Source organism: Nocardioides sp. NPDC059952, from assembly GCF_042730435.1.
Lineage (GTDB): Bacteria > Actinomycetota > Actinomycetes > Propionibacteriales > Nocardioidaceae > Nocardioides.
Window position 1 is genome coordinate 55,199 of sequence record NZ_JBHWLY010000003.1, and the last position, 112,421, is coordinate 167,619.

Sequence of the window (112,421 nt, forward strand, 5' to 3'; positions counted from 1 at the left end):
CAGGAACGGGCCGCCGCGATCTGCGCACTCACGTCGTAGGGGAACTCCGAGGTGATGCCGATCTTGTCGTACTCCATCTTCGAGGCGTCGAACCCGTCGTTCCAGTTGCCGTTGGTGACCTCGTTGCACTGGTAGGACTGGTAGGACTGGTCGGTGGTCTCACCGACCTCGATGTTGGCGAAGGAGAACCCGCAGCCACCGGCGTCCATGTGGATGCCACGCGTGCCGGAGTCGGGCATCTCCCCGACCGGGTCGGTCAGCACGTCACCGATCACCATCTGCTCCACCGTGTTCTTGATCGGGTGCGGCTCCTGGTTGGCCACACCATAGGTGTAGAACGCGCCCATGTCACCGGAGTCCAGGCCGGCGTTCTGGATCTCGATGTAGCGGAAGGTGTTGTTGTCGGTGTACTGCTCGCCGTCGACGACCTCCGGACGCGACTCCAGGCTGATGCCGTACCGCGCGGAGTGGTTGACGAAGATGTTCTCGACCAGGTTGTTGCCGGTGTCCATCAGCTCGACCCCGGAAGCGTCGCCGGGCACCAGCTCGCCGATGTGGTCGATGAACACGTTGGAGATCGTGTGCCCGTGGCTCAGGTCGCCCTCACCGGGCCAGCCGCCCTCGATCTTGATGGCGTCCGCGCCGATGTTCTCGAACCAGCTGTTGGTCACCTTCAGTCCCTCGTTGGCGAACAGGGCGTAGACACCCATGAACCCGGTGTCGGAGACGTGCAGGTTCGTCAGCGTGATGTCCTTGGTGTTCTCCAGCGTGATCGCACCGAACCGGTTGCGCGGCATCTCGATCTGCCGGTCGTACTCGGGGTACTTGTGCGCATCACCCGAGTCACCTGCCGAGATCCATCCCGAGCGGTACCAGTCGGTGAAGTCGCTGTGCTGCAACCCGATGCCGTCGAAGGTGATGTTCTGCGCCCGGCGCTCCGGCGTCGCGCCCTTCACGTCGATCAGCTTCTTCACCGTCGGCGCCATGATCCGCACCTTGGAGATGTCGCCCTTCGGCTTGTAGTAGACCTCGTTGTTGGCGTAGTCGAAGTAGTACTCACCCGCCTGGTCGAGGAACGGCAGCGCGTTCTGGATGAAGTAGCGCGAGCCGCCGCCGCTGTTGACCAGCGCGTAGCGCGTCCAGTACTTCAGCGTGGTGAAGCCCTTGCGGTAGTCGGCCCCGCCGATCGGCACGATGTCGGTGAACCAGCTCCAGGAGCCGCCGGACCACACGGTCAGCTGGGCGTTGGCCAGGGGATTGCTGGTCGGGGTGTCGTCCCACGCCGGGTCCCAGTCACCGTCCTCCCAGTAGAGCCACTGCCGCACGGCCTCCTTCTCGGGCTCACCGAGCTTGGAGAAGAGGTACGGCCCGTGGGAGTCCACCGAGCCACGGTTGGGGTAGCGGGCGACCTCGGCGCGCGCGCCGTCCTCGAACAGCGTGTAGAACCGCTGCCCGGGCTCGACCTTGGTCTTGTAGATCCCGTCGCGGAACGGCTCCCACCCGGTCAGCTCCTTCGCGCCGGTCAGCACCGCCTTGCCCGGCCCGTCCACCGACCGGTAGACCACGTCATGGCCGTTGCTGCCGCTGTCGCGGTCGTCGAAATCGATCGTGGAGTCGACCTGGTACTCGCCGGCCCTGACGTTGACCGTGACGTCGCAACCCATCCGGGCATTGAGCTTCTTGTCGCGGATCTCGTCGCGGGCACGCTCCAGGGTTGCGAACGGCGCGCGCTCGGACCCGGCGGCCTTGTCACTGCCGTCGGTCGAGACCCAGAGGGCCTTGCACTTTCCTCCCGCCGCGTCGGCGGTTCCTGCGGTGACCGCGAAACCGGTGACCGCGACGACGGCCGCCGCGGCCAGCGCGCCCAGGCGGCGCGTCATTGGTTGCTGCATGGTCCGTTCCCTTCTCTATGGGGGCGGAGCGCCCGGCGAGAGACAGAAGGACCACCCAAGGGCGGCCGTGCAGCCTCCGAGACGAGCTCCGTGTGACATGCGCCACGCCACTAGCGTGATGTCATACATATGACGTGTCAAGCCCTGGCTGGATGGTGAGATGCCTCGAACGCCCATGCGGCACGGCCATGTCGCCGCTGCGGCGACGTACGATGTCCTACACTTCCGGGTATGCCGCAACCGCTCTCACGGACCACCACCGTCCTCTCTCAGCCGCGTGACCGGCAGCCGATGCTCGGCGTGGTAGTCGTCGACGAGCTCGTGGACGCGATCGTCTCCGGGCGCCTGGCTCCGGGCGACGCGCTGCCGCCCGAAGGACCGCTCAGCGAGCAGTTCGGCGTCAGCCGCACCGTCGTCCGCGAGTCGGTGAAGCGCATCGAGGAGAAGGGCCTGGTCACGATCGCGCGGGGCCGCGGCACCGAAGTGCGCCCCATGACCGCATGGAACACGATGGACCGAGTCGTCCTCACCGCCCTGATCAAGCACGACGAGACCCTGGGCATCCTCGACGAGCTCAGTGTCGTCCGTGCCCAGCTCGAGTCGGTGATGGCGGCCGAGGCCGCCCGCCGGCGGTCCGAGGACCAGGTCACCGAGCTGGAGCAGGCGATGCAGCGGATGCGCGAGAGCACCGCCGACGAGGAGGTCTTCCGCGCCGCGGACGTGGCCTTCCACGAGACCGTCATGGAGCTCTCCCGCAACCGGCTCGCCAGCAACATCGCGCGCACGCTCATGGACCGGGCCCTGGAGAGCTCGCGCTACCACGGCGTAGACACGCCTGACGCCTTCGCGGTGACCCTGCGCGAGCACGAGGCCGTGCTGGCCGCGATCTCCGAGAGCGATCCCGTCCGAGCACAGGACGCGATGAACGGCCACATCCTCGAGGCTTGGCGCCGCCGCCGTCTGCCGTTGCCCGACGCCGGCAAGCGCGAAGACTGACCCCGGGGCGTACGACGCCGGTCGGTGGCGTGGGGCGGTTCCCGCACCCACGCCACCGAGCGGGCCTCAGCCCTTGACCGCCCCTGCAGCCATCCCGCTCATCACCCAGCGCTGGGTGAGGACGAAGATCACCAGGATGGGCAGCACGGCGAGCAGCAGCGTGGGGAACACCTGGGTGTAGTCGGCGGAGTACTCCCCCACCGACGCGTAGACGCCGGTGGTGACCGTGTAGAGCCCCGAACCGGGGCCCAGGATGAGCTGGGGACTGGCGAAGTCGTTCCACACGCTCAAGGTGTTCAGGATGAACACGGTCGCCAGGATGGGCTTCATGAGCGGCAGGATGATCGTCCACAGCGTCCGGTAGGGACCAGCACCGTCGATCGCCGCCGCCTCGTCGAGCGAGGCGGGAAGCATCCGGATGAACCCGGTGAAGACGAAGATCGTGAACGGCACCGTCGCCGAGGCCATGAAGAGCACCAGACCAGGGAACGTCGACATCAGCCCGAGGGCCCGGAGCACGAAGATCACCGGCACGAGGATCACCTGGGTCGGGATGAACATGCCCGAGATGAAGAACAACAGCGCCGCGCCGAACACCGGCCGCGGGGAGCGCGCGATGACGTACGCCGCGGGCGCGCACACGCCGATGGAGACGATGTTGACGCAGATGACCAGCCCGATCGTCACCGCGTAGCCGAACGCGATGTCGAAGTCCGGGTTGTTCCACGCCGTGGTGAGGTGCTCGAGCGTGAACTGACCGGGCGAGAGCGAGAACGGCCTGCTGATGATGTCGCGCTGATCCTTGAACGCGTTGACGACCAGGAGGTACATCGGCACCAGCATCACCACGCACAGTGCGGTGACGGTGGCATACCAGAGCGGAGTACGCCGCTCGCCGGTCGAACCGTGGCGACGCACCGGGGCTTGCAGCGCGCTCATCCCTGGGCCCCCTGGTCGTGACGGCGTCGCAGCGCGAGCACTCCGAAGGCGAGGATCGCAGCCACCAGGATGAGGACCACGGCCTCGGCCGAGGCCAGGCCGACCTGTCGCTTGGGGAACTCCACGGCGAGGATCTGATAGGCGAACGTCTTCGTGGACCCTGCCGGCCCACCCCCGGTCAGGGAGACGACGACGTCGTAGGTCTTGAGCAGCGAGATCATCGAGGTGATCAGGGCCACCGTCACCGACGGCGCGAGCGCCGGCCAGGTGACGTGGCGGAAGGTCTGCCAGCGGTTGGCGCCGTCCATGCGCGAGGCCTCCAGGAGCTCGGCGGGCACAGCCTGGAGCCCGGCGAGGTAGATGAGCAGCTGGACGCCGAACTGCGCCCAGGCGATGACGAGGATCAGGGTCGCGAGCGCCCAGGTCTCGTCGCTGAGGAACGGGAGCGGGCTCCTGCCCAGATTCTCCAGCACCGAGTTGACCGCGCCCTGCGGGCCGAGGATCGCCGACCAGAGGAAGCCGACGACGATCAGGCTGAGCACGTGGGGGTAGAACATGACGACGCGGGCGAACGCGGTGAACCGGGTCGTGCGCCACAGCAGGAGGGCCAGGCCCAGCGCGGCGGCGTTGACCACCATCGACCCCGCGACCGCGACGATCGCGGTCACCACCATGGAGCCCCGGACGTCGGTGGACTCGAAGATCCTGACGTAGTTGTCGAAGCCGACGATCTCGGGGGTCTGGGTGGGGAAGCCGTTGTAGTCGGTGAAGCTGTAGTAGACGGCGTAGCCGACGGGGACGACGAGGAGGCCGACGAAGACCACGAGGGCGGGCAGCACCATCGAGGCCTCCACCCATCCGGAGGTGCGCGGGCGGGAACCCGGTGACCTGCCGATCACCCGGCGACGCGGTGCCCCTCCCTCCCGCGGCAGGTCAGCTGCCGCGGGAGGGCTGTCGGTCTTGCTGGCGCTCATGAGAGCCATCATCGTTCTCCTCGTCGTGGCCCCGAGGGGTCACCCATTCTGCTCGGCCCAGTCGTCGAGCGCCTTCGCGGCGTCCTCGGGGCTGGTTCCGGTGTAGAGGCTCTGCACGATCTCGGTGAACTTGTCGTTGAGGCCGACGACGGGCAGGCGGATGTCTCCCGCGCCTTCACCCACGGTCACCAGCTCGGGTGCCTCATCGATGATCGCCTGGATCTCGGTCGCGACCGGGGACTGCTCGACGGCCGCTCCGGCACGGAACACGCCGTCGGCGGTCAGCTGGCTCTCGATCGCGGCCTCGTCGGTCACGAGGTACTCGACGAGCTGAAGGGCCTCGTCGGAGTGCTCGCTACCGGCGTAGACCATGTAGGGGCTGGCCATGGTGGCGCCCTGCGGGCCGGGGTAGGCCATGCCCTCGTTCACCGGCGGGGAGAAGACACCCACCTCGAAGGGAAGGTCGCCCGCGTTGTCCAGGCTCGCGACGAGCCAGCTCCCGAGCGGGTACATCCCGACCTTGCCGTCGATGAAGTTCGCGTCGGCCGTGGTCGGGTCGAGGCCGACATCGGTCTTCTTGATGTAGCCGTCGCCCAGCCAGGTGGCGTAGTGCTCGAACATCGGCTCGAAGGCCTCGCCGAGGGTCAGCTTGCCGTCGGCGACGGCCGACTGCCACTCGGGCTGCTCGGTGTTGAGGGTGGGGTGCCACAGCTGCTGGAGCTGGAGGCCGGTCTCCCACTGACCCGCGGTCTGCAGCGGGGTGTAGCCGGCTTTGGCGAGCTGGCCGAGCGCGGCGTCGAACTCGTCCCAGGTCTGCGGCGTGGCCTTGATGCCCGCCTTCTCGAAGGCCGTCTTGTTGTAGTAGACGAGCGACTGCGCCTGGGAGCCGACACCGGCGACCAGTCGCTTGCCGTCGATGGCGTACGTGTCGACCATCGGCGTGTCCTCGACCCAGCTCTCGTCGGAGAGGTCGAGCACCTCGGGGGCGATCTGGTCGTCCGGGAAGATGGACTGCACCACGTCGGGAGCAGTGCCCGCAGCGAGCTGAGAGCTGAAGGTCTCGCTCACGTTGGTGCCGGTCGGACCCTCGATCTTGACGTCGATGCCGGTCTCGTCCTCGAAGGGCTTGACCAGATCGTTCCAGAAGTCCTTGGTGAGGTTGTCGGTCAGGTTGACCAGCACCCGCACCTCCTTGCTGTCGTCGCTGGCGGCGCCGTTGCCTCCACAGGCAGCGGTCGCGATCAGGGGAAGCAGAACCGCTGCGACAGCACCCGCCCTCCACAAGCGTCGTGTCTCCACAGGAATCTCCGTTTCGTCGTCCGTCGATCTTCATCCGACGGAGGTTGTTCGCGTGGACTCTGGCGATTCGGACTGCCGACCACCGGAGTGAGGAAAGCGCTATCCCGGGCGCCAACGTGACGAAGATAACACATCTTATGTTTAAATGGGCAAGCCCAGATCCAGCCGTTTCCGAAACGGCCGGAAACGGCCTCACAGCCTCGACAACCGAGAGGATCCGCCTCGTGCGCGCCGCCTTCGCGATGACCCCCCAACTTCAGCATCGATTCTTCGATGCGCCCCTCCTGGCCGAGCTGGGCGACCTCCTGGACATCGACCCCGACCAGGTGCTGACGTCCTACGACGACCCCGCTGCCGCCCAGGTGGAGGTGCTCATCACCGCCTGGGGCACGCCGAGCATCGACGCGTCGGCGCTCGCCCGGATGCCACGGCTGCGGGCCGTCGTCCATGCCGCCGGCTCGGTGAAGTACTTCCTCTCCCCCGCCGCCTGGGAGCGTGGCCTCCGGGTCACCTGCGGCGTGGAGCCCAACGCCCGCCCCGTCGCCGAGTACGCCCTGGCCGCGGTGCTGTGGGCAACGAAGTCGGTCCTGCCGCTGACCGAGCGGTTCCGCGCCGAGCGGGTGGCCCCCGACCTCACCGTCGACGACACCATCGACGGTGCGTACGGCACGGCCGTCGGCCTGCTGGGCGCCTCGGCCACGGGCCGGGCACTGATCGAGCTGCTCGCCCCGTTCGACCTGACCGTGCTGGTCAGCGACCCCACGATCGACGCGGCGCGGGCCGACGAGCTGGGCGTCGAGCTCGTCGATCTCGACCAGCTCTTCACCCGCTCGCGCGTCGTCTCGCTCCACGCACCGCTGCTGCCGCAGACCCGACACCTCGTCGACGCCCGCCTGCTCGGGTTGATGGGCGACGGCGCGACGCTGATCAACACCGCCCGGGGAGGGATCGTCGACCACGACGCGCTCCGCGCCGAGCTGGTCTCGGGCCGGCTGCGTGCGGTCCTGGACGTGACCGAGCCCGAGCCGCTCCCCGCCGAGGATCCGATGTGGAGCCTGCCCAACGTCACCCTGACCCCGCACATCGCCGGCTCGCAGGGCGGTGAGCTGCACCGCCTGGGCCGCGGCGCCGTCGACGAGGTGCGCGCTCTGATCGAGGGCCGGCCGCCCCTGCGGCCGGTCGACCCCACCAGCCTGGCCACCAGCGCATGACCGACACCCTGAAACCGGAGACCGACGTGACGACCCCCACCCCTGCGCCCGACCTCGCCCACCTCACCCGCTGGTTCCTGACCTGGGTCACCGACGAAGGGGCGATCAACGGCTTCCACAACCACAGCGTGTGGGGCACGAACCCCGCGACCTTCCTCGACTGGACCAGCGGCCACGCCGCCTTCTCCGCGCCGGCTCTCGGCGCCGTCGCACAGCTCCTCGCCGCGCGGCCCGATGACCGGGCCGCCGAGGTGTGGCGCCGGATGATGCGCTTCCAGAGCAGCGCCCTGCAGGATGACGACCAGTACAAGCACGTCGGCTTCCAGGTCGGGGAGTCGGCCACGACCGGCCTGATCCACAACGCCACCGGCAGCATCGGTCTGCTCCTCGGGCTCAAGCACGCCCGGCATATGCTCGATGAGGCCGAGGTCGACCGCATCGTCGACGTGGTGCGCCGCAACCTGGTCGCCCTCCACTCCTTCGGCGGCGGCCGCCCGGCCGAGGACGGCACCTGCAACCAGGAGTACGCCCGGGTGTGGGTCAAGCTGCTGCTCTCCGAGGTGACCGGCGACGACAGCGGCCTGGCCGAGATCGCCGAGGACCTCGACCTCCTCATCGCCCGCCACCACGAGCCCGGAGTCCCGGACGCAGACTCCTCGGGCACCTGGCGGCAGGCCGAGGATCGGGTCGCCGGCGGGATCCTCGAGCCCGCGGAGTACTACGGCCTGATGATCATGCCGCTGCTGCTGGGCCACCTGCGCCTGGGTGAGCAGCGCTACCTCGACGAGGCGGTCCGGCTGTGCCGCCACGTCGCCCGCTCGGCGTGGACCGACGCGGACGGCCAGACCCGCTTCCACCGTTACTGGTACGTCGCGCCCAGCACGACCCTGAAGAGCGACACCCCCATGCTGATCGCGGGCATGGGCCTGTCGCTGCACGGCATCCGCGAGGTCTGCCGGGTGCGCCCCGACGCCGAGCTCGAGGAGTTCATGGCGCGTTGCCGGACGACGTACGCGCACTATCAGGCCCCGGCCGGCTACTTCGCCTCGGCGACCCACTGGGGCACCGAGGCCGACGTCGCCCCGAGCACCGCGTGGCACGCCCACGACCTGGTGTTCCTCGCCGACGACGTCGAGGACCCGGACCCGGACTTCTGGACGACGGTGCTCACGCCCGACGAGCGCCAGTCGGTGCTGATGACCAACCGGGCCGTCTGGGCCGAGCACGGCGTGTACTGGTGCATCCGCAGCCCCCTGACCGCAGGCGACCTCCACCTCTACGGCCGCAAGGACCGGGCGGTGTTCGGGCGCGACTTCTTCGCGTGGACCGACAAGGAGCCGCTCGACGACGAGCTGCGCTACCCCGAGCCGCCGCTCTTCCTCGAGACCAACGACGGCATGCGTCGCGTGGACACCTCCGACCGCCCGACGGACGTCTCGACGCTGGGCACGACCTACCACGGCGGGCTCTGAGCATGCTGCGTCCCGGGTTGTGCTCGGTCACGGCACGTCATCTCCCGACCGACGGGGTGCTGGAAGCGGCCGCGCAGGCCGGCCTGGCCTGCATCGAGTGGGGGGCGGACGTCCACGCCCCGCCTGCCGGCGACCTGCGCGGCCTGGCCGATGCGACCGCTGCCGCCGGGCTGGCCGTCGCTTCCTACGGCACCTACTGGCGGGCCACGCCGGACGACGACGGCGTCGCGCTGATCGGCGCGGCCCGGGCGTTGGGGTGCACCCGGCTACGCATCTGGGCCGGCACCACCGGCTCGGCCGAGGCCTCCCCAGCCGAGCGCGTCGCGGTCGTACGCCGCGTACAGGGGCTGGCCGACGAGGCCGCCGCGCACGGCCTCGAGCTCGCCTTCGAGCACCACGACCTGACGCTGGCGGACACCGTCGAGTCCACCCTCGACCTGCTCGCCGAGGTGGACCGGCCGAACGTCGGCACCTACTGGCAGCCCCGGGTGGGCGAGCCGGCAGAGGTGGCTCTGGCCGGGCTGGAGCACCTGCTCCCCCACGTACGCGCGGTGCACGCGTTCTCCTGGTGGCCGCGTCACGAGCGCCTGCCGTTGGCGGCCCGCGCCGACCTGTGGCTGCCGGCCCTGGAGATGCTCGCCGCGACCGGGCGGCCGACCGACGTCCTGCTGGAGTTCCTGCCCGAGGACGACCTGTCGCTGCTGCCGGACGAGGCAGGACGCCTGCGCGAGTGGATCGCGCAGGCGTCCTGACCTCGGTCAGCCGGCGGCCCGGCCGCCCGGGAGTCCGATGCCCTCCCGGGTGACCAGCCGGTTCCAGCTCGCCACCCACTTCCGGCCGAAGGTCTGCGCGACCTCGCCGGTGTAGCTGAAGCTCAGCGTGTCGAGGTCGAGCCCGGCGGCCTCGAGCGAGGCCGGCTTGCTGAGGTTGGTGTTGATCGCGTCGCTCCAGGTGTCGAGGCGATAGGTCGCGGCCGGATCGGCGAACGAGTTCTCCCCGGCGCGGTACTCGCCGCCGCCGATGATCACCGATCGGTCGATCGCGTTGCGCGCGGGCACGTAGACGGAGTTCGGGTTCTCCCACACGCTCGCACGGTCGCAGCCGTTGGTCGCGCCGGCTGCGTAGTCGGCCTTCTGGCAGTCCTTGCCGGTCGCGGTGACGCGCGGGACGTACCAGTCCTTGATCTCCGGGAACACGATCGGCGCTCCGTCGGAGTAGCGGGCCCTGCCGTCGGTGTAGTGACGGTGCCAGCGGGCGACGTCCTCCTCGGTGGCCGAGTACTTCTCCCCCGGCCGTACGTCGAGGAACGAGTTGTAGCGGCTCTGCACCACCCAGCCGTTGGGCACCGGAAGACCGGTCTCGCCGTTGCGGTGGTAGAGCTGGTCGTGGCCGGTCTGGTCGACGTCGATGAACACGTTGTCCGTCGCCTTGTTGCTGTGGCCCGACTGGAAGAACACTCCTGAGTGCGCGTTCTTCACGACGTTGTGGTGGAACCGCATCCCCGAGACGCCGTCGTCCATGTAGAACGCGTCGTTGGAGCCGCCGATGGTGTCGAAGAAGTTGTACGCGACCTCGTTGCCCAGATAGGTGTAGTCACGCCCGGTGTAGACGACGCCCTGGTCGCCGGCGTTCTTCACCAGGTCGTAGAAGAAGTTGTTGTTGACGCGCATGTCGTTGCCCATGATCTGCACCGCCATGTGGGGTGCGTCGTGGACGTAGTTGTTCTCGAAGCTGTTCCCGACGCCGTAGAGGTAGCCGGCAGGCGTGTAGGTCGCCAGCCGTGAGAAGCGCGCGATCTCGTTGTTGCGGGCCACGTTGTCGCCGCGCTCGAGAGTGCTGCGGTCACCGCCGCCGAGCAGGACTCCGCCGCCGCCGAGATCGTGGAGGTAGGAGTTCTGCACGACGTTGTCGTGACCGCCGCGTACGGTCTCGTAGTCGGGCAGCGCGGTGATGGACTCGGTGGTCTCGCCGATGCGGATCGCGTCCATGCTGACGTTGGAGATGTCGACGCCGTCGATCAGCGTCTTCTCGGCGTCGAGCAGCTGGACCGCGCTGATCAGCGAGTCCGACATCGACAGGCCCTTCAGCGTCACGCCCGTGGTGCCCTCGAGCCGGAAGATGTTGTCGTCGAAGGCCCGCAGCGTGGCGCTCTTGCCCTCCATCGTCCCGCCCGCCGGCTTGTAGTAGACGACGTCGTTGCCCGCGTGACGGTCGATGTAGTACTCACCCTCGGCGTCCATCTCGGAGAGGATGTTGAGCGCCTTGACCTTGGTGTAGTCGTTGCGGGGCCAGTACATCGAGGGGTACTTGGCGTACATCGTGGTGCCGCTCCAGGAGACCAGCCGCACCATGTCGTTGGCGTAGTTGTTGCCGAGGTAGCCCGAGAGCCACGCCTCGGTCTCGTACGTCGTGTTGTCGACGTCGGTGAGCTCCTGCGGGTCGGCCTGCACCGGGATGTGCGAGTAGGCACCGAAGCCGCGGGTGCCGTGGTCGACGATCTCCGGCTCCCCTTGAGGAGCCCAGCCCTGGTAGCGGTTGCCCTCGAGCAGCCGGCCACCGACCTCGTAGAGGGGAGGCGTCATCTTGCGCATCTCCTCCTGGGACCAGGTGTCGCGCTCCTCGGGGTTCGCGAGCTGCTGCTTCTTGTCCTCGAACTGCGCGCGCGGCGTCGTCCCGCTGATCGCCCAGTCGGGCTCCATCCCGAACCGGTCGCGCAGCGTCCACTGGATGAGGTCGTTGGTCGCCGGGACCTTCCACTTGCCACCGTCGCCGTAGAGGTAGCAGCTGCTGTCAGCGCCCGTGCAGTCGTTCGGGTTCGGGTACTGCGCCAGCGTCTGGGTCCCGCCGTCGACGACGAGCTCGGGCGCGAAGGGCTGCGGCAGCCAGTTGAACCCGTTCTTGTAGAGCGTGCCGGGATCGATGCCCTGGGCGCCCAGGTCGTAGACCCACACGCCCTCGCGCAGGGCCGGCGAGTCGAGCCGGGTGTTCGAGGAGAACCGCGGCTGGGCGAGCTCCTCCTCGGACAGGTCGGCGAGCGGCCGCCAGCCCTGGGCACCCAGGGAGTGCGCGCCCGTGAGGCGGACCTTCTCCCCCGCCGCGGCGCGGTAGGTGACCCAGGAGTGCTCGGGACCGGTCAGGTCGATCGCGTCGTCGAGGACGTACTCGCCGCCGTGGACGATCACCGTGCCCCGGTTCTTCGCGGAGGTACGTCCGGCCAGCGCGTCGCGGGCCGCTTCCACCGTCCGCAGCGGCTGGCTCTTCGTGCCCGGGTCGGCGTCGTCGCCGTCGGGGGCGACGTGGATCGTGAGGGTCGTACCGGCCGCGGTGGCGGGCTGCGTACCGGTGACGAGGACCGTCGAACCGAGTGCCGCCAGGACCACGGCTACCGCCGCGCGGGCGCGGCGTGTCGTGCGAGTCTGCATGTCCGTCTCCTTGAGATATGACGTATGACATGTGTCTAACATCACAGACGAGGTCCGGGCAAGCGTTTTCCAATGTTTCCGGGGCGCGCGACGCAGATCAGGGGTCGAGGCCGTAGACCCGGGCGGCCGTGCCACCCCGGACGTCGGCGCGGCCGGTGTCGTCGAGCCCGGCGAGCACCGTGTCGGCCAGGTCGATCACCTCGTCGTAGGACGAGCGCAGCAGGCAGACCGGCCAGTCCGAACCGATCATCGTGCGCTCGGCGCCGAAGACATCGACGACGTGCGCGGCCCAGGGAAGCACCGCGTCGATCGGCTGGTCCGGAGCGAGCTCGGTGACCAGCCCGGACAGCTTGCACGCCACCGAGTCGTGGCGGGCGAGCGCTGCGACGTGTCCCGCCCACTCGTCGAAGGCGACAGGGTCGATCACGGGCTTGCCGACGTGATCGAGCACCCAGCGCCCGCCGGGGACCTGCTCGACCGCTCCGACGGCCGCCCGCAGCTGGGGCTGGCGCACCAGCAGGTCGTAGACCAGGCCGGCATCAGCGACCGCGGTGAGGCCCCGCAGCACGTCGTCGCGGAGCAGCCACTCGGGATCGGGCTCGCTCTGCACCAGGTGGCGAATGCCGACCAGGAGGTCTCCCCCGGGACCCTCGCGCAGCTCGGCGAGCCGGTCGGCGACGTCCGAGGCGGTGAGGTCGACCCAGCCGACCACCCCGAGGATCTCGGGGGTGGCCGCGGCCAGCGCGAGCAGCTCCGGGGTCTCCTCGGCAACCGCGACCGTCTGGACGACGACGGTCCCGGCGATCTCGTGGTCGGCCAGATGGGGCCGGAGGTCGTCGAAGGAGAACGAGCGCCGGATGGCCGGAAGATCGCGCGTCCAGTCCTGCTCGCGCACCTCGAGGTCCCACAGATGGTGATGGGCATCGAGGCGCCGGGGCGCGGTCGACGGCCCTGCCCATGACTCAGTCAAGGTGGAAGACCTCGGTCATCGTGGACCACTGCTCGTCCTCGGAGGCGGTGGGCAGCCGCTCCTGGCACGGGGCGGTGACCTCCCACCACCGCTGGGTCACGTCGTGGGCGGCGATCGCGGCCATGTCCGCCTCGTAGTCCTCCCCGATGTGCTCGAAGTAGCTGAAGAGCCAGCCGTCGCGCAGGAAGATGGAGTAGTTGCGGATGTTGCTGGCGGTCAGGCGCTCGAGCACCTCGGGCCATACGGCCGCGTGCAGCTGGACGTACTCCGCCTCCTTCTCGGGGCGCAGCCTGACCACGGAGCCGTAGCGAGTCATGGTGGGGTCCTCTCTGTCTCTTTTCTTGGGGGAAGGGCGAGCGGTCAGAGGTCCTCGACGAGGACGACGTGCAGGGTGCGCGGGCCGTGGACGCCCTCGACGCGGTCGAGCTCGATGTCGCTGGTCGCCGACGGGCCGCTGATCCAGGTCTGCGGGTTCGCCGGGTCGAGGCGGGCGACGGCCTGCGGGACGCCGGCCACGACGTGGGTGGCTCCGAGGACGCACACGTGCAGGTCCGGGACGAGGGTGAGCGCGCGACGCCCCTGGCCGGGGCCGTGGTCGAGCACGACCGTGCCGGTGTCGGCGATGCCGAGCGCGGCCGCGGAGACGACCGCGTCGATCGTGTCGAGCTCGGCGGCCGACTGCCCGGTGTCGTCGACGGATCCGGGGACCGGCCACGGCAGGCCTGGGGGTACGACGACGCTCCGGCCGGTGACCGCCCGCGCCAGCACCTCGGCGACCTCTGCCGCGCGGCAGCGGGTGACCGTGGCGCGATAGTCCTCGACCCTCTCGACGAACCGGGCGAGCACGGCGGACCGGTCGAGGCCTTCGCCCACACCCCGGTAGCCGCGGGGCACCTCAGCGGTCGGGCGGGGCGCCTCACCGATCGCCCGGCGGACTCGGCCCAGGATCTCCTCACGGGTGCTCATCGTTCATCTCCTCCGGTGCGGCGCCACCAGGCGCGGAAGGACTCGGCGGGCGGGTCCGGCAGGTCGCGGGCCTGCGTCCAGGGGCGCGCCCCGGCACGGCGGGCAAGGCGGACGCCGACGCCGACGAGGCGCTCAGCGAGTCCGAGCCGGCGCCCGGACGCCAGCGTCGCCCCGGCGGCCTTCATCGCCACCGCCTCGGGCTTGGGTACGCCGCCGCGGTGGGCGTCGACGACCTGCGAGCGCAGCTCCACCAGCACCGAGGGGATGTCGATCCGCACGGGGCAGGCCTCGAAGCAGGCGCCGCACAGCGTCGAGGCGTACGGCAGGGAGTCGGTCTGCTCGTCGTGACCCACGCCTTTCAGCAGCGGGTTGAGGATGGCGCCGATCGGGCCCGGGTAGACCGAGCCGTACGCGTGACCGCCGGTGCGCTCGTAGACGGGGCAGACGTTGAGGCAGGCCGAGCAGCGGATGCAGCGCAGCGCCTGCCGGCCCAGCTCGTCGGCCAGCGCGCGGGTGCGGCCGTTGTCGAGCAGCACCACATGCACCTCCTGCGGACCGTCGTCCGGGGTGACGCCGGACCACACCGAGGTGTAGGGGTTCATCCGCTCCCCCGTCGCCGAGCGCGGCAGGAGCTGGAGGAAGACGTCGAGGTCGTCCCAGGTCGGCAGGATCTTCTCGATGCCGACCACGGAGACCAGCACCTCGGGCAGGGTCAGGCACATCCGGCCGTTGCCCTCCGACTCGACCACCACGAGGGACCCGGTCTCGGCGACCGCGAAGTTGGCGCCGGAGACGCCGACCTTGGCACGCAGGAACTTCTCGCGCAGGTGCAGGCGCGCGGCCTCCGCGAGCCGGGCGGGCTCGTCGGTCAGGTCGTCCGGAGCGGGACGGCCGACCTCACCCATCGCGGAGGCAAAGATCTCGCGGATCTCGGCGCGGTTGCGGTGGATCGCGGGGACCAGGATGTGGGAGGGCAGGTCGTCGCCGAGCTGCACGATGAGCTCGGCGAGGTCGGTCTCCCAGGCCTCGATCCCGCGGGCGGCCAGCGCCTCGTTGAGACCGATCTCCTGGGTCGCCATCGACTTCACCTTCACCACCTCGGTGGCGTCGTGTGCGGCGGCGATGTCGCCGACGATGCGGCACGCCTCTTCCGCGTCGCTCGCCCAGTGAACGGTCGCGCCGGCCTTCGTGAGCGACTCCTCGAGGCGTACCAGGTGCTCGTCGAGGTGGAGCAGCACGTTGTCCTTGATGGCCGCACCCGCCAGGCGCAGCTCCTCCCACTCCTCGACCTCACCGACGACGGCGGCGCGCTTGGCTCGGATGGTGCCGGTGGCATGTGCGAGGTTGCGGCGCAGCTGGGAGTCGCCGACCGCCTCACGCGCGGCCTTCGGGAACACCGGCATCCCGACGAACGTGCCGGTCATGAGGCAGCCACCGCGGCAGCCTCGGTCTGGGCGAGGACGTCGGCCAGATGCATGACGCGTACGCCGGCGCGCTGCCGGGAGAGCAGGCCTCCGACGTGAGTCAGGCAGGACCGGTCACCGGCCACCAGCACCTCGGCCCCGGTCTCGCGTACGTGCCGGGCCTTGTCGGAGCCCATGGCGACCGAGGTGTCGGAGTTCTTCATCGCGAAGGTGCCGCCGAAGCCGCAGCACTCGGCCGCGCCGGGCAGGTCCACCAGGTCGATCCCGCGGACCTGCCGGAGCAGCCGCAGCGGCCGGTCGCCGACGCCGAGCATCCGCAGCGAGTGGCAGGTCGGGTGGTAGGTCACCCGGTGCGGGAAGTAGGCACCCACGTCCTCGACACCGAGCACGTCCACGAGGAACTCGCTGAGCTCGTAGACCCGCTGGGACGTCTCGCGGGACGCCGCCCGCAGGCCCTCGTCGCCGCTGCGGCGCGCCACCAGGTCGTGCTGGTGCCGGGCCGATCCGGCGCACGAGCCCGACGGCGTCACGACGGCGTCGTAGCCCTCGAAGGCGCGGACGAAGGAACGCAGCACCGGCACGGCCTCGTCGAGGTAGCCGGTGTTGACCATCGGCTGACCGCAGCAGGTCTGGGCCTGGGGAAAGTCCACCTCGACGCCGAGGCGGCGCAGGAGCCGGACCACGTTGCGCCCGGTGTCGGGGAACAGGGCATCGTTGATGCAGGTGACCATGAGGGCTACGCGCACGACGGCACCAGCCCCTGGTCGGCCAGGTCGGTCCACAGCTGTTCGGGAACCGACACGGCGAGCCTGTCGAGGTTCTGCTTCACCTGCTCGGGCCGGCCGGCGCCGGCGACGATCGAGACGACCCTCGGGTCCTGCAGCGGGTAGTGCAGGGCGGCGGTGGCGATCTCGACGCCGTGCGCCTCGCACACCTCGCCGATCCGGAGCGCGCGCTCGAGGATGTCGTCGGGCACCTCGCCGTAGTTGTACATCGCGCCCCGGCGCGGGGTGGTGGCGAGCAGGCCGCTGGCGAAGACCGCCGCCGCGACGATCCGGGTGCCGTGCCGGTCGCACGCCTCGAGCAGGCCGTCGGCGACGGACTGGTCGAGGAGCGTGTAGCGGTTGGCGACCATGACCACGTCGGCGAGGCCGGTCTCGACCGTCGCGGTGAGCGCCGGGACCGACAGGGAGCCGGTGCCGATCGCGTCGACCAGGCCCTCCTCACGGAGCTTCGCCAGGCCGGCGAGGGCGGTCTCGACGGCAGCCGGGTCACCGGACAGCTCGGGGTCGTGCACATAGAGGATGTCGACCCGATCCAGACCGAGCCGGGTCAGCGACTCCTCGAGGCTGCGGCGTACGCCGTCGGCGGAGTAGTCGAGGACCCGGTGCGAGCTGGCCGGGACGGCGAAGCCCATGTCGTCCTGGGACTGCCCGTCCCAGGACGGGTTGGGCCGCACCAGCCGGCCGACCTTGGTCGAGACGACGAACTCCGACCGTGGCCTCGTCGCCAGGAACCGCCCGATCCGCTCCTCCGACAGACCCAGCCCGTAGTGGGGCGCGGTGTCGAAGTGACGCACCCCTGCCTGCCAGGCCGCGTCGAGCGTCGCCTGGCAGTCCTCGTCCGTACGCGGCCGGAACAGGTTGCCCATCGGCGCACAGCCGAGTCCGAACAACGGGATCTCCATCCGTCCTCCTCACGCTCTGCCCCCGCGGTCGTCCGACCGCCAACCCGAGGCTAGACATCTGATGTTTAGGCTGTCAATATGCATTCGTCGCCACATTTGGCGGCTCAGGTTCACCGATAGATCAGACTACTCACCGCTGGAGGCCACCGCATGAAGTTCGCCCGCCTGGGACCCGTCGGGAAGGAAACGCCAGTTCTCGTGCTCGAGAACGAGGTGCGCAGCCTGGCCGATCTCACCACCGACATCGACGCGGCCTTCTGGGCCTCCGACGGGCCGGCACGGGCCGCCGCCGCGCTCGCCGCGGGCGAGCTCCCCCTCGTCGAGGGGGCCGACGAGCTCCGCGTGGGCGCCCCGATCGGCAAGCCCGGCGCCATCGTCTGCATCGGCATGAACTACGCCGCGCACGCCGCCGAGTCCGGCTCCGAACCGCCCACGGTGCCGATCATCTTCTTCAAGACCCCCAACACGATCGCCGGGCCGAACGACGCCGTCACCATCCCGCGCAACAGCACCAAGACCGACTGGGAGGTGGAGCTCGGCGTCGTGATCGGCAAGCGCGCCTCCTACCTCGACTCCCCCGACCAGAGCCTGGAGCACGTCGCCGGCTTCGTGGTCGCCAACGACCTCTCCGAGCGCGAGTTCCAGCTCGAGGTCTCCGGCGGCCAGTGGAGCAAGGGCAAGATCGCCCCCGGCTTCAGCCCCGTCGGCCCGTGGGTCGTGACCCCCGACGAGGTGGAGCACCAGAAGCTGGGCCTACGCTCCTTCGTCAACGGCGAGCCGCGACAGGACTCCGTCACCGCCGACCAGATCTTCGACGTCGCGACGGTGATCCACCACCTCAGCCAGTTCATGGTCCTCGACCCGGGCGACCTGATCATGACCGGCACCCCGGAGGGCGTCGCGCTCTCCGGCCGCTTCCCCTACCTCCAGCCCGGTGATGTCGTCGAGATCGAGATCGACGGTCTCGGCCGCCAGCGCCAGGAGTACGTCGCGTTCGGGAGCCAGGCATGAGTGCCGCGGCAACGCCCGAGCTCGACGGTCTCGTCGCCCTCGTCACCGGTGGCGCCTCCGGCATCGGCGCCGCCGTCGTCGAGGTCCTGCTCGAGCGCGGCGCCCAGGTCGCAGCCCTCGACCGCGACCCCGAGGGCATCAACCCCAAGGCCCTGGGCATCCGCGCCGACGTCACCGACGACGCGAGCATCCGGGCCGCGGTGGAGCAGACGGCCACCACCTTCGGCCGGCTCGACATCGTGGTCAACAACGCCGGCATCGGCGCGCAGGGCACGGTCGAGGACAACCCCGACGAGCAGTGGCACGCGGTCTTCGACGTCAACGTCCTCGGCGCCGTCCGGGTCTCGCGCGCAGCGCTCCCGCACCTGCGACGCTCCCCTGCCGCGGCAGTCGTGAACGTGGCTTCGGTGGCCGCGACCACGGGCATCCAGCAGCGTGCCCTCTACTCCGCGAGCAAGGGTGCGATCCAGTCCCTGACCCAGGCCATGGCCGCCGACCACCTCCGGGAGGGAGTCCGGGTGAACTGCGTGAACCCCGGGACCGCCGCGACACCGTGGGTCCAGCGTCTGCTCGACTCGGCCGACGACCCCGAGGCCGAGCGCGCCGCCCTGGACGCGCGACAGCCGCACGGCCGGCTGGTCAGCGCGGACGAGGTCGCCCTCGCGGTCGCGTACCTGGCCAGCCCCTCGTCGGGGTCGACCGCCGGAGTGGCCCTTGCGGTCGACGGCGGCATGGCAACGTTACGGTTGCGACCGACCGAGTGAGAGGACCAGGATCCCGATGGCGCTGACCGACGAGGCGATCGAGAAGATCAAGGAGATGATCCTCGACGGCCGGCTGAAGCCGGGCGACCGTCTCCCGCGCGAGGCCGACCTGTCCACGCAGCTCGGCATCTCCCGCAGCTCCCTGCGCGAGGCGGTGCGCGCGCTCTCGATGATGCGCATCCTCGACGTACGCCAGGGCGACGGGACGTACGTCACGAGCCTGACGCCGGAGATCCTGTTGGAGACGATGGGCTTCGTCATCGACTTCCACCAGGACTCCAGCGTCCTGGACCTCTTCGAGGTACGCCGAGCGCTGGAGCCGCTGGCCGCCGAGAAGGCGGCCCTGCTGATGCCCCCGGACGAGACCGCCGACCTGCTCGCTCTGGTCGACTCCGTCAGTCCTGAGACGTCGCTGGAGGAGGTCGTGGCCAACGACCTGGAGTTCCACCACCGCATCGCCCGCGCGTCGGGCAACACCGTGCTGTGCTCGTTCATCGACGGCGTCGCCAACCGCACCCAGCGGGCCCGGATCTGGCGTGGCGTGACCCAGCAGGACTCCTTCGACCAGACGCAGCGCGAGCACCGTGGCATCGCCCTGGCCATCGCGGACCGGCAGCCGAGCATCGCCGCCGCGCTGTCCCTGGCCCACGTCGCGGGCATCGAGAACTGGATCCGCCGCAGCCTCGCCGAGGACCAGGAGAAGGACCAGGAGAAGGAGCAGGAGTGAACGAGCCGAACCAGGGCCGGCTGCACGTCAGCTTCCGGCCTGGCGACCGCGCCCGCCAGGTGCTGGAGGCGCTGCCAGGGCCGGTGACCTGCGCCGCGGATCCTTCCGGGCAGTCCCGCGCGGACCTGCTCGCAGACGTACGCGGGGCCACCGCGCTCGTCTGCCTGCTGACCGACCGGGTCGATGCCGAGCTGCTCGATGCGGCCGGTCCGTCGCTGCGCGTCGTGGCCAACATGGCGGTCGGCCACGACAACGTCGACGTCGCCGCCTGTGCGGCTCGTGGCATCACCGTGACCAACACCCCGGGGGTGCTCGACGAGGCGACCGCCGACCTCGCCTTCGCACTGCTGCTCGCCACCTCACGTCGCGTGGTGGAGGCCGACGCGTTCGTACGCAGCGGCGAGCCGTGGTCCTGGCGGCCGGACCTATTTGTGGGACTCGACGTCAGCAGCGGCGCGACCTTGGGCATCGTCGGCCTGGGCCGGATCGGGCTGGCGATGGCGCGGCGCGCCCGCGCTTTCGACATGCGCATCGTGGCGACCCCGTCCCGCTCCGCGGGCGAGGAGGCGGCGCGCCTGGGCATCGAGACCCTGCCGCTGCCCGACCTGCTGGTCGCCTCGGACGTCGTGTCGCTGCACTGTCCACTGACCCCTGAGACCCGGCATCTCATCGGCGCCGAGGAGCTCCGGCTGATGGGGCCGGGATCGGTCCTCGTCAACACCGCTCGCGGTCCCATCGTCGACGAGGCAGCCCTGGCGGCCGCCCTGGCCGACGGCACCATCGGCGCAGCGGGACTCGACGTCTTCGAGAACGAGCCGGCCGTCCACCCCGACCTGCTGGCGCTCCCCAACGTCGTCCTGCTGCCGCACATCGGCAGCGCCGGCCGCGCCACCCGCGACCGGATGGCGATGCTCGCGATCGACAACGCCCGCGCCGTGCTCGCCGGCGAGCCCGCGCCGACCCCGGTCCACCCGTAGCCGGACTCGGGCCGGCCGCGAACCACTCGCGGCCGGCCCGAGACGGTCCCTACTTCGGGACCACGGTGTAGGTGCTGCCGCGCCGGGTGTCGAACTCGACGACGTTCTCCTCCGGCCGGGAGACGTTCGTCCCCGCCACCTTGACCGGCTGCTGCGTACGCAGCCGGAGCCGGTTGCCGAGCAGCGACCGGATCCGTGCCACCTCGACCTTGCCGTCGGCCCACTTCAGGTCGACCTCGAAGCCACCGCGGGCGCGCAGGCCCCGGACCTTCCCCTCGGGCCATGCCTCCGGGAGCGCGGCGAGCAGGAAGAGCTCGCCGGAGTGGCTCTGCATGATCATCTCCGTGATCCCGGAGACGGCGCCGAAGTTCCCGTCGATCTGGAACGGCGGGTGCAGGTCGAAGAGGTTGGGCGCCGTCCGGGACGGGTGCAGCATGTGCTGGACGTGGAGGTAGGCGTTCTCGGGCTCGAGAAGGCGCGCGCGGATGTTCATCTTCCACGCCAGCGACCACCCGGTGGTGACCGCCGGGCCGCGCAGCTCGAGCGCCTTGCGCGCGGCGTCGGCCAGCTCAGGCGTACGCAGCGGGCTGATCTGGTCGGAGGGGAAGACGCCCCACAGGTGAGAGACGTGGCGGCTGCGCTCCAGGGCAGCCTCCTCCCAGTCGATCAGCCACTCCTGCAGCTGGCCCAGATAGCCGATCTGGTTGGGCGGCAGCTGGTCGCGCATCGCCAGCGCCCGCTCGACGAGCGGGTCGTGCTTGCCGAGCGCGGCGGCCGCCTTCTCGAACGCGGTGAACAGGTCACGCAGGATCTGGCAGTCCATCGTCGGACCCGCGCAGATGCTGACCCCTTCGTCGTCCTGCTCGTGGTGCTTGATCTCCGGCGAGTGCGACGGACAGGTGACCATGTAGCCGGACTGCTCGTCGCGCACCATCGTCTCGAGGAAGAACTCGACCGCGCCCCGCAGCGTCGGGAAGTGCTCGGCGAGGTTCGCCTTGTCGCCGGTGTACTCGTAGCGCTCCCAGAACAGCAGCGAGAGCCAGGCGCCGCCCATCGGCCAGACCCCGTAGTAGGCGAAGTCGACCGGAGCGGTGCCTCGCCAGCCGTCGGTGTTGTGGTGGGCGACCCAGCCCTTGTCCGAGCCCCACATCTTCTGGGCCGTGTTCCGTCCGACCTCCGCGAGCTCCTCGGTCATCGCGAACATCGGGTCCCAGCACTCGGCGAGGTTGGCCGGGCCGGCGGGCCAGTAGTTCATCTGCGCGTTGATGTTGAGGGTGTACTTCGACTGCCACTCGGGCTGCATCTTGTAGCTCCACAGGCCCTGCAGGTTGGCCGGCTGGCCCGGGGTCCGGGAGGACGAGATCAGCAGGTAGCGCCCGAACTGGTACCACAGCGCGGCCAGCTGCGGGTCGCCGCCTTCGCGGAACACCGCCACCCGCTCGTCGGTCGGCTTCTCGATCGCGGCGGAGGTGCCGAGGTCGATGTCGACCCGGCCGAAGAGCTTCTGATAGTCCCGCACGTGCGCCGAACGCAGCTGGCCGTAGCCGCGCCCGGTGGCCGCCTCGAGAGGCTGCTCCGCGCGGCGTACGTGGTCGGCGTTGACGTCGGCGTAGTTGCGGTAGCTGGTCGCCATCGTGAGCAGCAGCGTCACCGAGGTGGCGTTGCGCACGCGCAGCTGGGTGTCGGCGCACTGGACCGTGCCGCCGTCGGTCTCGGCGCGGACGAGGCTGATGAAGCGGACCGCGCCCTCCATCCCCTCCGTGGCTCCGCTGATGCCTTCCAGAGCGAGCGTCCGCGCATCGTGGGGCTGCACGTCGCTCTGCTGCGGCGAACCGAAGGTGGCGTTGAACGAGACCTTCTCGGCCTGGTCCGCGGTGAGGCGGACGACCATCACCTGGTCCGGGTGGCTGACGAACGACTCGCGGCGGTAGCGCACGCCGCCGACCTCGAACTCCGAGATCGCGGTCGCGCTCCGCAGGTCGAGCGAGCGCCGGTAGGTCGTGGGCTCGCCGTCGAGGCCCAGGAACTCCAGCAGCAGGTCACCGACCGGCTGGTAGAAGGCCTGCTCACTGGGCCGTCCCATGAACTCCTTGTCGGCGAGACGCTGGGCGCCCACCCAGTTGTCCTCGAAGATCAGCTTGCGGATCTCGGGGAGCGCCTCGGCTCCGCCAGGCGGGTCATAGCTGTGCGGATGACCGGCCCAGACCGAGTCCTCGTTCAGCATCAGCTTCTCGCTGGCCACCCCGCCGAAGACCATCGCGCCCATCCGGCCGTTGCCGATCGCCAACGCCTGGAGCCACTCCTGCGCCGGCTGGCGATACCAGAGCTCGAGGGGGTTGGTCTCCGGCTCGTCGGCGGCCGCGGCCGCCTGGGTCACGACCGGCTGCACCAGGGCACCGCCGGCCACCGCCGAAGCGGCCTGCAGCACCCGTCGTCTCGTGAAGTCCACCATCAGCTTCCTCCTGACTCACGCCCACCATGGGGCAAACATCGGTTGTTTCAATGTAATAGACATCACACGTCATGTCGATGGTTGCTGCGATTCAGGGCTGTTTTGGCCGAAGTCGGCCTTGTCGATCAGTCAGGACGAAGCAAATGATCCGATCTCTGATGGGTCAGAGCACTTCCCGAGCCGACGCCTCCGCGGCCGCGAGCCGTTGCTCGGCGAGCCCGTAGAAGCGCCGCGCACTGCCGGCGTAGATCTCCTCGCGCTCCTCGCTCGACAGACCGGCCAAGGCGTCCTGGAGCCCGCCGAAGACCCGCTCGTAGCCTCCCGCGGCGGTGGAGATCGGCCAGTCGCCGCCGTACATCAGCCGGCTGGGGCCGAACACCTCGACCGCCCGGTCGACGATGGGCTGGAGGTCGGCCACGGTCCAGGTGTCCGGGGCGGCCCCCGGATAGAGCCCGGAGATCTTGCCGAACACGTGCGGGTTCGACGCCGCCCGCTCGATGAGGCTCCACCACGGCTCGCGCTCGGCCTCCCCGATCGGCGGCTTGGAGAGGTGGTCGACCACGATCCGCAGGTCGGGGTGGCGTTCGGAGAGCGTCGCGACGTGCTCGAGGTGGCGTGGCAGCACCGAGACGTGGTCGTAGGTGAGCCCGAGCCGCTCCAGCAGCCCGAGCCCCTCGTCGACGTCCGGCCGGAGGATCCAGTCGGGGTCGGGGAGGTTGTGGATCAGGTTGCGTACGCCGACCACCCGGTCGTCCCGCCGCAGCGACTCCAGCCGCTCGGCGGCCACGTCCGGCCGGTCCAGCGGCACGTAGACCACGATCCCGACCACCTCGGGGTGCTGGTCGGCGACCTCGATCATCAGGTCGGTGTCGCCGTCGTGGTCGTCGGACTGGACCAGCACGGTCGCGTCCACTCCCTGCGCCCGCAGCTGCGGCTGGATCTCGTCGAAGGTGAACGTGCGGTTGTACTCGGGCACGTCGGGACCCAGCCACGGATAGGGCGAGCGGGTGAGGTCCCAGACGTGCTGGTGGCTGTCGATGATCATCCGAGGTCTCACCGGGTCGCCCAGTAGCTGCCGTTCGGATAGGCGTACGTCGCCACCGACTCGGGATGCATCTCCGCGCTGTAGCCCGGCCGGGCCGGCAGCCGGTAGGCGCCGTCCTCGACGATGCACGGGTCGGTGAAGTGCTCGTGGAGATGGTCGACGTACTCGGTGACCCGGTCCTCGAGCGTGCCCGAGACGGCCACGTAGTCGAAGACGGACAGGTGCTGGACGAGCTCGCACAGACCCACGCCGCCGGCGTGGGGGCAGACCGGCACGCCGAACTTCTGGGCCATCAGATAGACGGCGAGGATCTCGTTGATGCTCGCCAGCCGCGCGGAGTCGAGCTGGCAGAAGTCGATGGCCTCCGCCTGGAACATCTGCTTGAAGAGCACCCGGTTCATGCCGTGCTCACCGGTGGCCACCCCGATCGGGGCCACCGCCTTGCGTACGGCGGCGTGGCCGAGGATGTCGTCAGGGCTGGTCGGCTCCTCGATCCACCACGGCTCGAAGCGGGCCAGCGCGTTGACCCACTCGATGGCCTGCGGCACGTCCCAGACCTGGTTGGCGTCGATCATCAGCTTCGCGTCCCAGCCGATCACCTCCCGCGCGATCTCGCAGCGCCGGATGTCGTCCTCGAGGTTCGCACCGACCTTCAGCTTGATGTGCCGATAGCCGGACTCGACCGCTTCGGTGGCGAGCCTGCGCAGCTTGTCGTCGGAGTAACCCAGCCAGCCGGCAGAGGTGGTGTAGCAGGGGTAGCCGGTCTCCTCCAGGTGCCGGATCCGCTCCTCACGATGGGGAACGCCGGCGCGGAGGATGTCCAGGGCCTCCTCCCGGGTGAGGGCGTCGCTGAGATAGCTCAGGTCCGCGACGTCGACCAGCTCCTCGGGGCTCATCTCGGCCAGCAGCCGCCACAGCGGCTTGCCGGCTTCCCGGGCAGCCAGGTCCCAGACCGCGTTCATCACGGCGGCGAGGGCCAGGTGCTCGACCCCCTTGTCCGGGCCCAGCCAGCGCAGCTGGGAGTCCGAGGCGAGATCCCGGTAGACCCCACCCAGGTCACCCACCACGTCGCCGACATCGCGCCCGACCAGCGGCTCACCGCGGCGTTGCGCCGCCAGGGTGCAGATGTCGTTTCCGCGCCCGATGGTGAAGGTGAAACCGAAGCCGGACAGCTCCGGGTCGTCGGTGCTCACCACGACGTACGTGGCCGAGTAGTCACCGTCCTTGTTCATGGCGTCGGATCCGTCCATCGACACAGAGGTCGGAAAGCGGACATCGGTGACATCGACGGCGGTGATACGGGTCACGAGGGATCCTCCTGTGCGGATGGGTGGCCGTTGCGCTTGTTCACGAGATAGAGGTGGGTCAGGACCAGCACCGTCTCGGCACGCTGGTTGGTCACCGTGACGAGCTCGTGGACGTAGCCGAACTCGTCCGGCTTCTTCCGGTGCTGCGTCGTCTCGGTGATCTCGGCGGTGACGGTGATGGTGTCGCCGATGAAGACCGGGCCGATGAAACGGATCCGGTCATAGCCGTAGGACATGGATCGTGGGTTGATGTCGGTGGCCGTCATCCCGACCGCCACCGCGAGGATCAGCGTCCCGTGCGCGATCCGCTGTCCCGCCGGCTGGGTGGCCATCCACTCCGCATCCATGTGATGCGGGAAGAAGTCACCCGTCTGACCGGCGTGCAGGACGATGTCGGCCTCGGTGATCGTGCGTCCCAGGGTGGTCCTGGACTCCCCGACCGCGTAGTCCTCGAACCAGCGTTCCTCGACTCTCATCGGAATGCTCCTTCCTCGATGCCATCTGCGTCGACTTCTGCGACGAGCAGGCGCTCGGCGAGCTCGCCGGCACGGCGGACCAGCTCCGCGTCCGTCAGCTGCCCCGCCATCGCCTCGGTCACCCACGGGGAGACCGTGTCCTGGAACTCCATGTAGCCGGCGGTACGCGGCCGCACCCAAGCGCCCTCGAGGGTCGCCCGGGTGCCACGGAAGAAGTCCCAGGAGTCTTCGTTGAGCCGGTCGTCGTCCCACGAAGAGGCGTAGCCGGGCTGGCCACCGGCGTCGTAGTAGATGCCCGACTGAACCTCCGGCGAGGCCACCCACAGTGCGTACGCCCGGGCCGCGTCCAGGTCTCTCGACCGGGCCGAGACGGCCACGCCGGCACCCCCGAGCTGCGAGCCGGCCACTCCCCGGGGGCCGGAGGGCATGTCGACGTACTTGAGGCGATGCGGCCGGAAACCGGCCCGGGAGTAGTTGGTGTAGCCGTACATCAACGGCGCGTACGCCCACGGCTCGGCAGTGTCGCCGGCCAGTGCCTCGGCGACCTCGATCGGGTTCGCGGTCAGGCACCACGAGGGAATCCGGTCGCTGAGCCGGTGCATGAGGTCGAGCACGCTCATCGCGGCCTCCTCGGGCAGGAAGCTTCCGGGCTCGGCGTTGACCGGCGTCCCCCGGTTGGCCGCCAGGGTGCACAGCGTGGAGTAGGCGTCGATCGGCTTGGCCGGCCAGAGCACCCTGCCCTCGGCGGCCAGCTCGAGCACCTCCTCCCACGTGCCGGGCGGAGCCGGCAGCCGGTCCGGGCGGTGCGCGGCCACCTGGGCAGCGGCGTCCGTGGCCAGGCCGTACTGGCGCCCGGCATGGCGGTACGACGCGTGGCTGCTGCCCACGGCATCGGCGGCCAGGGCGGCCAGCTCGTCGTCGTGGCCGGCGCCGTCCAGGGGCGCCAGCACTCCTTCCGCGACGGCCAGCGGCACGTGGGGGTGGTCGATGACCACCAGGTCGAAACGCTCCGCCAGCTCACCCAGCGGCGCGTCGGCGAACGCCTGCAGCGAGCGGTACTCCCAGCGCACCTCGATCCCGGTCCGGCGCGCGTACTCCTGCGATGCCGCCACCTGGCAGTCGTAGCCACGCGGGTGCTCCCAGGTCATGCCGTGCAGGACGGTCATCGGTCCCCCTCGAGGTCGTGCTCGCCCAGGCGTGGAGCCGGGCGCGGATTGGTGAGCCGCTCGCCGTCGATGCGGATCGGGCTGCGGGTGGTCGTCAGGGTGAGGCCGTCACGACGGATCTGCTGGGTCATCGCGATGGCCTCGAAGCCCTTGTGCTCCACGAGCTCGGAGAGGGTGAGCACCGGGGCACACCACACGTCCTCGGCGTCCAGGACGGCCAGCCAGGCGTCCCGGGTGTCACCCCGAAGGCGGTCGCCGATCGCCTCCTCGATCTCCGACTGCCGGTCCCACCACGTCTGCGGGTCGGTCATCGCCTCCAGCTCGGGGAGCCCGAGCAGCCGCCCGATGACGGGCACGGGGTTCATCGCGATGGCGAGGTAGCCGTCGCTCGTCGGGTAGATGCCGTAGGGAGCGGAGAGGAAGGCGTGGGCGGACCGCGGCCCCTTGCGGCGGACCTCGACCGTCGGGTCGTTGAGCCGGGTGGTCAGCAGCTCGAACTCCAGGTCCAGCAGTGACTCCATCAGGCTCGTCTCGGTCAGTCCGCCCTTCCCGGTTCGGAACCGCCGGACCAGCAGGGCGGTGATGCCCTGGGCCAGGTGACAGCTGGCGAGGTGGTCGGCCACCGCCAGCCCGACGGGGACCGGCGGATCGTCGGCCGACCCGTTGAGCCAGGGCAGACCGGCGATCGCCTGGGCGAGCAGGTCCTGTCCGGGACGGTCCTGGAACGGGCCGACGACGCCGTACCCGGTCACGCTGCCGTAGACGATGCTCGGGTTGAGCACCCGGACGGATTCGTAGTCGAGCCCGATCCGCTCCATCACCCCGGGGCGGAAGTTCTGGACGATCACGTCGGCTCCCGCGACCAGTCCGCGGACGCGCTCGAGGTCGGCGGGATCCTTCAGATCTGCCGTCACGCTCTCCTTGTTCCGGTTCATGGCGTGGAAGGAGAGGCTGTCGCCGTTGACCGACCGCCCGGCGAAGGCCAGGCTCCGGCCCGCGTCTCCGCCGGCGGGTCGCTCGATCTTGATGACCCGGGCGCCCAGGTCAGCGAGCCTCAGCGCCGCCACGGGGCCGGCCAGGAACTGGCTGAAGTCCAGGACCGTGACGCCCTCCAGGGGCAGCTCGGAGGCACGGGTGAGTGTCATCGGGGATCCTTTCGGAAGGGCGGACCAGGGGCGGACCAGGACGAACCAGGCGGGGACAGGTGGCTACTGGTCATAGGGCGGAGGCGTTCCACCTCGGGCCGCGTCCGTGTACGCCGCCTCGACGACCGCCATGGTGCGGAAGACGTCCTCGACCTCGGTGGGCAGCGACGGGATCGACCCCTCGAGAAAGCGCTGGACCACCGCCATCGAGCCGATGAAGGCGTCAGGGAACCAGGACCCCTCGAACGGCACCGGTCGCCAGCCGGCGTCGAGCCGGTCGTCGGTGACCACCTCGAGCGAGTCCTCGCCGCCGCGCGGGTAGTCCAGCAGCAGGCCGAGCTGTGCCCGGATGGCGCCGCGGGTGCCCTCCCACTTGACGAAGGATTCTTCGTGCCGGGGTCCGTAGTGGTGGTCGTGGTTGGTGGAGACGACGACCCTGATCGGTCGCTCCCCGTAGCTCAGCGCGATGTCGGAGCGGCTGTTGGCGTGAGACTTCTCGGGGTGGCGCACGGTGACGGCGTGCACGCCGGTCGGGTCTCCCAGGAAGGAACGCACCAGATCCAGGTAGTGGACGCTGTGCATGTTGATCTCGAGCCGGTCCAGGTCGAGTACGTAGGGGAACATCTCCCACGGGGTCCGAACCGAGACCCGGACCTCCATGTCGTAGAGCTCCCCGATCGTGCCGGCGGCGATGAGCTCGCGAGCAGCGACGACGTACGGCGCGAACCGGAGCTGGGTGTTGACCGCCGCCACCAGCCCCTTGCGCCGGCACACCTCACGGGTGCGGACCCCCTCGGCCAGGTGGTTCCCCAAGGGCTTCTGCAGCAGGACGGCGGCACCGTCGGGCAGCTGCTCGAGAACCTCGACGTGTGCCTCGGGCGGAAGAGCGACGTCGTAGACCGCGTCGGCCGGTGCCGACCGGACCGCGTCCGCGACGCTCTCGTGCACCGCGCGGATGTCATAGCGTCCGGCAAGCTCCCGCGCCCGCTCCGGGACGAGGTCGGTGATGCTGGCGACCTCGAACCCCGCCTTCGCGTACGCCGGCAGGTGGGCGTCACGGACGATCCCGCCGGCACCCACGAGCACGATCGGACGCGGCGTCGCCGGCATCTCGGCCGAGTAGCCGGGGTGCGGGTCGAGCTCCGGTGGCGAGTGCGGGGCCATCAGCCCTTCACCGCCCCCATCGTCTCGCCACGCATCAGGAACTTCTGCGCGCCGAGGAAGACGATCAGCAGCGGCAGCATCGAGATGAAGGTCGCCAGGGCCAGCTGCGGCATGTAGAGCTTCACGTCCAGCCCTGCGGCGACGGTCGGGTTGAACAACGGGCTGGCGCCGATCAGCTGCTGCAGCCCGACAGGGAGGGTCTGGTTGTTCTGGTTGGAGGAGAGCAGTGCCAGCGGCAGGAAGAAGTTGATCCAGTTGGCGACGAAGGCGAAGAAGCCGACCAGCACCGCGGCCTGGCGGGAGATCGGGAGCGCGACCCGCCAGAAGATCGACACCTCGCCGAGACCGTCGATCCGGGCTGCCTCGACGAGCTCCTGGGGCATGGTCGTCATGAAGTGGATGTAGGCCAGATAGACCCCGAACGGGAAGAAGCCCATGATCAGCCCCACCGGCCAGAGCTCGCCGACCGCGCCGATGGCATTCACCTCGAGGAAGATGGGGATGACCAGCACGGTGTTGGGCATCACCATCGTGATCAGGGTGATCAGGAGGACGGCGCGGCGGGCGCGGAACCGGAGCCGGGCCAGCGCGTATCCCGCAGGCAGCGCGGCGAAGACCGCCAGTAGCGCGCCCCCGCCGGCCACGGCGAGCGTGTTCATCAGCCAGCGGGTGTAGAGCCCACCGCCGCCGGGCCCGAAGCCGTTGACCTGCGACCAGCTGTACTGCGCGTTGTCCCACGACATGTCGCCGAAGCCGAACGGCCCGCCTGCCCCGGATGCGACACCCTCGTTGGATCGGAACGCCATCGCGATGAAGCCGGTGATCGGAAGGATGAACATGCACGCGACGAACAGCATCGTGACGACGCGCGCGGTCTTGCCGACGCTCCAGTCGAACATGCCTCGCTTCGTACCGGCCTCGCGGCGCTCGGCCATGGTGCTCTGGCTCATCGGTGCTCCTCCTCACCGAACAGACCGGTTCGGAAGACGACCAGCAGTCCGATGCCCAGCGTGATCACGAGCAGGATCAGCGACATCGCGGCGGCTGCGGGGAAGTTGTAGTTGCTGAAGGCGAAGGCGTAGCCCAGCTGGGTGGGCGTCCAGTGATCGTCCAGGGCGTTGCTGGCGACCTGGTCGAGCAGCTGTGGCTCGAGGAACAGCTGGAACCCGTAGGCGAGGTTCATCAGCACCGCGTAGCCGATCCACGGCCGGATGATCGGCAGCTTCACGTGCCAGGCCAGCCGCCATTCGTTGGCACCGTCCAGCCGCGCTGCCTCGAGCGTCTCCTCCGAGATCCCGTTGAGGCCGCCGTTGACCACGATGACCCACTGACCGACTCCCTGGAAGAACATCATCACGGCCAGGATGAACGGCAGGTTCCCGGGCCCGGCGACCGCCTGCTTGATGGTGTCGACGCCCAGCGCCTGCCAGAACCCCTCGATCGGCGACTGGCTCGGGTTGAGCAGGTAGACCCAGAGCACGAGGTTGGCGACGCCCGCCAGAGCCCCGGGGATGTAGTAGATGAACCGCATCGACGACCCGAACCATCCGGGGCTGGCGTGGACCAGCAGAGCCAGCCCGACGATGCCGATGGTCATGATCGGAAGCCAGACCACCAGGGTCGCGAAGATGTTCACGAACGTGTCGACGAACCGGTAGTCGGTGACGACGGTCCTGAAGCTGTCCACGCCCCCGAAACCCCCGGTGGGGTCCAGCGGCGTCGGCGCCTTCTCCAGCGATGTCTTGATCGCGTACGCGACCGGGATGATGCCCGCGATCATCAGCAGGACGAGGTACGGCGCCATCAGCACCCAGGCGCCACGCGTCTCGCTGGGCCGCGCCACGCGTCGTCGAGGACGACGCCGCGCGCCCGGTTCAGGCGGCGAGGTGGCGATGTCCTCCATCAAGGCGGTCGACATGTTGCTCCTCCGATGTGTCCGGGCCACCGTGAGGCCCCGATGTGACTGGGATGGCATCCCTTCGGCCCGGGATGATCCGGGCCGAAGGGACTCGTGCGCGGCCGGGCTATTCGACCGTGTAGCCCATCGCCTTCGCCTGGCTGACCAGCTCGTCCCCGAAGGACGTCCAGGCCTGGTCGACGTCGCCTCCCGAGGCAAGAGCGGCGGCCATGGTCTCGGTCCACACCGCTCCGGTGTTGTAGAGCATGTAGGCGTGGCCGTCGACGACGTGGTCGTTGGCCTTCTTCATCGCCTCGAACGTGGCCTCGTTGTCAGCGAAGTAGTTCGTCTTGGCCTGCTTCTCCGCCCAAGCGTCCTGCACGGGTCCGTACGCCGGCAGACCGGTGGAGAGCTCGACCTGCCACCTCGGGTCGGTGGCGACGAACTCGGCGAAGGTCAGCGTGTTCTCGAGCTGCTTGCCCGTGATGTGGTTCGAGACACCCCAGAGGCCCCCGCCCTCGTTGCCGGTGGAGGGCTCGCTCTCACCGTCCCAGGCGAGAGGCTCCACGGCGGTCATCTCACCGGCCGGGATCTTCCAGGTCTGGTTGAAGAGGTAGTCGCCCCACCATGCGGCACCGGGACTCATGACCAGGTCCTTGCCGACCTTGGCCGCGTCCGGGTCGAAGATTCCGACGGTCGAGAGAGCCTTGCCACCCAGCATCGTGTCGATCAGGTCCACCGCTCGGGTGCACTTGGCGTCCGAGGTGTCGATGTGGACCACGGTCTCGGACTGCCGGTCGTTGGTCGGGCAGCCCGACCCCCACAGATAGCGGTCGGGGGCGTACGCATCGCCGGTGAAGCCGCTGATCTTGCCCGGGTGCTCCTTGGCGATCGTGACGGCCAGGTCGCCGTACTCCTCCCAGGTCGTCGGCACCTCGTAGCCGTTGGCGTCGAAGAAGGCCTTGTTGTACCAGAACACGTCGGGAGCCGCGTCGTTGCGCAGGCACCGGACCTGGCCGTCGATCTCGCAGGCGGCGTTGATCGAACCCTGGTAGCCCTCGAGCACGTCGGGCAGCTGGTCGCTCAGGTCGAGCGTGTAGTCGATCTGAGCACCGGAGGCCCAGGCGATGTCGTCGTTCGAGGGGAAGAAGATGGCGTCCGGCCAGCCCTTCCCGGCCTCGTTGAACTGGGCGAACTGCTGCTGGAGAGACTTGCCTCCGACGGTCCCGTCGATCTGGTTGATCTTGATGTCGATGTCGGGGTAGGCCTTCTTGAAGGCGTTCGCCGCGGGCACGCGCGGCGGGTCGACCCAGACGGTGATCGCGCCTCCGGAGTCCGTCTTCTCCCCCGCGGCATCACTCCCTCCGCCGGAGCCGCACGCACCCAGCAACGAGGCGGTCAGCAGGGTCACGGCGGCCACCAGGGCCGCCCGGTGACGTGAACCGAGTGGATTTCGCTTCATGGACATGGCTCCTTCGACGATGTGTCCCGAGCGGGGTGCGGTGTGACGCAGACCACTGCTCAAACGTTAGAGCAGATCACTGGGAGTGGTCAATCGTTTGAGTGGATCTTCCTTCCAGGCCTTGACGATCCGTGGCCGGCGACGTCAAAGTGATCGGCGTCACTCAAACGATTGAGCAAGTCAAACGATTGATCTCACTGCGAGCCGACACCCACCCGACGGCGAGCCGGCTCGGGAAGAAGGACCATGCGCACCACTCGTTCCCTGGTCACCTTGACGACACTGCTGACGATGCTGGCGACCCTGTTCGCCGCGTCCCCCGCGAATGCGGCCGACGGGACGCCCGCGGCGTCGCGGACCACCTCGGCCTGGCTCCGCGATGCCCTCCGGGTCGACACCGCCGACCTGCTCTCGCGCTCCGACCTCGTCCTTGCCACGGCACCGTGGCGTGCCGACCAGGCCGTGCCGCTCGCCAACGGCGAGCTCGGCGCCGGTGTCTGGGCGGCCAACGGCTGGACCGCCCAGCTGAACCGTGGAGATACCTTTCCGGAGCTGAAGTCGGCCGGCCAGCTGGTGCTGCCGGGTCTCTACGGCCTCTCCTCCGCCGAGGACTACCGCGGTCGCCTCTCGTTGCACGACGCGACGCTCACGCAACGCGGCAACGGCATGACGGTGCGCAGCTATGTGCGCGCCGACGCCGACCAGCTCGTCGTCGAGGTGGAAGGTGCCGACCCCGACAAGCAGCAGACCGCCGAGCTCGGCCTGTGGGAGGGCCGTACGCCGACGGTGTGGGCCCACGGTGACACGGCTGTCGTCGCGGAGACCTTCACCGACGAGTCGAACGCCCGCTCGACCGGGCAGCTGGCCGCGCTGACCGCCCAGGCACGCGATGTGCGGGCCGAGATCGTCGACGAGCTCGGCGTACGGCTGAAGTTCCGCCCGGGTGCAGACGGGAGGTTCCGCATCGTGCTCGGCGTCCCGTCCTGGGCCGGCGAGGACGTGGTCCGCTCGGCAGCGACCGCCACCCGGCTTCCGTCGCAGCCACAGCGGAACCACCTGGACGAGTGGCACCGCTACTGGAAGGGCGCGGCGCCCATGCGCCTGGACAGCCCCGACGGATCCGCCCGTTACTTCGAGGCGCTCCGGGCCATGCAGCTCTACGTCGCGAAGGCCTCCAGCGGCGGCGCGGTGCCGGCCAGCCACGGCGGGGTGACCAGCCTGTGGTCGTCGTACCGCGACGACATCCACTGGTCGTCGGACGCGTGGTGGCACTTCAACCTGCGGCAGCCGGTGTGGGCGAACCTGGGCGCCGACACCGCCGACCAGAACGCCCCCTACTTCGACCTCTACCTCGACAGGATCGAGGAGATGAAGGCTTGGACCCGGAAGAACTGGCCGGAGGCCGACGGGATCTGCGTCCCTGAGTTCCTGGTGTACGACGGCACCGCCGAAGCATGCGTGAGCTCGATGGAGCCCTCATGGCTCAACCGCATCCTCTCGACCGGGGCCGAGCTGGTCGAGAACGTACGTCTCCAGTCCGACTACACCGGCGACCGCGAGATCCTGCGCCGCGCCTATCCGCTGCTCGAGGGCGTCGCCGAGTTCTACCTCTCGGTTCTGGAGGAGGGCGACGACGGACGGCTGCACCTCCACCACGTCAACGCGCTGGAGACGCAGTGGGACACGACCGACCCGACGCCCGACGTGGCCGGCATGCGCACGATCTTCCCGTTCCTGGCCGAGGTCACCAAGGAGCACGGGAACCTGCGCCTCGCCGAGCAGATCGAGGCGGCGATCCCCCGGCTCCCGGAGCTGCCGACGACGGTCCGCGACGGCAAGGAGGTGATCGCCTGGTCCGCGACCGACGAGGAGGACCACAACACCCAGAACCCCGACCTCGAGGCGATCTGGCCGTGGCGGGCGGTCGGCGCAGAGGACCAGATCGCTCACGACACCTTCACGACGCGGGTCTTCGACCAGACCCGGGAGTGGGCCTCGGACGCCCAGCAGGCCGCCTGGCTGCACCGTGCCGACGACATGGTCGACCTGCTCGAGCAGGGCACGAGCGACTTCCAGGTCTTCGACAACGGCTTCGCCGCACACAGCAAGAACCACGACCCGCTGCGCGGCGGCGGCTTCTACGACACCTGGAACGCTGTCGTGGCCTCCACCGTCCAGGACGCCCTCGTGCAGGACGACCACGGGACCGTACGGATCGCGCCCTCGATCCCGGAGGACTGGAGCGTGACCGGCGCCGTCCAGATCCCGGGTGGACACCGGGTCGATGTCGAGGTCCGGGACGGCGGGCCCACGCTCGTCGGCATCGAGGCCGGGAGCCGGGACCGGCTCGCGGTGGCGAACCCGTGGCCCGGTCGGCGGGTCGAGGTGCGGGACGCTCGCGGCCGGCTCGTCGAGCACGGCTCGGGGGACGTCCTTCGGTTCGCCACCACCGACGGGGCGTCCTACCGCATCACGCCTGCCGGGGCGAGCTATCGCTTCGTCGCGCTCGGTGGCTCCGCGGCGCAGGCCCCGCTGGAGTTGGGCTCCAGGACGTACGGCGTCGCGACGAGCACGCCCCAGGTGGTCAGCGACACCGTGCGCGTGCTCGCCCCGAGCAAGCTGCGGGCCATGTTGCGCGCGCAGGAGGGTGCGCCGATCTACGCGGATCGCGCCTACGTCGTCAGCGACCTGCCTGACGAGCTCGCCGGGACGATCATGGTGAGGGGCGCCAACGACGACTCCAAGGTCGTCTCCGAGGAGTACCTCACCCTGGAGATCTCCGAACCCACCACGGTGTGGGTCGCGTTCGACGATCGCGGCGAGGGCGTGTGGTGGCCGCGGTGGCTCACCGACGGCGGTTGGACCCGTACGCCGTCGACGGTGGGCACCACCGACCGGCAGATGGTGCTCTTCCGCAAGGAGGTGCCGGCCGGCACGCTCACGCTCGGCGGCAACTCGGGAGTCTCCGGACAGGGCGGATCCAGCTACGTCACGTTCGTACGGGAGCCCTGAGCCCCCGCGGCCGGGCCGTTCGAGAACTCGTCTGGGTTCTCAAACGGCTCGGCGCGGTGGCGCCGTGGACTCCCGCACGATGAGTTCCGGGGCGGGGTCGGTGATCATCTCGTCGGCCATCTCACCGGTCTCGATGCGACGGACCACGCTGCGTACCGCCGCGCGTCCCATGTCGTAGAACTGCATCTTGACCGCGGTCAGCGGTGGCCAGGTGTTCTCCGCGGTCCAGGAGTCGTGCACGGTGGCCACGGACAGATCCTCGGGCACACGGATCCCGTCGGCTCGTGCGGCAGCGAGAAGACCGATGGCGGCGTTGACGTTGGCGACCACGATCCCGGTGGGCCTCGGTTCCCGCTCCATCAGCCGCCGCAGGGCGGTGCGGCCGTTGTCGGCGGTGTAGCCGACCCGGGTCTCGTAGCCCGGCCGGACCGGTAGCCCGGCCGCGACGAGGGCCTCCTTGTAGCCGACCCGCCGTCGCTTCGCCGTGAACGAGCGCGGAAGCCCGTTGGCGAAGGCGATCCGCTCGTGGCCGAGATCGATCAGGTGCTGGGTGGCGATCCGGGCACCGGTGCGGTCGTCGAGGGCGACCGAGCCGACATGTCCCGGGTAGGTGGAGTTGATCAGCACGATCGGAGCGCCCGAGGCCAAGAGCTCCCCCATCCCCGCCGGCGCGACACCGTCGCCGACCTGGATGACCATGCCGTCCACGCGCCCCTCACCGATCAGCCGGGCGATCATCTCGCCGCCAGGGCGTACGTCGTCGGCGCGGCCGAGCAGCAGCGTGTAGCCCTTCTCGGCGGCCTCGTCCTCGGCGCCGTGCATGAGCTCGGTGAACAGGGCGTTGGTCAGGTCGGGCACCACCAGGCCGACCACCTGGGTGCGCGCCGACTTGAGCGCGCGACCGGCGAAGTTGGGGCGGTACTGGAGGTCCTTGGCCGCTTCCACGATCCGCTGGCGGGTCGCCTCGCTCACCCGCGCCGACGGCGCGTCGCTGAGCACCCGCGAGACAGCGGAGATCGAGACACCGGCAAGGGCTGCGACATCGCCGAGGGTGGCCATGGGCCGCAGCCTAGCTCTGCCCGGCAGCGGCGGCTTGGGACCCGACTGCTCCGGCGTGGCAGGAGCCGGTCGGCCGTCATCGGCCATGCGGGTCACCCCCGAGCGGATCGGCTCCCTCGCGGAGGATGCCGTGCTCGCCGAGCCGGGGTGCGCCTCGACGATGGCGGAGGATCTCGCCGTCGACGCGGATGGGGCTCCGCGTGGTCGTCAGGGTCACAGGTGTGCCGCCCGGTTCCGGGGCCGAGCGCTCGACCTCCTGGGTCATCTCGAGCGCGGCGAACTCCGGCGATGCGAGCAGCTCCTCGAGGGTGCGCACCGGCGCGAGCCATCCGCTCGACCCGTTTTTGGCGTCAAGCGCGTCCAGCCAGGCGGCCGTGGTGTCGCGTCCCAGCGCGGCGGCGATCAGGTCGCTCACCTGGTTCGGGGGCTCATCCTCCTCGCCTCCTGTGGCCGCCAGCCGGGCGAGCTCGGCGTCGTCCAGCATGGTCGCGAGCTCGTCGAGCGGCGCCCCGGACAGCGCTACGTAGCCGTCCTTGCTGGCGAAGACCCCGGCGGCGGTCCAGGCAGACGTCGGACGAGGCGAGGCGGCCATGTCCTCGCCCTCGCGTCGAGTCAGCAGCGTCGCCTGCAGGTCCAGCATGCCCTCGAGCAGGCTGGTCTCCACGAGCCCGCCCCGCCCGGTTCTGGCCCTGCGTACGAGCAGTGCGGTCACGCCTTCGGCGAGGTGGCAGCTCATCAGATGGTCCGCCAGGGAGAGGCCGATCGTCATCGGCCGGTCCGCGCCGGCGAGCCACGTCGCCCCTGACACGGCCTGAGCCAGGAGGTCCTGGCCGGGTCGGCTCGCCCAGGGGCCGGTGTCGCCGTAGCCCGAGGCGCTCGCATAGACCAGCGCCGGGTTGAGCTCACGCACGCTCTCGTAGTCGAGGCCGATGCGTTCCATGACCCCAGGCCGAAAGTTCTCGATGAGGACGTCGGCGCGAGCGACGAGGTCCTTCACCCGATCCAGGTCGTCCGGGTCCTTGAGGTCGGCGACCACCGCCTCCTTGTTGCGGTTCATGGCATGGAACGAGAGCGTGTCCCCCGCCGCCGAGCGACCCGCGAATGCGAGCGTCCGGCCGATCTCGCCGGTGCGGGGGCGCTCGACCTTGATCACCCGCGCGCCCAGGTCCGCCAGTCTCAACGCTGCGACGGGACCCGCCAAGAACTGGCTGAAGTCCAGGACCACGGTCCCTGCGAGAGGCAGATCCTCCGGTTGCATCGCCACTCCCCCTCGCGCGATCAATCGTTTGCGCAAAGCCTACGTCTCAGCGGACGTGGAGAGCAAGCACCGCCGAGGCGTCAGGTACGTCGGGCGAGGCGTCACGTGCGTCGGGCGAGGCGTCCGGTAGGTCGGCCGACTTGGCACGGTGCTGCCGGCTCGGCCGACGCGGCTGACTTCTCGGCGAACGCGGCTGACCTCTCGGCCGGCGCGGCTGACGTCTCGGCCGACGCGACTGACCTCTCGGCCGAGGCGACGCGAGACCGGCGTCGAGACGTCACGTACGTCGGCCGAGACGTCACGTAGGACGGCCGACCTGGCACGGTGCTGCCGGCTCGGGCGACGCAGCTGACCTCTCGGCCGACGCGACTGACTCCTCCGCCGACGCGACTGACTCCTCGGCAGACGCGGCTGACCTCTCGGACGAGGCGGCGAAGGACCGGCGCCGAGACGTCACGTACGTCGGCCGAGACGTCACGTAGGACGGCCGAGGCGTCACGTAGGACGGCCGACCTGGCACGGCACCGCCGGCTCGGCCGACGCAACTGACTTCTCGGCCGACGCGACTGACCTCTCGGCCGACGCGGCTGACGCCTCGGCCGACGCGGCTGACGCGTCGGCTTTGCTCAGAGGTGCAGGGTGCCGTCGATGCGGCGCGGTGTGGCGGTGTGGCCGTCGCGCAGTTCCTCGGGAAGCAGATGCTCCGGCGCGTCCTGCCACACCATCGGGCGTAGGAACCGGCGCATGGCGGTGACGCCGACCGAGGTGTGCACGGTGTTGGTGGACGGCCACGGGCCGCCGTGGTGCTGCGCCCAGGAGACGCGTACGCCGGTGGGGAAGCCGTTGAAGACGAGGCGTCCGGCGAGCGGGGTGACCGCCGCGACGAGTCGTCGGGTGAGCGCGGACTCGTCGGGCTCGGAGTGGAGGGACGCGGTGAGGGATCCGGGCACCTGCTCCAGCGCCGCGACGAGGTCGGCCTCGTCGGCGTACCTCACCACGACGGCGGCAGGACCGAAGCACTCCTCGAGGATCTCCGGAAGTTCCGCCGTGCCGGTCACCAGAAGTCCCGCGGCGGCCCATGCGGGCTCGCTCTGCTCCTGCGCAGTCACGGCGGAGGTGACGGCGGACGTGACGCCGGGCGTCGACGCGAGGCGGCCGAGGATCTCGCGGTAGGAGCTCGCGATGCCGACATTGAGCAGCGGCTGCGCGACCGACTCGGCCAGGATCGCGGCCAGCTCCTCGACGAGCCGGTCGCCGGCCTCACCGGCCGGCACGAACACCAGTCCCGGCTTGGTGCACAGCTGCCCGCCCGACCCGGTGATCGAGGCGGCGAGGCCCTCGGCGATGGCCGCCCCGCGAGCCGCGGCGGCACCGCGGGTGACCACGAGCGGGTTGAGGCTGCCGAGCTCGCCGTAGAACGGGATCGGCTCGGGGCGGGCGTTGACCAGGTCGAGCAGCGCCCGTCCCCCTGCGGGCGAGCCCGTGAAGCCGACCGCCTTGACGAGCGGGTGCGCGACGAGGGAGGCACCGGCCTCGCGACCGTGGACCAGACCGATCGTCCCTGGCGGCAGCCCGAGGTCCTCGACCGCGGCTCGCAGTGCGTCGAAGGCGAGCTGGGAGGTCAGCGGGTGCGACTCGTGCGCCTTGACCACGACCGGACACCCGGCCGCGACCGCGGACGCCGTGTCGCCGCCCGGCACCGAGAAGGCGAGCGGGAAGTTGCTGGCCCCGAACACGGCGACCGCGCCGAGCGGCACGAGCATGCGGCGTACGTCGGGGGCAGGGCCCAGCGGCGTCTGACCTGCGTGGTCGATCGCGGCCTCGAGGAAGCTGCCCTCACGGACGGCCTCGGCGAAGAGGCGCAGCTGGAAGGTGGTGCGGCCGGCCTCGCCCTCCAGGCGGGGCCGGGCCAGCCCGGTCTCCGACATCGCGGTCTCGACGAGCGCGGGGCCGTGGCCCTGGAGCCGGTCGGCCATCGCTTCGAGCAGGCGGGCGCGGCCCTCACGACCCAGCGCTGCCAGGGCCGGCACGGCGGCCTGCGCCTCCGTGACGACCTGGTCGACCTCCTCGGTGGTGGTGGCTCGCAGCTCGGTCGGGATCTCCTCGCCGGTGGCGGGGTTGTAGGAGGACAGGACGGTCACAGCAGGTTCCTTCCGGCGAGGTTGCGCATCAGGTCGGCGACGCCGAAGTCCCACGGTGCGCACTCCTCGCTCGCCCGGACGAGGTTGACGAGCGTGCCGAGCTCGGGTGCGGAGATCCGGACGACGTCGCCCGCGTGGTGGGTGAACCCCATGCCGGCCTCGTCCCGGTCGTCGGAGGGCGCGAACATGGTGCCGAGGAGCAGTACGGCCCCGTCGGGGTACTGGTGGTGCGGCCCGATCAGCTGGCCGACCAGATCCGCAGGATCGCGGCTGATCGCGCGCATCGACGAGGTCCCCAGCATCTCGAAGCCGTCCTCGCCGCGTACCTCGAGCGAGACGGTCATCGCGCGCACGTGGTCGAGGGTGAAGCCATCATCGAAGAGACGTACGAACGGGCCGATGGCACAGGCGGCGTTGTTGTCCTTGGCCTTGGGCAGCAGGAGTGCCGAGCGGCCCTCGACGTCGCGCAGGTTGACGTCGTTGCCCAGAGCGGCGCCGACGATCCGGCCGTCGGAGGCGACGACCAGCGCCACCTCCGGCTCGGGGTTGTTCCAGCGCGACGCGGCCAGCACCCCGACCTCGGTGGCGGTGCCGACCGCGGACAGCGGCTGGGCCTTGGTGAAGATCTCCGCGTCGGGCCCGATGCCGACCTCGAGGTACTGGCTCCACATGCCACGCTCACGCAGCACCGCCTTGAGCCGCAGCGCCTCCGGCGAGCCGGGGACCAGCTCGTCGAGCCCGCCGCCGATCGCCGCGGTGATCTCGGCACGCACGGTGGCCGCGGCGTCGGCCTCGCCACGGGCGCGTTCCTCGATGAGCCGCTCCAGCATCGAGACCACGAAGGTCACCCCGGCGGCCTTGACCGCCTGCAGGTCGACCGGCGCGAGCAGCCAGGGGCGGGTGGCGTCGCGGCTCTCCGGCGGTGTGTTGGCGAGCAGATCGGCCACCGTGGCCAGCGGCTCGCCGGGCACGTCGGCCACCGCGGCGGCGGGGTCGGTCTGCTCGCAGAGGTCGCGCACCGTCGGGAAGCTCCCGCTCACGTCGTACGTAGCGCCGTCCCGCACGACGACGACACTCGGGCCTCCGGCCTTCGGGTCCCAGACGCGCCCCACGAGCGTCGGGACGGCGCCATCGGTGGGTCCTTCGGCGGGCAGGGCGGCAGGCAGGGTGGCGGCCAGGTCGGGCCCCCAGTCGGTGGTGGCGGTCATCGGTGGTCCTCCGGTCAGGCTCGTACGAATCGGGGTGCGCGCTTCTCGGCGAACGCGGCGCGGCCCTCGGCGGCGTCGGCGGTCGCGAAGCAGACGGTCTGGATGTCGCGCTCGTAGGCGACCGCCTGCTCCAGCGGCATGTTGGCGGCGGCGGCGAGGTTGGCCTTGGCGGTCTCTACCGCGATGGGGGCACGGCTCGCGATGGTCTCGGCGAGCTCGAGCGCCCGCGGCAGCAGCGCCTCGGGCGAGAGCAGCTCGCTGACCAGACCCCACGCGAGGGCCTGCCGCGCGTCGATCGGGTCGCCGGTCATCAGCATGATCGCGGCGTTGCTGGGACCGATCGAGCGGTCGAGCAGGGCGGACATGCCACCGCCGCCGATCCAGCCGAGCTTCACCTCCGCGGCGGCGAGCTTCGTGGTGGTCGACGCCAGCCGGATGTCGCAGATCAGCGCGGTCTCCAGACCGCCGCCGAGGGCGTAGCCGTTGATCGCGGCGATGACCGGCTTGCGCAGCACCTTGAGCGAGTCGCAGTAGTCCTCCCGGTTGCGGAAGGCCCACGGGGTGGCGTACTTGTCGAGCTCGGCGATGTCCGAGCCGGCGCAGAACGCGCGGTCCCCGGCGCCGGTGAGCACCACGACCCGCACCTCGTCGGCCTCGTTGCACCAGCGCGCCAGCGTGACGAGCGCGTCGGACATCTCCTGGGTGACGGCGTTGAGCTTGGCGGGCCGGTTGAGGGTGATGACGCCGATGTGGCCGCGCTGCTCGAACAGCACCTCCGGGCAGGTCGACTCAGGTGCGGTCATCGGGCAGCTCCTTCCGGATTCGTACGGCCGAGGGCGGCCAGGTGGCGGTCGTCGATCCGACCGAGGGCGGCCGCGATGCTGATCGAGCCGGCCACCGCCTCGCGCACGACCTCGGCGGCCTCGGTCTGGAACCTCACGTAGCCCGGGTGACGTGGCCGGACCCACGCCTGCTCGACCGTGTCGAGAGTGCCGAGGTAGAAGTCGCCCACCGGCTCGTTCACCGTCGACGAGGTCCACGCGGCGCGTGCCGACGGCTGGCCGGCGTGTGCCGGGATGAAGTCCTGCTGCACCGGCCCGGACATCAGGTCGCGTACGTGGTCGAGCAGCTCAGGCGTGGCCCGGCACCGTGCCGTGAGGGACAGGCCGGTCCCGCCGAGGGTGGAGCCGGGCCGCGACCCGGGTGCCAGCGTGGGCGCGTCGGTGAAGCGCACCGGACGGTCCAGCGTGATGTCGGCGTAGGTGACGTAGCCGTAGACGAGCGGCACGTGGGCGATCGTGTCGCCCTCGGTCATCTCGGCGAGCAGTCCGATCGGGTCGAGGTCCAGGGTGTGGCGCGGCGCCCGCGAAGCCAGGTCGGCCATCAGCTCGAGGGCCTGGCGTCCGACGTCGCCGGAGACGAAGCGGTCCTCGCCTCCGGGCTCCTCCCCCAGCGCGACGCAGACCGAGGAGAACGTCAGCAGTGCGTGCGGGCCGGCGACCGACAGCGCGACCGGCGCCTGCCGGGACAGCGCAGCGACGTCCGTCCACTGCCTCGGCGCCCTGTGCACCAGGTCGGCGCGGGTGGCAGCGACCTGCGTCGCGGCGTCGAGAGGCACCGCCCAAAGCCGTCCGCCCATGACGTACGAAGCCAGGCTGGGGCCGACGGCGGCATCCGCCCACGCCTCGACCTGTTCACGGCCCACGAGGTCGTCGAACGGCTGCAGGCAGCCCTGTGCGAGGGCGTCGCCAAGGTGCGGGTGGTCGAGGACGACGAGGTCGTAGCGGGCCGCGATCTCCTCGATCGGGGTGGACTCGAAGCCGCTGAGCGGGTGGACGTCCCAGGTCAGGTCCAGGTCGCTCGCCTCGGCCGCCGCGACCAGAGCGTCCCGGCCACGTGGGTGGTCCCAGGTCAGGCCTCGGAAGGTCGGCTGACTCATGCGGCGGGCTGGTCGGGGCTGGTCTCGGCGACCACGCCGTCGGCGGTCAGTGCCGCGATCTCCTCGTCGGTGAAGCCGGCCTCGGCGAGCAGCTCGCCGGTGTGCTCCCCGACCAGGGGAGCGCCCCGCTCGATCGCGGCCGGCGTGCGGGAGAAGGCGTACGGGAATCCGGGGGTCGTGACCCGGCCCTCGGTGGGGTGGTCGTACTCGACGAAGGTCCCGTTGTGCTTGATCTGCGGGTCCTCGACCAGGGCCGCGTAGTCCTGGACCGGGCCGCACCAGATGCCGGCGGCACCGAGGGCGGCGAGCCACTCGTCCGTCGTACGCAGCACCAGCCTGTCCGCGGTGCGGCGGTGGACCTCGTCCCGGTGGGTCCAGCCGTGCACCTCCGAGCTCATCTCGGCGAACGCGGGCTCGTCGATGACCTGGCCCAGCGTCGGCAGGTCGGGCATGGCGAGGGCGAGGAAGCCGTCTGCGGTCTTGAACGTGCCGTAGGGCGCCCGGATGTAGACGTGTGCATGCGGCTCCGCGCTGCGCTGCTGGGGCACCTTGCCGGCCACGAACACCGACAGCTCCTGCATCTGCAGCGTGGTGATCGCGTCCAGCATGTTCACCTTCACCAGCTGTCCCTCACCCGTACGCTCGCGGTGGAGCAGCGCCGCCAGGACCGCCTCGAACGCGGTGGACGCGGTGACCGCGTCGACGAGGTACTGCCCCGCCGGCTGCGGCGGCTCTCCGTGACGACCGGTCGAGAGCATCGCGCCGCTGCGAGCCTGCAGCAGCAGGTCCTGCCCGGGCTGGTCGACGTCGGGGCCGTCCTCGCCGTAGCCGGACATCGAGACGTAGACCAGGCGCGGGTTGATCGCCGAGAGGGTCGCGTAGTCGACGCCGAGGCGCTCGGCCACTCCCGGACGATAGTTCTGTAGAAAAACATCTGCGTTCTCAACCATCCGCAACAGAACGTTCTTGCCGGCAACGTTCTTGAGATCCACGGCCAGCGAGCGCTTGTTGCGGTTGAGCGAGAGGAACGAGACGTTGATCCGGTTGCCCTGCGCGCCACCGGCCGCGGCGTGGCGCTGCCACTCGCCGGTGACCGGCTCGACCTTGACGACGTCGGCGCCGAGGTCGCCCAGCCGCTGCGCGGCGAACGGGCCGGCCATGGCGATCGAGCAGTCGAGGACGCGGTAGCCCTCGAGGATGCGGGGTGTGGAGGTCATCGGTTCTTCCTTGCGTCGGTGGGTGGCGGATCAGTCGGGCTGGTCGCCGAGCGCGCGGATCGCGGCCCGGGACGCCCGGACGGCATCCGCGCCGTCGAGCACGCGGATCGTGGTGGAGTAGCTGCGCGAGTCACCGTGGTCGAGCCAGGTCATCGACCCGTCCTCGCGGGCAGCGGCGTCGCCGGCGACCGCATGCGTCGACGGCTCCAGCCCGATGGCGTACTGGCCGCTGCGGAGGTTCTGCCACTCGAAGAAGTGCGGCATCGTGGCGGAGTCCCAGGAGACCTCGACCCCGAGGGTCTCGTCGCCGCGGACCAGCGCGACCCGGTGGCGCCCCTCGCCCTCGGCGACCAGCGTGTGCTCGTGGACCTGCTCGACGAACCGCGGCTGCGGCTCGGGGAGGGTGCGGTAGGAGACGCCCTGCTCGGCGACCGAGTCGGAGCACCACGGCGTCTCGCTGATCGCCGCGACGAGCTCGCTGCCCGCATCGACCAGTGGCCAACCGAAGTTGAGGTGGTAGAGGAACATGTGCGGCGTCGGGTCGAAGCCGAGGTTGTCGACGACGTCGTGGAGACGGATGTCGAGCCCGTCGAAGTCGACCTCGATCGTGCGGGTCAGGCGCAGGTGCTCCCCGAAGGACGTCGCCTGGACCACCTCTCCCCGCACCCGCAGCACACACCGGTCGCCGTCCCACACCTCACCGGCCTCGAGCAGCCGCCCGGGGATCGCGGTGAGTCGGCCGTGCAGGCCGTGGTCGACCGTCTGCTTGGGCGGATAGTTGTACGCCGTCGCGTCGACGTCGCCGCCGAAGAGGGTGTGGTCCAGGCCGCCGGAGACCAGCAGCCCGTCGAGGGCGCGCAGCCAGGACAGACCGCCCTCGTCGTGGTGCTCGTGCAGGCCCGGATGGCGGAAGCCGTTGCCGCTTCGCCACCCGAAGGGGACGCCCCGCAGCCGGGCCGCACCGAGGTCGAGCGCGCGATCGACCAGCACCTCGAGCTCGAGCCCGGCCGAGGTGCGCAGCTGCACCGCGCGTACGCCGCGCTCGGAGCCGTTGTCGAGGACGACCTGCCGCACTCCGGCGACCGACTCGGTGTCGCCGGTGCGCTCGCGCAGCGCGCGCGGGGTGAGTCGGTGTCCGAAGATGTCCAGCTCGGTGCTGAGATCGCTCATTGCATGTTCCATCCGCCGTCGACGTTCAGGGTCTGCCCGGTCATGAAGGACGCATCCGGCCCGACCAGGAAGGCGACGACAGCCGCCAGCTCGTCGGGGCGACCACGCCGCTTGAAGGCCTGGTGGTCCAGCACGTGGGCCGTATAGGCCTCGGGATCCTCGTGGATCTCCTCGGCCTTGGTCGGGAAGGCACCCGGGGCGACCGCGTTCACCCGGATGCCGTGCGGACCGAGCTCGCGCGCGAGCGCACGGGTCAGGGCCACCGCCGCCCCCTTGGTCGAGACATAGCTGGCGAGCTTGTCCCAGCCGCCGGTGAAGGTGATCGAGCCGACGTTGACGATCGAGCCGCTCCCCCGCGGCGCCATCAGCCGGGCCGCCGCCTGGGCGGCCACGAAGTAGGCCCGCTGGTTGACCGCCACCACGTCGTCGTACTCGGTGACCGCGATGTCGAGGAACGGCGTCGCCGGATAGATCGCGGCGTTGTTGAGCAGCACCTCGAGCGGCCCCAGCTCGCGCTCGGCCCGCTCCAGGGCAGCGACGACGGCGGAAGCGTCGCGGACGTCCGTCGGCACGGTGACCTGCCGGGCTCCGGTCGCCTCGACCTCGGCGGCCGTGGTGGTCAGCCCGTCCCCGGCCAGGTCGAGCAGGGCGAGCGAGAAGCCCTCCTGCCCGAGGCGCACGGCGCTGGCGCGGCCGAGCGAGCCACCCGCTCCGGTCACCACGGCACAACCGCGGGTCTGCATGGTCCGGGACGTCATCTGACTGGTCCTTTCGTGGGTGGAGCGGATCAACGTGGGGAGGTGCCCGGGGAGCGCGGGTGGAGGGACGGCTTGCGCACGAGCCGGCGACCGGCTCGCTCCGGGCGTACGTGGGGGCCGCCGTGGCGACCCCAGTCGGCGGCCTCATTCATGCGCTCGATCGCGGCCTCGTCGACGACGAGGCCGAGACCAGGGAGGTCGCCGAGCACCAGGTGCCCGTCCTCGATCTCCTGGTCGGAGGTGATGCCGAAGGGCAGGTGCAGGTCCTGCACCTCCAGCGAGAGGTGGTTGGGAACGACCGTGGCTGCGTGGGCGACCGGGTTGGCGTTGTAGCCCACCGGGCTCATCGGCAGGTCGAAGGCCAGCGCGAGCGCGGCCACGCGCAGGAAGTGGGTGATCCCCCAGACGCTGCCGGTCTGCACGACGTCGACCGCGTTGGCCTGCAGCAGCGGCCGGAACTGCTCGAGCCCGGTGAGGTTCTCCCCGGTCGCGACGGCCGCACGCACCGACTGGGACACCCGAGTCAGGCCGTCGACGTCCCACCGGCGCACCGGCTCCTCGACCCAGGCGAGGTCGACCGACTCCTCGAGGCGGCCGATGTGGCGTACCGCCTCCTTGCGTGACCAGGACTCGTTGGCGTCGAGCATCAGCGCGGGCGCGGCACCCGTCCGGTCGTGGAAGACGTCGCTCACGAGGTGGAGGCGCCGCAGGTCGGCCTCGACGTCCAGGCCGCCCTTGATCTTGACGGCGGTGAAGCCACGGTCGGCGAACCGGGTCTGGAGCTCGGCCAGCTCGTCGTCGGTCAGCGGCCCGTCCAGACCGGAAGCGTACGCCGGCACGACCCGGTCGCGCCCGCCGAGCAGACGCCACAACGGCTGGCCGGCGGCCTTGGCCTTGAGGTCCCACAGCGCCATGTCGAGTGCGCCGATCGCCCCGAAGACCGCGCCTGCGTGCCCGGACTTGAAGACCCACGACAGCATCCGGTCGTAGAGCGCTTGCACGGCGCGTGGGTCCTCACCCTCCAGCGCCGGGAAGACGACGTCGAGCCCCTGATGGTGGCCCAGGCCGATGCCTTCCAGCCCCGAGTCGGTGGTGAGCACGACGATCGGGACCGCCGTCTTGCCCGACCCGACGGCGCCGTTGACGTCGCCGATGGGACGTCCCCAGTCGTGCACCGTGGTCAGCGTGCGATAGCCCGTGATGCGCATGGTTTCGTCGGCCCCTTAGCCCTCGGCCGCGGCGGTGACGCCGTCGATGGTCTGCTTCTGGAGGTCGCCACCACCTTCGTGGTGACCACCTGCCGAAATCATCAGACATCATTTGTCTGTTGTCAACCGTCGGTTGTCTGCCGCCGAGCCATGGCGCGCCTCAGAGGACGATCTCGGGCCTCACGCGTTTGGGCGTCCAGACCCGTTGCCGGCGGGCACCGTGGCTGGTCAGCAGCAGCGCCCCGACGAGGAAGGCGGCCAGGACGAGGGCGTCTGCGACGACGCGCCCCGAGAGTCCGCCGTACATCAGCTGGCGCAGCCCGTCGACGGCGTAGCTCATCGGCAGCACGTGGTGGAGCGGGTGCAGCGGCCCGGGGATCGTCTGCCAGGGGAAGGTGCCGCCGGCGGTGACGAGCTGGACGACCATCAGGACCAGGCCGAGGAACTGACCCGGCGCCCCGAGGAGCGCGTTGAGCATGTGCACGATCGCGATGAACGTCGCCGAGGTGAGCAGCAGGAACCCGAAGGTGCCGAGCCAGTTCACCGGGGTGATGTCGACGGCGAAGCCGACGACCACGATCACCACGGCCATCTGGGCGGCACCGATGAGCGCCGGGGTGATCCAGCCACCCAGGGCGATCCGCAGCGGCGCCTGGTTCGCGGCCAGCGCGCGGGTCGAGATCGGCCGGACGAGCAGGAACAGGACGTACCCGCCGATCCACGCGCCCAGGGCGAGGAAAAATGGCGCCAGCCCGGCGCCGTAGGAGGACGCCTTCGCCTCGGAGACCGAGTCGATGGCGACCGGGTCGGCGATCGTCGAGGCGATCTGGTCGCGCAGCTCCTCGTCGGTGGCCGGCGCCTGCGCGACGCCGTCCTGCAGCCCCTTCTTCAGGTCACCGGCGCCGGTGGCGAGCGTGCCGGCGCCGTCGCGCAGCTTGGTCGCTCCGGTGCTGAGCTCGCCGGCGCCGTCGGCGGCCGAGGAGATCCCGGTGACGAGATCGGGCATCGCGTCCGCGAGCTGCTCGTTGCCGTCGGCGACCTGGTCAGCGCCGGTCGCGAGCTGGTCGAGCTGGCCGGAGACGTCGCCGACGCGCTGGTCGACGCGGTCGAGCGGGGCGGAGCCGCGGTCGTAGATGGCGAGGATGTCGGCTCGCTGCTGCTGGTCGAGCCCCTCGGCCTCGAGCCGAGCGTCGAGATCCGTCCGAGCGGCGTCGTAGGCGGCGACGGCATCGTCGACGGCGGTCGCTGCCCGCTGCCCGGTGGCGGCTATCTGGTCGTTCCCGTCGGCGACCTTGCGTGCGCCGGTGGCGAGCTCGCGCGTCTGGGCGGGCAGGTCGGCGACCTTGCTCTCGATGGTGTTCAGGCCGCTCTCGAGGTCGCCGGCCCCGGTGGCCAGCTTCCCGGCGCCGTCGCGCAGCGTGCCCGCACCCTTCTCCAGCTTCGCGGCACCGTCGGCGGCCTTCACCAGACCCGAGCGGAGGTCGGAGATGCCGAGCAGGAAGTTGGCCGCGGCCTGCTCGGAGACCTCGCTGGCGATGGCGTCACGGACCTTGTCGGTGACGTTGGTCGCGATCGTGGTCGACAGGTAGGAGTTGGCATCGTTGGTGATGACCTGGATCTGCGCCTGCTTCGGGTCGAGACGTTCCGCGCCGGTCAGCGTCCGGGAGAAGCCCTCGGGGATCCGCAGGGCGAAGTAGTAGTCGCCCTGCCGGATGTCCTCCTCGGCCGTGGCCGCGGAGACCTCCGACCAGTCGAAGTCGCCCGACTTCAGGAGCTTGTCGGCGACATCGCGCCCGGCGTCGATCTTCGTGCCGTCGGTCGTGGTGGCCCCGGTGTCCTCCACGATGAGAGCCGCCGGGAGCTCATCGAAGTGGGCGTACGGATCGTGGTTGGCGTAGAGGTAGAGCCCGGCGTAGAGCGTGGGGACGAGGACGAGCGCCACGATGACGAGCTTCGCCAGCCGTCCGGCCGTGATCCGGCGCAGCTCGGTCAGGGCGATACGCAGCGAGTTCATGCTTCCTCCGTCGGACCGATGGTGAACGTACGCACGCCGGCGGGGATCGAGACCGCGGCGCTCGCGGTGACCAGGACACCGGGCCGAGTCTCCGAACCGGCGAGGTCGTCGGCGATCTCCAGCCACCGTGCGACCGGCAGGCCGAGCCGCTCGGGATAGGTGAGGACGAGGAAGCGGGTGCCCGGCCGCAGCAGCGCCATCCGCGCGAGGATCTCGAGTCGGGGTCCCGGCGGGACCGCCTCCGTGGTGACGCCGGTCCCGAGGTCGTACTCCCCCAGCCAGCCGTCGATGGCCGCAGCACTCGGCTTGCGCTTCGCCATGGCGAGCTCCTCGCCGAGGATCGTGCGGAACGGCACCATCTCGTCGGGTTCGGAGACCCCTGGCACATCGACGAGCGCCACGGCCGCCTGCAGAGCCCGAGGCGACGCGTCACCGTCCATCTCCACCCTGCCCGCATCCAGCCGGAGCCGCCCGGCGAGGGCGAGCGCCAACGACGTGTGCCCACCGCCCGGCGGCCCCATCGCCACCGCGACCTCTCCCCCGCGCAGAGTCAACGACGTAGTGGGCAGCAGATTCCGGGTCCCCTGCTGAACACGCACGCCGAGGGCTCGCAGCCTCGTCGTCTCCTCCTCGACCACGTCCTCACTCATGGCCGAAACCCTGTCACCAAATGTCGGCAAAGACGATCAGGCACAACGATCCCGGCGCAGCCGCACCGAGGACGTCGTACCGTGACTTCAGTCGTACGCCTGACGTGAACGGAGGCTCCCACGATGCCCGATACCGACGTGGTCGTGGTGGGAGCCGGCCTGGCCGGCCTGAGCGCGGCCCGCAGGCTCACTTCGGCCGGCAGGTCCGTCGTGGTGCTGGAGGCACGGGACCGGGTCGGCGGTCGCACCGAGGGTGGAGTCCTCGAGGGGCACCCGATCGAGCTCGGCGGCACCTGGATCGGCGAGGGTCACACCGAGATGTACCGGCTCGTCGACGAGCTGGGCCTGGAGACGTTCCCGACCTGGAACGACGCCGGCGAGCTGCTCGTCGACCTCGGCGGCAAACAGTCCCGGCTCGGCCCGCAGAAGGGCGCGACGCCCAAGTTCAACCCGATCGCCCTGGCCGACCTCGCCCAGGGCCTGGCCCGCTACGAAAGGCTCGCACGCGGCGTCGACGTCGAGCGGCCGTGGGCCCACCCCAAGGCCTCGCTGCTGGACGGCCAGACCTTCGAGTCGTGGATCCGTCGCAACCTGAGGACGCCCACCGGCCGTTCCTACTTCCGCGTGCTGACCGAGGCTCTCTACTCGGCCGACGCCGCCGACCTCTCCCTGCTCCACACGCTCTTCTACACGATCAGCAACGGCGATCTCGATACGCTCGCCTCCACCGACAGCGGCGCCCAGAAGGATCGCGTCGTCGGTGGATCGGTGCTGGTCTCCCAGCACCTCGCCGTCGGCCAGGACGTGCGGTTCAGCTCGCCTGTGGCCCGCATCGCCCAGAGCGGCGAGAGCGTCAGTGCCATCACCCGCGACGGCGAGACCCACACGGCGCGACATGCCCTCCTCACCCTGCCTCCGACCCTCGCCGGGCGGCTCGACTACGACCCGATCCTTCCCGCCGGCCGCGACCAGCTCACGCAGCGCGTGCCGGCCGGAACGGTCGTGAAGTGCTTCGCGGCGTACCCGAAGCCGTTCTGGCGCGAGCGGGGACTCAACGGCCAGGCGATATCCGACCGCGGCCCGGTCAAGGTCACCTTCGACGTCTCCCCGCCCGGCGCGGAGGTCGGCATCCTGATCGGCTTCGTCGAGGCCGGCGAAGCCCGCAGCTGGCAACGTCTTCCCGACAGCGAGCGTCGCCGCGGCGTCATCGCCTCCTTCGTGCGCTACTTCGGGGGCGAGGCAGCCACCCCGATGTCGTACGTCGAGAAGGACTGGAGCGCCGAGGAGTTCACCCGGGGCTGCTACGGCGCCGGCTTCGGCCCCGGCGTCTGGACGAACTTCGGACCGCTGCTGCGCGAGCCCGTCGGTCGGATCCACTGGGCCGGAGCGGAGTACGCCACAGCATGGAGCGGCTACATGGAGGGAGCAGTCCGCTCGGGCCAACGCAGCGCCGAGGAGATCCTCGCGGCACTGGCATGACCTCAAGCCTGCTCAGGTCGAGATCTCCGATGTCGGTGGCACGAAGAGACTCGTCTTCGACATCATCAGCGGTAGTCCCGATGTCCTGGCCGAGATCATGGAGGCGCTCGCGTGAAGATCCACCACCTCAACTGCGGCACGATGCACCCGGTAGCCACGCCCGGCAGCCTGGTCTGCCACGTACTCCTCGTCGAGACGGAGAACGGTCTCGTGCTCGTCGACAGCGGATTCGGTACGCAGGACGCAGCCGACCCGAAGGGCCGGTTCGGCGGCGCTCGCTTCCTGGTGCGCCCGAGTTTCGACGTCTCCGAGTCGGCCGTCGAGCAGGTCGCGCGGCTGGGCTTCGACCCTCAGGACGTACGCCACGTCGTGCTCACCCACTTCGACGCCGACCACACCGGCGGGCTCGCCGACTTCCCCTGGGCGCAGGTACACCTGACCGCAGCCGAGAACTTCGCCGCCCTGCACCCCCAGGGCGCCGTCGAGAGAGGCCGCTACCTGCCCAGCCAGCGGGCCCACGGCCCGGTGCTCGTCGAGCACACACCTGAGGAGGGCGAGTCCTGGAGAGGGTTCGCGGGGGCCAAGGAGCTCACCGAGATCTCTGCCGGCCTGGTGCTGATCAATCTGCCGGGCCACACCCGCGGCCATGCCGCCGTCGCCGTCGACGCCGGTGACCACTGGGTCCTGCACGCCGGCGACGCCTTCTATCACCACGGCCAGATCGACGGCTCCGGCCACGCGCCGCGCACCCTGACCCTGATGGAACGCCTCATCGCGCACGACCGGAAGAAGGTCCAGGCCAACCACGAGCGCCTCGCCGAGCTCTGGGCCGCCCCCTCCCCCGACCTCGTCCTCGTCAACGCCCACGACCCGAGCCTGCTCCGCTAGCCTCACGTCGCCGTCGTCTCATGAAGAGGAACACGATGTCCGAGCGCGAGTTGACTCACCCCGTCACGCTGACACTGCCGAACGGTCACCTCAATCCGGACGCGGTCGGGTGGGCACGTCAGCCGCTTGTCGACACCACCGGCATCGGTCGCGGCCGGGGCCGCAACAAGCGCTGGGAATACTGGAATGTCACCACGCCGACCCACATCGTCGGGCTTACCGTCTCCTCGATCGACTACGCCGCCGTCCATGAGGTCTGGGTCCTCGACCGTGTGACCGAGCAGACCTGGGGCGCAGCGGCGACGGTGATCCCGCCACGGCATGTCGAGCTACCGGCCACCGTCGAGAGCGGCCGAGCGTTCGCCCGCGCCAAGGAACTGGAGATCGAGGTGACCCCCGACACCGACGGCACACGCCTGCAAGCCCGGATCCCCGGAGTCTCGATCGACGTTGTCGCGCATCTGCCCGCGCTGCACGAACGACTGGCTGTCGTGGTGCCGTGGAGTTCGACCCGTTTTCAGTACACAGTCAAGGATGTCGCCCGGCCGGCGACAGGATCACTCACCATCGACGGCATCGCCCACCAGCTCCCCGCGGATGACTCCTGGGCAGTCCTCGACCACGGCCGGGGCCGATGGCCCTACAGCATCAGTTGGAACTGGGGCGCTGGCTCGGGTCGCAGTGGCGGTCGGGTGATCGGCCTCCAGGTCGGCGGTCTCTGGACCGAGGGCACCGGGTCGACCGAGAACTCCCTGTACGTCGACGGGAGGCTGCACAAGATCCACGAGGAGCTCACCTGGGACTACGACCTGGCTGAATGGCGCCGGCCCTGGCGCGTCCATGGAGGCGGCCTCGAGGCGACGTTCGAACCGTTCTACGACAAGGTCACCCGCACCAACTTCGGCGTCCTGGCCGGGCGCACCGACCAGTGCTTCGGGCACTGGTCAGGCACCTACGCGATCCCGGACGGCGACAAGATCGCCTTCGACCAGATCCTCGGCTGGGCCGAAGAGGTACACAACCGCTGGTGAAACCTGTAGTAGATCCCCGCCTAGCCACTTCTGAGCGCACCGACGCACAACGACACCGCAGTTCAGACCCGGAAATCGAAGAAGCCCGGACCTTTCGGTCCGGGCTTCTTCTTTGGAGTAGCGGGGACAGGATTTGAACCTGTGACCTCTGGGTTATGAGCCCAGCGAGCTACCGAGCTGCTCCACCCCGCGTCGCAAGAAGAACATTACACGCGAGGGGAAACGAACCCCTAATCGGAGATGTCCCTCATCCCCCCGAGATGAGGTCGGCGGCCTGGTCGACCTTGTCCTGAGCCTCGGCGATGAGGCGCTCGCGCTCGGCGTAGTCGCCGGCCTTGCCGGCCTCGTCGGCCTGGGCGAACAAGGAACGCGCGTCCTCGAGGAGCTGGCCCACCTCGGCCGGCGAGTCACCGGAGGGTGGGGTGGTCTCGGCCGGTTCCTCGTCGGGATCGGAGGCCGTCGGGGGCGTCGGGGCGGCGCCGGTCAGCGCGACCTCGAGGGCGTCGTTCAGCGTCGAGCCGTAGCCGACCCGTCCGTCGTAGGAGACCAGCACGAAGGCCAGCTGGGCATAGCCGGAGGTCGAGGCGGTCGCTCGGCGGGCGTAGATCGGCTCGACGTACAGGATGCCGTTCTTCGCCGTCGGATATGTGACCACCTGGCCCCACACCGGCGCCGATCCGGAGCGGTTGAAGGAGGCCACCTCGTCGGCGATCGCCTTGTCCGTACGGAACTCGTTGGAGACCATGCCCGGACCCTGGGTGTCGTCGGGGAATCCCGTGGTGATCCGGATCTTCCCGTAGTTCTCCGAGGTGGCGTCCGAGTCGACCGACATCATCGCCGCCAGGTTGGGACGGTTGTAGGGCACGAACGCGGACGTCAGCGACCAGCGCGCCGTGCCGGAGCCGTCATCGAGGAACATCCGGTAGGGAGTCTGCTGGTGGTTGTCGTCGTTGGGGTCCTCGGGCACGGCCCAGCGCTCGTTGCCGGAGAAGAAGACGTCCGGGTCGGAGACGTGGTAGCGCGCCAGCTGGTAGCGCTGCACCTTGTAGAGGTCCTCGGGGTAGCGAAGGTGCTCCAGCAGCTCCTTCGGGATCGACGACTTCGGCATCACGGTGCCGGGGAAGGCCGCCTCCCACGTCTGCAGGATGGGGTCGGCCTCGTCCCACTCGTAGAGCGTGACCGTGCCGTCGTACGCATCCACGGTCGCCTTCACCGCGTTGCGCATGTAGTTGATCTCGTCGGTCGGCAGCGTCTGCACCCCGGCCGAGGTCTGGGTGGCGTCGTCGGTCATCGAGGCGAACGAGTCACGCGCGGCCTGCGGGTAGCGGTCGGTGGTCGTGTAGCCGTCGACCACCCACTGGATCCGGCCGCCCACGATCACCGGGTAGACGTCGTCGTCCAGGGTCAGCCACGGCGCCACCTTCTGCACCCGCTCCTTCGGAGAGCGGTCGTAGAGGATCTCGGAGTCCTCGGTGACCCGTGAGGAGAGCAGGAAGTTCGTGGAGCCGAACTGGATGGCGTACATCAGCTGGCGGAAGTTGGACCCGATCGGGATGCCGCCGGCACCTTCGTACGTCGTCCGGGTCTCGCCGTCCTCGGAGTTGTAGTCGAGCTCGACCGCGGCGCCCTTGTCGGCCTTGCCGACGATCGAGTACTCCGGCGAGTCCTCGCCGAAGTAGACCTTGTCCTGGAACTTGCCCTGCCCGGAGGTCAGGTCGTGCTGGCCGGTGCGGTCGCCCTCGGCCCACTGCATCTGGTTCGACTCGGTCTTGTCGTCGGCTCCGCGCATGTTGGCGTAGGAGGCGATCACGCCGTTGGAGTGGGTGTAGACCGTGTGCAGGTTGGTCCAGGTGCGGTCGGAGTCGGAGATGCCGGCCTGGTTGAGCTCGCGTACGCCGAGCACGACCGCGCGCTCCTTGCCGCCGACCTCGTAGGTGGAGATGTCCAGCGGCTCGTGCACCGAGTAGTAGGAGCGACCCTGCTGGACCTGCTCGAACTCGCGGTGGACCACAGCGGGGTCGACGATCGGCAACGAGGACGCGGTCTCGTCGAGCTGCTCGGGAGAGGCGCCGTCGGCCTCGGCCTGCGAGGTGTACTCGGTCACCTCGAGGTCGTCCTTGGCGATCCCGTAGGCGTCCTGGGTGGCCTTGATGTTGGCCGCCAGGTAGGGCTTCTCCTTGTCCTGCTCGCTCGGCCGGACCTGGAAACCCTGCACGACTGCGGGCCAGATCATCCCGATCAGCAGCACCGAGATCGCGAACAGCGAGATCGCGATCGAGGGCAGCTGCCAGTTGCGCCGCCACATGTTGAGGATGAACAGCACGCCACAGATCACCGCGATCCCGAGCAGGATCTGGTTGGCCGGGAGGACGGCGTGCTCGTCGGTGTAGGTCATCCCGTCCAGGCGGGGCCCGGAGCCGTTGACCAGGTCGTAGCGGTCGACCCAGTAGTCGAGCCCCTTGACCAGCAGGATCAGCCCGAGCATGGCGCTGAGCTGGATCTGCGCCGAGCGGGTGAACCGGTCTCGCTGCGCGGTGAGCCGGATCCCGCCGTAGACATAGTGCACGACCATCGCGCCGATGGTGCCGAGGATCAGCCCGGTCAGCGCGAAGTTGACCAGGTAGTGCCACCACGGCAGGTCGAAGACGTAGAAGCCGATGTCCTTGCCGAAGAACTCATCGGTCTTGTCGAAGTCGCGCCCGTGGCGCCACATCAGATACGTACGCCACTGGCCGGCGCCCGAGAAGCCGGCGAAGATCCCCGATACACCAGCGACGCCCACCAAGAGCCAGGTGCGGATCGGCGCGATCGCGTCGCGGTAGCGGTCCAGCCCACCGATGTCGTCGGCCGGGTGGAAGTAGGGACGGGTGCGGTAGGCGAGTGCCGCGGGCAGCCCGATCATGATCGCCATCAGCACGAAGAAGATGACGAAGAGTGCGGTCCGCGTCCAGAAGACCGTGCCGAAGACGCTGCTGAAGTCGATCGCGTCGTACCACAGCGCGTCGGTGTAGATCGCGGCGAAGGCACTGATGCCGAAGAAGAGCACGATGACCGAGACGGCCGAGATCGCCAGCCATCGGTTGCGGCCGCTGCTCTGTGTGCGCGCCGGCGCCTGCGCCGGGTCGTCGTCGTCGAACAAGCTCATTCCTCACCCTCCGGATTCTCCTCAAGAGTGACACGCAGCAGTTCGAGGAGCTCGGGGACCAGATCGACGCCGCCGATGACCGACTGGTCGTCGTCGTGCGCCTTCAACCGCAGAGCACAGTACGTAGCACCAGCACGTGTCGCGCCGGCCACGATGCGTACCTCTTGCCGGTCGGGGTGCGCCTTGGCGAACTCCGCGGCCGCCTCGGCGTCGTCGGGGATCTTGCCGTCGGCATCGGGCGGCAGCACCAGGCGCTCGACGACCGCCGCACAGCCGGTGACCCCCTGGGGCCAGGCGGTCGTCTGGAGGACCTCCTCCAGCTGGGTCGTCACCGGGACCTGGTCCTGCTCGATCGGGGTCAGCGACCCGTCCTGGTCGGGAGCGTCCAGGCCCATCATCGTGGCGAGCGCGGGCTCGGCCCTGACCAGCGCGGCGGTGTCGACCAGCGCGAAGAGCCGCGCCGGCCCGTCCCAGCCCAGGCCGGCGACGTGGGACTCGATCTCGAGGACGGCCGCGGCGAGCGCGGGGTCGGTCTCGAGGTCGAGACCTCGGCTGAGCTCAGGAGTGGGCTCAGGAGTGGGCTCAGGAGTGGGCCCGGGCGTGGGCTCAGGGGTGTCGTTCACTTCGTGCCCCCACAGGTCGGCAGCTTGGCATTCGGGTCCTCGGTCCAGGTTTCGATCGCCTTGATGGCGTCGTCGAGAGTCTCCACACGGGTCAGGCGCATGTCACCGTTCTCGGCGCCCTCGACGTCTTGGCAGTTGCCGGCGGGCACCAGGAAGAGCTCGGCTCCGTCCGAGGCCGCACCCGGGATCTTCTGCTGGATCCCGCCGATCGGGCCGACGTTCCCGTCCCCGTCGATGGTGCCGGTGCCGGCGATCTTCTTCTCGTCGGTCAGCGGCCCCTCGGTGAGGGTGTCGTAGACCGAGAGCGCCATCATCAGTCCGGCGCTCGGTCCGCCGATGGCCGGATCGAGGGTGATCTTGACGTCGTAAGGGAACTCGTAGGTCGCTCCCAGCGAGACACCGATGAAGGCCTTGCCGTCCTTCTCGCCGGTCTTGATGGTCTCGGTGAGCGTCTTGCCCTTGCGCTCGATGGTCACCTCGATCGTGTCCCCGGGCTCGACCTTCTGCACCTCGGCGACGACCTCTTCGGGGGTGTCGACCGCCTTGTCGCCGACCTTGGTGATCACGTCGTCGGCCTTCAGCTTGCCGGCGGCCGGCGCGTCCTCGGTCACCTCCGCGACCGAGACCTCGTCGACGTCCTCGCCGAGCTTGGTGAGCGCTGCCGCGATCGCCGCGTCCTGAGCGCTGGCCATCTGCACCTGCCCGGCCTCGCGGTCGTCCTCGACGGTGCCCTGGTCGGGGTAGGCGACCTCGCGCGGGTAGACCGCCTCGGTGTCGCTCATCCATGCGCCGAGCAGGGTCCAGAGTCCGAGCCGAGCCTCACGGGTGGTCTCGGAGACCGTGGTCATCCGCAGCTGGCCCTTGTCGCGGTAGCTCGGGTGACCCTCGACCTGGACGATGTCCTTGCCGTCGAACTCGCCCAGGACGTTCACCGTCGGCCCGGGGCTGTAGATCGTGAACGGAAGCGGGACGACCCAGGCGATCACGATCAGGGCAACCACGAGCGGCAGGGCGACCAGACCGGCCAGGGTGCGCTGTGTCATAGCGTCACCTTCTCATTCGAGACCAAGTGCACCCTAAGAGGCGTCGCGGTTGACACGGACCGCGACTCCGGTCGATCTGTCCGGCGGCGGCTGGGGCGCTGCGTACCTTCTCGAGCGCTCCCGCGTCTTCTCCTTCTCGAGCGCGACGCCGAGGCGGCGTACGACCTCTTCCCGGTCCTGCTCGCGGCCCTCACGTCCGAGGAACGCGACCCAGGCCATCGCCAGCACGGTGATGACCGCAGACGGTACGAGCCAGAGCAGGATGTCCACGGGCTGAGCCTATTTGGTGAGCACTGCGGCGCGCATCAGGGCGCGCCGACCCACTCGTCGGTGCCGTCGGTGAAGACCTGGTGCTTCCAGATCGGCACCTCGGCCTTCAGGGTGTCGATGAGGTCGCGGGAGGCGGCGAAGGCCTCGCCACGGTGGCCGGAGGCGGTGGCCACGATGACGGCGATGTCGCCGATGTCGAGGTGGCCGGTGCGGTGGACGGCGGCGAGCCCGGCTACGGCGTGGTTCGCAGCGACCTTCTCGGCCACCTCCTCCAGGCGTGCGAGGGCGGTCGGGTGGGCCTGGTAGTCCAGACCCGTCACGCCCTTTCCACCGTCGTGGTCGCGTACGCGGCCGACGAAGATCGTGACTCCACCCGAGGTCTCGTCGTCGAGTGCGTCCATCACCTCGGTGACATCGAGAGGGGTCTCCCGGATGTCGAGGAGCTTTACGGCAGCGTTCATGAGGCCAGCCTAGTGCTTGCTGACAGCAGGCTTCCGTAACCGCGTAGGCTGGACACATGAGTCAGACCCCAGGTGGCCCCGACGAGCCGGAGGAGCCGGAGAACCCCTTCAAGGGCACGCCCTTTGAGGCGTTCTTCGGTGGTTTTCCTATCGGCGGCGTCGGCGGAGGCCCCGGCGGCATGCCTGACCTGAGCCAGATCTTCGGTCAGATCCAGTCGCTGCTACAGCCCTATGACGGCCCGCTGAACTGGGACGTCGCGATGGACCTCGCCCGCAAGGTCGCCGCGTCCTCGCCGGACCCGACGCCTTCTCAGCGGCAGAAGGACGCCGTCGCCGACGCGATCCAGCTGGCCGACCACTGGCTGGAGGAGACCACGTCATTCCCCTCCGGCGTGAAGTCCGCCACCGCCTGGTCGAAGGCCGAGTGGTTGGTCAACACCCTGGACGCGTGGAAGCCGCTGATCGAGCCGGTCGCCGCCTCGACCGCGGCCGCGATGAGCGGCCAGCTCCCCGAGGACATGAAGGCCCAGATGGGCCCGATGATCGGGTTCGTCGGCAAGGCGATGGGCGCGTTGTACGCGAACCAGGCCGGCACCGGCCTCGGCCATCTCGCCGGTGAGGTCATCTCCGTCTCCGACATCGGCATCCCGCTCACCGAGCCCGGTCAGGCCGCGCTGCTGCCGGTCAACGTCGAGCCCTTCGCCGAGGGCCTGGGCGTCAGCACCGACGACGTGCTGCTCTTCCTGGCCCTGCGCGAGGCCGCCCACCAGCGGCTCTTCGCCGGCGTGCCGTGGCTGCGTGACCACGTGGTCTCGGCCGTGACCGACTACGCGCGTGGCGTCGAGCTCAACATGGAGGCCATGCAGCAGCGCATCGAGGAGCAGATGCGCGGCTTGGACCTCTCCGCCATGCAGGACCCGTCCCAGCTGCAGAACATGTTCGAGGAAGGCATGTTCGAGGTGCCCGACTCGCCCGCGCAGAAGGCGGCGCTGGAGCGGCTCGAGATCGTGCTGGCGCTCGTGGAGGGCTGGGTCGACGAGGTCGTCGCCCTGGCCACCGCCGAGAGGATGCCGGTCGCGGCGCAGCTGCAGGAGGCCGTACGCCGCCGCCGGGCTGCCGGCGGTCCGGCCGAGCAGACCTTCGCGACCCTGGTCGGCCTCGACCTCCGGCCACGACGGCTGCGGGACGCGGCCGCGCTGTGGGGCTCGCTGCGCACCCGACAGGGCATCGAGGCCCGCGACGGCGTCTGGATGTCCCCGGCGCTGCTGCCCACCTCGGCCGACCTCGACGACCCGCTCGGCTTCCGTGAGGGCGCCGAGGCTCCCGACGTCGACTCGATCGACTTCGACGCGGAGCTCAAGAAGCTGCTCGGCGGAGACGCTGAGGAGTGAGTCTGCACGCTGACGCGCTCGCGAACCTGCGGGCGTGGGATGCGCCGTCGGCTCCGCAGGAGGCCTTGCGGCGGCGCTACGTCTCCCATCTCGAGTCCGAGCCCACCGGGGTCTTCAAGTCGTGCGTACCCGACCACCTGACGGCCTCGTGCGTGGTGCTCTCCGACGACGGTTCCTCGGTGCTGCTGACCCACCATCGCAAGGCGCGGCGCTGGTTCCAGTTCGGTGGTCATCTCGAGCAGGGCGACGCGACGCTGTGGGCGGCCGCCGCCCGTGAGCTGCGTGAGGAGTCCGGGGTGCCGGACCTGGTGCCGCTGCCTGGATTGGTGCAGCTCTCCGAGCACCCGGTTCCCTTCTGCGCTCCGTCCGGGGACGTCCACCACCTCGACGTACGCTTCATGGCCCTCGCTCCCGCTGGTGCGGTCCCGCATGTGAGCGAGGAGTCGCTGGACGTACGTTGGTGGCCGGTCGACGGCATCCCCGACCCCGAGGACAATCTCCTCGAGCTCATCGAGCTCGCCCAGGCTCGCCGAGTCGGTCAGTCGATCTCTTCGACGTCGTCGTCCTCATCGCCCGGAGGGGCGGGGAGCTTGGCGGCGGCGGACCAGCCGGCCAGGTAGCCCTTGGCGCGCTCGGCCTGGGGATAGCGGTCGACCCACGCCCAGAAGGCCTCGTTGTGCTTGGCCTCGAAGAGGTGGGCGAGCTCGTGGACGAGCACGTAGTCGACGACCCAGCTCGGCATGCCTCGCAGCCGGTCGCTGAGCCGGATCGAGCGGTCGCCCGGGGTGCACGAGCCCCAGCGACTGTTCTGGTTGTCGACCCAGCGAACGGAGTCGGGCTTGGCCAGGCCGCCGAAGTACTGGTCGCTCAGCGCGGCCGAGCGCCGCATCAGATCATCGTCGCTGGGCTTGCGACGCCGTTCGGCCTTCTCCAGGCGGGCGACCATCTGCTCGACCCACTCGGCCTCCTCGCGCTGGGACATGGCGGCCGGGATCATCACGATGATTCGGTCGCCGTCACGGTAGGCGGAGACCGTACGCCGACGCCGCTTGCTGCGTCGCACCTCGATCTCCGGGCCGTCCATAGGTCAAGAAACTACCTGTTCGCCCAGGCCAGCAGGCGATCCCGCGGCCAGGTGTTGATGATCCGTTCCTCTTCGATACCCGCCGTTTCGGCTCGTTCGCACCCCAGGACGAGGAAGTCGAGCTGCCCCGGGGCGTGTGCGTCCGAGTCGATCGAGAAGAGGCAACCGGCGTCGCGAGCGAGCTCGAGGAGCTTGGACGGCGGGTCTCTCCGCTCGGGCCGGGAGTTGATCTCGACCGCGACCTCGTGCTCGGCGCACGCCTCGAAGACCTTGCGAGCGTCGAACTGGCTGCCGGGCCGGGTGCCGCGGTTCCCGGTGACCAGTCGACCGGTGCAGTGACCGAGCACGTTCATCCGGGTCGTGGAGACCGCCGCGACCATCCGCTTCGTCATCTGCTCCTTCTCCATCTTGAGCTTGGAGTGGACGCTGGCGACCCGCAGCTGGAGCTTGGCGAGCATCTCGTCGGTCTGGTCGAGGCTGCCGTCGTCGAGGATGTCGACCTCGATCCCCTTCAGCAGGGTGAACCCGTGTCCGGCGAGGTGGTCGTTGACCGCGTCGACGACACCGAGCTGCCGCTCCAGGCGGGCGGCGCTGAGGCCGTTGGCGACCGTCAGTCGCGGACTGTGGTCGGTGAGCACGAGGTACTCATGTCCCAGCTCGATCGCGGTGAAGGCCATCTCCTCGATCGGCGACCCGCCGTCGGACCAGTCGGAGTGGCTGTGCAGGTCGCCACGGAGCCTGCTCCGCAGCCCCTCCCCCGCCCCGTCGGCGGTCAGCGGACCGCCGTGGACGCGCTCGGTCTCCAGCAGCCGCTGCGGAACCTCGCCGCGCGCGGCCTCGCTGATGACCTTGGCAGTGCTGGCCCCGACCCCGCTCAGCTCGGTCAGGGTGCCCTCGGCCACCCGGCTGCGCACGTCCTCCTCGGAGAGGGGCAGGATCGCTGCGGCCGCGGCGCGGAACGCCTTCACCTTGTAGGTGTCCTCGCGTCCGCGCTCGAGCAGGAATGCGATCCGTCGCAGCGCTGCGACGGGGGACAACGGCTCGCCTACCAAATCTTCCTCCAACTATTTTTGCCTCCACAGGCGGTGGAGAATGCTTTTCCCTGGTCAAGGTCCTGATTCAACCGAATATTCTTCATCCGGTCACTTGGTTACTCACAGGAATGCGCGTGTCTTCCACCGGCTGTCCCCAAGCAAAGCGGGGTTGTCCACATCTTGTCCACAAGCAACGCGGAGTGGGACGTTGACGCGCTCCCACATCCTCTTTAAGTTCGATGTCAGTGGGACCCCCGGCGCCGCCGGACGGCCTTCGCAAGGGGAAGGCGAAGGACGATCCAGGCACCGGGGGTCCCTCCAGTTTTCAGGTGGCTCGGCGACCTTGGCAAGTGCCTTCGGCAACGCTTCGATGCCCCTTCGAAAGTCGCGAATCCCCCGGTATGACGCCAACACGCCGACACTCGCTTGATAGCCCGTGTTGCCGCCGAAAGCGCCGCGTGTCGTAGGGTCGAGTTGGCTCGACATGACGAGCTTCCGACGGGCTTCCCTGACAACCCCGTCGCGACGACCAGTTAAATAAAGGCAAGGAGGCCGTCATGGCGGAGACCTGGAGCGGCGAGTTCTACTGCGTGAAGTGCAAGGAGAAGCGCGAGGCAACCGGTGAGATCCGGGTGAACGACAAGGGCACCAAGATGGCCAAGGCCGTCTGCCCGGTCTGCAGCACCAACCTCAACCGCATCCTCGGTAAGGCCTGAGCGCTCAGTTTCATCCTGAGCCCACGCGGCGGCGTCCCCGGCATGTCCGGCGGCGCCGCTGCCACGTTTTGCCGAGGCGTCAGCCCCGTCGGCCGAGACGTCATCCAGGTGCCAACTCGGCCGACGTAGGTGACGTCTCGGCAGGTTATCCACAGGCCCTGTGGATTGTCGGTGCGGGAAATCCGGGGCGATGTGAGACTCCCGGCATGAGCACGCGCTACCGGATTCGGCCGGGGTATGTGGCCGTACGACGTGATGAGACCCGACTCCAGATCGGCATCGACCCGCCACGGCGGGCGATCGTGCAGGACGGTGTGGAGGTACGCCGCCTGCTGACCGACCTCGCCGCCGGCCAAGCGGTCGAGCCCGACCACCTGCCCGGACGACACGCGATGCAGCAGCTGGGCAACGCCGGCCTGCTGATGGAGGCGGACGGCGGGGAGCCGTCACCACGGGTGGGCTTCGACGGTCCACCGGCGCTGCTCTCGGCGGCTCGGGCACTGATCGGACCGGCCCCGGCAACGTCGGCCGCGCCCGACATCGTCGTACTCCTCTCCGAAGGGCCGCTGGACCGCGAACGAGCCGACGAGATGGTGCGCGAGGGCAGGGCACACCTCGTCGTCGAGAGCGGCCCCGACACCTGGACGGTGGGCCCGCTGGTCGTCCCCGGGGTCACCGCGTGCCTACGCTGCCTCGACGCGACGCTCGCCGAGGAGGACGAGCGGCGGGCCGTGGTCGTGAGCCAGCTCGTCGGCAACGAGGTGCCGAGCGACGCGCTGCTGCAGTCCCTCGCGCTCTCCTGGGCCGTACGCGACGCCCGCACCTACCTCGCCGGGCGGACCCCGACCTCGTGGTCGGCGTCGGTGATCCTCACCCGCGACGACGAGCCCACCGTCCGACCGTGGCTGCGGCATCCCTACTGCGGCTGCGCCTGGGACCTGATCGCCTCGGCCGGGCCGGGGACGGGTGAACCGGCTTGACCTCCGCCGACGCCTCCGGCACCCTTGCGGACATGGTCACGAAGAGCGCGCTGCGACGACGAGGAATGGGTCTCTGACCCCGCCCTCGCGTCAGCCTGCCCTCTTCACCTCCTAGGACCACTCCCGTGCACGAGCACACCCTTGCCCTGTCCGCATCCCTGCAGAGCGCCGTCGTCACCTGCTTCGGCGACACCTTCGCCGGTATCGATCCCGAGCTGCGGCCGGCCACCCGGCCCGAGTTCGGACATCTCCAGTCCAATCTCCCGCTGCGGCTGGCCGGCCCGCTCGGCCTGCCGCCGCGGGAGATCGGCGCCCGCCTCATCGATGCCGTCGACCTGGGCGATCTCGTCTCCCTCGAGCTGGCCGGAGCCGGGTTCCTCAACCTCACCTGGTCCCCCGACGTCCTCGGCGCGGTGGTCAGCGACCTGCTCACCGACCCACACCTGGGCGTACCCGTTCCGGAGAGCCCGAGACGGGTCGTCGTCGACTACTCCTCCCCCAATGTCGCCAAGCCGATGCATGTCGGCCACCTGCGCTCCACGGTCATCGGCGACTCCCTGGCCAGGGTCCTGGCCTACACCGGCCACGACGTCGTGCGGCAGAACCATCTCGGCGACTGGGGCACCCAGTTCGGCATGCTGGTCGAGGAGCTGCTCGGCGAGGGGCTCAGCGACCCGGCGACGGTCGCCGACCTGGACATGTCCGAGCTGCTCGCGCTCTACCAGCGGGCCAAGGCGCGCTTCGACGACGATCCGGGCTTCGCCGACTCCGCCCGGCGGCGGGTGGTCGCGCTCCAGTCCGGCGAGCCGACCACCCTCGCGCTGTGGCAGGCGCTCGTCGACGCCTCGATGGCCGAGTTCGAGGCCACCTACGGCCGGCTCGGCGTACTCCTGACCGATGACGACTTCGACGGCGAGAGCCGCTACAACCCGCAGCTCCCCGGCGTCGTCGACGACCTTCGGGCATCGGGACTGCTGACCGAGTCGGCCGGCGCCCAGGTCGTCTATCCCGACGGCTTCACCGGCCGCGACGGCGCCCCGCTGCCGCTGATCGTCCGGAAGGCCGACGGCGGGTTCGGGTACGCCGCCACCGACCTCGCCACGATCCGGCACCGCGTCGACGACCTGGCCGTGAACCGGGTCGTCTACATCGTCGACCACCGGCAGAGCCAGCATTTCGAGATGGTCTTCGCCGTCGCCCGCGCCGCCGGCTGGCTGCCCGACTCGGTGGAGGTCCAGCACATCGGCTTCGGCACCGTGCTCGGCCCCGACGGCCGACCGTTCAAGACCCGCTCGGGCGAGACGGTCTCGCTGACCGCGCTGCTGGACGCCGCCGAGGAGGCCGCCGCGGCCAGCTACGCCGGTCCCGAGGTCGTACGTGCCGTGGCCAACGCTGCGGTGAAGTACGCCGACCTCTCCAACAACCTCGCCCGCGACTACGTCTTCGACCTCACCCGGATGTCGGCCACCACCGGCGAGACCGGCCCGTATCTGCAGTACGCCCATGCCCGGGTGTGCAGCATCCTCGCGCAGGCACCGCAGCAGGCGCACGGCATCAACACGCTGTCCCACCCGGCCGAGCAGCGGCTGGCGCTGGAGCTGACCGGCTTCGCATCGGTGGTCGCCAAGGTCGCCGACACCTTGGAGCCGCATCACCTGACCGCGTACCTCTATGGTCTGGCGACCGCCCTGACGGGGTTCTACGAGAACTGTCCGGTGCTCAAGGCAGAGGGTGAGGTCAGGCAGACCCGACTCGCATTGTGCGAGGCGACCCGGCGAGTGCTGTCAGAGGGACTCGGGCTCCTCGGGATCGAGGCGCCACAGAGGATGTGAGCGGTGGTGCTCAGGACCACCAGTCGGAGTCGAGCTTGGCTTCCATGGAGCGCACGTGACGTCGCGAGCAGGCCTCGCAGAACGACTTCGCACGCCCACGCTCGACCGCGGTGGTCCATGCGAGGAGGCGGTTGGGGTCGGCCTCGTAGCATCCGCAGAAATCGCAGGTCTTCATGTCTCAACGATAGGTCGAATTCCTGCGCTTCCCACGGTGCAACACCGAAATTCTGGATCACCCGGATGTCAGGTCCGTGTTACCTCCCTGAGGGCAGGACACAGGCGCTGTCGAGGCCCAGAACGTGGTTGAGACGGCCGAACGCCAGCCACGATCCGAGGCACATGCTCAGCTCGACGATCTCGGCATCGGTGTAGTGGGCCGACATCCGGTCCCAGAAGTCCTGGTCGATGCCGTGGTGGTCGATCGCGTAGCGCTCGGCGTACTCCGCGGCGAGCCGGGTGCGGTCGTCGAAAGCGTCTGTCGTACGCCACTCCTCGACCGCCTCGGCGAACGACTCCTCGACCTTCTCGCCGTCTCGTTCGGTGCGCCAGTCGAGGCAGAAGACGCACCCGTTGATCTGCGCGATCCGCAACCGGGCGGCCTCGAACTCGCGGAGCCCGAGCGTGGTGTGCTCGTAGACGGCGAGCGAGAGGCCGGCGGCGGCCGGGCCGATCCCGTGAACCATCTCGCCCCAGACGTACGCGATCGGGTCCTTCCCCTCGGGGACGTCGATGATCATGCGGTCACACCTTCCTGGGCGGTCTTGGCCGCGCCGAGCTTGCCGGTCGCCGGACGCAGAGGTACGTCGAGCGCGTCGTAGAGGCCGGGGTCTGCGTCGACGAGCCACTCGACCGCGCCGACGAGCCGGCCGACCGCGGTGGCGTTGCCGCCCGCTGCCCGGTTTCCAGACTTGTCGGTCGCCTCGACCGTCACCTCGATCCGTGGGTCGCCCTCGATGATCACCCGGTGGGCGCCGTCGCCGTCGGGCGGCGTCGGCCAGTGCGGGGCGCACGAGGGATGGATGCGCGTGACGTGCTCGACGACGATGAGCGGCTCGCCGCCGACGATGCCCTGGACCTCGAAGCGCACCGCGCCCTGGGTGCCCTTCTCGAAGTCGCCCATCGAGGTGGTGGTCACGGTCTCGTCCAGCGGCAGCCGTTCGACGGTCTCCCGGATCTCGTCGAGCTCGACCTCGAGCCCGCGGGCGATCAACCGGACCTGACCGCCCCACACCATGGTCGGCACGGTCTCCATGAGCATCGGGGCGTCGTAGTCCATCGGCTGCCCCATCCCGACGAGATAGCGGACGGAGTCGGGCTGGTCGTAGGTCGAGTAGTCGAAGATCTCCTGGCACCGGACGACGTCCACGGTGCTGCCCAGACCACTGACCAGCAGCGGCAGCACGTCGTTCCCCCACCCCGGATCGACGCCGGAGACGAAGAGGGACCCACCACCCTCGGCGATCGCGGCCAGCACCGGCTCGCGCATCTCCGGCGGAGCGTTGCGCTGGTCGTAGAGCGCGTAGAGGGCGGGCGTGACGACCACGGCACCGGTCCCGAGCGCTCGCACGATGTCGGCGAGGGCCTCGTCCGGGCGGATGTCGCCCGATGCGGCGTACACGATCGCCTGCGGACGTGCCGCGAGCACCGCGTCGATGTCGTCGGTGGCGGCGACCCCGAGGTCACGGCCGAGCTCTGCGAGGTCGCCGGCGTCGCGGCCGACCTTCTCCGGATCGTGGACGAGCACGCTCGTCAGCTCGAGCCGTGGATGTGCGTCGACCGCGCTGATGGCGAGTCGACCGATGTTGCCCGTACCCCAAATGCATGTGGTGACCATGCGACCTCTCTCTGATCGGTTTGCATGAAAGTTGCGAAACCAGTGACACCCGTCACACGGATACTAGAACATGTTCTAGCAATCAGTGACGGAAGTGATGGAAAGGGAGGTCATCATGAACAACACACCACGGGAGGGCGGGCCGCGAGGCCTGTCACGCCGAGGATTCATGCTCGGCGCAGGGTCGCTGGCTGGGGCCGGGATGCTGGGAGGAGCATTCGGAACCAGCCCGACCTGGGCAGCCGCAGCGCCGTCGTCGATCGGCAACGGGGCGCAGGTGCCCGTGCTGGTCATCGGCACCGGCTACGGCGGCTCGGTCGCAGCCCTGCGACTGGCCCAGGCCGGCATCAACGTCCACATGGTCGAGATGGGCCAGGACTGGGCCACGGCCACCCCAGGGTCAGACGGCAAGATCCACCCCAAGATCACGAGTCCCGACCACCGCGCCTTCTGGATGCGCACTCGAACCAAACAGCCGCTCAAGAACTTCCTGGGGTTCCCGCTCGACAAGGACATCCCGAAGTACGCCGGGATCCTGGACGCCGAAGACTTCGCCGGGATCTCCGTCTACCAAGGACGCGGCGTCGGCGGCGGATCGCTCGTCAACGGCGGCATGGCCGTCACCCCGAAGCGCCAGAACTTCGGCTCCATCCTGCCCTCGGTGAGCGCCGAGGAGATGTACGCCACCTACTACCCGCGCGCCAACGCTGCCCTCGGCGTCGGATCGATCGACCCGGACTGGTTCGAGCGGACCTCGTACTACCAGTACTCGCGTGTGGGCCGGAAGCAGGCCCAGCGCTCGGGCTTCGCCTGGACGTTCGTCCCGGACGTGTACGACTGGAACTACATGGTTGCCGAGGACAACGGCACCGTTCCGAAGTCGGCGCTGGCGCAGGAGGTCATCTACGGGAACAACTACGGCAAGAAGACGCTGCCGAAGACCTACCTCGCCCAGGCCGCCGCCACCGGGAAGGTGGCGATCTCCTCGCTGCACCGGGCCACGTCGGTCCGGCCCGCGGCAGCCGGTGGGTACGACGTCGTCCTCGAGCAGATCAACACGGCCGGCGACGTCGTGGCCACGAAGACGGTCAACGCGGGCAAGGTGTTCTTCGCGGCCGGCAGCGTCGGCACGAGCAAGCTGCTGGTGAAGCTGAAGGCGACCGGCGCGCTGCCTGCTCTGAACAGCGAAGTCGGCCAGGGATGGGGCGACAACGGCAACGTCATGTGTGGACGGGCGAACCACATGTGGGACCCGACCGGTGACGTCCAGTCGACGATCCCGTGCTCGGGCATCGACAACTGGGATGCCGGTGGCGCTTTCGCCGAGGTCGCGCCGCTGCCTACCGGGATCGAGACGTACGCGTCGTTGTATCTCTCGATCACCAACACCACCCGCCGGGCCTCGTTCTCCTACAACGCGGGGAGCGGCGGGGTCGACCTGTCGTGGCAGACCGCCTGGAAGCAGGACTCCATCGCGATGGCAAAGACGATCTTCGACAAGATCAACCAGAAGGAAGGGACGATCTACCGGACGGACTTCTTCGGCAACAACAAGCAGTGGGGCGACCACCTGACCTACCACCCACTGGGCGGAGCCGTCATCAACAAGGCGACGGACAACTACGGCCGCCTGCACGGCTACAACGGCCTGTACGTCATCGACGGCGCGCTCATCCCCGGCAACACCAGCGTCAACCCGTTCGTCACGATCACCGCTCTCGCAGAGCGGAACATCGAGAGGATCATCGCCACCGACCTCTGATCGGCTCGGCTGAGATGTAGGACCGGCCAGTCCGAGGGTTTCTCGGACTGGCCGGTCATCTTCCACACCCGCGATCAGAGGGGTGAGGTCTTCTGCCCTGAGAGGGGCTTACAGCGCGCGGGCAAGAGCCAGCTTCGCCTGGACGGCGGCTCGCTCGGCCTTGCGGCCCAGGCGAGCAGCCTTGACGAGGGCATGGCCTCGCCGCAGTTCACGCGCCTCTCCCAGGCGCGCGGACATTTGCGCGCGCGCCAGGTCTTCGTAAAGCAAGTTCATCTGAGTGCTCCGTACTCGGTTGGTGTTCATGTCTGGTCGTCTCCTGCTGGTCAGCGGGCTCCGGCGCCCATGGTCATCACGATCGTGTTCATGGCTGTTGCCTTTCGTCGTTGAACGGCTGCTGGTGTTGAAGGTGTTCGGTTGCTCAGGCGGCGTCCTTGCGGGGCCGGCCACGGGGCCGCTTGCGGGGGATCACCTTCCCCTGCAGGAGCAGCTGGCCGCCCCAGACGCCCCAGGGCTCACGCCGGTCGAGGGCGCTGGCGAGGCAGAGCGGCTGCACGGGGCAGGTCGCGCAGAGCGTCTTGGCGAACTCGACGTCGGCAGGAGACTCGGCGAACCACAGCTCCGGGTTGTTGACCCGGCAGGGCAGCTGGTCCTCGTCGTAGCGGTTGGCGCGGTCGTGGAGAACGCCGAGAGTGACCTCGGGCTCGAGAATGCTGGTCATATGTACACCTCCTTTGTGACTGATCGCGGGTTTTGAGAAACAGAAAGGCCGCGGATCCCGGGTTTCGGGTTCCGCGGCCTGGAGGCTGCTGTGACTACGTGGTTCTACGTAGTCGGACAGCTCCAGGCTCGAATCCCGTGGGACTTGACCTTGATGGCATCCGCCTGCGGGGACACGAGTCCCTCGACGCGCATGCCGTAACCGGCGCCCGTAAAGGCACCAGCAGCCGGGGTGGCCCACTTCGGGCTGGACAGCTCGGGGTGGCCGCACGCGGACATGGCGATGCCATTGATCGGCGTCTTGATCTGGTTGATCTTCACTGGGGCCACCTCCTTCGGGGCTGTCGGGCGCGCCTCATCGGCGCGCGGCTTTACTTGATGAAAGAACAGTAACCGGCCGGGCAGGTCGGCCGCAAACGATTAAACCCGTTGATTTCGAGGAATTTCTCTGAAGGGTTTCAGGCCTCGGCGACGATCACCTCAAGGACTTCCGAACCGTACGTCTCCACCTTGCTGCGGCCGATGCCGGCGATGCGCTGCAGGTCCTGGAGCGTGCCCGGCTTCTGCTCGGCGATCTGCTCGAGGGTCGCGTCGGTGAAGACCACGAAGGCAGGCTTGCGGATCGCCTCGGCGGTCTCCTTGCGCCACTGCTTCAGCCGGTCGTAGAGCGCCTCGTCGTAAGGCGCGTCGCAGCCCTCGTGGCGACCCATCCGCTTCTCGGCCGCCGAGCCGAGCGGCCCGCCGCAGGCCTTGCACATCCTGGCCTTCCCGGAGCCGGGGCGCCGCGTCGGCGCCACGGACCGAGCCGGCCGCAGCGGGTCGAGGAACCGCGACGGCCTGCGCCGCGCGGCCTGGCCCGGCTGACGTGCCAGCGCCCAGGACAGGGTCAGATCGACCCGCGCCCGGGTGAGGCCGACGTAGAGCAGCCGCCGCTCCTCCTCGATCTCGGCCGGGGTCGGCTCCTCGCCACGGAGGATGAACGGCATCGTGCCGTCCTGGAGGCCGACCAGGAACACCGAGTCCCACTCCAGCCCCTTGGCGGCGTGGAACGTCGCCAGGGTCACCCCCGAGGGCACCGGCGCGTGCTGCTCGGCCGCGCGGCGGTCGAGCTCCGCGACGAGGCCGGCCAGGTCGCCGCCGGCCGCGGAGAAGGTGCGCGCCTGGTCGATCAGCGCCTGCCACGACTCCCAGCGATCGCGGGTCTGCCCCCGCCCCTCGGGCGGCTCGGAGGTCCAGCCCATCCCGGCCAGGATCCCGTGGACCGACTCCAGCAGCTCGTCACCGATCACGGCACCCTGGCCGCCTCGCGCCGCGCCGCGGATCCGGGTCACCGCCTCACGGACCTCGGGCCGGTCGAAGAACCGGGCGGCGCCGCGCAGGACGTACGGGATCCGGCGGGCGGTGAGCGCGTCCTCGTAGGCCTCCGACTGGGCGTTGATCCGGAACAGGATCGCCATCTCGTGGTAGGGCTTGCCGGCCTGGTGCAGGCGCAGGATCTCGGCGGCGACACCCTCGGCCTCGGCGACCTCGTCGGGCTGCTCGACGTGCTCGACGGCGGGACCGGAGTCGCGCTGGGCCTGGAGCTGGACACCAGCGCTCGGCGTACCCTCCAGGATCTTGTTGGCGGCCTTCACGACCTGCGGCGAGGAGCGGTAGTTGCGGACCAGCTCGACCGAAGTGGCACCGGGGTGCTTCGTCGGGAAGTCACGCAGGTAGGCGGCGTCGGCGCCGGCGAAGGTGTAGATCGTCTGCGCCGGGTCGCCGACGACGCAGAGCTCGCTGCGCCCGCCCAGCCACAGGTCGAGCAGCGCCGACTGCAGCGGCGAGACGTCTTGGAACTCGTCGACGGTGAACCACTTGTACTGCCGCCTGACCTGCGCTGCGACGCGCTCGTCGTGCTCCAGGAGGCCGGCGGTCAGGAGCAGCACGTCCTCCATGTCCATCCGCGCCTGGGTGCGTTTGACGTCCTCGTAGGCCGCATAGATGTGTCCCACCATCGAGGGGGTGAGTCCACCGACCTCCCGGCCCCGAGCCTCGGCCGACTTCGGGTAGTCGTCGGGGTGGACGTTGGAGACCTTCGACCACTCGATCTCCGAGGCCAGGTCGCGCGCCTGGGCCTGGTCGACGTTGATCCGCTGGCGCTGCGCGGCCGCGCGGATCAGCGGGATCTTCGACTCGGTCAGGTTGGGCAGCTCGGTGCCGTAGACCTTGGGCCAGAAGAACCGCAGCTGGCGCAGGGCGGCGGAGTGGAAGGTGCGCGCCTGGACCGCACCGGCGCCCATCGCGCGCAGTCGCTGCCGCATCTCCCCCGCGGCGCGGGTGGTGAAGGTGACGGCGAGGATCTCCTGCGGCGCGTAGACACCGGTGGCGACGCCGTAGGCGATCCGGTGGGTGATCGCCCGGGTCTTGCCGGTCCCCGCACCCGCCAGCACCCGGACCGGACCGCGCAGTGCCTCCGCCACCCGGCGTTGCTCAGGGTCGAGGGCGGCGAGGAGGGACTCGGGGGTCATGGGCGGGAAGAACTCCTCGGGGTGGGAACGTTGTGCCTTGGAGGCCAACACTATTGGCTCGCACCGACAGTTCTGATGAGGAGATCCCCCGATGAGCAGCTTCACGATGTACACCACACCCTGGTGTGGATACTGCCAGCGACTCAAGGGTCAGCTCGGCCGTGAAGACATCACCTTCGACGAGGTCGACATCGAGCAGGTCCCCGAGGCCGCGCAGATCGTCGAGCAGGCCAACGGCGGCAACCAGACCGTCCCGACCCTCGTCTACTCCGACGGCACCGCGATGACCAACCCGTCGATCGCTCAGGTCAAGGCGAAGCTCGCCGAGCTGGTCTGACACCGGTCACCACGAGCCGGGCAGCTCCCCGCCGTACCACTCCTCGACCAGCGAGCGGCTGATCGAGATGCCGCTGGGCAGCTTGATCTCACCGCTCCTCGCGACCGCGGCGAGCTCCGCGCGGGTGAACCAGCGCGCCTCGCGGATCTCGTCCGCGTCGACCGTGATCTCGGTCGACGCCGCACGTGCGAAGAAGCCGAGCATCAGGCTGGCCGGCAGCGGCCACGGCTGGTTGCCGAAGTAGTCGACCTGCCCGACGCGTACGCCGACCTCCTCACCGACCTCGCGACGGACCGCGTCCTCGAGCGACTCCCCCGGCTCGACGAAGCCGGCGAGGGTGGAGAAGTTGGGCGCGGGCCAGCGGGTGTGGTTGCCGAGCAGGCAACGCTCCTCGTCGCTCCCGGGCTCCCCCGACGTCACCAGCATGATCACCGCCGGGTCGGTGCGGGGGAAGGTCAGGTGACCTTCCGTGCAGACGAGCTCGTGACCGGCCGCCCGCGGTTGGAGGCCGCCGCCGCAACGCGAGCAGAACCGGGTCGCCCGGTGCCACTCGGCCAGGCCGATCGCGTGCATCAGGAAGCTCGCCTCGGTCGTGTCGGCGAGCAGCGCGGGGAAGAGGCCGCGCAGGTCACGCCACGTCTCTCCGGCCTCCTCACGGCCAGTGAGCACGGCGAAGCTCGCTCCATCGGGGGAGTCGCCGAGGAGCAGCCGGATCCCTTCCGGAGAGGCTTCCGGCGTACGCCACCTCACTCCGGTCTCGCCTGACGGCTCGACCCTGTTGCCGGCGACCACGAGGACCCTCGTGGTCTCGGCGGACCAGGCCTTCTCGACCCAGCCGTCGTCGGCGCGCAGATGGCCGGAGCGGTCGTGGGGGCTTTGGATGATTCGCAGATGGATGGGCAGCTTCGGGGAGTCCACCCGGCAGAGCCTATGAGGTGGGTATAGGTTCCGCGGCGTGGATCGGTTTTGGCGCATCGCCGCTGTCGTCTCCGTCGTGGTCGCCCTGGCGATCAACGCCTACATCGCCTGGGGTTCCAGCCTCTCGTTCATGTACGACGAGATCGGCACCGTCATCCATGGACGGACCGTCCTCGGACTCGACTCGCCACAGCTGAACACCCCCGGCTACTACCCCGGGTGGGGCGTGCTGCTGGCGCCGTTGTGGCTGGTCACGTCCAACGTGTTCACGTTCTACAAGATGGCGATCGTCGTCGGCCTGGTGATCAGCATGCTCACCATCTGGCCGCTCGCCCGGGTCGCGGTCCGGCTCAGCGGGGTCACTCCGGCGCAGGGTGTCGTCGCCGGCGCCATCGTGATGGCCCTGCCGCCCCGCGCGATCCAGGCCGACTACATCCTCTCCGAGCGGCTGGTCACGCTGCTCGTCGTCCTCGCGACCCTGGCGGCGTTCCGGCTCTGGGAGAAGCCGACCTATCGCGGCGTACTCCTGCTCAGCCTGCTCACCGGGCTCGCGCTCTTCTCCCACGCCCGGATGCAGGTCTTCGTCGCCGCGGTCGCGCTGTGGCTGACCTGCTTCATCGTGCACAGCTTCGTGGTACGCAAGTGGCAGGTTGCCCGTGTCGCCCTCGTCGGGCTGGTCGCCACCGGCGTGCTCGCCGTCGCCGCCAACAAGGCCGCGCTCTGGTTCCACGCGCAGCTGGTGCCGTGGAAGTTCATCCAGGCGCAGGACTTCTTCGAGAAGGTCACCCAGGCCAACCCGCGATACTGGGTCGACACCTTCGCAGGCGAGGCCTGGACGCAGATGATCGGGAGCTTCGGCCTCGTGGTCGTCGGCCTGGTCGTGGTCACCGCCTTGTTCTGGAAGGAGCTCCGCTCGCGACAGGTGGGGCCGGCCGGGTTCGTGCTGATCGCGGCCGGGTCGATGTACGTCCTCAGCTGTCTGAACTGGGGCAACGAGTACTCGCTGTTCACCATGGAGTGGCGGCGCTTCGACTACTGGATCTACGGGCGCTACATCGACCCCGTCTTCGCGGTCCTCGTGCTGGCCGGGGTCTGCGCGGCGATCCAGGCCGTACGCTCCCGTGCGGTCCTCGTCTGGACCTGGGTGATCGTCGCCGGGATCTCGCTGGTGACCATCCTCGTCGTCGCCCCCGACGCACCCACCTGGGCCTACACCACCCCGGCGCACATCCCCGGCGCGATCCCGTGGTGGTGGGCGCTTCCGGACGGGCAGTTCCCGCAGCCGGGACCCATTCCGTCGTTCACCAACGACAACCGCTTCTGGCTGATCGCGACCCTGTGTGCTCTGGTGCCGCTGGCGATCTGGACGCTCCTCGCGGCCCTCTCCCGGCTGAGCCCCCGGGTCGGCGACCGGGTGCGCTCGGTGGTCGTCACCGCGCTCGTTCTGGTCGTCGGTGTCGCCGGCTCTGCCGTCGCCGACGTGGCCTCCGACAAGTTCCACGACCACTTCGACCACGCCACTCCGGTCGTCGACGACCTGCGTTCGATCCTCGCCGAGCACCCCGACGCGGTCGTCGCCTACGACGACAACTGCCCCCGCCGCCATTCGGCGATGAACTCCGAGCGCAACTGGCTGATGTGGTGGATGCTTCCCACCATCGTCAAGCGGCAGTGGGAGTGGGGCGACGACATCGTCTTCTCGTGCCCGGAGGGCGAGCCGGCCTTCGTCACCGGCGCGGTGATGCTGCGCGAGCGGCCGTTCCCGCTTGCGACCGTCTGGATTCTTCCTGGTGACCTGCTCGACTCGCTGCGGGAGTCTGGGGAGCTGCCGGAGGTTGCTCGGACGGTGAAGTAACTCGGCGTGATGGCTGCCGGCCGACACTGTTGTTCGTGGCTGGTCAGGCGCGGCGGCCCCAGTGTGGCCGCGGGGTAGTCGCTCCTCGGGACGTGGCCGCCCCCACGGCGAACGAAAATTCATTCACCCTGGCAGAAGAAGACGCTCTCCGGGGTGAACGAAACTTTCTTCACCCCGGCATGCCGAAGGAATTTTCGTTCACCCACGCACCGACCGCCCCACGGCGATCTCGGCGTGAACGAAAATTCGTTCACCCTCAGATCCCAAGCCCCTACCCGACCCGGATCTCCGCGCCAAACCCCTGCCGCCGACCCGATAGCCAGCCAAATCTTTCTCGGCGACGGCCGGTGTCAAGGACCGCGAAGCGGCCGGCGTCAGCCGGCGGCCGAAGGCCGTCCTTTACTCCGGACGCCGCCGAGAAGACCCTCAAGCAAGGGTCGGCGGCAAACACCAACCACAAAGAAGCGGTCAGCGCCCCCCGCCCAATATCTCCTCCAACTCCCCCCGCCCAGGAAGCGCAGAAGGCTCGACCAGCCGCCCGGACCGCACGTAGTAGAAAGCCGCCCTAACCCGAGACAACGGCACCCCCATCAGCTCAGCCCACCCGACCCGATACAGCGCGAGCTGGAGCGGATCGGCGTTCTGGCTCTGGTTGGTCTTCCAGTCGACGATCAAAAAGCTCCCGTCCGGCTCCTGGTAGACGGCGTCGATCCGTCCCCGAACGACCTGGCCTGCCAGAACGATGGCGAACGCCGCCTCGACCCGGAACGGCGGCCGGTCCGCGAAGGGCCCGTTCTCGAAGGCGCTGATGACCTCCTCGAGGCCGGACTCGTCCTCGATGCCGTGGTCTGCACGACCGGGGAGATCATCGGGGTCGAAGAGGTCCTGCTGGCCGAAGCGGGCCTCGACCCAAGCGTGGAACCGGGTGCCGAAGCGGGCCTGGGAGGACGGCTTGCGGGGCATCGGGCGGACCAGGTCGGCGGCGAAGCCGAGCGGGTCGTCGCGCAGCTTCGACATGGCGGTGGCCGAGAGCGAGGACGGCAACGGTACGACCACCTCCGGAGCGCGCTCACGCTCCGCCTCGGTGAGCAGCCGCTCGATCTCCTCGTCCCACTGGTTCACCGTCTCGAGCAGGGTGAGGTCTTCGAGATCATCGGGCCCAGGCGTCGCCTCGCGAACCAGCCTGGCCGCCTCCAGCCGGCGCTCCACCTCGGGGGTGTGGTGGTTGATCGGCCACGGGAGATCGACCTCCTGCGCTGCGTACGGGCTCTCCTCCTCGCCCTTGACTACGACGTCGGCCCAGCGGTCGGGCTTGGCGCCCCACTGCAGCAGCGCCTCCCGGGTCTTCTCGACATAGACCGACGGCCCGCGGCCCTCCTTCAGGGAGGGCGACCAGCGCCAGCACGAGACGAACTGGATGTGGCGAGCACGGGTCCAGGCGACGTAGGCCAGCCGAAGCTCCTCGACGCGCTCGTGCTCCTTCCGCTCGGCGAGGAGCTCGTCGATCGAGTCGGCGTCGTGGCCGTGGAGCTGCGGCAGGTCGGCGCGATCACCGCGGAGAGCGGCGGGCATGACCGAGGGGACGGTCAGCCACGAGGATCGGGTCTGGCCGGTGGGGAACTTCTTGTGGGTGACCCCGACCAGGAAGACGACGTCCCATTCGAGTCCCTTGGCGCGGTGGACGGTGAGCAGCTTGACCGAGTCGGCCTCCGAGGGGGTGGCGACGTCGAGGCCCTGGCCGTATTCGTCCTCCGCCTCGAGGTAGGCCAGCAGCGCGGCGAGGGTGACCTGCCCATCGAGACCCTCGAAGTCGGCGACCGCCTGGACGAAGAGGTCGAGGTTGTCCCGCCGGGCCGAGGCCGCCGGGGAGACCGAGGCGGCCAGCTCGATGTCGATGCCGGTGACGTCGATGATCCGCCGGACCAGGTCGAGGAGCGGCTCGTTGACCGCCCTGCGCAGCCCACGGAGCTCGTCGGCGAGAAGCTTGAACCGCTCCCGGGCCTGCGGTGAGTAGTCGTAGTCGGAGGGGTCGCCGGGATCCTCCAGCGCGTCGTTGAGCGAGGGAATCTCAGTGGGGTCGGTGCCCTCGACCGCCGCCTCCAGCTGCCGCTCGATGTCGGCGAACTCCTCCGCGCCGCCGACGACCCCGGCCAGGTCGCGTGACCTGCGGCCGAGGATGGCCAGGTCGCGCGGACCGATCGCCCAGCGTGGACCGGCGAGCAGCGTGAGCAGCGCGGCGTTGGCGGTGACGTCGTGGAGCAGCTCCATGGTGGCCACGACCTCGGCCACCTCGGGCAGCCGCAGCAGCCCCTTCAGACCGACGATCTCGACCGGGATCTCGCGAGCGGTGAGCGCGTCGAAGACCGCCGCCGCCTGCGAGTTGTCCCTGGTCAGGACGCCGATCTCCTTCCACTCCCCCACCGCCTCATGGGCCTCGATCACCTTGTCGGCGAGCCAGAGCAGCTCATCGTCGTACGTCTCGTGGACATGCACCCGCACCTCACCGTCGCGCGCCCCCTCGGCGGCGACCAGGCGCTCCTTCTCGCGACCCTCGTAGAGCTGGGCGGCCAGATGGTTGGCGGTGTCGAGGATGCGTGCGTCGGAGCGGCGGTTGACGGTCAGGGAGTAGGCGGGGCGCCGTCCGTCCTTCGCCGGGAAGTCGCGGCCGAACTCGAGGATGTTGCTCACCGAGGCGCCGCGCCAGCCGTAGATCGCCTGGTTGGGGTCGCCGACGGCGGTGACGGGGTGTCCGTCGCCGAAGAGGCGGGCGAGCATCTGGGCCTGCGCCACCGAGGTGTCCTGGTATTCGTCGAGCAGCACGACCTTGAACTTCCCGCGCTCGATCTCGCCGACCTCGGGCGTCTCCACGGCCAGCCGGGCGGCGAGAGCGATCTGGTCGGAGAAGTCCATCAGCCCGAGTCGGTCCTTGAGCCGCCGGTAGCCGTCGACCAGGTCGAGCAGCTCGTAGCGCTTGTCGATCGCGTCGATCGCCTTCTCGACCTTGGTCAGCTTGGTCTTGACCCGTTTCCCGTCGGCCAGCTGGGCCGTGAGGTCGGCCACCTCCAGCGCGAACAGCGACCGCTCGTTGCGGTCGTAGGCGCGCAGCGTGGCGGGGTCGACGAGGTGCTCGGAGAGCTCGGAGTCGAGCGCGAGCAGCTGCTGGACGGCCAGCTTCGGGTAGTCGGTGAGCTTCTCCACCGGGTGGGTGTGCCGGGCCAGGGCTCGAGCCGCCAGCTGGTAGCGGGTCGCGTCGGCGATCAGCCGGGTGTCGGGTTCGTGACCGATCCGCAGGCCGTGCTCGGAGAGCAGGCCGGAGGCGTAGGAGTGGTAGGTCGCAACCGTCGGCTCGGTGGGCTCGTCATCCTCCTCGCCGGGCCGCGGCGGGCCCTCGCGGCGCTCCGGCCACAGCCCCGCCTTCTGCAGCGACTCCCGGATCCGGGTGGCCAGCTCGGCGGTCGCCTTGGTGGTGAAGGTCAGACCGAGCACCTCCCCAGGAAGCACGCGGCCGGTGGCGACCAGCCAGACGACTCGAGCGGCCATCACCGCGGTCTTGCCGGACCCGGCGCCGGCGATCACCACGGCCGGCTCCAACGGCGCCGTGATCGCGCGGAACTGCTCCTCGCTGTAGAGCCAGTCGTGGCCCATCAGCTTGGCGAGCTCCTCAGGGGTCTCGACGGTCATGCTCATGACAGCACCGATCCCGAGGTCTGCGCCGGGCAGAGCGAGACGAACTGGCACCGGTCGCACTGTTTGCCGGGTCTGGCCACGAACTCCTCGGCGCGCACGGTCGCCACCGCCTTCTCCAGCTGAGTGATGATCTCGGGCGGCTCGGGAGCCTGCACCTGCACCTTCGGCAGCTCGCTCCCCGAACCCGCGGGATGGCGCAGCTGGATCAGCTCCGCACCACCGGAGGTCGCCCCAGGTGCCAGCGACGAGGCCGCGCCGTGCTCGACGGCCAGCTGGTAGAGGCCGAGCTGGCCGTGCTCCTTGACCTCCTGCGCGGTGGGCGGATACTTCCCGGTCTTCAGGTCGACGACGACGATCCGGCCGCTCTCATCGAGCTCCAGGCGGTCCGCATAGCCGTTCAGCCGCACCGTCTCCCCGCTGGGAAGCGAGACCTTCGCCGTCAGCTGCTCCTCGAAGCCGATCACGGTCCGCGCGCCGGGGCGCCGGTGCCAGGTCAGGAACCTGGCCAGCACGTCGCGGACCGCCTCCCGCTCGCGGGCGGCGGACCAGGGCGTACGGAACTCGAGGCGGCCCCAGACCTCGTCGACGAACGGCATCAGGTCCTCGACGGTGGCGGCGTCGAGGTCGCCCCGGGCGAGCTGCTCGGCGATCGCGTGCACCACCTTGCCGAATCCCTGGCTCGAGGAGTCGGTGACGGCACCGCCCGCCTCGCGGGCCAGGAACCATTGCGCGGGGCAGGTCAGGATCGCCTCCAGCGCCGACGCGCTCAGCGTGATCGGACGGTCCTCGGGGCGCACCGCGGCCGAGGCGTACGTCGGGGCTCGCAGCCCCCACCAGGTCGACGGGTCGGCGGAGAGCGCGATCCGCTTGCCGCGCACCTCGGTCGCGGCCAGCATCGCAAGCCTCCTCGCGGCGGCCTCGCGCAGCGCGTCGGGTTGGGCAGGATCCGCGGCGGTGCGGCGTAGCTCGGCGACCAGACCGGCCAGCGACAGCGGTCGGGTCGGCCTGCCGACGCGGTGACGGATCTGGTCCTCACGCAGGCCGAGCTCGTTGATGAACCGCGACGGCTGGTCGCCGTCGTCGTCGGGTGACTTCACCGCGGTCACGACCAGCCGGGACCGGGCACGGGTGGCGGCGACGTAGAAGAGCCGGCGCTCCTCGGCGAGCATCGCCGAGCGGGTCAGCGGCGGCAGCAGCCCGCCGTGACGGCCGTCCGGCAGCGCCGGGGCGATCCGGTCGGGGCCGAGGAGCGAGTCGCGCCGGCGCAGGTCGGGCCAGGCCCCTTCCTGGACGTGGGCGACGACCACCAGACCCCACTCCAGCCCCTTGGAACGGTGGGCGGTGAGCAGCCGCACCGCCGAGCCGCGCACGCCCTTGTCGGCCAGGGTGTCGGCCGGGATCTCCTGGGCACGAAGCGTGGCCAGAAAGGTCTCCACCGAGGTGAACTCCTGGCGTCCCTCGATCTTGGCGGCGGTGTCGAAGAGCGCCACGATCGCGTCCAGGTCGCGGTGCGCCAGCCGCGCCGCCGCACCGCCCGACTCCACCTGCGCCCGCAGCCGCTGCCCCCACTCGGCACCGTCCCACAGCGTCCACAGCACCTGCTCGGCCCCGGCCCCGTCTTTCAGCACGGTCCGCGCCTCGGCAAGCAGAGCCGCAAGCCGGCGGACCCGCCCCAGCACCCGCTCCTCGCCACCCCCGCCGCGACCCCCGCCGGTCGAGCCGCCCCCGCTGGTCGAGCCGGATTCGTGAGGTACGAACGAATCCGTGTCGAGACCAGCGGCGAAACCGGGATCGAGCACGGCGCGGCGTACGAGATCGTGTGCGGCGACGTCGGGAAAGCGAGCCCGCAGGGTGCGGGTGAGCGCGCGGACGTCGGTGGCGTCGAGGCCACCGAGAGGACCGGTGAGCAGCTCCTCGCACCGGTCGGGGCGTACGTAGCGCTCGTCGAGGTCCGACTCGACGTCGGCGTCGACGACGATCCCGAGCGCGTCGAGGAGGACCGCGGCGGCGGGCTCGCGGACCAGCGGGGTCTCGTCGGCGGCGACCTCGACCGGGACACCGGCGGCGGTCAGCGACCGGCGCAGTTGCGGGATCGAGGTGCGGCCCGAGCGCACCAGGACGGCCATGTCGGACCAGTCGATGCCGTCCTCGAGATGCGCGCGGCGGAGCAGGTCGGCGATGTGCTCCGTCTCGGCGCGGTCGGTGTCGAAGGTGAGCACCTCGGCCCGGCCGGGGTCCTGAGCCAGCGGATGCGGGTTTCGGAACGTGTCATAGGCAGCGGAAGGGATCGAGCCGCGCACCGAGATGCCCGCCGCGATCGACCGCGACGCCCGCAGCAGCCGCGATCCGAACCGCCGGGTCGTCCCGAGCGCCACCACCGGCGCGTGCCGGCGTTGCCTGGTCAGGAACTGGGAGGGGAAGTCGAGGATCCCGTTGACGTCGGCGCCCCGGAACCCGTAGATCGACTGGTCGGGGTCGCCCACCACGATCAGGTCGCGCCCGTCACCGGCGAGCGCCTGCAGCAGGGCGACCTGGCTCGGGTCGGTGTCCTGGTATTCGTCCACGAACACGCACGCGAACTCCGCCCGGAGCTCGGCCGCATGCCGCTCGGCCTCGATCACCCCACGCATGATCAGGTCGGGGTAGTCGATCGCCGACTGCGCACCGAGCACGTCGAGATACTGCTCCAGGAACCACCCTGCCGCGACGAACTCTGAGATGCCCTCCTCCCGGCCGAGCGCCACCAGCTGGTCAGGATCCAGACCTCGCTCGCGCGCCCGCGCGATCACGGTCTGCACCTCCCGCGCGAACCCGCGGGTGCCGATCGCCATCCGGAACCGCTCCGGCCACCGCACCGACTCCGGGTGGTCGGCCAGCAGCTCCTGCAGCACCACATCGGCCTCCGGCGCCGAGAGCAGCGTCAGCGGGGCGGCGTAGAGCTCGGCCGGTGCATAGCGGCGCACCAGGCCGTAGGCGAAGGAGTGGAAGGTCGAGGAGACCGCCCCGGACAACGTCCGCCCAAGCCGTGCGGTCACTCGGTCGCGCAGCTGCTCGGCGGCCTTGCGGGAGAAGGTCAGGGCCAGCAGCTGGTCAGGACGTACGCCGCGGTTCTCGATCCGGTCGACCACCGCCTCGACCAGCGTGGTCGTCTTGCCGGTCCCGGGTCCGGCCAGCACGAGCAGCGGTCCGCCGGGATGCTCCACGACCGACCGCTGGTGCTCGTCGAGCACCGGCACACCGACGGCACTCGGCGGCGGGGCAAGGCGGTAGGAGACGGTCACGGGCTCCACCCAACCAGAGAGCACCGACAACCGTCAGGCGTCATGCCCCAGCCGCATCCTCACCTCGACGACGTCGTCGAGATCGAGGCCCTCCGCCTTCCGGACGACCACCTTCAACGGCAGCAGATAGGTGCCGTCCTTGGGGAAGAGCGCGGTGGTGAACGTGGTCTCGCCGATGGTGGCGGTGACGGCGACCTGGCCCCAGTACTCCAGACCCCGGGCATCCTCCTTGAGGTCCTCGGCGTCCTGGACAGGCATCGGCACGTAGTAGAACGGTGCCGGCCCGCGCCACTCGATGACGGCTCCTTGGAACGCGTACTCCATCTCCTACTCCGCGGTGCCTGATTCTGGGGCAAGCTCGAAGTCGTCGAAGTCGAACCCGGGCGAGACCACGCACGAGACGAGCGCGTCCTCGGCCGAGGGGACCGTACGCTGCCACACCCCCGCCGGCACGACCGCCTGCGGCACCTGGCCGGCGGCGACGTCCACCCCGACGAGCACGGTCTCCCCCTCGACCGGAGCCTCGCCGGCGCCGCCGAGCTGGAGGGACACGACGCCGGTGTGCGCCAGCCAGATCTCGTCCGAGGTGACGCGGTGCCACGCGGACGACTCCCCGGCCAGGAGCCGGAAGTAGATCAAGGTCGCGGTCGGACGCACCCGTCCGTCGGGCAGGGTGACGGTCTCGGCAGCAGCCCAGGTCTGCCGGAACGCCCCGCCTTCGGGATGCGGCGCGAGGTCAAGAGCGGAGGTGATGGAGTCAGCGGTCACCCGGCTCATTGTGCCGGGTCTCGTTGGCCGGGTCGTCGGGGAAGCGCGGGTCGCCGAGCAGGTACTGCCAGATCAGTCCCGGCTTCTCGTGCGGAACCCGCTCGGGGCCGCCGACCGAGCGGCCCTCGACCGCGTCCCAGACGGCGTCGACGGGACGGGCCACCCGGCGTACGACCTTTCCGGCCAGGCCCGTGTGCGGCAGGTGGGGATGCGGACGCGAAGGCGCCCTCCGCGCGGCGGCGGCCATCCGCTCCGCGACCAGGAGAAGCTCGTCGTCGGACGCGTCCTCGGCGAGGCGCGAGACCAGCTCGCCCTCCCGCTCCTCCTGGTCGATGAGCGCCTCCTCGACCTCGCCCCACAGCGTGGGCCACCCGTGGGTGGTCTCCCAGGTGGAGCCGTACTCGTGCGCCTTCACGTGGAAGAGCAGCACCTCCAGGTGCCGCGCCGTGGGGAGGTAGTCATGGACCAGACCTGCTCCGCCCTCGCAGTGAGCGGAGACCGCCGGCAAAAGTGCCTCGTCCACCGCGTGCAGGTGGCGGGACGTACCGGCGTTGAACTGGTCGATCGGTGGGCAGCCCCGGCGGGTCTGCTCCGGCCTGGCGATGATGCTCCGAGCGTGGGCCAGGCGCCCAGCGAGCTCGTCGTGCTTGCGTCGCAGCTCATCCTGCAACACGGTCGTGGTGGCCATCTGCCTCACCTCGGCTGCTAGGGGGTCCACCTTCCAGAGTGCGCCTCTTCTCACCCCCGCGCAACAGGCAACCTGCGATCAGACGTCGGCGGGCCGCTCGTTGTAGACCCCGGCCAGGTCCTGGCCGCTCAGCGCCGCGATCGCCGCCATGACCTCGTCGGTCAGGGCTCGGCGGGCCTTGCCGAGAGGTACGCCGTCGAAGCGGCCGGCCACCTGGATCGGCTGCCCGAACTCGACGGTGACCTTCGCCAGCCGCGGCAGGCTCGACCCGACCGGCTGGAGCTCCGCGGTCCCCCGCAGTCCCACCGGCACCACCGGCACGCCGGCGGTCAGCGCCAGGTGCGCGACCCCGGTGCGTCCGCGGTAGAGCAGGCCGTCGCGCGACCGGGTGCCCTCCGGGTAGATCCCGAACGCCTCGCCCTTGTTGAGCACCTCCAGGGCCACCTCCAGCGAGCCGAGCGCGGCCTGCGGGTCGTCGCGGTCCACGGGCAGCATCCCCATGCCCTCGAACCACGCCCGCTGGGCAGCGCCCTTGAGCCCGGTGCCGGTGAAGTAGTCGGACTTGGCCAGGAAGTGCACGGGCCGGGGCGAGACCGACGGGATCACGATCGAGTCGGCGAAGCTGAGGTGGTTGCTGGCCAGGATCACCCCGCCGGCGCGCGGGACGTTCTCGGCCCCGGTCACCGTGGGACGCCAGACCGCGCGGAGAACGGGAGGTACGACGGCGTGGAGGACGCGATACATCACGGGATCATCGTAGGCGGCAACCACATCGCTTCGCGCAGGTCCACAGCCCCCGAGACACGTCGCGGGGTGCCCTCCTCGAGATAGGCCTGCCGGGCCTCCTCCCCGTGGGAGGCGGGGAGCGAGCCATCGGCCCGCACCACCCGCCACCACGGCATCCCCGCGCCCTCGCGCGCCATCACCGAGCCGACCTGCCGAGGCCCGCCTCCGAACTCGTCGAAGAGGGCATCGGCGATCGCACCGTACGTCGTCACCTGCCCGCGTGGGATCCGCTCCACCAGACGCAGAACAGCCTCGACGTACGCCTCCCGGTCGGTCATACCCGGAGGCTAGCGCCTCACAGGACTCCGGTGAACGGCTCGGTGCCGTGAACCAGACGCAGACCGGAGATGCCCGAGGTCGCCTGGGCGTACTCCAGCTCGAGGTCGAGGTCGCCGATGTTGTTGGAGCCCGGGAGCGGGAGCAGGCCGAGCGTCGACAGGGTGCCGACGGCCTTGCCCTCGGAGCTCAGGAAGCCCGATCCGGAGTCACCGGGGATGCCCGGGGTGAGGTTGTAGAGCGGGTGCGACCAACGGGTGCCGCTGTCCCCGAGCGAGAGGCCGATCTTCGGCGAGAGCAGGTCCAGGTCGGCGCGCACCGAGGAGTTTCCGTAGGAGTAGACCCGGTCACCGGCAGCGGTGCCGTCGGTGTCGATGCCGGTCGGACCGCCCCAGATCGGCACGCTCGGGTTGACCTTGCCCTTGTCGCCGGAGCTCACCTTGACCAGCGCGAGGTCGTTGTAGGCGCAGGTGTTCTCGTCGGTGGTGCCGCGCTGCTGCATGGTCACCCACGAGGAGTACGCCAGCGTGCCCTTCCCGATGACGGTGCCCTCGGTCAGCAGCGAACCGCCCTCGTTGAAGGTCACCGGGGTGCCCAGCGGGAGCGACTTGGCCGCGCACCCGTTGGTGTCGGTGGCCTCGCCCAGACCAGCACAGTGGGCGGCGTAGCCGACGTAGACGTTGGCCGCGGAGTCGGTGTAGACGAAGTTGGCGGTGCACTGGGCACCCTTGGTGTACATCTGCACGCCCGGGGTGATGGTGGCCGTGTCGGCCGGAGCCCAGGCGTGGGCCGGTGCCGGGATCAGGGCCGGCACGAGCGCGGCGGTCAGGGCGGTGGCGGCAAACGCTGCGGCGCGGCGTACGGAACGGGTGCGGACCATGTGGGGGCCTCGTCTCTAGAGTGATGTGACTCACAGGTAACGAGGCGCGGTGGCCGGGGGTTACGGGACCGCCACGACCACGGTGTTGCCCTGGAACGAGGTGCCGTCCCAGTCGTCGCAGGTCACCACGACCAGCTTCGGCTCGCCGTCGGTGTCGAAGAGCCTCTTGCTTCGCTTGGCGACCTGTTCCTTGGAGAGGTCGCGCACCGACCGCACGGTGTAGCTGAACTCCTCGTCCTTCGTCCGAACGACGATCTCGTCGCCCTCGTCGACCTCACCCAGCCGGTCGAGGACGCCGCCGCCGTTGTGCAGGGTGTGGCCGACGATCAGCACGGAGCCCTCGTCCGACCCCGGCTTCGCGCCGGCCTTCCACCAGCCCATGAGCGCGGCGTCGGCCGGGGGCGTCAGCGTGCCGTCCTCCATCGCCAGCGGCACCACGTCGGCGTGCACGTTGAGCGACTCGATGGAGACGCCGCGTACCTTGCCCTTCTTCTTCGGCACCTCGGCCAGCGCCTCGGCCGGGATCGACGGGGTCGTCCCCGTCGGGGTCGCGTTGCTCTTCTTCGCGTCGTCGAGCTTGACGTAGTAGTCGTAGGCGGCATAGCCGAGCACGGCGACCGCGACCACGAGAACGACGACGAAGATCTCCCCGAGGAAGGTCCTCAGGCTGGGTTGACCGTTGCTCACTCTGCCGAGCGTGCCACAGCCTCAGCTCGTCTGCGACGGATGGCCAGCCCGGCCCCCGCCCCCATCAGCAGCGCACCCACCCCGGCGAAGACATAGGACGGAGGTACGCCGCGAGTCGGGTCCGCGACGTTCGACTCCAGCCTCTCCGGGTCGATCGCAGTGCCGACGGCCGCGCCGGAGGCCGGCTCCGGTGCCTGGTCGCTCGCGTGGGCAGGGACACCGAGAAGCAGTCCGCCGGCCAGGGTGGCACCGGCGAGCGTCGCGCTGAGACGAGCGCGTGTGGACAACGTCGAATCCTCCGAGGTTCGGGCATTGATGCAACTCCGCCCCCCGCAGCTGCGATCGCAAAACTATCGGTATCGCCACGCACAGATAAAGCCAGCGGCGGCCCCAGAGGAGCCACCGCTGGCCAACAGTTCAGTAATGCTCAGTAGGACGGCTGCGAGGGGTCGATCTGGTTGACCCACGCCACCACGCCACCACCGACGTGGACCGCGTCCGCGTAGCCGGCGCCCTTGGCGATCGCGAGCACCTCGGCGCTGCGTACGCCGCTCTTGCAGTGGAACACGAGCGGCTTGGCGCCATCTGAGGTGAGCTCGGCGACCTGAGGGATCGCGTTGCCATTGAGGAACTCGCCCTTGGGGATCAGGACGGCGCCGGGGATCTTGTTGATCTCGTACTCGTTCGGCTCGCGCACGTCGACGAGGACGAAGTCGCGGCTGCCCTCCTCGCGCTCCTTGATCATCTCGGAGAGCTGGTTGACCGAGATGGTCGAGCCGGCCGCGGCGTCGGCCGCCTCGGTGGAGATCGCGCCGCAGAAGGCGTCGTAGTCGATCAGGTCGGTGACCGTCGCGTTCTCGCCGCACAGCGCGCAGTTGGGGTCCTTGCGGACCTTCAGCTTGCGGTACTCCATCTCGAGTGCGTCATAGATCATCAGCTTGCCGACCAGCGGCTCGCCGATACCGGTCAGCATCTTGATGGCCTCGTTGACCTGGATCGAGCCGATCGAAGCGCAGAGCACGCCGAGCACGCCGCCCTCGGCGCAGGAGGGGACCATGCCCGGGGGCGGGGGCTCCGGGTAGAGGCAGCGGTAGCACGGGGCGTCGTCGGTCAGGGTCGGCGCGAACACCGAGGCCTGGCCGTCGAAGCGGTAGATCGAGCCCCAGACGTAGGGAATGCCCAGGAAGTAGGCCGCGTCGTTGACCATGTAGCGGGTCGCGAAGTTGTCGGTGCCGTCGACGATCAGGTCGTAGCCGGTGAAGATCTCGCGCACGTTGTCGTTGTCGAGCCGCACGTCGTGCAGCACGATGTTGACGTACGGGTTGACCTCCTTGATCGCCGCCGCGGCCGACTCCGCCTTCGGCTGGCCGACCGTCGACTGCTTGTGGATGATCTGGCGCTGCAGGTTGGACTCGTCGACCTCGTCGAACTCGACGATGCCGAGGGTGCCGACGCCTGCCGCGGCCAGGTAGAGCAGGGCGGGCGAGCCGAGACCGCCGGCGCCGATGACCAGCACCTTGGCGTTCTTCAGGCGCTTCTGCCCGGCCATGCCGACGTCGGGGATGATGAGGTGGCGGCTGTAGCGGCGCACCTCGTCGATCGTCAGCTCGTCAGCGGGCTCCACGAGCGGGGCTAGGGACACAACTGCTCCTCAGTTCGGACGTACGTATGCCTACTTGAACACCGCAGGCACATCTCCATGTTCCCTCATAAGTGGGCGAGGCAACGACGCGTCCCGCGATCCGAGTACCAGCGGGTAGGCTGCTGGGGTGACCACGCACCAATCCGAGCTCGACCCCACTCGACCGCGAGGGGCCCGACTGCCCCGAACGGAACGACGAGCCCAGCTTCTCGAATCCGCTCTCGAGGTCTTCGTCGCCTACGGCTTCCATGCCGCCGCGATGGACGACATCGCCGAGAGGGCCGGAGTCTCGAAGCCCGTTCTCTACCAGCACTTCCCCGGCAAGCTCGACCTCTATCTGGCCCTGCTGGAGAAGTCCGCGAACGAGATCATCGATCGCTGCCGGGAGGCCCTGGCGTCGACCGACGAGAACAAGGAGCGCGTGGCCCGAACCGTCGAGGTCTTCTACGACTACGTCGCCTCCGAGTCCGGTGCCTTCCGGCTCGTCTTCGAGTCCGACCTGACCAACGACCCCGCCGTCCGCGAGCAGGTCGACCGGGTCACCAACGAGTGCGCCGAGGTCATCGCCGAGGTCATCGCCGAGGACACCGGCTTCGCTCCCACCGCCTCCCACCTGCTCGCCGTGGGCCTCGTCGGCCAGATCCAGGTCAGCGCTCGCTACTGGCTCCACAACAACGGCGAGCTCTCCCAGGCCGACGCTGCGCGTCTGGTCGCCGGTCTCGCCTGGCGCGGCATCGGCGGCTATCCCAAGACCGACTGAAGCGGCTCGAAGTTCCGCTCGTAGCGCAACGACGGAGTTCCTCATGGTCCGTGTGAGAGGATTCCGAAGCATTGATCGACCCATCGCAAGGAGGACCCGTGGAGGTCAAGATCGGCGTCCAGCAGGCCGCCCGTGAGCTCGTCGTGGAGACCGAGGAGTCCAGCGAATCGGTGGAGAAGCTCATCGCCGACGCCCTCGGCGGCGGCGCTGTGCTCGCTTTGACCGACAGCAAGGGCCGCAAGGTCATCGTCCCGACCGAGAAGCTCGCCTACATCGAGATCGGCCCGGCCAAGGTCGGCAAGGTCGGATTCGCCGGCTGAACCGCTCCGGACCGTTCGGCTCAGGGATGCCCCTGATTCCGGTGGCGAACTTCCGGGTTTAGGCCATGTTGCCCGTGCATTCCCGTCTCAACAGGTGCAATATCGAGAGATAGGCGCTTTTCATGGCGCCCTCACAACCTGAAGGGATCTGGGCATGATCGGGACCATCATCACCGTCCTCGTCGGTGGCGTCATCATCGGGCTCCTCGGCAAGTTCCTCGCCCCGGGCAGCCGGGACAACATTCCGTTCTGGCTCGTCGTGGTCTGCGGAATCGTCGGCATGCTCGTCGGCGGCTGGCTCTACTACGCCATCTTCGGCGTCGCCGGCAACGTCGCGGGCAACCCGAACTACGACATGTGGAACACGTCCAAGGGCATCGACTGGTGGCGTCACCTCTGGCAGGTCGTCGTCGCGGCCATCGCGGTCGTCGTGGCCGCTGGTGTCACCGGAAGGTCCAAGGCCTGAGCCTCGCCCAGGTCACTCGAAGCGGTCCCGCCCCTCCGGGGGTGGGGCCGCTTCTGCATGTACGCGGCCCCGGCACGATCACCAGTTGCGCTGAGCCGGCGGCTCCGGCGGCACCACGTCCGGCGGCCTGATGACGTAGACGATCCGCCCGGAGCGGGCCCAGGCGCGGTCGAGCTCGCCCGCGTCGTAGGTCGCCCGCACCTCCGCATCGCTGAGGATCCTGTGGGAGGCGGGGTCGTGGACGACGGGATCGCCGTCCTCGTCGAAGCCGGTCAGCACGAGCAGGTGACCGTTGGTCACGTACCCGGCGCCGGTCAGCTCGCCGTCCTGGTGCGAGACGGCCAGCACGAGCGGGATCCCGGCCTCGAGGAACCGGGCGGCCTCGGCGAACGAACGGAGCCTGGTGACGTACGCGACCAGGCCGCGGGTGCCTGCATAGGCGGTGTTGAAGGCCCAGTTGCCGGCACCACCGAAGGACTCGTCGTAGACCTCTCTGACGGTGAACGGCACCTGCGGGTCGGGGGTCTCGTAGTCCACCCAGGCGGTCTCGGCGGGCGTCGGCCCGACACCCCAGAAGTCGGCGATCATCGCCGTCGAGGCGGCACTGCACCAGGACTGCCCGCCACCGTCCCAGTGCGGGTAGCGGTCACGGTGGAGCTGCTGCGAATAGGTGGGTACGCCACCCACGACCGTCCCGCGAGGCGCCGCCCCCGGGGCCGGCGCCGAGTCCCGGGCGCCGGCCGAGACCATCGCCCCGAGCAGGCTCGCCCGGGGCAGGCCTCCGGCAGGACCGTGCAGGCTCAGCCGCAACGAGAACGCCGAGAACCTGCGCCCGTCCCGCGCCAGGATGGTGTCATCGGCCGGGGTCGCCACCGGGTCGTCCTGACCGGCGACGGAGGTGGAGGTGATGGCCGGGTCCGAGGACCAGCGAGCCAGCACCAGCCAGCCGCTTCGCTCCCCCGACTCGGCAACCACCTGAGCCGCGACCTCCACCCAGGTCCCGGGCGGGGTCACCACGTTCCAGGAGGCGACCAGCTCGTCGAAGCAGAACCCCGGGCTGACCTCGGGAGACGTCCACACACCGGCTTCGGGGACGATCTGGGTCCCTGACCAGCCGGTGAAGAGGATGTCAGTGCTCAAGCCCGAGCTTGCCCATTCGCTCGACGTGGCGCTGGGTGAGCCGGGTGAGCATCTCGCCGATGGTGCCGAGGTCGAGACCCGGAAGGTGGCCGCCGGCGATCAGATCGCTGAGCCCTTCGCGGGTGGCCGCGACCTGCTGGGCCTGGGTGATCGCCTCGCCCATGAGGCGCCGGCCCCACAGCGCCAGCCGTCCGCCGATGAGGTGATCGGCCTCGATGCCGGCCCGCACCCGGTCCACCACGAAGTCGGCACGGCCGGCGTCCTCGAGGGTGGTGACCACGAGCTTGTGAGTGTCCTCGTCGAGGAACCCGGCGACCTCACGGTAGAAGTCGTTGGCGAGCCCGTCACCGACGTACGCCTTCACCAGCGACTCCCACCAGTCCGCGGGCTTGGTGTGGATGTGGAACTCGTCGAACCCCTCGCGCAGCGGCTCCATGGCCGCGTACGGGTCGGTCCCGAGCTCCACCAGCCGGTCGAGGACCGGCTGGATCTTGGCGTGCTGGGCGGCCGCCATCGCGAGCAGAGCCGTCTTGTCCTCCAGGGAGGGCGCCATCTTGGCGTCGTCGGTCAGCCGCTCGACTGCCGAGACCTCGCCATAGGCGACCGCTCCGAGAAGGTCGATGACGGCGGCCTTGTAAACAGGATCACCGAACGGATCCTGAGGACCCGTGAACTCTGACGATGCAACCACGGGAGAACCCTACCGATAGAATGCCTTTTGACCGACCCAGCGCCGCTGATATTCAACTTTCATATCGCGGCGGCTCGGATCCCGTATGTGCGCGGCGTGGCACTCGCTTGGCAAGCTCGAGACACCCGTGAGTCGCTCGCCGCATTCGATGAGACAAGCGAGTAGCGACGAAATCATGACAACGTTCAAGGACCTCGGGGTTCATCCCGAGATCTGCGCTCCGCTCGAGCGCAAAGGCATCACCACCCCCTTCGCCATCCAGGAGATGACCCTCTCGGTCGCCCTGCAGGGCACCGACCTGATCGGCCAGGCCCGCACCGGGTCCGGCAAGACGCTGGCCTTCGGCATCCCGGTCGTGCAGCGCAGCGTGTCCCCCAAGGACCCTGACTACATCGACCTCCCGCAGGGCAAGCCCCAGGCCCTGATCGTGGCTCCGACCCGCGAGCTGGCCATGCAGGTCTCGGCCGAGATCTCGCTGATCTCCCAGGACCGCGGCCTCCGCGTGCTGACCGTCTACGGCGGCGCCGGCTACGACCCCCAGATCGACGCGCTGGAGAAGGGCGTCGACATCGTGGTCGGCACCCCCGGCCGCCTGATCGACCTGGCCAACCGGAAGGTCCTCGACCTCTCCCACGTGCACGCCCTCGTCCTCGACGAGGCCGACGAGATGCTCGACCTCGGGTTCCTGCCCGACGTGGAGAAGCTCGTCACCCTCACCCCGGAGACCCGCCAGACGCTGCTCTTCTCGGCCACCATGCCGGGTGCGATCGTGGCCCTGGCGCGCTCCTACATGCGCCACCCGATGAACATCCGCGCCGAGTCGGCGAGCGAGCGCGAGACGGTGCCCGCCACCGCGCAGTTCGTCTACCAGGCCCACGACCTCGACAAGCCCGAGATGATCGGCCGCCTGCTGCAGTGCGAGGACCACGACAAGGTCGTCGTCTTCGCCCGCACCAAGCGGCAGGCGCAGCGCGTGGCCGACGACCTCGCCGAGCGCGGCTTCGTGGCCTCTCCCCTGCACGGGGACATGCAGCAGGCCGCCCGCGAACGGGTGATGCAGAAGTTCCGTGACGGCAAGGTCGAGGTCCTGGTGGCCACCGACGTCGCCGCCCGCGGCATCGACGTCACCGGCGTCTCCCACGTGGTCAACTACACGACCCCCGACGACGAGAAGACCTACGTCCACCGCATCGGCCGCACCGGCCGCGCCGGCGCCACCGGTGTCGCGGTCACGTTCGTCGACTGGGCCGATCTCCACAAGTGGAAGATGATCAACAAGGCTCTCGACCTTCCCTTCGACGAGCCGGCCGAGACCTACTCCTCCTCGGAGCACTTCCTCCACGACATGGGCATCCCGAAGGGCACCAAGGGCCGGATCAAGGCCGCCGCGCCCGCGAAGCCCAAGGACAAGGAATCCGGCAAGGACGGCGAGAAGCGCGAGCGCGCTCCCCGCAACCGCGACCGTCAGCGCACCCGTTCGCGCGGCGGCCAGGTCGTCGACAAGTCCGCTGCTGGGGCTGCCACCGAGTTCGCCGAGTCCACGGGGCCCGCCGACGGCGAGGCCAAGGCTGAGGGCGCCGCGCCCCGTCGTCGCCGTCGCCGCCGCTCATCGGGCTCGGGCGGTTCCGCGCCCAAGGCCGACGCCTGAGCCAGATCCAGGCTAAGGAACCACGACCACTTTGGTGCCGAGCCGCGCGAAGCGCCACATCGCCTTCGCGTCCGGCTCGGCCTGGCGGATGCACCCGTGCGACAGCGGTGTGCCGAGCTGGGCGCGGGTCTGCACGCGCTTGCCCTTGTCCACCGGGATGTTGTGGAAGCCGATCGCGGCTCGGGGGCCCTTGGTGAAGCGTACGAACCACTTCATCCGGCCCGAGTCGTCGATCCCCTTCGCGTGCTCGGAGCGGGAGAAGACCTTGTAGGTGCCGGGCTCGAGGTTGTCGTAGACGCTGCCCGAGACCGGATACGTACGCCGCGTCCGATCGCCCGCGGACACGATCCAGACCCGCTGACGGCTGATCGAGAAGACGGCCCGGCGACCGGTGCCGGAATCGTCCGGGAGCACCTTCTCCGCGGCGGCTGTCCGCGCGTCGACGTGGCGGTCGATCGCGGCCTCACGCTGGCCGTCGTGCGGCCAGACCGGAGTGCGGGCCGCGCCGTCCGCGCCCAGCTTCATCCCGCTGCCGGCCGCGCTGGGCCGGCCGTTGGCCACCGGCTCGGCGACGACCTCCATGCCGACGTACAGACCGGCCGATGTCAGCAAGGACGCGACGAAGAGCATCTTGGTGCGCCGAAGGGGCCGCGATCGCATGTGCCGCCCAGTGCTGTTCACTTCTCCATCACGCGCCCGAGTCCCCCTGCGAAATCCACATCGATCATCATCCAAACACGTATCACCGCAAGTCAACTGTCACACGACAGACAGAAACCGTGATTCCGCTGGCGAACCGACGGCTGGACGCCGGAGGCGTCAGCGCGTCTTGCGCCTGGATCGCCCTCGCGGGCCGTGGTGGCAGGATTGCCCCATGTCGAACCCCACCTCCCTGATCACCGGCGCAACCGCCGGCATCGGACTCGCCTTCGCGCAGCAGCTCGCTGCCCGCGGACACGACCTCGTCCTCGTCGCCCGTGACGAGGAGCGCCTCGACGGCGTCGCCAAGAATCTGACGGACGCTCACGGCATCGGTGCCGAGGTGCTCCGCGCCGACCTGACCGACAGCGCCGATCTGGCCAGGGTCGAGGCCCGTCTGGCCGATGCCGACCACCCGATCGACCTGCTGGTCAACAACGCCGGTCACGGCCTCAAGCGCCGCTTCCTCGACAACACCGCCGACGAGGAGACAGCGATGGCGGAGGTGCTCGTGATCGCCCCGTTGCGCCTCTCCCACGCCGCGCTGGGCGGCCAGGTGGCCCGCGGCCACGGCGGCATCATCAACGTCGGCTCCGTCGCCTCCTACCTTCCCCGCGGCACCTACTCGGCTGCCAAGGCGTGGATCAACTCCTTCACGGAGTGGGCCCACAACGAGTACGCCGGCCAGGGCATCAAGGTCATGGCCCTGCTGCCGGGATTCACCAAGACCGAGTTCCACGAACGCCTCGGCTCCGGCTACGACTCGGCCCCCTCCTGGATGTGGCTCGATGTCGACGACCTGGTCCGTGAGGCGCTCGAGGACTACGACGCCGACAAGACCTTCTCGATCCCGAGCAAGCGCTACAAGGCCCTGGCCACCATGGCCCGGGTGGTGCCGTCGGGCGTACTCCAGAAGTTCCAGTCCCTCGGCCGCAAGTAGTCCCAGACGGTCGCGCCCATTACCCGCCGGTAGATGGGCGCGTACGTCTGAAACTAACCGGCGCGCTGCCGGAGGAAGCGATCCCGCTGCCAGGCCGTGAGGGCTCGCCGCTCCGCCACCGTGTCCGTCAGCACCCACCACGGCGGCGGGGTGATCGTCCAGGTGCGCTCGCTCACCGGTGTACGTCTCGCTCGTGCTCGCGCATCCCGGGTCCGCCTCATGAAATCGGCGGGCTGGGGCAGGTCGGAGGCGACCATCGTGACGTACTCCAGCCCGACCCGTCTGAAGTCACCCTCCCGCCGCAGGTCCTTCGCACGCTGCTTCCCGGCCAGATGCAGCTCGCCGTCGTACTCCCCCACCAATCCGGCCCGGAGATCGAGCACGTCCGGAGTCCCGATGTGGCGTCCCTCGAGGTCGAACACCGGCCTGTTGCAGACGACATCGGCAAGCCCCATCCGGACCGTCCAGGTCAGCCGCAGGTCGACCTCCGGCGGGGACCAGACGTTCTCCTCGGCATACCGAAGAGCCCACCGGAGGAGGTCGATCCCGGCCCACGCGGTGAGTGTCTCGGCGTAAGCCCGCATCTCCTCGAGCGAGATCAGGTCGCTCGCCGCCACCAGGTCCAGCCACCGCACCGCTGCCACCGGCGAGGGCGCACGACGCACTTCGAAGGCCGTGGACCGCAGCGGCCCGGTGACGACCACCCCGTCGTGGGACAGTCTCTCGCCGGGCAGCAGGCGCTCGTGGCTCACCTCGATCCCCGGCCGCGGCCGGACGCGGCAGCCAGGAGTCACGACGGTGACCGGACGTCGGCTCCCGTGGTCATCGCAGCCGTCGATCCACCTGACGTTGCGCCAGGCAAGAGCGGCCCAGCCGGTGAGTGCGCCGTCGCCCGGCACCAGCACCGAGGCCTCGAGCACACGCTGCTGCGGCGACTCCCCATCGACGTCCGACGGAACGTAGAACCCTCGCGACGAGCGCCGCCATGCCCGGCCACGGGCCTGTTTCGGGGTCGGCCCGCTCGTCCCCGCACGGTCCACCGGCACCGGCCGCACGAGGCCTGGCCGCCCGACGAGGTCGGGCGGCCGGACGTGCAACACCCGAGCGCTCATGCCTCACATCATGGGCGCGACCACCGACACTTCTCCCGAGCCTCAGACAGCGACCCAGAATCAGGCGTTCGCGATGAAGGTCGTGACCGCGTCGGCGACCATCTGAACGGCGATCGCCGAGAGGAGCAGACCGGCGATCCTGGTGATGAGCAGGACGCCGGACTCCTTGAGGACCTTGAGGATCGGGACGGAGAAGATCATTCCGAGGAGCAGGGTGAGGTGCACGACGACCAGGCCGAGGCCGAGCCCGAAGCCGTCCGCGACGGAGTCGACGTCCTGGGTGAAGACCATGGTGGCGACGATCGCACCCGGGCCGGCCAGGAGCGGGGTGCCGAGAGGCACCATCGCCACGTTGGCGCCCGCGGCGGCCACCGGGTCGTCGAAGTTGTCGGTCAGCAGCTCGAGCGCCACCAGCAGCAGGAGCAGGCCGCCGGCGCACTGCAGCGCCTCGAGGGAGATGTGCAGGTAGTGCAGGATCGCCTGTCCGAACAGCGCGAAGATCGTGATCACCAGGAAGGAGACGGCGACCGCGAGGACCGCCGCCCGACGCTGCTTGCCCGCTGACTGGCCGGCGGTCAGCGAGAGGAACACCGGGATCGTTCCGACCGGGTCCATGATCACGAAGAGCGTCACGAACGTGGAGACGAAGATCTCGGTCAACGTACGACCTCGGGGGCGGCTCGTCCGGAGGCGGCCGCGGCTGCGGCGGCGCGCTCCAGGAGCCGCTCGTACTCAGCGGGTGCAGTGGTGTTCACTCCCAGATGGTGACCCACCTTCCCGGTGCCGTGGTAATCGCTGGATCCGGTCACCACGAGGTCGAGGTTGCGGGCGATCACGCGCAGCTTCTCGCGCACTTCCGGGCTGTGATCCTGGTGGTCGACCTCGAGCCCGGACAGGCCCGCGTCGACCAGTGCGGAGAGGGCTGCCTCGTCCGGCTGCTCGCGTCCGGAGCGGCCCCAGGGATGGGCGATCACGGTGACTCCCCCGGCGGCGGCGACCGTGCGGATCATCGGCTCGAGCGGGGCGGCGTAGCGGTTGACGTACGCAGGCTTCCCGGCGCCGAGGTAGCGGTTGAACGCCTCGTCGCGACTGGCCACGTAGCCCTTGGCGACGAGCGCGTCAGCCAGGTGCGGGCGCCCCGAGGCGGCGGCGTCACCGGAGACGGCCGCGACGTCCTCGAGGGACACCTCGATGCCGAGACGGGCCAGCCGGGCCAGCATCAGCGGCAGCCGTCCGTCGCGGCCGGCCAGGACACGGCCGAGCTCCTCGACCAGCGGCGGGTGGGTCCGGTCCGGCAGGTAGGCCAGCAGGTGCACCCCGTGGCCGGCGTGGATGGTGCTGATCTCCATGCCCCGCACCAGCTCGATCCCGGCCTCGACCGCAGCAGCGGCCGCCTCGTCCCAGCTGTCGGCGGTGTCGTGGTCGGTGATCGCGACGACATCGAGGCCCGCAGCCTTCGCCGCGTGAACCAGCTCGGTGGGCGAATCGGTCCCGTCGCTCACCCGCGAGTGAGTATGGAGGTCGATGCGCACCCGCCCATCCTAGGGCGCGTTCCACCAAGATCCACCGGGGCCACCGAAGGGCAGCTCGACCATCTGTACGCCCAGGTCGTCGACCTGGCGCAGGTGCCAGCCGTCCTGGAGCATGAGCATCGCTGTGGCCGGGCGGAAGACCAGCCACAGCCAGCGGCCGGCGGCCTCGCCGACGACCACCGAGCGCTCCCACTCCTCGGCGCCGTTGGTCCACTGGGTGATCGGCCACAGCGGCACCAGCTGCCGCTGCCCGGCGACCCGGACCTTCGTCGTGGGCGGTCCGGTGCAGGCGTCGATGCCGGGGTCCGGTCCTTCCGTACGCGCGCACCGCGCGCCCAGCCCGACGCCGGCTTCCTCGGTGACGACGGTCATCTCGACCGGTCCGTCGTCCGGGGTCACCCCCGTCAGCGTGAGCAGCGTCGCCGAGCCCTTGGCCTCGTCGCTGACAACCGCGAGGTCGGCGATCGACCAGCCCGACTCGACCGGCCAGGGAACGTAGGTGGGCACGTCACCGGCCAGCGAGAGGACCTGCACCAGGTCCTCGTAGGAGGCCACGTCCGAACGCCACATCGGCGTCACCACACCGTGCTCGGGACACGACTTGCTGCCGCCGGCACCGATGCTTGCCACCGGAGTCGCGCAGCGTGGACAGCCAACCGCAAGAGCCACCCCCTAACGGTGACCCGTGCCATCCGTCTGGTCAAGCCGTCCGGTCACGCGTCCGCGGCTTGTTTCGCGCGCGTGCGGGTGATTGCCCACTCGATCAGGTCGGCGAGCGCAGCCACCGCGTCGTCGGCCGCGTGGCCGGACTGAGCGAACTCGCCGGGCGCCCACTGCGGGACCGTCTCGGGGCCCCACCCCGGGCGAGACCCGACGGTGGCCCGCTCGAGCAACCACCCCCGCAACGGTACGTGGGTGGCGGCCGCCACCGCCGCGATCCGGTCCTCGGTGACCGTCGACGGATCCGTACCGCTGACCTCGACCGGGGTGAGGTCGGCCCAGTCGCCGTGCAGGACGACGCCCTGACGCTGCAGTGCGGCGACCTGCTGCCGTGCGCTCCTCTCGACCCACGGCGCGACCCGCAGCCCGAGCCGCTGGTCCTCGACGTCGAGGTCGCGCATGAGCCGCTTGGCGAGCACGTGCTTGCGGAGCCGGATACCGGCCGGGAACCGCAGACCCCGTCGCTCGAGCTCCAGGTTGAGGCGGCGCAGCACGTCGGCGCGTACGACGCCGAGGGAGGCGTTCCGCGACATCGGCGTCGAGACGTCGCCGAACCCGAAGCCGATCACCTCGCCGAACCGCTCCAGGAGCACCTCGGACGGACCTCCCGGTGGGGGCACGGTGACCACGTGCACCGGCCCGGCGACGCTCCAGCGCTTCGCGATCGCCGCCGCGTCCTGCTCCTTCCAGAACCGGTTCGTGCTGGTCATCAGGTCGGGCAGCGACCACCGGGGCCGCGTCTGCCTCGCCGACGCGAGGAACTCGGGCCAGGTCCACAGCTCGCCGTTCTGCACCACCTCCTGCCACATCGCCGGCAGGTTGCGGTTGAGGTCGCGTACGGAGACCACGATCTCGACGGAGGCGAAGGACCGGGCGACCTCCTCGACCACAGCGGCACCGGCCGGGGCGAGCAGCTCGGCGGAGACGACCGCGGTTCCGGGCCAGGCGTCGATCTCCTCGACGAGCCTGCCCCAGGACCCGTCGATCGAACGGTCGCCAGCCAGCGACCGCGCCCGGCCGCGGGCGTCCCAGACCGCGTCGACCTGTTCTCGCCAGCTCTTTCCCGGGACGAGTATGCCGAGTTCACGCAGGTGTTCTCGATGCGCGAAGAGCGCATGTTGCAGGGACGTGGTCCCTGACTTCATCGTGCCGACATGGACGATCACACGACGTGCCACAACTACCCCTTCCAGCGGCCGCGGGATGGTACGGCCGCCCTCCAGAGGTAGTGATCCAGCCTGTGCGTTCGACCCGGGCCGGCTATGGAGGGGCTATGTGTTCCAGCTCTTCAGGACCGGCTGCCCGTGGTAAGCATCCAGCAGCGAGACGGTCGCGGTGTCCAGCCTGAAGAGCCGTCCTTCGGTGACCGGGAGGCCCAGCCACACCGCGGCCAGGGCGCACAGCGCGTGTCCGTGGGAGAAGACCAGGGTGTCGCCGTCGCGCTCGCGGGCGGCCGAGACGACTCGGCCCAGCCTCTCCTGGACGGCGGCCGCGGCCTCTCCCCCGGGCGTCTTCGCGGTCCACAGGCTCCAGTCGGGGTCGGTGCGGTGGATCTCGTCGGTGGTGATGCCCTCGTAGTCGCCGTAGTCCCACTCGACCAGGTCGTCGGTGACGACCGCGTCCGGGAAGCCCGCGAGCTCAGCCGTACGCAGCGCCCGCTGTCGCGGGGAGGTGAGCACGGCGGCGTACGTCCGCTCGGCGAGCCGGGACGCGAGCTCCTTGGCTGCCTCCTCCCCCTCGGGCAGGAGGGGAAGGTCGGTGCGGGAGGTGTGCCGGCCGTTGAGGGACCACTCGGTGGTGCCGTGCCTGACGAGGTAGAGGGCCATGCCCCCATCCAACCAGCCATCGGCCCGGCCGAGTCCTCAGGCCCGAGTGATGAACCGGTTGACCTCGCGGACGAACAGGTTGGGCGCGAGATCGGCCGCCGTCGAGAGGGCCCTGGCCGGAAGACCGACGGTGGTGTGCACCTTCGGCAGCCGTCCGCGCAACCCCTTGCGCGGCTGCGCCATCTCCCAGACCTGGTCGGCGACGTCCTCGACGGTCAGCCGGATACCGAGAGTCTCATGAGAGGCGGCGGCGTTGCCGTCGAGCAGCGCGGTCTTCACCCACAGCGGCCAGACCGCCTGCACCCGGATGCCCTCCTTGCGCCACTCCAGCTCCAGCGCCTCGGTGAGTCCGCGCACGGCGTACTTCGACGCGCTGTAGGAGGCGATCTCCGGCTGCCCGTAGATCGCGCTCGCGCTGCAGACGTTGATGACGCCCGAGCCAGGGGTGGCCCGCAGATAGGGGTACGCGGTGTGGCAGCCGTTGATCACGCCGTTGACGTTGATCTCGATGGTCTGGTGGTGCTGGGCCAGGTCGACCTCGGCCAGGCGCCCGGCGCGCAGGATGCCGGCGTTGTTGACCAGCAGGTCGAGGCGACCGCCCGCGGCGGTGGCGAACTCCTCCAGCGCCGCGTTCCAGGACGCGGGGTCGGTGACGTCGAGCGCGCCACCGATGGCGTTGTCGGAGCCGAGGAGACCTGCCGAAGCGGAGCCCGAGGCAATCGACTGGGCGACGTTCCTGGCGAGCTCGGCGTCGATGTCGTAGACACCGACGAACCAGCCCTCGGACGCGAACTTCTCGACGATCGCCTTGCCGATCCCCTGGGCGGACCCGGAGACGAAGAGAGCTTTCTTGCCTGCCATGACGTACGTCCTTACACGGGGATGAGCGCCCAGTAGTCGAGGTCGAGCAGCACACCGGGGGCGTACTTTCCGTCCTCGCCGCGCAGCGTCATCGACTCGTCGCGCCCCTTGGTGGCGACCAGTCGCAGCCGGAGCGCACCGACCCCGGGGGCGTCGGTCTCGGCACGGTCGAGCACCTCGGACCAGGCGTAGACGGTGTCGCCGGCGAAGGCCGGAGAGGTGTGGGCGCCGGCGTTGATCCCGGCGATGAGCTGGGCGTTGGCGAGGCCGTTGAACGAGAGCGCCCGGGCCAGCGAGATGATGTGGCCGCCGTAGACGAGGTTGCGGCCATCGGGCCGTGCCTCGACGTTGAAGTGCACCTTCGCGGTGTTCTGCCACAGCCGGGTCGCCTGCTGGTGCTCGGAGGCGGTCAGGGTCACCCCGTCGACGTGGTCGATCTTCTCGCCGATCTCGTAGTCGGCGAGCCGGTGCGGCTCACCGGCGGCGGTGAAGTCGTACGCGGAGAAGTCCAGGCCGTTCGGCACGATCAGGTTCTTCGGGTCCACCACCGCGGCCAGCTCCGGGATCACCGTCTCGGGGGCGGCAGCCTCCTGGTCCCGCTTGTGGACCATCACCCAGCGCGCCCAGTCGATGGCGACCTCGCCGCGCTGGTTGGTGGAGGTCGAGCGTACGTAGACGACGCCGGACTTGCCGTTGGAGTTCTGCTTGAGACCGATGACCTCGGACTTCGTCGAGAGCGTGTCGCCCGGCACCACCGGCTGGTGGAAGCGGCACTCGGCGTAGCCGAGGTTGGCGACCGCGTTCAGCGACACGTCCGGGACCGTCTTGCCGAAGGCGATGTGGAAGCCGATGAGCTCCTCCACGGGGTGCACCCCCAAGCCGACGGAGGCCGCGAAGGCGGCGCTCGAGGGCACCGCGAAGCGGGTCGGGTAGAGCGACCCGTACGCAGCCCGGTCGCCCTCGGTCACCGTGCGCGGCGTGGCGTGCTCGATGACCTGGCCGACCGAGAAGTCCTCGAAGAAGTTCCCGGGGTTCGTCTTGCTCATCTGCGGCCTCTCGTCGGTGAGTCTGGCGGTGCGTTGATTACCGGACGGTAACCTAGTTCAGACGATCCCGTGGAGGCGTTCCGGGATGCGTAACAGCGGCTGGTTGCGGAGGTTGTCGATGTGGCCCGGGCCGACGGCGCGGTGCACGCCGTCCTCCTCCCGGACGAGCCTGGCCGGCAGTACCGAGGCCGGGTCGAACTCCTCGACATCGGCGCTCACCGAGGCGGTCGCGGCGGTCAGCAGGCCGGCGAGATCATCACCGGACCTTCCCCACGAGCTGCCCTTGCCGCGGCCCACCGCCTTGGCGAGCTCGTTGCGGCGGTCGGCCTGTCGTCGCAGCAGATCCAGGTCGGCGAACTTCATGTGGAGCATGAACAGCCCGGGATCGGGCACGTACGGCGCCTTGATCCCGTGGGAGGCGAGCGTCCATGCGGCCGGCACCCGTTTGACCGACGGCTTGCACATCAACGACGCGAACTGGGCGTACGACCGCTGGCCCGTGATCGGCTTGCCGCTGACCAGCGGCCCCTCGACCGCGGTGTGGTGGACGATGTTGAGGGCGAAGGGGGCGATCACCCGCTCGGGCCGCCGGGACAGGTAGTCGGACAGGTTGGCGTACTTCGCCGGGTCCGGGACCAGGAACTCGTCCACGTCGGTGAAGATGACCACGTCGTAGATCCCCAGGAGACCGTGGGCGACCCCGCTGGCCAGGCCCATCCGGCCGGCCTCGAAGTTGCCCTTCCGGAAGCCCGGCAGGCGCTGGACCGTGCACGCGAGGTCGTCGGTCGAACCGTCGGTCGAACCGTCGTCGAAGACGATCAGGTTCTCGTGACCCGCCGCTCGGCCGTAGTGGTCGACCCATCGAGCGAGCATCTCGCCCTCGTCGCGGGCGATCGTGAGCACCGCGATCCGTGGCAGCGCGGCCGACGTGCCACGTGCCTCCTCGGCGAGTCTGCGACGACGGCGCAGGCTCCAGCTGCTTGACAAAGAGTTCCCCCGAATATGTGTGTGTTGAGGTCCTACGTACGGACCAGCTCCTCTCGCCGGACGGACCACTCCACGAGGTCGGCCAGGGCGGAGACGGCACGTGCCGGGGCCTTGCGGCCCTCCCCCGGGTCGACGGCCTCACCAGGGATGGTCGGGTCGGCGAGCTTCTTGTCGAGGTCCGTACGCAGCGCCGCATAGGAAGCGACCGCGGCGTCTCGAACCTGCTTGTCGGTGACCTTGCGCGGGTCGATCCCGTGTACGTCCACAGGGGCCAGGTCATCGAGATCCCCGTGGATGGTCGTGTCCAGGCCGCGCAGCTCGGCGGCCTGGTCGCGGGTGAACCCCGCGGTCCAGCGCGGTGCCTGGAGCCCGATACGCGGGTCGTCGACCGTCAGGTCCGGCATCAGACGCTTGCCGAGGACGTGCTTGCGCAGCCCCATCGCCGCCGGATAGGCCAGGCCACGCCGGTCCAGCTCGGCGTTGAGGCCCCTGAGCACCTCGACGGTCGCGGCGCCGAGGGAGGTGTTCTTCGGGGGCGGGCTCTGCATCCCCTCGGGGTCGAAGCCCATCGCCGCACCGAAGCGCTCCAGCAGCAGGGTCGCCGGGCTGCCCGGCGGCGGCACGGTAACCAGGTGGAGAGGTCCTGCCTGGCCCCAGCGCCGGGCGATGGCGACCATGTCCTGCTCGGCCCAGAACCGCTTGCCGGGCCCGGAGCGACGGCGCTCGGGGGAGCCCGGACGGCTCTTGTTGACCGCGGCGAGGAACTCCGCCCAGGTCCAGTCCACGCCGTTCTGGACGAGCTCCTGCCACATCGACGGGATCTGCCGGTTGATGTCACGCAGCGAGAGCACGATCTCGGGAGTCACACCCGCGAAGCTCGTCGCCACCCGCTCGACCGTCTCGGGCCCGACCGGTGCGAGCAGCTCGACGGAGATCAGCGCAGTGCCGTCCCAGGCGTCGACCTCGGCGACCAGACGGTCCCAGGCTCCGGCGACCGAGTTCCCCTGCGGGTGCTTCCGGCGGCCCTTCACGTCGAGGACGGCCTCGATCTGGTTGCGCCAGCGCGTGCCGGGGACCAGGAACCCACGCTCCGCGAGGAGAGCCTTGTTCTTGTACAGGGCACCCTGCAGGAACGTCGTCCCCGATTTCATCGCCCCGACATGGAGCACTACGCGGCGCGCCAACTTCTCGTTACCTCTCGACCAGACCTACCCGACACCCCCGAGGGGGCATCGTAGCCTCAGGAGCCGCCGCCGCCCGCCTTCCGGCGGTGCATCTTCGGTGCGCCACCCACTACCTCGGACCCGTGCGCCTTCTCCTTGGCGCCCGCACTCTCGGCGTGTGCGTGGTCGTTGTTGTTCTTCTTCTCCAGCGCCTCGCGCATCTTGGCTTTGAGATCGTCGTTCGTCATCGCTCTCCCTGAATCGGCGTTGCTGGATCGTTGGTCGGGTTGACCCCAACCTACGACAACGACCCTGCCGAAACCATCGGTTTCGGCAGGGTCGTCGGTGCGACCGCGAAAGCGCAGGCTCAGCTTCTGTAGTCCTTGAGCAGCGAACGCCCGATGATCATCTTCTGGATGTCGCTGGTGCCCTCACCGATCAGCATGAACTTGACCTCGCGCATGATCCGCTCGATCTCGTACTCCTTGGAGTAGCCGTAGCCACCGTGGATCCGGAAGGAGTCCTCCACGACCTCGTTGGCGTACTCGGAGGCGACCATCTTGGCCATCCCGGCCTCCACGTCCATCCGCTTGCCGGTGTCCTTCAGACGCGCGGCACGGACCATCATGTTGTGGGAGACCTCGACCTTGGTGCCCATCTCCGCCAGACGGAACAGGATGGCCTGGTGCTCGGCGATCTTCTTGCCGAAGGTCTGACGCTGCTGGGCGTAGGCGATCCCGAGCTCGAAGCCACGGATCGCCAGACCACACGCACGAGCGGCCACGTTGACGCGGCCGACCTCGACACCGTCCATCATCTGGAAGAAGCCCTTGCCCGGGGTGCCACCGAGGATCTGGTCGGCCGAGATCTTGTGACCCTCGAAGATCATCTCGGTCGTGTCGATGCCCTTGTAGCCCATCTTGTCGATCTTGCCGGGCACCGTGACGCCCTGAGCGGTCTCGCCGAAGCCCGGGGTCTTCTCCACCAGGAAGGTGGTCATGTTCTTGTAGACGCTCTCGGCGCCCTCGTCGGTCTTGGTCAGCACCGCGACCAGCGTGGAGGAACCACCGTTGGTCAGCCACATCTTCTGGCCGGTGATGCTGTAGGACCCGTCCTCGAGCTTGGTCGCCTTGGTCGACACCGCGCTCACGTCGGAGCCCAGACCGGGCTCGGACATCGAGAACGCACCGCGTACCTCGCCGGTCGCCATCCGCGGCAGGTAGTTCTGCTTCTGCTCCTCGGTGCCGTGCTGCATCAGCATGTAGGCCACGATGAAGTGGGTGTTGATGACGCCGGAGACCGACATCCAGCCGCGGGCGATCTCCTCGACACACAGCGCGTACGTCAGCAGCGACTCACCCAGACCGCCGTACTCCTCCGGGATCATCAGCCCGAAGATGCCCAGCTCCTTGAGACCCTCCACGATCTCGGTCGGGTACTCATCGGCGTGCTCCAGCTCCTGGGCCACCGGAATGACCTTCTCGTCCACGAACTGACGGACGGTCTTCAGGATCTCTTCCTGGATGTCGGTGAGACCTTCGGTCTCGGCAAGGCGACCCATGCTTCACTCCTACTCTCGGTGGTCGAGCCTGTCGAGACCACCACGACGTGTCACTGCGGCAGGTTACCAATCAGTAACCATCAGTGACAGGGTGACTCCCACCACATCGCGATCCTACGTCCCTCAAACCCGCCGTCCGACTGCCGAGAAGAACGGCTTGAAGAGCTTGTCGTACGACGCCTTGGTGACGCTCACGTAGCCCGACCGCTTCCCGGTGCCGGCCGAGGTGGACATCTGGGTGCTGGAGCTGAACGCGAACGCCGGGGTGGCACCGGTCCTGCTGATCAGCAGCACGGTCGCCCGCAGGCCGGCGCGGTCGTATCCGTCCGGTTGCCGCACGGCCCAGCTCTCCTTGTCGACGTCCTTGCCGAGGACCCGCTGCAGCGATCGCATCTCGGCGGTGGTGGTCCGCTCCGCGGTGACGACCTGGACCCGCGCGCCCCGGGACTTGGCCCGCTTCAGCGCCCGGAGCACCTTGCCGTTGCTCAGCACACGGGTGGCCAGGTGGACGACCTGACCGCGTTTGGTGCTGTTGATCGACTTCAGGACCGTACGCAGCACGCTCTGCTCGTCGGCGGCACTCAGTCCCGGGTCGGTGACCACGACACCCGGCCCGAACCTGACCCGGGAGGAGCCCTCGGTGGAGGTGACCGGGAGCGGCGAGAAGTCGACGCGGACCGCGTGGTGGTCGGACTCGAGCCCGAAGGCACGCTGGTTGCCGGTGGCGAACCGCGCGATCCCGCGAGCGAGCACGTAGTCGATGGTCGAGGCCCGGCCGTGCGTGACCGGGGCCTGCTGGGTGACGTCGTAGCTGGGGATCAGGTGCTGCGCGGCGAAGATGTCGCTCGGGTAGCGCGAGCCGTCGTACTGCACGTTCAGGTCGCCGCCGACCATCACCGGGCCCCGTCTGGCCAGCGCCTTGACGAGCACGTTCAGCGCGCGGGCGGAGGGACGGACCAGGTCGCCGTAGTACTTGGACTTGGGCGCGAAGTGCACCGCGACCACCGAGACGTTCCGACCCGTCGCCCGGTTCTCGAGGGTGACCCAGTTGGCGTACCTGATGCCCCAGTGCAGCCGCTGGTCGGCCGACTTACCGCGCTTGTTGCTGATCTGGTGGATGCCCTTCGAGGTCGCGGCCCACTTGTCGTTGTCCCAGGCCACCGCCGTCGCCGACCTGTACGGGTCGCCCCCCTTGCGCCAGGCGCGGTAGCGCCCCGGCTCGAGGCTCGCGCTCCGGCGGCCGTTCACCTCGTTGTAGGTGATGAAGTCGGGCGCCGTGTCGATGACCTCGCGTACGTCCTTCTTGAACCTCGCCGTGCTCATGCTGGCCCTGATGTTCGCCTGGACCATCCGGTAGCGCGGTGGCGAGTAGGCCACGGTCTCCAGGTCCGTCGCGGACGGCGCGGACGAGTCGCGCACGGCGACGAGGGTGCCGCCGGCGAGGGCGAGGACGAGGCCCACGGAGAGCAGGGCGCCGGCCATCCGGCCCCCGAGAGACCTGGCATTGGTGTGGGTACGCATCCGTTCGGGCCCCTTTCACAGCAACAGCGACCGATCACGCTGGTCACATTGACCACTTTTGTAACACAAGCATCAGCCGAATCCCGGTTTCTGCTCCGACACGGTTCGGATAGCCCATCGAATCTAGGATCCGTGCCGCCGCGTGAGCGCCGAAGCGACCTCCTGCGGGCTATGCCATAACGTGGGTCCGTGAGCACCTCGCCCAACCGCGTCTACGCGGCACGCCTGGTCGGCCTTCCGATCTTCGACCCGCTCGGTGAGCAGGTCGGCAAGGTGCGAGATCTCGTGGTCACGGTCAGATCCGACGCCCGGCAGCCGCGCGTGCTGGGCCTGGTCGTCGAGGTCTTCGGGCGCCGGCGCATCTTCGTGCCGATGACCCGGGTGACCAGCATCGACTCCGGCCAGATCTACACGACCGGTCTGCTCAACATGCGCCGCTTCCAGCAGCGGTCGACCGAGACCCTGGTCATCGGCCAGATGTTCGACCGGCAGGTCACGATCCGCAGCACCGGCGTGTCCGGGACGGTCTACGACGTCGGCATGGAGCAGGCCCGCAACCGCGACTGGCTGCTCTCCCGGGTGGCCGTGCAGGAGCCCTCCAAGGGCCTGCGCCGCCGTGGCCAGACCCATGTGGTCGAGTGGGACGACGTCGAGGGCCTGGCCCGCCGCTCCCCCACCCAGGCCGCGACCCACCTGGTCCAGGCGATCCAGGAGATGCGCCCGGCCGATGCCGCGACGATGATCCACGAGCTGCCTCCCGAGCGCCAGCGGCAGGTGATCGCCGCCCTCGACGACGAACGGCTCGCCGAGGTGCTCGAGGAGCTCCCCGAGGACGACCAGGTCGCCATCGTGCGAGCCCTGGACTCCGAGCGTGCCGCCGACGTGCTCGAGGAGATGTCACCCGATGACGCCGCCGACCTCATCGCCGAGCTGCCCGAGGAGACCGCGACCCTGCTGCTCGAGCTGATGCAGCCCGAGGACGCCAAGGACGTCCTGCGGCTGATGTCCTACGAAGAGGACACCGCCGGCTCGATGATGACCCCCGAGCCGGTCATCGTCGGCCCCGACGCGACCATCGCCGACGCCCTCGCACTCGTACGCAACCCCGACCTCACCCCGGCCGAGGCGTCCGTGGTCTACGTCTGCCGTCCGCCGCTGGAGACGCCGACCGGCAAGTTCCTTGGCATCGCCCACATCCAACGGCTGCTGCGCGAGCCTCCCTCGACGCTGGTCGCGGGCGCGCTCGACGAGTCCCTGGAGCCGCTGCGCCCCGAGGACAGCACCGAGCAGGTCGCGGCGCACCTGGCGACGTACAACCTGGTCGCCGCTCCCGTCGTCGACGAGAACGGCCATCTGGCCGGCGCCGTCACGGTCGACGACCTGCTCGACCACCTGCTCCCGGAGAACTGGCGTGAGAACCTCGCCCGCCAGGAGTCGGCGACCGAGCCCCGTCCCGACACCCGTCCCGACACCCGCCCGAACAAGGTGATCACCCCCGAGATGGTGCGCCGTGGCTGACGCACGCGCCGCCCGCGGCCGCCTCGACACCCCGCGCGAGCTGCGCCGCCCACTCGTCAAGCGCCCCGCGTTCCGCGCCGACTTCGGCTCCTTCGCCGAAGCGTTCGCCCGCTACATGGGCACGGCCCGGTTCATCGGCTGGATGACGATGGTCGTGCTGATCTGGGTCGCCTGGAACACCCTCGCGCCCCGCGAGTGGCGCTTCGACCAGTTCCCGTTCATCTTCCTGACCCTCGCGCTGAGCCTGCAGGCCTCCTACGCCGCCCCGCTCATCCTGCTCGCCCAGAACCGCCAGGAGGACCGCGACCGCGCGCTCGCCGAGCAGGACCGCCGGATCGCTTCCCAGTCCAAGGCCGACATGGAGTTCCTCGCCCGGGAGACCGCGTCGCTGCGGATGGCCCTCGGCGAGGTCGCCACCCGCGACTACCTCCGCTCCGAGCTTCGGCTGCTCCTCGAGGAGCTGGATGAGCGTGACCGTCACCGAGGTCCGATCGACCAACCCTCGGGCGATGCTGGAGACTCCCCACGCACGACGTAGGCTTGCATACCGTGAGTAGCCCGCTTCTCGACCGTGTCAACGCAGCCCTGGCGACCGTTCAGGACCCGGAGATCAAACGTCCCATCACCGAGCTGGGGATGGTCGACTCCGTCTCGATCGACGACGCAGGCGTGGTCAGCGTCAAGGTGCTGCTGACCGTCGCCGGCTGCCCGCTCAAGGACACCATCAACCGCGACACCACCGCGGCCCTCGAGAAGGTCGACGGTGTCACCGGCGTCGACCTCGAGCTGGGCGTGATGACCAACGAGCAGCGCACGGAGATGCGCAACGGGCTCACCGGCGGCCAGGCGCAGCGGGAGATCCCCTTCGCCCAGCCGGGCTCGCTGACCAAGGTCTTCGCGATCGCGTCGGGCAAGGGCGGTGTCGGCAAGTCGTCGGTCACCGTCAACCTGGCCGTGGCGCTCGCCCAGCAGGGTCTCAAGGTCGGCATCGTCGACGCCGACATCTACGGCCACTCCGTGCCCGCGATGCTGGGCGTGGCCGACTCCCGGCCGACCCAGGTCGATGACCTGATCATGCCGGTCCCGACCGCCTCAGGCGTCTCGGTGATCTCGATCGGGATGCTCAAGCCGCGCCGTGACCAGGTCGTCGCCTGGCGCGGCCCGATGCTCGACCGGGCCCTGGTCCAGATGCTCTCCGACGTCTACTGGGGCGACCTCGACGCGCTGCTGCTCGATCTGCCCCCGGGCACCGGCGACGTGGCGATCTCGCTGGGCCAGCACCTGCCCAACGCCGAGATCGTCGTGGTCACCACCCCGCAGGAGGCTGCCGCCGAGGTGGCCGAGCGGGCCGGCACGATGGCCGAGATGATGCACCAGCGCGTCGTCGGCGTCGTGGAGAACATGTCCTGGCTCGTGCTGCCCGACGGCTCCAAGATGGAGGTCTTCGGTTCAGGCGGCGGCCAGCGGGTCGCCGAGACCCTCTCCCAGCGCTTCGGCTCGAAGATCCCGCTGCTCGGTCAGATCCCGCTGGAGCCGACCCTGCGCGAGGCCGGCGACGCCGGGAAGCCGATCGTCGAGTCCGACCCGACCGCGGAGTCGGCCAAGGTGCTGGCCGAGGTGGCGCGTACGATCTCGGGCCGCGGCCGCGGGCTCGCGGGCATGCAGCTGGGCCTCACTCCCACCTCCAAGCTCTGAGCCTGTAGGTTCACCTCCGTGTTCGGCATCGGCTTCGCGGAGCTTGCCGTCATCGTCGTGATCGCCATCCTGGTCTTCGGGCCGGACAAGATCCCCGACATGGCACGGCAAATCGCCCGCCTCCTCCACCAGGTGCGCAACCTGGCCAACAACGCGCGAGACGACCTGCGCGGAGAGCTCGGGCCCGCCTACCAGGACCTCGAGCTGCGCGACCTCGACCCGCGTCGCATCGTCAGCAGACAGATCCAGGAAGCCCTCGCCGACATCGAGGAGGAAGAGGCGCGCGCCAAGGCGCCGAGGCCTCTTCTGGCCGGCGAGAAGCCGCCCTACGACGACCAAGCGACGTAGCCCGTCCCTCCAGTCTCCTTTTGTCACAGGAGAACCTTCTGTTACTCGTCGGTTTAGAACCACGAATAACGGGTAAGAGAAGGTTGCCTGCGTAGAAAGGAGTTTGCGCCCATGAGCGCTCTACCATCTCGGGACCCCGATCCTGCAGCGGAGCCGGATCCACAACGTCCTGCCGAAGTACCCCTGGCCGATGTCCAGGGCATGCTCGCCTTCGACCTACAGCCACGCCTGGACCCGCCGCAGCCGGACCGTAGCGGCCAGGACGACGGCCGGCTGGCCGAGCCGATCCCCATCGTCCCCGCCCGCGGTCATCTGAAGGCCTGGATCCCGCAGTTCGCCCAGAAGATCGCAGAGGTCGTCGGCGGGGACCGTCCAGCGAGCCAGCTGATCCGCTGGACGACCAAAGAGGTCGTCGCCGACCTGCGTTACCGCGCCGCTCTCACCGCCCGTAGCGGAGCCTACGAGCCCGGCCTGGGGCGCCACCAGCCGGTCCGCCCGCGCGTCTATCGCTGGCACCTTCACATGGTCACCGACACCATCGTCGAGGCCACCGTCAACATCAAGTTCGGCCATGGCCACCGCGCGATGGCCCTCCGCTTCGAGCAGAGCGGCGAGAACTGGATCTGCACGGTCCTCAACTTCGGACCGTACGAATGACTCATGTGGAGTCGAGCGGGTGTGGGGGGGGGCGGGGGCGGGGGGGGGGGGGGGACCCCGCAACGCGGGGGCGCCGACAAGGCGAGCGCCCAGGGGGCCGCGGCGGCGCCCCCCCCCGGCGGGCCG

Annotated in this window: 105 protein-coding genes and 1 tRNA gene (1 of these 106 cut by a window edge); 30 read left to right on the forward strand and 76 right to left on the reverse strand. The window is 69.7% G+C overall.

Annotated features, from left to right (window positions below; all coding sequences use genetic code 11):
- Positions 1-1,892: the 5' portion of a right-handed parallel beta-helix repeat-containing protein gene (locus ACFV9G_RS02085; RefSeq protein ID WP_378724466.1), read on the reverse strand. It extends 1 nt beyond the left edge of the window; only the first 1,892 of its 1,893 coding nucleotides appear in the window; its start codon is at positions 1,890-1,892; only part of the stop codon is in view: it crosses the left edge, with 2 bases visible at positions 1-2.
- A 231-nt stretch (positions 1,893-2,123) separates the two neighbouring features.
- Between ACFV9G_RS02085 and ACFV9G_RS02090 the strand changes: the two genes are divergently transcribed.
- The gene (locus ACFV9G_RS02090) at positions 2,124-2,888 is read left to right on the forward strand and encodes a FadR/GntR family transcriptional regulator (RefSeq protein ID WP_378724468.1); all 765 of its coding nucleotides are present in this window, start codon (positions 2,124-2,126) and stop codon (positions 2,886-2,888) included.
- A gap of 66 nt (positions 2,889-2,954) precedes the next feature.
- Here ACFV9G_RS02090 and ACFV9G_RS02095 read toward each other — a convergent pair whose 3' ends face one another.
- The 3 genes from ACFV9G_RS02095 to ACFV9G_RS02105 are packed head-to-tail and all read right to left on the reverse strand — an operon-like array spanning position 2,955 to position 6,100.
- A complete protein-coding gene (locus ACFV9G_RS02095) occupies positions 2,955-3,827 on the reverse strand; it encodes a carbohydrate ABC transporter permease (protein WP_378724470.1) in 873 nt (290 codons plus the stop codon).
- On the reverse strand, positions 3,824-4,801 hold the full coding sequence (locus ACFV9G_RS02100) for a carbohydrate ABC transporter permease (RefSeq protein ID WP_378724472.1): 978 nt from the start codon (positions 4,799-4,801) through the stop codon (positions 3,824-3,826). Before ACFV9G_RS02100 ends, ACFV9G_RS02095 begins: the two co-directional genes overlap by 4 nt.
- A gap of 39 nt (positions 4,802-4,840) precedes the next feature.
- Complete coding sequence (locus tag ACFV9G_RS02105) at positions 4,841-6,100, reverse strand: ABC transporter substrate-binding protein (protein ID WP_378724474.1); 1,260 nt, start codon at positions 6,098-6,100, stop codon at positions 4,841-4,843.
- A gap of 224 nt (positions 6,101-6,324) precedes the next feature.
- On the opposite strand from ACFV9G_RS02105, the gene ACFV9G_RS02110 reads away from it, so the two are divergent.
- Genes ACFV9G_RS02110 through ACFV9G_RS02120 form a run of 3 tightly spaced genes read left to right on the forward strand, consistent with a single transcriptional unit; the run spans position 6,325 to position 9,535 of the window.
- Entirely contained in the window at positions 6,325-7,311 is a 987-nt protein-coding gene (locus ACFV9G_RS02110) for a hydroxyacid dehydrogenase (protein WP_378724476.1), read from the forward strand.
- On the forward strand, positions 7,308-8,783 hold the full coding sequence (locus ACFV9G_RS02115; protein WP_378724478.1) for a hypothetical protein: 1,476 nt from the start codon (positions 7,308-7,310) through the stop codon (positions 8,781-8,783). Before ACFV9G_RS02110 ends, ACFV9G_RS02115 begins: the two co-directional genes overlap by 4 nt.
- A 2-nt stretch (positions 8,784-8,785) precedes the next feature.
- The gene (locus ACFV9G_RS02120; protein ID WP_378724480.1) at positions 8,786-9,535 is read left to right on the forward strand and encodes a sugar phosphate isomerase/epimerase family protein; all 750 of its coding nucleotides are present in this window, start codon (positions 8,786-8,788) and stop codon (positions 9,533-9,535) included.
- 6 nt (positions 9,536-9,541) lie between these two features.
- Here ACFV9G_RS02120 and ACFV9G_RS02125 read toward each other — a convergent pair whose 3' ends face one another.
- The 7 genes from ACFV9G_RS02125 to ACFV9G_RS02155 all read right to left on the reverse strand — a co-directional run bounded on the left by ACFV9G_RS02125 (position 9,542) and on the right by ACFV9G_RS02155 (position 17,252).
- Positions 9,542-12,205, reverse strand: coding sequence for a right-handed parallel beta-helix repeat-containing protein (locus ACFV9G_RS02125; protein WP_378724481.1), 2,664 nt, complete (start codon positions 12,203-12,205; stop codon positions 9,542-9,544).
- Between the two features lie 97 nt (positions 12,206-12,302).
- The gene (locus tag ACFV9G_RS02130) at positions 12,303-13,175 is read right to left on the reverse strand and encodes an amidohydrolase family protein (protein ID WP_378724483.1); all 873 of its coding nucleotides are present in this window, start codon (positions 13,173-13,175) and stop codon (positions 12,303-12,305) included.
- On the reverse strand, positions 13,168-13,491 hold the full coding sequence (locus ACFV9G_RS02135; protein WP_378724485.1) for an L-rhamnose mutarotase: 324 nt from the start codon (positions 13,489-13,491) through the stop codon (positions 13,168-13,170). Before ACFV9G_RS02135 ends, ACFV9G_RS02130 begins: the two co-directional genes overlap by 8 nt.
- A 44-nt stretch (positions 13,492-13,535) precedes the next feature.
- The gene (locus tag ACFV9G_RS02140) at positions 13,536-14,141 is read right to left on the reverse strand and encodes a lactate utilization protein C (protein ID WP_378724486.1); all 606 of its coding nucleotides are present in this window, start codon (positions 14,139-14,141) and stop codon (positions 13,536-13,538) included.
- A complete protein-coding gene (locus ACFV9G_RS02145) occupies positions 14,138-15,565 on the reverse strand; it encodes a LutB/LldF family L-lactate oxidation iron-sulfur protein (protein ID WP_378724488.1) in 1,428 nt (475 codons plus the stop codon). Before ACFV9G_RS02145 ends, ACFV9G_RS02140 begins: the two co-directional genes overlap by 4 nt.
- Positions 15,562-16,296, reverse strand: a complete 735-nt coding sequence (locus ACFV9G_RS02150) for a (Fe-S)-binding protein (protein ID WP_378724632.1) — start codon at positions 16,294-16,296, stop codon at positions 15,562-15,564. The genes ACFV9G_RS02145 and ACFV9G_RS02150 overlap by 4 nt, the downstream gene beginning before the upstream one ends.
- A gap of 5 nt (positions 16,297-16,301) precedes the next feature.
- Positions 16,302-17,252 (reverse strand): aldo/keto reductase, encoded by a 951-nt coding sequence (locus ACFV9G_RS02155; RefSeq protein ID WP_378724490.1) that lies wholly within the window; start codon positions 17,250-17,252, stop codon positions 16,302-16,304.
- A gap of 150 nt (positions 17,253-17,402) precedes the next feature.
- On the opposite strand from ACFV9G_RS02155, the gene ACFV9G_RS02160 reads away from it, so the two are divergent.
- From ACFV9G_RS02160 to ACFV9G_RS02175, 4 genes are read left to right on the forward strand one after another with little or no spacing between them, the layout of a single operon-like run.
- Positions 17,403-18,263, forward strand: coding sequence for a fumarylacetoacetate hydrolase family protein (locus tag ACFV9G_RS02160; protein ID WP_378724492.1), 861 nt, complete (start codon positions 17,403-17,405; stop codon positions 18,261-18,263).
- On the forward strand, positions 18,260-19,027 hold the full coding sequence (locus ACFV9G_RS02165; protein ID WP_378724493.1) for an SDR family NAD(P)-dependent oxidoreductase: 768 nt from the start codon (positions 18,260-18,262) through the stop codon (positions 19,025-19,027). The genes ACFV9G_RS02160 and ACFV9G_RS02165 overlap by 4 nt, the downstream gene beginning before the upstream one ends.
- A 16-nt stretch (positions 19,028-19,043) precedes the next feature.
- Positions 19,044-19,754 carry a FadR/GntR family transcriptional regulator gene (locus ACFV9G_RS02170; RefSeq protein WP_378724494.1) on the forward strand — a complete coding sequence of 237 codons (711 nt, stop codon included), beginning with the start codon at positions 19,044-19,046 and terminating at the stop codon, positions 19,752-19,754.
- Positions 19,751-20,731 carry a 2-hydroxyacid dehydrogenase gene (locus ACFV9G_RS02175; RefSeq protein ID WP_378724495.1) on the forward strand — a complete coding sequence of 327 codons (981 nt, stop codon included), beginning with the start codon at positions 19,751-19,753 and terminating at the stop codon, positions 20,729-20,731. Before ACFV9G_RS02170 ends, ACFV9G_RS02175 begins: the two co-directional genes overlap by 4 nt.
- Before the next feature lie 49 nt (positions 20,732-20,780).
- On the opposite strand, the gene ACFV9G_RS02180 is transcribed toward ACFV9G_RS02175, so the two are convergent.
- The 10 genes from ACFV9G_RS02180 to ACFV9G_RS02225 all read right to left on the reverse strand — a co-directional run bounded on the left by ACFV9G_RS02180 (position 20,781) and on the right by ACFV9G_RS02225 (position 32,845).
- A complete protein-coding gene (locus ACFV9G_RS02180) occupies positions 20,781-23,183 on the reverse strand; it encodes a glycoside hydrolase N-terminal domain-containing protein (protein ID WP_378724496.1) in 2,403 nt (800 codons plus the stop codon).
- 163 nt (positions 23,184-23,346) lie between these two features.
- A complete protein-coding gene (locus tag ACFV9G_RS02185) occupies positions 23,347-24,228 on the reverse strand; it encodes an amidohydrolase family protein (protein WP_378724498.1) in 882 nt (293 codons plus the stop codon).
- A gap of 8 nt (positions 24,229-24,236) precedes the next feature.
- Positions 24,237-25,535 carry an L-fuconate dehydratase gene (locus ACFV9G_RS02190; protein ID WP_378724500.1) on the reverse strand — a complete coding sequence of 433 codons (1,299 nt, stop codon included), beginning with the start codon at positions 25,533-25,535 and terminating at the stop codon, positions 24,237-24,239.
- The gene (locus ACFV9G_RS02195) at positions 25,532-26,011 is read right to left on the reverse strand and encodes a MaoC family dehydratase (RefSeq protein ID WP_378724502.1); all 480 of its coding nucleotides are present in this window, start codon (positions 26,009-26,011) and stop codon (positions 25,532-25,534) included. Before ACFV9G_RS02195 ends, ACFV9G_RS02190 begins: the two co-directional genes overlap by 4 nt.
- Entirely contained in the window at positions 26,008-27,177 is a 1,170-nt protein-coding gene (locus ACFV9G_RS02200; protein WP_378724504.1) for an extracellular solute-binding protein, read from the reverse strand. Before ACFV9G_RS02200 ends, ACFV9G_RS02195 begins: the two co-directional genes overlap by 4 nt.
- Positions 27,174-28,322, reverse strand: coding sequence for a CaiB/BaiF CoA transferase family protein (locus ACFV9G_RS02205; protein WP_378724506.1), 1,149 nt, complete (start codon positions 28,320-28,322; stop codon positions 27,174-27,176). The genes ACFV9G_RS02200 and ACFV9G_RS02205 overlap by 4 nt, the downstream gene beginning before the upstream one ends.
- A gap of 63 nt (positions 28,323-28,385) precedes the next feature.
- Positions 28,386-29,486, reverse strand: a complete 1,101-nt coding sequence (locus tag ACFV9G_RS02210; RefSeq protein WP_378724508.1) for a Gfo/Idh/MocA family protein — start codon at positions 29,484-29,486, stop codon at positions 28,386-28,388.
- Positions 29,486-30,436, reverse strand: coding sequence for a carbohydrate ABC transporter permease (locus tag ACFV9G_RS02215; RefSeq protein ID WP_378724510.1), 951 nt, complete (start codon positions 30,434-30,436; stop codon positions 29,486-29,488). The genes ACFV9G_RS02210 and ACFV9G_RS02215 overlap by 1 nt, the downstream gene beginning before the upstream one ends.
- Positions 30,433-31,404, reverse strand: coding sequence for a carbohydrate ABC transporter permease (locus ACFV9G_RS02220; protein WP_378724512.1), 972 nt, complete (start codon positions 31,402-31,404; stop codon positions 30,433-30,435). The genes ACFV9G_RS02215 and ACFV9G_RS02220 overlap by 4 nt, the downstream gene beginning before the upstream one ends.
- A 106-nt stretch (positions 31,405-31,510) precedes the next feature.
- Positions 31,511-32,845 (reverse strand): ABC transporter substrate-binding protein, encoded by a 1,335-nt coding sequence (locus ACFV9G_RS02225; RefSeq protein ID WP_378724514.1) that lies wholly within the window; start codon positions 32,843-32,845, stop codon positions 31,511-31,513.
- A gap of 246 nt (positions 32,846-33,091) precedes the next feature.
- Between ACFV9G_RS02225 and ACFV9G_RS02230 the strand changes: the two genes are divergently transcribed.
- A complete protein-coding gene (locus ACFV9G_RS02230; RefSeq protein ID WP_378724516.1) occupies positions 33,092-35,857 on the forward strand; it encodes a hypothetical protein in 2,766 nt (921 codons plus the stop codon).
- A gap of 39 nt (positions 35,858-35,896) precedes the next feature.
- Here the strand turns inward: ACFV9G_RS02230 and ACFV9G_RS02235 are convergent, their stop codons facing one another.
- The 12 genes from ACFV9G_RS02235 to ACFV9G_RS02290 all read right to left on the reverse strand — a co-directional run bounded on the left by ACFV9G_RS02235 (position 35,897) and on the right by ACFV9G_RS02290 (position 50,479).
- The gene (locus ACFV9G_RS02235; protein ID WP_378724518.1) at positions 35,897-36,916 is read right to left on the reverse strand and encodes a LacI family DNA-binding transcriptional regulator; all 1,020 of its coding nucleotides are present in this window, start codon (positions 36,914-36,916) and stop codon (positions 35,897-35,899) included.
- Positions 36,917-36,992: 76 nt separating this feature from the next.
- Positions 36,993-38,174: a CaiB/BaiF CoA transferase family protein gene (locus ACFV9G_RS02240; RefSeq protein ID WP_378724520.1), complete on the reverse strand. Its 1,182-nt coding sequence runs from the start codon at positions 38,172-38,174 to the stop codon at positions 36,993-36,995.
- 626 nt (positions 38,175-38,800) lie between these two features.
- Positions 38,801-40,315 (reverse strand): aldehyde dehydrogenase (NADP(+)), encoded by a 1,515-nt coding sequence (locus ACFV9G_RS02245; protein ID WP_378724522.1) that lies wholly within the window; start codon positions 40,313-40,315, stop codon positions 38,801-38,803.
- Positions 40,312-41,523 carry a fumarylacetoacetate hydrolase family protein gene (locus tag ACFV9G_RS02250; RefSeq protein ID WP_378724524.1) on the reverse strand — a complete coding sequence of 404 codons (1,212 nt, stop codon included), beginning with the start codon at positions 41,521-41,523 and terminating at the stop codon, positions 40,312-40,314. Before ACFV9G_RS02250 ends, ACFV9G_RS02245 begins: the two co-directional genes overlap by 4 nt.
- Positions 41,524-41,537: 14 nt before the next feature.
- Entirely contained in the window at positions 41,538-42,326 is a 789-nt protein-coding gene (locus ACFV9G_RS02255; protein WP_378724525.1) for an enoyl-CoA hydratase/isomerase family protein, read from the reverse strand.
- A complete protein-coding gene (locus tag ACFV9G_RS02260) occupies positions 42,323-43,462 on the reverse strand; it encodes a hypothetical protein (RefSeq protein ID WP_378724527.1) in 1,140 nt (379 codons plus the stop codon). The genes ACFV9G_RS02255 and ACFV9G_RS02260 overlap by 4 nt, the downstream gene beginning before the upstream one ends.
- Complete coding sequence (locus ACFV9G_RS02265) at positions 43,459-44,679, reverse strand: CaiB/BaiF CoA transferase family protein (protein WP_378724529.1); 1,221 nt, start codon at positions 44,677-44,679, stop codon at positions 43,459-43,461. Before ACFV9G_RS02265 ends, ACFV9G_RS02260 begins: the two co-directional genes overlap by 4 nt.
- A 30-nt stretch (positions 44,680-44,709) precedes the next feature.
- Positions 44,710-45,849: an aldose 1-epimerase family protein gene (locus tag ACFV9G_RS02270; RefSeq protein ID WP_378724531.1), complete on the reverse strand. Its 1,140-nt coding sequence runs from the start codon at positions 45,847-45,849 to the stop codon at positions 44,710-44,712.
- Positions 45,846-46,607 carry an SDR family NAD(P)-dependent oxidoreductase gene (locus ACFV9G_RS02275; RefSeq protein ID WP_378724533.1) on the reverse strand — a complete coding sequence of 254 codons (762 nt, stop codon included), beginning with the start codon at positions 46,605-46,607 and terminating at the stop codon, positions 45,846-45,848. Before ACFV9G_RS02275 ends, ACFV9G_RS02270 begins: the two co-directional genes overlap by 4 nt.
- Positions 46,608-46,636: 29 nt before the next feature.
- Positions 46,637-47,815, reverse strand: a complete 1,179-nt coding sequence (locus ACFV9G_RS02280) for a mandelate racemase/muconate lactonizing enzyme family protein (RefSeq protein ID WP_378724534.1) — start codon at positions 47,813-47,815, stop codon at positions 46,637-46,639.
- A 160-nt stretch (positions 47,816-47,975) separates the two neighbouring features.
- Positions 47,976-49,829, reverse strand: a complete 1,854-nt coding sequence (locus ACFV9G_RS02285; RefSeq protein ID WP_378724536.1) for a YhgE/Pip family protein — start codon at positions 49,827-49,829, stop codon at positions 47,976-47,978.
- A complete protein-coding gene (locus ACFV9G_RS02290) occupies positions 49,826-50,479 on the reverse strand; it encodes a hypothetical protein (protein ID WP_378724538.1) in 654 nt (217 codons plus the stop codon). The genes ACFV9G_RS02285 and ACFV9G_RS02290 overlap by 4 nt, the downstream gene beginning before the upstream one ends.
- Positions 50,480-50,602: 123 nt before the next feature.
- Here ACFV9G_RS02290 and ACFV9G_RS02295 point away from each other — a divergent pair, with 123 nt between their 5' ends.
- From ACFV9G_RS02295 to ACFV9G_RS02305, 3 genes are all read left to right on the forward strand, one after another.
- Positions 50,603-51,958 carry a flavin monoamine oxidase family protein gene (locus ACFV9G_RS02295; RefSeq protein WP_378724540.1) on the forward strand — a complete coding sequence of 452 codons (1,356 nt, stop codon included), beginning with the start codon at positions 50,603-50,605 and terminating at the stop codon, positions 51,956-51,958.
- Between the two features lie 111 nt (positions 51,959-52,069).
- Positions 52,070-52,846 carry an MBL fold metallo-hydrolase gene (locus ACFV9G_RS02300; RefSeq protein ID WP_378724542.1) on the forward strand — a complete coding sequence of 259 codons (777 nt, stop codon included), beginning with the start codon at positions 52,070-52,072 and terminating at the stop codon, positions 52,844-52,846.
- 35 nt (positions 52,847-52,881) lie between these two features.
- Positions 52,882-53,877 (forward strand): DUF2804 domain-containing protein, encoded by a 996-nt coding sequence (locus ACFV9G_RS02305; protein WP_378724544.1) that lies wholly within the window; start codon positions 52,882-52,884, stop codon positions 53,875-53,877.
- Between the two features lie 118 nt (positions 53,878-53,995).
- Here ACFV9G_RS02305 and ACFV9G_RS02310 read toward each other — a convergent pair.
- The 6 genes from ACFV9G_RS02310 to ACFV9G_RS02335 form a co-directional block, all read right to left on the reverse strand.
- A tRNA-Met gene (locus tag ACFV9G_RS02310) sits at positions 53,996-54,069 on the reverse strand.
- A gap of 55 nt (positions 54,070-54,124) precedes the next feature.
- Complete coding sequence (locus ACFV9G_RS02315; protein WP_378724546.1) at positions 54,125-57,022, reverse strand: UPF0182 family protein; 2,898 nt, start codon at positions 57,020-57,022, stop codon at positions 54,125-54,127.
- Positions 57,019-57,645, reverse strand: a complete 627-nt coding sequence (locus tag ACFV9G_RS02320) for a PPA1309 family protein (protein ID WP_378724548.1) — start codon at positions 57,643-57,645, stop codon at positions 57,019-57,021. The genes ACFV9G_RS02315 and ACFV9G_RS02320 overlap by 4 nt, the downstream gene beginning before the upstream one ends.
- The gene (locus ACFV9G_RS02325; RefSeq protein WP_378724549.1) at positions 57,642-58,688 is read right to left on the reverse strand and encodes a PDZ domain-containing protein; all 1,047 of its coding nucleotides are present in this window, start codon (positions 58,686-58,688) and stop codon (positions 57,642-57,644) included. Before ACFV9G_RS02325 ends, ACFV9G_RS02320 begins: the two co-directional genes overlap by 4 nt.
- Before the next feature lie 33 nt (positions 58,689-58,721).
- Complete coding sequence (locus tag ACFV9G_RS02330) at positions 58,722-58,958, reverse strand: hypothetical protein (RefSeq protein WP_378724551.1); 237 nt, start codon at positions 58,956-58,958, stop codon at positions 58,722-58,724.
- A gap of 35 nt (positions 58,959-58,993) precedes the next feature.
- Positions 58,994-59,419 (reverse strand): molybdenum cofactor biosynthesis protein MoaE, encoded by a 426-nt coding sequence (locus ACFV9G_RS02335; protein WP_378724553.1) that lies wholly within the window; start codon positions 59,417-59,419, stop codon positions 58,994-58,996.
- A 56-nt stretch (positions 59,420-59,475) separates the two neighbouring features.
- Here ACFV9G_RS02335 and ACFV9G_RS02340 point away from each other — a divergent pair, with 56 nt between their 5' ends.
- Both ACFV9G_RS02340 and ACFV9G_RS02345 read left to right on the forward strand, forming a co-directional pair.
- Positions 59,476-60,810, forward strand: coding sequence for a zinc-dependent metalloprotease (locus ACFV9G_RS02340; protein WP_378724555.1), 1,335 nt, complete (start codon positions 59,476-59,478; stop codon positions 60,808-60,810).
- Positions 60,807-61,430 (forward strand): NUDIX hydrolase, encoded by a 624-nt coding sequence (locus ACFV9G_RS02345; RefSeq protein WP_378724557.1) that lies wholly within the window; start codon positions 60,807-60,809, stop codon positions 61,428-61,430. Before ACFV9G_RS02340 ends, ACFV9G_RS02345 begins: the two co-directional genes overlap by 4 nt.
- Here the strand turns inward: ACFV9G_RS02345 and ACFV9G_RS02350 are convergent.
- Both ACFV9G_RS02350 and ACFV9G_RS02355 read right to left on the reverse strand, forming a co-directional pair.
- Positions 61,349-61,894, reverse strand: a complete 546-nt coding sequence (locus ACFV9G_RS02350) for a M48 family metallopeptidase (protein ID WP_378724559.1) — start codon at positions 61,892-61,894, stop codon at positions 61,349-61,351. The genes ACFV9G_RS02345 and ACFV9G_RS02350 overlap by 82 nt on opposite strands.
- Positions 61,895-61,905: 11 nt before the next feature.
- Positions 61,906-62,931, reverse strand: a complete 1,026-nt coding sequence (locus ACFV9G_RS02355; protein WP_378724560.1) for a PHP domain-containing protein — start codon at positions 62,929-62,931, stop codon at positions 61,906-61,908.
- 554 nt (positions 62,932-63,485) lie between these two features.
- Between ACFV9G_RS02355 and ACFV9G_RS02360 the strand changes: the two genes are divergently transcribed.
- The 3 genes from ACFV9G_RS02360 (at position 63,486) to argS (ending at position 66,456) form a co-directional block, all read left to right on the forward strand.
- The gene (locus tag ACFV9G_RS02360) at positions 63,486-63,644 is read left to right on the forward strand and encodes a DUF5679 domain-containing protein (protein ID WP_091051197.1); all 159 of its coding nucleotides are present in this window, start codon (positions 63,486-63,488) and stop codon (positions 63,642-63,644) included.
- Between the two features lie 206 nt (positions 63,645-63,850).
- Entirely contained in the window at positions 63,851-64,624 is a 774-nt protein-coding gene (locus ACFV9G_RS02365; protein WP_378724562.1) for a hypothetical protein, read from the forward strand.
- Between the two features lie 158 nt (positions 64,625-64,782).
- On the forward strand, positions 64,783-66,456 hold the full coding sequence (gene argS, locus ACFV9G_RS02370) for an arginine--tRNA ligase (protein WP_378724634.1): 1,674 nt from the start codon (positions 64,783-64,785) through the stop codon (positions 66,454-66,456).
- A 10-nt stretch (positions 66,457-66,466) separates the two neighbouring features.
- Here argS and ACFV9G_RS02375 read toward each other — a convergent pair whose 3' ends face one another.
- The 3 genes from ACFV9G_RS02375 to ACFV9G_RS02385 all read right to left on the reverse strand — a co-directional run bounded on the left by ACFV9G_RS02375 (position 66,467) and on the right by ACFV9G_RS02385 (position 68,290).
- Positions 66,467-66,631 carry a hypothetical protein gene (locus ACFV9G_RS02375; protein ID WP_378724564.1) on the reverse strand — a complete coding sequence of 55 codons (165 nt, stop codon included), beginning with the start codon at positions 66,629-66,631 and terminating at the stop codon, positions 66,467-66,469.
- Between the two features lie 79 nt (positions 66,632-66,710).
- Positions 66,711-67,193, reverse strand: a complete 483-nt coding sequence (locus ACFV9G_RS02380) for a carboxymuconolactone decarboxylase family protein (RefSeq protein ID WP_378724566.1) — start codon at positions 67,191-67,193, stop codon at positions 66,711-66,713.
- Positions 67,190-68,290, reverse strand: a complete 1,101-nt coding sequence (locus ACFV9G_RS02385) for a dihydrodipicolinate reductase (protein ID WP_378724567.1) — start codon at positions 68,288-68,290, stop codon at positions 67,190-67,192. The genes ACFV9G_RS02380 and ACFV9G_RS02385 overlap by 4 nt, the downstream gene beginning before the upstream one ends.
- 115 nt (positions 68,291-68,405) lie before the next feature.
- On the opposite strand from ACFV9G_RS02385, the gene ACFV9G_RS02390 reads away from it, so the two are divergent.
- On the forward strand, positions 68,406-70,052 hold the full coding sequence (locus tag ACFV9G_RS02390) for a GMC oxidoreductase (RefSeq protein WP_378724569.1): 1,647 nt from the start codon (positions 68,406-68,408) through the stop codon (positions 70,050-70,052).
- 108 nt (positions 70,053-70,160) lie between these two features.
- Here ACFV9G_RS02390 and ACFV9G_RS02395 read toward each other — a convergent pair whose 3' ends face one another.
- From ACFV9G_RS02395 to ACFV9G_RS02410, 4 genes are all read right to left on the reverse strand, one after another.
- A complete protein-coding gene (locus ACFV9G_RS02395; protein WP_229788002.1) occupies positions 70,161-70,325 on the reverse strand; it encodes a hypothetical protein in 165 nt (54 codons plus the stop codon).
- A 145-nt stretch (positions 70,326-70,470) separates the two neighbouring features.
- A complete protein-coding gene (locus ACFV9G_RS02400; protein ID WP_355021597.1) occupies positions 70,471-70,770 on the reverse strand; it encodes a WhiB family transcriptional regulator in 300 nt (99 codons plus the stop codon).
- 104 nt (positions 70,771-70,874) lie between these two features.
- Positions 70,875-71,090 carry a hypothetical protein gene (locus ACFV9G_RS02405; protein WP_378724571.1) on the reverse strand — a complete coding sequence of 72 codons (216 nt, stop codon included), beginning with the start codon at positions 71,088-71,090 and terminating at the stop codon, positions 70,875-70,877.
- 137 nt (positions 71,091-71,227) lie between these two features.
- Positions 71,228-73,279 (reverse strand): ATP-dependent DNA helicase UvrD2, encoded by a 2,052-nt coding sequence (locus ACFV9G_RS02410; RefSeq protein ID WP_378724572.1) that lies wholly within the window; start codon positions 73,277-73,279, stop codon positions 71,228-71,230.
- 91 nt (positions 73,280-73,370) lie between these two features.
- On the opposite strand from ACFV9G_RS02410, the gene ACFV9G_RS02415 reads away from it, so the two are divergent.
- On the forward strand, positions 73,371-73,616 hold the full coding sequence (locus ACFV9G_RS02415; protein WP_378724573.1) for a mycoredoxin: 246 nt from the start codon (positions 73,371-73,373) through the stop codon (positions 73,614-73,616).
- 6 nt (positions 73,617-73,622) lie between these two features.
- Here ACFV9G_RS02415 and nudC read toward each other — a convergent pair whose 3' ends face one another.
- The gene (nudC, locus tag ACFV9G_RS02420) at positions 73,623-74,534 is read right to left on the reverse strand and encodes an NAD(+) diphosphatase (protein WP_378724574.1); all 912 of its coding nucleotides are present in this window, start codon (positions 74,532-74,534) and stop codon (positions 73,623-73,625) included.
- A 37-nt stretch (positions 74,535-74,571) separates the two neighbouring features.
- Here nudC and ACFV9G_RS02425 point away from each other — a divergent pair, with 37 nt between their 5' ends.
- On the forward strand, positions 74,572-76,389 hold the full coding sequence (locus ACFV9G_RS02425; RefSeq protein ID WP_378724576.1) for a hypothetical protein: 1,818 nt from the start codon (positions 74,572-74,574) through the stop codon (positions 76,387-76,389).
- Between the two features lie 468 nt (positions 76,390-76,857).
- Here ACFV9G_RS02425 and ACFV9G_RS02430 read toward each other — a convergent pair whose 3' ends face one another.
- From ACFV9G_RS02430 to moeZ, 11 genes are all read right to left on the reverse strand, one after another.
- The gene (locus ACFV9G_RS02430) at positions 76,858-80,076 is read right to left on the reverse strand and encodes a UvrD-helicase domain-containing protein (protein WP_378724578.1); all 3,219 of its coding nucleotides are present in this window, start codon (positions 80,074-80,076) and stop codon (positions 76,858-76,860) included.
- Positions 80,073-83,357, reverse strand: coding sequence for an ATP-dependent helicase (locus ACFV9G_RS02435; protein ID WP_378724579.1), 3,285 nt, complete (start codon positions 83,355-83,357; stop codon positions 80,073-80,075). The genes ACFV9G_RS02430 and ACFV9G_RS02435 overlap by 4 nt, the downstream gene beginning before the upstream one ends.
- A gap of 33 nt (positions 83,358-83,390) precedes the next feature.
- Complete coding sequence (locus ACFV9G_RS02440; RefSeq protein WP_378724581.1) at positions 83,391-83,681, reverse strand: DUF1905 domain-containing protein; 291 nt, start codon at positions 83,679-83,681, stop codon at positions 83,391-83,393.
- A gap of 3 nt (positions 83,682-83,684) precedes the next feature.
- Positions 83,685-84,134 (reverse strand): cupin domain-containing protein, encoded by a 450-nt coding sequence (locus ACFV9G_RS02445; RefSeq protein ID WP_378724583.1) that lies wholly within the window; start codon positions 84,132-84,134, stop codon positions 83,685-83,687.
- Positions 84,115-84,813, reverse strand: a complete 699-nt coding sequence (locus ACFV9G_RS02450) for a hypothetical protein (RefSeq protein ID WP_378724585.1) — start codon at positions 84,811-84,813, stop codon at positions 84,115-84,117. Before ACFV9G_RS02450 ends, ACFV9G_RS02445 begins: the two co-directional genes overlap by 20 nt.
- 78 nt (positions 84,814-84,891) lie before the next feature.
- Positions 84,892-85,557 (reverse strand): lysophospholipid acyltransferase family protein, encoded by a 666-nt coding sequence (locus ACFV9G_RS02455; protein ID WP_378724636.1) that lies wholly within the window; start codon positions 85,555-85,557, stop codon positions 84,892-84,894.
- Complete coding sequence (locus tag ACFV9G_RS02460; protein ID WP_378724587.1) at positions 85,557-85,877, reverse strand: MGMT family protein; 321 nt, start codon at positions 85,875-85,877, stop codon at positions 85,557-85,559. The genes ACFV9G_RS02455 and ACFV9G_RS02460 overlap by 1 nt, the downstream gene beginning before the upstream one ends.
- A gap of 17 nt (positions 85,878-85,894) precedes the next feature.
- Entirely contained in the window at positions 85,895-86,755 is an 861-nt protein-coding gene (locus tag ACFV9G_RS02465; protein WP_378724589.1) for a hypothetical protein, read from the reverse strand.
- Between the two features lie 60 nt (positions 86,756-86,815).
- Positions 86,816-87,442 carry a class F sortase gene (locus tag ACFV9G_RS02470; protein WP_378724591.1) on the reverse strand — a complete coding sequence of 209 codons (627 nt, stop codon included), beginning with the start codon at positions 87,440-87,442 and terminating at the stop codon, positions 86,816-86,818.
- Complete coding sequence (locus tag ACFV9G_RS02475; RefSeq protein WP_378724592.1) at positions 87,439-87,729, reverse strand: hypothetical protein; 291 nt, start codon at positions 87,727-87,729, stop codon at positions 87,439-87,441. The genes ACFV9G_RS02470 and ACFV9G_RS02475 overlap by 4 nt, the downstream gene beginning before the upstream one ends.
- Positions 87,730-87,869: 140 nt before the next feature.
- A complete protein-coding gene (gene moeZ, locus ACFV9G_RS02480) occupies positions 87,870-89,084 on the reverse strand; it encodes an adenylyltransferase/sulfurtransferase MoeZ (RefSeq protein ID WP_378724594.1) in 1,215 nt (404 codons plus the stop codon).
- A gap of 127 nt (positions 89,085-89,211) precedes the next feature.
- Here moeZ and ACFV9G_RS02485 point away from each other — a divergent pair, with 127 nt between their 5' ends.
- The 3 genes from ACFV9G_RS02485 to ACFV9G_RS02495 all read left to right on the forward strand — a co-directional run bounded on the left by ACFV9G_RS02485 (position 89,212) and on the right by ACFV9G_RS02495 (position 90,630).
- On the forward strand, positions 89,212-89,844 hold the full coding sequence (locus ACFV9G_RS02485) for a TetR/AcrR family transcriptional regulator (protein WP_091052606.1): 633 nt from the start codon (positions 89,212-89,214) through the stop codon (positions 89,842-89,844).
- A 98-nt stretch (positions 89,845-89,942) separates the two neighbouring features.
- The gene (locus ACFV9G_RS02490) at positions 89,943-90,164 is read left to right on the forward strand and encodes a DUF3107 domain-containing protein (RefSeq protein WP_091052608.1); all 222 of its coding nucleotides are present in this window, start codon (positions 89,943-89,945) and stop codon (positions 90,162-90,164) included.
- Between the two features lie 154 nt (positions 90,165-90,318).
- The gene (locus ACFV9G_RS02495) at positions 90,319-90,630 is read left to right on the forward strand and encodes a hypothetical protein (RefSeq protein ID WP_378724596.1); all 312 of its coding nucleotides are present in this window, start codon (positions 90,319-90,321) and stop codon (positions 90,628-90,630) included.
- A gap of 78 nt (positions 90,631-90,708) precedes the next feature.
- Here ACFV9G_RS02495 and ACFV9G_RS02500 read toward each other — a convergent pair whose 3' ends face one another.
- A complete protein-coding gene (locus ACFV9G_RS02500; RefSeq protein ID WP_378724598.1) occupies positions 90,709-91,770 on the reverse strand; it encodes a C39 family peptidase in 1,062 nt (353 codons plus the stop codon).
- Positions 91,760-92,461 carry a ferritin-like fold-containing protein gene (locus ACFV9G_RS02505; RefSeq protein WP_378724600.1) on the reverse strand — a complete coding sequence of 234 codons (702 nt, stop codon included), beginning with the start codon at positions 92,459-92,461 and terminating at the stop codon, positions 91,760-91,762. The genes ACFV9G_RS02500 and ACFV9G_RS02505 overlap by 11 nt, the downstream gene beginning before the upstream one ends.
- 175 nt (positions 92,462-92,636) lie before the next feature.
- Between ACFV9G_RS02505 and ACFV9G_RS02510 the strand changes: the two genes are divergently transcribed.
- A complete protein-coding gene (locus ACFV9G_RS02510; RefSeq protein WP_378724602.1) occupies positions 92,637-94,109 on the forward strand; it encodes a DEAD/DEAH box helicase in 1,473 nt (490 codons plus the stop codon).
- A 12-nt stretch (positions 94,110-94,121) separates the two neighbouring features.
- Here the strand turns inward: ACFV9G_RS02510 and ACFV9G_RS02515 are convergent, their stop codons facing one another.
- Complete coding sequence (locus ACFV9G_RS02515; protein ID WP_378724604.1) at positions 94,122-94,769, reverse strand: L,D-transpeptidase; 648 nt, start codon at positions 94,767-94,769, stop codon at positions 94,122-94,124.
- Between the two features lie 214 nt (positions 94,770-94,983).
- On the opposite strand from ACFV9G_RS02515, the gene ACFV9G_RS02520 reads away from it, so the two are divergent.
- Positions 94,984-95,748 (forward strand): SDR family NAD(P)-dependent oxidoreductase, encoded by a 765-nt coding sequence (locus ACFV9G_RS02520; RefSeq protein WP_378724606.1) that lies wholly within the window; start codon positions 94,984-94,986, stop codon positions 95,746-95,748.
- 53 nt (positions 95,749-95,801) lie between these two features.
- On the opposite strand, the gene ACFV9G_RS02525 is transcribed toward ACFV9G_RS02520, so the two are convergent.
- The 13 genes from ACFV9G_RS02525 to ACFV9G_RS02585 form a co-directional block, all read right to left on the reverse strand.
- Positions 95,802-96,860, reverse strand: coding sequence for a hypothetical protein (locus ACFV9G_RS02525; protein ID WP_378724608.1), 1,059 nt, complete (start codon positions 96,858-96,860; stop codon positions 95,802-95,804).
- Positions 96,861-96,920: 60 nt separating this feature from the next.
- Positions 96,921-97,520, reverse strand: a complete 600-nt coding sequence (locus tag ACFV9G_RS02530) for a MarC family protein (RefSeq protein ID WP_378724610.1) — start codon at positions 97,518-97,520, stop codon at positions 96,921-96,923.
- A complete protein-coding gene (locus ACFV9G_RS02535) occupies positions 97,517-98,392 on the reverse strand; it encodes a PHP domain-containing protein (RefSeq protein WP_378724611.1) in 876 nt (291 codons plus the stop codon). The genes ACFV9G_RS02530 and ACFV9G_RS02535 overlap by 4 nt, the downstream gene beginning before the upstream one ends.
- 9 nt (positions 98,393-98,401) lie before the next feature.
- On the reverse strand, positions 98,402-99,061 hold the full coding sequence (locus ACFV9G_RS02540) for a DUF6758 family protein (protein ID WP_378724613.1): 660 nt from the start codon (positions 99,059-99,061) through the stop codon (positions 98,402-98,404).
- A 44-nt stretch (positions 99,062-99,105) separates the two neighbouring features.
- The gene (locus ACFV9G_RS02545; RefSeq protein ID WP_378724614.1) at positions 99,106-100,290 is read right to left on the reverse strand and encodes a hypothetical protein; all 1,185 of its coding nucleotides are present in this window, start codon (positions 100,288-100,290) and stop codon (positions 99,106-99,108) included.
- 93 nt (positions 100,291-100,383) lie between these two features.
- Positions 100,384-100,938: a histidine phosphatase family protein gene (locus ACFV9G_RS02550; protein ID WP_378724616.1), complete on the reverse strand. Its 555-nt coding sequence runs from the start codon at positions 100,936-100,938 to the stop codon at positions 100,384-100,386.
- A gap of 36 nt (positions 100,939-100,974) precedes the next feature.
- Positions 100,975-101,799, reverse strand: a complete 825-nt coding sequence (locus tag ACFV9G_RS02555) for an SDR family oxidoreductase (protein ID WP_378724618.1) — start codon at positions 101,797-101,799, stop codon at positions 100,975-100,977.
- 11 nt (positions 101,800-101,810) lie between these two features.
- The gene (locus ACFV9G_RS02560; RefSeq protein WP_378724619.1) at positions 101,811-102,845 is read right to left on the reverse strand and encodes a MaoC family dehydratase; all 1,035 of its coding nucleotides are present in this window, start codon (positions 102,843-102,845) and stop codon (positions 101,811-101,813) included.
- 57 nt (positions 102,846-102,902) lie between these two features.
- Entirely contained in the window at positions 102,903-103,832 is a 930-nt protein-coding gene (locus ACFV9G_RS02565) for a glycosyltransferase family 2 protein (RefSeq protein WP_378724620.1), read from the reverse strand.
- 32 nt (positions 103,833-103,864) lie between these two features.
- A complete protein-coding gene (locus ACFV9G_RS02570) occupies positions 103,865-105,016 on the reverse strand; it encodes a hypothetical protein (protein WP_378724621.1) in 1,152 nt (383 codons plus the stop codon).
- Between the two features lie 56 nt (positions 105,017-105,072).
- The gene (locus ACFV9G_RS02575) at positions 105,073-105,243 is read right to left on the reverse strand and encodes a DUF5302 domain-containing protein (RefSeq protein WP_160146661.1); all 171 of its coding nucleotides are present in this window, start codon (positions 105,241-105,243) and stop codon (positions 105,073-105,075) included.
- A 119-nt stretch (positions 105,244-105,362) separates the two neighbouring features.
- Complete coding sequence (locus ACFV9G_RS02580) at positions 105,363-106,556, reverse strand: acyl-CoA dehydrogenase family protein (RefSeq protein ID WP_378724623.1); 1,194 nt, start codon at positions 106,554-106,556, stop codon at positions 105,363-105,365.
- Between the two features lie 123 nt (positions 106,557-106,679).
- Positions 106,680-108,077, reverse strand: a complete 1,398-nt coding sequence (locus tag ACFV9G_RS02585; RefSeq protein WP_378724625.1) for an endonuclease/exonuclease/phosphatase family protein — start codon at positions 108,075-108,077, stop codon at positions 106,680-106,682.
- A gap of 189 nt (positions 108,078-108,266) precedes the next feature.
- Between ACFV9G_RS02585 and ACFV9G_RS02590 the strand changes: the two genes are divergently transcribed.
- From ACFV9G_RS02590 to ACFV9G_RS02610, 5 genes are all read left to right on the forward strand, one after another.
- Positions 108,267-109,595, forward strand: coding sequence for a magnesium transporter MgtE N-terminal domain-containing protein (locus ACFV9G_RS02590; RefSeq protein WP_091052639.1), 1,329 nt, complete (start codon positions 108,267-108,269; stop codon positions 109,593-109,595).
- Entirely contained in the window at positions 109,588-110,133 is a 546-nt protein-coding gene (locus ACFV9G_RS02595; RefSeq protein WP_378724627.1) for a DUF1003 domain-containing protein, read from the forward strand. Before ACFV9G_RS02590 ends, ACFV9G_RS02595 begins: the two co-directional genes overlap by 8 nt.
- 11 nt (positions 110,134-110,144) lie before the next feature.
- Positions 110,145-111,290, forward strand: a complete 1,146-nt coding sequence (locus ACFV9G_RS02600) for an Mrp/NBP35 family ATP-binding protein (RefSeq protein ID WP_378724629.1) — start codon at positions 110,145-110,147, stop codon at positions 111,288-111,290.
- Between the two features lie 18 nt (positions 111,291-111,308).
- Entirely contained in the window at positions 111,309-111,638 is a 330-nt protein-coding gene (locus ACFV9G_RS02605; RefSeq protein ID WP_355021999.1) for a sec-independent translocase, read from the forward strand.
- A gap of 111 nt (positions 111,639-111,749) precedes the next feature.
- The gene (locus ACFV9G_RS02610) at positions 111,750-112,295 is read left to right on the forward strand and encodes an Rv3235 family protein (protein ID WP_378724630.1); all 546 of its coding nucleotides are present in this window, start codon (positions 111,750-111,752) and stop codon (positions 112,293-112,295) included.
- The last annotated feature ends 126 nt before the right edge of the window (positions 112,296-112,421 follow it).

Bases quoted from the DNA above. Each gene is read 5' to 3' on its own strand.
- ACFV9G_RS02090 (WP_378724468.1), top strand. From the start codon at position 2,124: ATGCCGCAACCGCTCTCACGGACCACCACCGTCCTCTCTCAGCCGCGT.
- ACFV9G_RS02095 (WP_378724470.1), bottom strand. From the start codon at position 3,827: ATGAGCGCGCTGCAAGCCCCGGTGCGTCGCCACGGTTCGACCGGCGAG.
- ACFV9G_RS02100 (WP_378724472.1), bottom strand. From the start codon at position 4,801: ATGAGCGCCAGCAAGACCGACAGCCCTCCCGCGGCAGCTGACCTGCCG.
- ACFV9G_RS02115 (WP_378724478.1), top strand. From the start codon at position 7,308: ATGACCGACACCCTGAAACCGGAGACCGACGTGACGACCCCCACCCCT.
- ACFV9G_RS02120 (WP_378724480.1), top strand. From the start codon at position 8,786: ATGCTGCGTCCCGGGTTGTGCTCGGTCACGGCACGTCATCTCCCGACC.
- ACFV9G_RS02125 (WP_378724481.1), bottom strand. From the start codon at position 12,205: ATGCAGACTCGCACGACACGCCGCGCCCGCGCGGCGGTAGCCGTGGTC.
- ACFV9G_RS02135 (WP_378724485.1), bottom strand. From the start codon at position 13,491: ATGACTCGCTACGGCTCCGTGGTCAGGCTGCGCCCCGAGAAGGAGGCG.
- ACFV9G_RS02140 (WP_378724486.1), bottom strand. From the start codon at position 14,141: ATGAGCACCCGTGAGGAGATCCTGGGCCGAGTCCGCCGGGCGATCGGT.
- ACFV9G_RS02145 (WP_378724488.1), bottom strand. From the start codon at position 15,565: ATGACCGGCACGTTCGTCGGGATGCCGGTGTTCCCGAAGGCCGCGCGT.
- ACFV9G_RS02150 (WP_378724632.1), bottom strand. From the start codon at position 16,296: ATGGTCACCTGCATCAACGATGCCCTGTTCCCCGACACCGGGCGCAAC.
- ACFV9G_RS02155 (WP_378724490.1), bottom strand. From the start codon at position 17,252: ATGGAGATCCCGTTGTTCGGACTCGGCTGTGCGCCGATGGGCAACCTG.
- ACFV9G_RS02160 (WP_378724492.1), top strand. From the start codon at position 17,403: ATGAAGTTCGCCCGCCTGGGACCCGTCGGGAAGGAAACGCCAGTTCTC.
- ACFV9G_RS02165 (WP_378724493.1), top strand. From the start codon at position 18,260: ATGAGTGCCGCGGCAACGCCCGAGCTCGACGGTCTCGTCGCCCTCGTC.
- ACFV9G_RS02170 (WP_378724494.1), top strand. From the start codon at position 19,044: ATGGCGCTGACCGACGAGGCGATCGAGAAGATCAAGGAGATGATCCTC.
- ACFV9G_RS02180 (WP_378724496.1), bottom strand. From the start codon at position 23,183: ATGGTGGACTTCACGAGACGACGGGTGCTGCAGGCCGCTTCGGCGGTG.
- ACFV9G_RS02185 (WP_378724498.1), bottom strand. From the start codon at position 24,228: ATGATCATCGACAGCCACCAGCACGTCTGGGACCTCACCCGCTCGCCC.
- ACFV9G_RS02195 (WP_378724502.1), bottom strand. From the start codon at position 26,011: ATGAGAGTCGAGGAACGCTGGTTCGAGGACTACGCGGTCGGGGAGTCC.
- ACFV9G_RS02200 (WP_378724504.1), bottom strand. From the start codon at position 27,177: ATGACCGTCCTGCACGGCATGACCTGGGAGCACCCGCGTGGCTACGAC.
- ACFV9G_RS02205 (WP_378724506.1), bottom strand. From the start codon at position 28,322: ATGACACTCACCCGTGCCTCCGAGCTGCCCCTGGAGGGCGTCACGGTC.
- ACFV9G_RS02210 (WP_378724508.1), bottom strand. From the start codon at position 29,486: ATGGCCCCGCACTCGCCACCGGAGCTCGACCCGCACCCCGGCTACTCG.
- ACFV9G_RS02215 (WP_378724510.1), bottom strand. From the start codon at position 30,436: ATGAGCCAGAGCACCATGGCCGAGCGCCGCGAGGCCGGTACGAAGCGA.
- ACFV9G_RS02220 (WP_378724512.1), bottom strand. From the start codon at position 31,404: ATGTCGACCGCCTTGATGGAGGACATCGCCACCTCGCCGCCTGAACCG.
- ACFV9G_RS02225 (WP_378724514.1), bottom strand. From the start codon at position 32,845: ATGAAGCGAAATCCACTCGGTTCACGTCACCGGGCGGCCCTGGTGGCC.
- ACFV9G_RS02230 (WP_378724516.1), top strand. From the start codon at position 33,092: ATGCGCACCACTCGTTCCCTGGTCACCTTGACGACACTGCTGACGATG.
- ACFV9G_RS02235 (WP_378724518.1), bottom strand. From the start codon at position 36,916: ATGGCCACCCTCGGCGATGTCGCAGCCCTTGCCGGTGTCTCGATCTCC.
- ACFV9G_RS02240 (WP_378724520.1), bottom strand. From the start codon at position 38,174: ATGCAACCGGAGGATCTGCCTCTCGCAGGGACCGTGGTCCTGGACTTC.
- ACFV9G_RS02250 (WP_378724524.1), bottom strand. From the start codon at position 41,523: ATGACCGCCACCACCGACTGGGGGCCCGACCTGGCCGCCACCCTGCCT.
- ACFV9G_RS02255 (WP_378724525.1), bottom strand. From the start codon at position 42,326: ATGACCGCACCTGAGTCGACCTGCCCGGAGGTGCTGTTCGAGCAGCGC.
- ACFV9G_RS02260 (WP_378724527.1), bottom strand. From the start codon at position 43,462: ATGAGTCAGCCGACCTTCCGAGGCCTGACCTGGGACCACCCACGTGGC.
- ACFV9G_RS02265 (WP_378724529.1), bottom strand. From the start codon at position 44,679: ATGACCTCCACACCCCGCATCCTCGAGGGCTACCGCGTCCTCGACTGC.
- ACFV9G_RS02270 (WP_378724531.1), bottom strand. From the start codon at position 45,849: ATGAGCGATCTCAGCACCGAGCTGGACATCTTCGGACACCGACTCACC.
- ACFV9G_RS02275 (WP_378724533.1), bottom strand. From the start codon at position 46,607: ATGACGTCCCGGACCATGCAGACCCGCGGTTGTGCCGTGGTGACCGGA.
- ACFV9G_RS02280 (WP_378724534.1), bottom strand. From the start codon at position 47,815: ATGCGCATCACGGGCTATCGCACGCTGACCACGGTGCACGACTGGGGA.
- ACFV9G_RS02285 (WP_378724536.1), bottom strand. From the start codon at position 49,829: ATGAACTCGCTGCGTATCGCCCTGACCGAGCTGCGCCGGATCACGGCC.
- ACFV9G_RS02290 (WP_378724538.1), bottom strand. From the start codon at position 50,479: ATGAGTGAGGACGTGGTCGAGGAGGAGACGACGAGGCTGCGAGCCCTC.
- ACFV9G_RS02295 (WP_378724540.1), top strand. From the start codon at position 50,603: ATGCCCGATACCGACGTGGTCGTGGTGGGAGCCGGCCTGGCCGGCCTG.
- ACFV9G_RS02305 (WP_378724544.1), top strand. From the start codon at position 52,882: ATGTCCGAGCGCGAGTTGACTCACCCCGTCACGCTGACACTGCCGAAC.
- ACFV9G_RS02315 (WP_378724546.1), bottom strand. From the start codon at position 57,022: ATGAGCTTGTTCGACGACGACGACCCGGCGCAGGCGCCGGCGCGCACA.
- ACFV9G_RS02325 (WP_378724549.1), bottom strand. From the start codon at position 58,688: ATGACACAGCGCACCCTGGCCGGTCTGGTCGCCCTGCCGCTCGTGGTT.
- ACFV9G_RS02335 (WP_378724553.1), bottom strand. From the start codon at position 59,419: ATGAACGCTGCCGTAAAGCTCCTCGACATCCGGGAGACCCCTCTCGAT.
- ACFV9G_RS02340 (WP_378724555.1), top strand. From the start codon at position 59,476: ATGAGTCAGACCCCAGGTGGCCCCGACGAGCCGGAGGAGCCGGAGAAC.
- ACFV9G_RS02350 (WP_378724559.1), bottom strand. From the start codon at position 61,894: ATGGACGGCCCGGAGATCGAGGTGCGACGCAGCAAGCGGCGTCGGCGT.
- ACFV9G_RS02360 (WP_091051197.1), top strand. From the start codon at position 63,486: ATGGCGGAGACCTGGAGCGGCGAGTTCTACTGCGTGAAGTGCAAGGAG.
- ACFV9G_RS02365 (WP_378724562.1), top strand. From the start codon at position 63,851: ATGAGCACGCGCTACCGGATTCGGCCGGGGTATGTGGCCGTACGACGT.
- ACFV9G_RS02375 (WP_378724564.1), bottom strand. From the start codon at position 66,631: ATGAAGACCTGCGATTTCTGCGGATGCTACGAGGCCGACCCCAACCGC.
- ACFV9G_RS02380 (WP_378724566.1), bottom strand. From the start codon at position 67,193: ATGATCATCGACGTCCCCGAGGGGAAGGACCCGATCGCGTACGTCTGG.
- ACFV9G_RS02385 (WP_378724567.1), bottom strand. From the start codon at position 68,290: ATGGTCACCACATGCATTTGGGGTACGGGCAACATCGGTCGACTCGCC.
- ACFV9G_RS02390 (WP_378724569.1), top strand. From the start codon at position 68,406: ATGAACAACACACCACGGGAGGGCGGGCCGCGAGGCCTGTCACGCCGA.
- ACFV9G_RS02395 (WP_229788002.1), bottom strand. From the start codon at position 70,325: ATGAACTTGCTTTACGAAGACCTGGCGCGCGCGCAAATGTCCGCGCGC.
- ACFV9G_RS02400 (WP_355021597.1), bottom strand. From the start codon at position 70,770: ATGACCAGCATTCTCGAGCCCGAGGTCACTCTCGGCGTTCTCCACGAC.
- ACFV9G_RS02410 (WP_378724572.1), bottom strand. From the start codon at position 73,279: ATGACCCCCGAGTCCCTCCTCGCCGCCCTCGACCCTGAGCAACGCCGG.
- ACFV9G_RS02415 (WP_378724573.1), top strand. From the start codon at position 73,371: ATGAGCAGCTTCACGATGTACACCACACCCTGGTGTGGATACTGCCAG.
- ACFV9G_RS02430 (WP_378724578.1), bottom strand. From the start codon at position 80,076: ATGAGCATGACCGTCGAGACCCCTGAGGAGCTCGCCAAGCTGATGGGC.
- ACFV9G_RS02440 (WP_378724581.1), bottom strand. From the start codon at position 83,681: ATGGAGTACGCGTTCCAAGGAGCCGTCATCGAGTGGCGCGGGCCGGCA.
- ACFV9G_RS02445 (WP_378724583.1), bottom strand. From the start codon at position 84,134: ATGAGCCGGGTGACCGCTGACTCCATCACCTCCGCTCTTGACCTCGCG.
- ACFV9G_RS02450 (WP_378724585.1), bottom strand. From the start codon at position 84,813: ATGGCCACCACGACCGTGTTGCAGGATGAGCTGCGACGCAAGCACGAC.
- ACFV9G_RS02455 (WP_378724636.1), bottom strand. From the start codon at position 85,557: ATGTATCGCGTCCTCCACGCCGTCGTACCTCCCGTTCTCCGCGCGGTC.
- ACFV9G_RS02460 (WP_378724587.1), bottom strand. From the start codon at position 85,877: ATGACCGACCGGGAGGCGTACGTCGAGGCTGTTCTGCGTCTGGTGGAG.
- ACFV9G_RS02465 (WP_378724589.1), bottom strand. From the start codon at position 86,755: ATGGTCCGCACCCGTTCCGTACGCCGCGCCGCAGCGTTTGCCGCCACC.
- ACFV9G_RS02495 (WP_378724596.1), top strand. From the start codon at position 90,319: ATGATCGGGACCATCATCACCGTCCTCGTCGGTGGCGTCATCATCGGG.
- ACFV9G_RS02510 (WP_378724602.1), top strand. From the start codon at position 92,637: ATGACAACGTTCAAGGACCTCGGGGTTCATCCCGAGATCTGCGCTCCG.
- ACFV9G_RS02515 (WP_378724604.1), bottom strand. From the start codon at position 94,769: ATGCGATCGCGGCCCCTTCGGCGCACCAAGATGCTCTTCGTCGCGTCC.
- ACFV9G_RS02520 (WP_378724606.1), top strand. From the start codon at position 94,984: ATGTCGAACCCCACCTCCCTGATCACCGGCGCAACCGCCGGCATCGGA.
- ACFV9G_RS02525 (WP_378724608.1), bottom strand. From the start codon at position 96,860: ATGAGCGCTCGGGTGTTGCACGTCCGGCCGCCCGACCTCGTCGGGCGG.
- ACFV9G_RS02550 (WP_378724616.1), bottom strand. From the start codon at position 100,938: ATGGCCCTCTACCTCGTCAGGCACGGCACCACCGAGTGGTCCCTCAAC.
- ACFV9G_RS02555 (WP_378724618.1), bottom strand. From the start codon at position 101,799: ATGGCAGGCAAGAAAGCTCTCTTCGTCTCCGGGTCCGCCCAGGGGATC.
- ACFV9G_RS02560 (WP_378724619.1), bottom strand. From the start codon at position 102,845: ATGAGCAAGACGAACCCCGGGAACTTCTTCGAGGACTTCTCGGTCGGC.
- ACFV9G_RS02575 (WP_160146661.1), bottom strand. From the start codon at position 105,243: ATGACGAACGACGATCTCAAAGCCAAGATGCGCGAGGCGCTGGAGAAG.
- ACFV9G_RS02580 (WP_378724623.1), bottom strand. From the start codon at position 106,556: ATGGGTCGCCTTGCCGAGACCGAAGGTCTCACCGACATCCAGGAAGAG.
- ACFV9G_RS02585 (WP_378724625.1), bottom strand. From the start codon at position 108,077: ATGCGTACCCACACCAATGCCAGGTCTCTCGGGGGCCGGATGGCCGGC.
- ACFV9G_RS02610 (WP_378724630.1), top strand. From the start codon at position 111,750: ATGAGCGCTCTACCATCTCGGGACCCCGATCCTGCAGCGGAGCCGGAT.